The 113,008-nt window shown below is 71.8% G+C and carries 100 protein-coding genes and 10 pseudogenes (2 of these 110 only partly in view); 58 read left to right on the plus strand and 52 right to left on the minus strand.

What is annotated here, in order from left to right; all coding sequences use genetic code 11:
- Positions 1–313, plus strand: the 3' end of a protein-coding gene (locus I8N67_RS08760; protein ID WP_200302034.1) for a fructosamine kinase family protein. The gene continues 551 nt to the left of window position 1, outside the view; only the last 313 of its 864 coding nucleotides appear in the window; the start codon falls outside the window, past its left edge; its stop codon occupies positions 311–313.
- A gap of 311 nt (positions 314–624) precedes the next feature.
- On the opposite strand, the gene I8N67_RS08765 is transcribed toward I8N67_RS08760, so the two are convergent.
- Positions 625–2,796: a TerD family protein gene (locus I8N67_RS08765; protein WP_200302035.1), complete on the minus strand. Its 2,172-nt coding sequence runs from the start codon at positions 2,794–2,796 to the stop codon at positions 625–627.
- A 240-nt stretch (positions 2,797–3,036) separates the two neighbouring features.
- On the opposite strand from I8N67_RS08765, the pseudogene I8N67_RS08775 reads away from it, so the two are divergent.
- A pseudogene (locus tag I8N67_RS08775) lies at positions 3,037–4,403 on the plus strand (APC family permease); the annotation flags it as partial.
- The gene (locus I8N67_RS08780) at positions 4,307–5,887 is read left to right on the plus strand and encodes an amidohydrolase (RefSeq protein ID WP_200302036.1); all 1,581 of its coding nucleotides are present in this window, start codon (positions 4,307–4,309) and stop codon (positions 5,885–5,887) included. The pseudogene I8N67_RS08775 and the gene I8N67_RS08780, both read left to right, overlap by 97 nt.
- Positions 5,888–5,986: 99 nt before the next feature.
- Here the strand turns inward: I8N67_RS08780 and paaK are convergent.
- Positions 5,987–7,295 (minus strand): annotated as a pseudogene (gene paaK / locus I8N67_RS08785) (phenylacetate--CoA ligase PaaK).
- Positions 7,296–7,513: 218 nt separating this feature from the next.
- Here paaK and paaA point away from each other — a divergent pair.
- The 5 genes from paaA to paaE are packed head-to-tail and all read left to right on the plus strand — an operon-like array spanning position 7,514 to position 11,351.
- A complete protein-coding gene (gene paaA, locus I8N67_RS08790; RefSeq protein ID WP_200302037.1) occupies positions 7,514–8,545 on the plus strand; it encodes a 1,2-phenylacetyl-CoA epoxidase subunit PaaA in 1,032 nt (343 codons plus the stop codon).
- Positions 8,542–8,841, plus strand: coding sequence for a 1,2-phenylacetyl-CoA epoxidase subunit PaaB (gene paaB / locus I8N67_RS08795; protein ID WP_200302038.1), 300 nt, complete (start codon positions 8,542–8,544; stop codon positions 8,839–8,841). The genes paaA and paaB overlap by 4 nt, the downstream gene beginning before the upstream one ends.
- A gap of 10 nt (positions 8,842–8,851) precedes the next feature.
- Positions 8,852–9,679 (plus strand): 1,2-phenylacetyl-CoA epoxidase subunit PaaC, encoded by an 828-nt coding sequence (paaC, locus tag I8N67_RS08800; protein ID WP_200302039.1) that lies wholly within the window; start codon positions 8,852–8,854, stop codon positions 9,677–9,679.
- The gene (gene paaD, locus I8N67_RS08805) at positions 9,673–10,218 is read left to right on the plus strand and encodes a 1,2-phenylacetyl-CoA epoxidase subunit PaaD (protein ID WP_200302040.1); all 546 of its coding nucleotides are present in this window, start codon (positions 9,673–9,675) and stop codon (positions 10,216–10,218) included. The genes paaC and paaD overlap by 7 nt, the downstream gene beginning before the upstream one ends.
- Positions 10,219–10,235: 17 nt before the next feature.
- Entirely contained in the window at positions 10,236–11,351 is a 1,116-nt protein-coding gene (gene paaE / locus I8N67_RS08810) for a 1,2-phenylacetyl-CoA epoxidase subunit PaaE (protein ID WP_200302133.1), read from the plus strand.
- A 70-nt stretch (positions 11,352–11,421) separates the two neighbouring features.
- On the opposite strand, the gene I8N67_RS08815 is transcribed toward paaE, so the two are convergent.
- Entirely contained in the window at positions 11,422–12,495 is a 1,074-nt protein-coding gene (locus tag I8N67_RS08815; protein WP_200302041.1) for a heme/hemin ABC transporter substrate-binding protein, read from the minus strand.
- 77 nt (positions 12,496–12,572) lie between these two features.
- Here I8N67_RS08815 and I8N67_RS08820 point away from each other — a divergent pair, with 77 nt between their 5' ends.
- The 4 genes from I8N67_RS08820 (at position 12,573) to I8N67_RS08835 (ending at position 17,841) form a co-directional block, all read left to right on the plus strand.
- Positions 12,573–13,358, plus strand: a complete 786-nt coding sequence (locus I8N67_RS08820; RefSeq protein WP_234045331.1) for a neocarzinostatin apoprotein domain-containing protein — start codon at positions 12,573–12,575, stop codon at positions 13,356–13,358.
- A 107-nt stretch (positions 13,359–13,465) separates the two neighbouring features.
- A complete protein-coding gene (locus I8N67_RS08825; RefSeq protein ID WP_200302042.1) occupies positions 13,466–14,452 on the plus strand; it encodes an HtaA domain-containing protein in 987 nt (328 codons plus the stop codon).
- A 112-nt stretch (positions 14,453–14,564) separates the two neighbouring features.
- Complete coding sequence (locus I8N67_RS08830) at positions 14,565–15,140, plus strand: hypothetical protein (RefSeq protein ID WP_234045332.1); 576 nt, start codon at positions 14,565–14,567, stop codon at positions 15,138–15,140.
- Positions 15,141–15,225: 85 nt separating this feature from the next.
- On the plus strand, positions 15,226–17,841 hold the full coding sequence (locus I8N67_RS08835) for a neocarzinostatin apoprotein domain-containing protein (RefSeq protein WP_200302043.1): 2,616 nt from the start codon (positions 15,226–15,228) through the stop codon (positions 17,839–17,841).
- An 85-nt stretch (positions 17,842–17,926) separates the two neighbouring features.
- Here the strand turns inward: I8N67_RS08835 and I8N67_RS08840 are convergent, their stop codons facing one another.
- Together I8N67_RS08840 and I8N67_RS08845 are read right to left on the minus strand one after the other, a co-directional pair.
- Positions 17,927–18,613: an HAD family hydrolase gene (locus tag I8N67_RS08840; protein ID WP_200302044.1), complete on the minus strand. Its 687-nt coding sequence runs from the start codon at positions 18,611–18,613 to the stop codon at positions 17,927–17,929.
- Between the two features lie 13 nt (positions 18,614–18,626).
- Positions 18,627–19,118 (minus strand): Lrp/AsnC family transcriptional regulator, encoded by a 492-nt coding sequence (locus I8N67_RS08845; RefSeq protein ID WP_200302135.1) that lies wholly within the window; start codon positions 19,116–19,118, stop codon positions 18,627–18,629.
- A 319-nt stretch (positions 19,119–19,437) separates the two neighbouring features.
- Here I8N67_RS08845 and I8N67_RS08850 point away from each other — a divergent pair, with 319 nt between their 5' ends.
- A complete protein-coding gene (locus I8N67_RS08850; RefSeq protein ID WP_200302136.1) occupies positions 19,438–20,928 on the plus strand; it encodes an FUSC family protein in 1,491 nt (496 codons plus the stop codon).
- A gap of 236 nt (positions 20,929–21,164) precedes the next feature.
- Positions 21,165–22,241, plus strand: a complete 1,077-nt coding sequence (locus tag I8N67_RS08855) for a lactonase family protein (protein WP_307835187.1) — start codon at positions 21,165–21,167, stop codon at positions 22,239–22,241.
- A 110-nt stretch (positions 22,242–22,351) separates the two neighbouring features.
- On the opposite strand, the gene I8N67_RS08860 is transcribed toward I8N67_RS08855, so the two are convergent.
- From I8N67_RS08860 to I8N67_RS08875, 4 genes are all read right to left on the minus strand, one after another.
- Complete coding sequence (locus I8N67_RS08860; RefSeq protein ID WP_200302046.1) at positions 22,352–23,275, minus strand: sirohydrochlorin chelatase; 924 nt, start codon at positions 23,273–23,275, stop codon at positions 22,352–22,354.
- 193 nt (positions 23,276–23,468) lie between these two features.
- A complete protein-coding gene (locus tag I8N67_RS08865) occupies positions 23,469–24,449 on the minus strand; it encodes an N-acetylglucosamine kinase (protein ID WP_372443674.1) in 981 nt (326 codons plus the stop codon).
- Positions 24,446–25,123, minus strand: coding sequence for a uracil-DNA glycosylase (locus tag I8N67_RS08870; RefSeq protein WP_200302047.1), 678 nt, complete (start codon positions 25,121–25,123; stop codon positions 24,446–24,448). The genes I8N67_RS08865 and I8N67_RS08870 overlap by 4 nt, the downstream gene beginning before the upstream one ends.
- A gap of 167 nt (positions 25,124–25,290) precedes the next feature.
- A complete protein-coding gene (locus I8N67_RS08875) occupies positions 25,291–26,385 on the minus strand; it encodes a WD40/YVTN/BNR-like repeat-containing protein (RefSeq protein WP_200302048.1) in 1,095 nt (364 codons plus the stop codon).
- Positions 26,386–26,620: 235 nt separating this feature from the next.
- Here I8N67_RS08875 and I8N67_RS08880 point away from each other — a divergent pair, with 235 nt between their 5' ends.
- Positions 26,621–27,202, plus strand: a complete 582-nt coding sequence (locus I8N67_RS08880) for an Rv1733c family protein (RefSeq protein WP_200302049.1) — start codon at positions 26,621–26,623, stop codon at positions 27,200–27,202.
- A gap of 105 nt (positions 27,203–27,307) precedes the next feature.
- On the opposite strand, the gene I8N67_RS08885 is transcribed toward I8N67_RS08880, so the two are convergent.
- Together I8N67_RS08885 and I8N67_RS08890 are read right to left on the minus strand one after the other, a co-directional pair.
- Positions 27,308–28,090 carry a pectate lyase gene (locus I8N67_RS08885; protein ID WP_200302050.1) on the minus strand — a complete coding sequence of 261 codons (783 nt, stop codon included), beginning with the start codon at positions 28,088–28,090 and terminating at the stop codon, positions 27,308–27,310.
- A 47-nt stretch (positions 28,091–28,137) separates the two neighbouring features.
- Complete coding sequence (locus I8N67_RS08890; RefSeq protein ID WP_200302051.1) at positions 28,138–29,115, minus strand: pectate lyase family protein; 978 nt, start codon at positions 29,113–29,115, stop codon at positions 28,138–28,140.
- 410 nt (positions 29,116–29,525) lie between these two features.
- On the opposite strand from I8N67_RS08890, the gene I8N67_RS08895 reads away from it, so the two are divergent.
- The 3 genes and pseudogenes from I8N67_RS08895 to I8N67_RS08905 form a co-directional block, all read left to right on the plus strand.
- Positions 29,526–30,623, plus strand: coding sequence for a glycoside hydrolase family 62 protein (locus I8N67_RS08895; RefSeq protein ID WP_234045333.1), 1,098 nt, complete (start codon positions 29,526–29,528; stop codon positions 30,621–30,623).
- Between the two features lie 25 nt (positions 30,624–30,648).
- Positions 30,649–32,040, plus strand: coding sequence for an extracellular catalytic domain type 1 short-chain-length polyhydroxyalkanoate depolymerase (locus I8N67_RS08900; protein WP_200302053.1), 1,392 nt, complete (start codon positions 30,649–30,651; stop codon positions 32,038–32,040).
- A gap of 244 nt (positions 32,041–32,284) precedes the next feature.
- Positions 32,285–32,758 (plus strand): annotated as a pseudogene (locus I8N67_RS08905) (SGNH/GDSL hydrolase family protein); the annotation flags it as partial.
- 140 nt (positions 32,759–32,898) lie between these two features.
- Here the strand turns inward: I8N67_RS08905 and I8N67_RS08910 are convergent.
- Both I8N67_RS08910 and I8N67_RS08915 read right to left on the minus strand, forming a co-directional pair.
- Complete coding sequence (locus tag I8N67_RS08910) at positions 32,899–34,281, minus strand: nucleobase:cation symporter-2 family protein (protein WP_200302054.1); 1,383 nt, start codon at positions 34,279–34,281, stop codon at positions 32,899–32,901.
- Between the two features lie 145 nt (positions 34,282–34,426).
- Positions 34,427–35,773 (minus strand): FAD-dependent oxidoreductase, encoded by a 1,347-nt coding sequence (locus I8N67_RS08915; RefSeq protein ID WP_200302055.1) that lies wholly within the window; start codon positions 35,771–35,773, stop codon positions 34,427–34,429.
- A gap of 247 nt (positions 35,774–36,020) precedes the next feature.
- Between I8N67_RS08915 and I8N67_RS08920 the strand changes: the two genes are divergently transcribed.
- Positions 36,021–36,497 carry a DUF6214 family protein gene (locus tag I8N67_RS08920; protein WP_200302138.1) on the plus strand — a complete coding sequence of 159 codons (477 nt, stop codon included), beginning with the start codon at positions 36,021–36,023 and terminating at the stop codon, positions 36,495–36,497.
- A 53-nt stretch (positions 36,498–36,550) separates the two neighbouring features.
- Here the strand turns inward: I8N67_RS08920 and I8N67_RS08925 are convergent, their stop codons facing one another.
- Positions 36,551–37,216, minus strand: coding sequence for a DUF305 domain-containing protein (locus tag I8N67_RS08925; RefSeq protein ID WP_200302056.1), 666 nt, complete (start codon positions 37,214–37,216; stop codon positions 36,551–36,553).
- Positions 37,217–37,409: 193 nt separating this feature from the next.
- Between I8N67_RS08925 and I8N67_RS08930 the strand changes: the two genes are divergently transcribed.
- The gene (locus tag I8N67_RS08930) at positions 37,410–38,921 is read left to right on the plus strand and encodes an LVIVD repeat-containing protein (protein WP_200302057.1); all 1,512 of its coding nucleotides are present in this window, start codon (positions 37,410–37,412) and stop codon (positions 38,919–38,921) included.
- On the opposite strand, the gene I8N67_RS44565 is transcribed toward I8N67_RS08930, so the two are convergent.
- From I8N67_RS44565 to I8N67_RS08955, 5 genes and pseudogenes are all read right to left on the minus strand, one after another.
- Positions 38,900–39,109 carry a hypothetical protein gene (locus I8N67_RS44565; protein WP_372443676.1) on the minus strand — a complete coding sequence of 70 codons (210 nt, stop codon included), beginning with the start codon at positions 39,107–39,109 and terminating at the stop codon, positions 38,900–38,902. The genes I8N67_RS08930 and I8N67_RS44565 overlap by 22 nt on opposite strands.
- A 165-nt stretch (positions 39,110–39,274) precedes the next feature.
- The gene (locus I8N67_RS08940) at positions 39,275–39,973 is read right to left on the minus strand and encodes an HAD family hydrolase (RefSeq protein WP_200302058.1); all 699 of its coding nucleotides are present in this window, start codon (positions 39,971–39,973) and stop codon (positions 39,275–39,277) included.
- A 33-nt stretch (positions 39,974–40,006) separates the two neighbouring features.
- Entirely contained in the window at positions 40,007–40,699 is a 693-nt protein-coding gene (locus tag I8N67_RS08945) for a phosphatase PAP2 family protein (RefSeq protein WP_200302059.1), read from the minus strand.
- 134 nt (positions 40,700–40,833) lie between these two features.
- A pseudogene (locus I8N67_RS42405) lies at positions 40,834–41,300 on the minus strand (M56 family peptidase); the annotation flags it as partial.
- A gap of 119 nt (positions 41,301–41,419) precedes the next feature.
- Complete coding sequence (locus I8N67_RS08955; RefSeq protein WP_200302061.1) at positions 41,420–41,989, minus strand: DUF5134 domain-containing protein; 570 nt, start codon at positions 41,987–41,989, stop codon at positions 41,420–41,422.
- Positions 41,990–42,228: 239 nt separating this feature from the next.
- Here I8N67_RS08955 and I8N67_RS08960 point away from each other — a divergent pair, with 239 nt between their 5' ends.
- From I8N67_RS08960 to I8N67_RS08965, 3 genes and pseudogenes are all read left to right on the plus strand, one after another.
- Complete coding sequence (locus I8N67_RS08960) at positions 42,229–43,698, plus strand: FUSC family protein (RefSeq protein ID WP_200302062.1); 1,470 nt, start codon at positions 42,229–42,231, stop codon at positions 43,696–43,698.
- Positions 43,699–43,892: 194 nt separating this feature from the next.
- Positions 43,893–44,069 (plus strand): annotated as a pseudogene (locus tag I8N67_RS42410) (FUSC family protein); the annotation flags it as partial.
- Positions 44,066–44,614 (plus strand): MarR family winged helix-turn-helix transcriptional regulator, encoded by a 549-nt coding sequence (locus I8N67_RS08965; protein WP_200302063.1) that lies wholly within the window; start codon positions 44,066–44,068, stop codon positions 44,612–44,614. The pseudogene I8N67_RS42410 and the gene I8N67_RS08965, both read left to right, overlap by 4 nt.
- Here I8N67_RS08965 and I8N67_RS08970 read toward each other — a convergent pair.
- From I8N67_RS08970 to I8N67_RS08980, 3 genes and pseudogenes are all read right to left on the minus strand, one after another.
- Positions 44,611–45,633, minus strand: a complete 1,023-nt coding sequence (locus I8N67_RS08970; RefSeq protein WP_200302064.1) for an aldo/keto reductase — start codon at positions 45,631–45,633, stop codon at positions 44,611–44,613. The two genes, I8N67_RS08965 and I8N67_RS08970, sit on opposite strands and share 4 nt — an antisense overlap.
- Positions 45,634–45,716: 83 nt before the next feature.
- Entirely contained in the window at positions 45,717–46,481 is a 765-nt protein-coding gene (locus I8N67_RS08975; protein WP_200302065.1) for a VOC family protein, read from the minus strand.
- A 99-nt stretch (positions 46,482–46,580) separates the two neighbouring features.
- A pseudogene (locus I8N67_RS08980) lies at positions 46,581–46,974 on the minus strand (VOC family protein).
- Between the two features lie 174 nt (positions 46,975–47,148).
- On the opposite strand from I8N67_RS08980, the gene I8N67_RS08985 reads away from it, so the two are divergent.
- A complete protein-coding gene (locus I8N67_RS08985; protein ID WP_200302066.1) occupies positions 47,149–47,688 on the plus strand; it encodes a GNAT family N-acetyltransferase in 540 nt (179 codons plus the stop codon).
- A gap of 31 nt (positions 47,689–47,719) precedes the next feature.
- Here I8N67_RS08985 and I8N67_RS08990 read toward each other — a convergent pair whose 3' ends face one another.
- Entirely contained in the window at positions 47,720–48,403 is a 684-nt protein-coding gene (locus I8N67_RS08990; RefSeq protein ID WP_200302067.1) for a glycerophosphodiester phosphodiesterase, read from the minus strand.
- Positions 48,404–48,815: 412 nt separating this feature from the next.
- On the opposite strand from I8N67_RS08990, the gene I8N67_RS08995 reads away from it, so the two are divergent.
- The 6 genes from I8N67_RS08995 to I8N67_RS42420 all read left to right on the plus strand — a co-directional run bounded on the left by I8N67_RS08995 (position 48,816) and on the right by I8N67_RS42420 (position 53,221).
- The gene (locus tag I8N67_RS08995) at positions 48,816–50,213 is read left to right on the plus strand and encodes a DUF6421 family protein (RefSeq protein WP_200302068.1); all 1,398 of its coding nucleotides are present in this window, start codon (positions 48,816–48,818) and stop codon (positions 50,211–50,213) included.
- A 47-nt stretch (positions 50,214–50,260) separates the two neighbouring features.
- Complete coding sequence (locus I8N67_RS09000; protein ID WP_200302139.1) at positions 50,261–51,013, plus strand: SDR family NAD(P)-dependent oxidoreductase; 753 nt, start codon at positions 50,261–50,263, stop codon at positions 51,011–51,013.
- Positions 51,010–52,089 (plus strand): threonine aldolase family protein, encoded by a 1,080-nt coding sequence (locus I8N67_RS09005; RefSeq protein WP_200302069.1) that lies wholly within the window; start codon positions 51,010–51,012, stop codon positions 52,087–52,089. The genes I8N67_RS09000 and I8N67_RS09005 overlap by 4 nt, the downstream gene beginning before the upstream one ends.
- Positions 52,090–52,179: 90 nt before the next feature.
- Positions 52,180–52,773, plus strand: a complete 594-nt coding sequence (locus I8N67_RS09010) for a transglutaminase-like domain-containing protein (RefSeq protein WP_200302070.1) — start codon at positions 52,180–52,182, stop codon at positions 52,771–52,773.
- A 95-nt stretch (positions 52,774–52,868) separates the two neighbouring features.
- Complete coding sequence (locus I8N67_RS42415) at positions 52,869–53,042, plus strand: hypothetical protein (RefSeq protein WP_234045338.1); 174 nt, start codon at positions 52,869–52,871, stop codon at positions 53,040–53,042.
- Positions 53,039–53,221 (plus strand): hypothetical protein, encoded by a 183-nt coding sequence (locus I8N67_RS42420; protein ID WP_234045339.1) that lies wholly within the window; start codon positions 53,039–53,041, stop codon positions 53,219–53,221. The genes I8N67_RS42415 and I8N67_RS42420 overlap by 4 nt, the downstream gene beginning before the upstream one ends.
- Positions 53,222–53,268: 47 nt before the next feature.
- Here the strand turns inward: I8N67_RS42420 and I8N67_RS09020 are convergent, their stop codons facing one another.
- Together I8N67_RS09020 and I8N67_RS09025 are read right to left on the minus strand one after the other, a co-directional pair.
- Positions 53,269–53,997 carry a lysophospholipid acyltransferase family protein gene (locus I8N67_RS09020; protein ID WP_200302071.1) on the minus strand — a complete coding sequence of 243 codons (729 nt, stop codon included), beginning with the start codon at positions 53,995–53,997 and terminating at the stop codon, positions 53,269–53,271.
- 186 nt (positions 53,998–54,183) lie between these two features.
- A complete protein-coding gene (locus I8N67_RS09025; protein WP_200302072.1) occupies positions 54,184–54,600 on the minus strand; it encodes a DUF4395 domain-containing protein in 417 nt (138 codons plus the stop codon).
- A gap of 75 nt (positions 54,601–54,675) precedes the next feature.
- On the opposite strand from I8N67_RS09025, the gene I8N67_RS09030 reads away from it, so the two are divergent.
- The 4 genes from I8N67_RS09030 (at position 54,676) to I8N67_RS09045 (ending at position 57,811) form a co-directional block, all read left to right on the plus strand.
- A complete protein-coding gene (locus I8N67_RS09030) occupies positions 54,676–55,104 on the plus strand; it encodes a TlpA family protein disulfide reductase (protein WP_200302073.1) in 429 nt (142 codons plus the stop codon).
- Positions 55,105–55,270: 166 nt separating this feature from the next.
- Positions 55,271–55,792 (plus strand): flavin reductase family protein, encoded by a 522-nt coding sequence (locus I8N67_RS09035; RefSeq protein ID WP_200302074.1) that lies wholly within the window; start codon positions 55,271–55,273, stop codon positions 55,790–55,792.
- Positions 55,793–56,010: 218 nt separating this feature from the next.
- The gene (locus I8N67_RS09040; RefSeq protein ID WP_200302075.1) at positions 56,011–56,796 is read left to right on the plus strand and encodes an electron transfer flavoprotein subunit beta/FixA family protein; all 786 of its coding nucleotides are present in this window, start codon (positions 56,011–56,013) and stop codon (positions 56,794–56,796) included.
- A gap of 52 nt (positions 56,797–56,848) precedes the next feature.
- Positions 56,849–57,811: an electron transfer flavoprotein subunit alpha/FixB family protein gene (locus I8N67_RS09045; protein WP_200302076.1), complete on the plus strand. Its 963-nt coding sequence runs from the start codon at positions 56,849–56,851 to the stop codon at positions 57,809–57,811.
- A gap of 57 nt (positions 57,812–57,868) precedes the next feature.
- On the opposite strand, the gene I8N67_RS09050 is transcribed toward I8N67_RS09045, so the two are convergent.
- Positions 57,869–58,774, minus strand: coding sequence for an endonuclease/exonuclease/phosphatase family protein (locus I8N67_RS09050; RefSeq protein ID WP_307835188.1), 906 nt, complete (start codon positions 58,772–58,774; stop codon positions 57,869–57,871).
- A gap of 198 nt (positions 58,775–58,972) precedes the next feature.
- Here I8N67_RS09050 and I8N67_RS09055 point away from each other — a divergent pair, with 198 nt between their 5' ends.
- Together I8N67_RS09055 and I8N67_RS09060 are read left to right on the plus strand one after the other, a co-directional pair.
- On the plus strand, positions 58,973–60,304 hold the full coding sequence (locus tag I8N67_RS09055) for a DUF6986 family protein (RefSeq protein WP_200302078.1): 1,332 nt from the start codon (positions 58,973–58,975) through the stop codon (positions 60,302–60,304).
- A 503-nt stretch (positions 60,305–60,807) separates the two neighbouring features.
- Positions 60,808–61,515 (plus strand): hypothetical protein, encoded by a 708-nt coding sequence (locus tag I8N67_RS09060; RefSeq protein ID WP_200302079.1) that lies wholly within the window; start codon positions 60,808–60,810, stop codon positions 61,513–61,515.
- A gap of 44 nt (positions 61,516–61,559) precedes the next feature.
- Here the strand turns inward: I8N67_RS09060 and I8N67_RS09065 are convergent, their stop codons facing one another.
- Positions 61,560–62,327 carry a hypothetical protein gene (locus I8N67_RS09065; RefSeq protein WP_200302080.1) on the minus strand — a complete coding sequence of 256 codons (768 nt, stop codon included), beginning with the start codon at positions 62,325–62,327 and terminating at the stop codon, positions 61,560–61,562.
- A gap of 3 nt (positions 62,328–62,330) precedes the next feature.
- Positions 62,331–63,380 carry a LacI family DNA-binding transcriptional regulator gene (locus tag I8N67_RS09070; RefSeq protein WP_200302081.1) on the minus strand — a complete coding sequence of 350 codons (1,050 nt, stop codon included), beginning with the start codon at positions 63,378–63,380 and terminating at the stop codon, positions 62,331–62,333.
- A gap of 254 nt (positions 63,381–63,634) precedes the next feature.
- Between I8N67_RS09070 and I8N67_RS09075 the strand changes: the two genes are divergently transcribed.
- The 3 genes from I8N67_RS09075 to I8N67_RS09085 all read left to right on the plus strand — a co-directional run bounded on the left by I8N67_RS09075 (position 63,635) and on the right by I8N67_RS09085 (position 66,205).
- Positions 63,635–64,591 carry an ROK family protein gene (locus I8N67_RS09075; protein ID WP_200302082.1) on the plus strand — a complete coding sequence of 319 codons (957 nt, stop codon included), beginning with the start codon at positions 63,635–63,637 and terminating at the stop codon, positions 64,589–64,591.
- Between the two features lie 89 nt (positions 64,592–64,680).
- On the plus strand, positions 64,681–64,980 hold the full coding sequence (locus I8N67_RS09080; RefSeq protein ID WP_200302083.1) for a hypothetical protein: 300 nt from the start codon (positions 64,681–64,683) through the stop codon (positions 64,978–64,980).
- Between the two features lie 184 nt (positions 64,981–65,164).
- Positions 65,165–66,205, plus strand: a complete 1,041-nt coding sequence (locus tag I8N67_RS09085) for an NUDIX hydrolase (RefSeq protein ID WP_200302084.1) — start codon at positions 65,165–65,167, stop codon at positions 66,203–66,205.
- A 38-nt stretch (positions 66,206–66,243) separates the two neighbouring features.
- Here I8N67_RS09085 and I8N67_RS09090 read toward each other — a convergent pair whose 3' ends face one another.
- The gene (locus I8N67_RS09090; protein ID WP_200302085.1) at positions 66,244–67,599 is read right to left on the minus strand and encodes a dipeptidase; all 1,356 of its coding nucleotides are present in this window, start codon (positions 67,597–67,599) and stop codon (positions 66,244–66,246) included.
- Between the two features lie 182 nt (positions 67,600–67,781).
- Between I8N67_RS09090 and I8N67_RS09095 the strand changes: the two genes are divergently transcribed.
- A complete protein-coding gene (locus I8N67_RS09095) occupies positions 67,782–68,987 on the plus strand; it encodes a geranylgeranyl reductase family protein (RefSeq protein WP_200302086.1) in 1,206 nt (401 codons plus the stop codon).
- 65 nt (positions 68,988–69,052) lie between these two features.
- Here I8N67_RS09095 and I8N67_RS09100 read toward each other — a convergent pair whose 3' ends face one another.
- Positions 69,053–69,502, minus strand: coding sequence for a nitroreductase family deazaflavin-dependent oxidoreductase (locus tag I8N67_RS09100; protein ID WP_200302087.1), 450 nt, complete (start codon positions 69,500–69,502; stop codon positions 69,053–69,055).
- A gap of 251 nt (positions 69,503–69,753) precedes the next feature.
- On the opposite strand from I8N67_RS09100, the gene I8N67_RS09105 reads away from it, so the two are divergent.
- The 3 genes from I8N67_RS09105 to I8N67_RS09115 all read left to right on the plus strand — a co-directional run bounded on the left by I8N67_RS09105 (position 69,754) and on the right by I8N67_RS09115 (position 72,493).
- A complete protein-coding gene (locus I8N67_RS09105) occupies positions 69,754–70,467 on the plus strand; it encodes a TetR/AcrR family transcriptional regulator (RefSeq protein ID WP_200302088.1) in 714 nt (237 codons plus the stop codon).
- Between the two features lie 89 nt (positions 70,468–70,556).
- Positions 70,557–71,831 (plus strand): sensor histidine kinase, encoded by a 1,275-nt coding sequence (locus I8N67_RS09110; protein WP_200302089.1) that lies wholly within the window; start codon positions 70,557–70,559, stop codon positions 71,829–71,831.
- Complete coding sequence (locus I8N67_RS09115) at positions 71,828–72,493, plus strand: response regulator (RefSeq protein WP_200302090.1); 666 nt, start codon at positions 71,828–71,830, stop codon at positions 72,491–72,493. Before I8N67_RS09110 ends, I8N67_RS09115 begins: the two co-directional genes overlap by 4 nt.
- Positions 72,494–72,553: 60 nt before the next feature.
- On the opposite strand, the gene I8N67_RS09120 is transcribed toward I8N67_RS09115, so the two are convergent.
- The 4 genes and pseudogenes from I8N67_RS09120 to I8N67_RS09135 all read right to left on the minus strand — a co-directional run.
- A complete protein-coding gene (locus tag I8N67_RS09120) occupies positions 72,554–73,294 on the minus strand; it encodes a maleylpyruvate isomerase family mycothiol-dependent enzyme (protein WP_200302091.1) in 741 nt (246 codons plus the stop codon).
- A gap of 69 nt (positions 73,295–73,363) precedes the next feature.
- Positions 73,364–74,347: an ATP-grasp ribosomal peptide maturase gene (tgmB, locus tag I8N67_RS09125; RefSeq protein ID WP_200302092.1), complete on the minus strand. Its 984-nt coding sequence runs from the start codon at positions 74,345–74,347 to the stop codon at positions 73,364–73,366.
- 16 nt (positions 74,348–74,363) lie between these two features.
- Positions 74,364–74,555, minus strand: coding sequence for a putative ATP-grasp-modified RiPP (gene tgmA / locus I8N67_RS09130; RefSeq protein ID WP_200302093.1), 192 nt, complete (start codon positions 74,553–74,555; stop codon positions 74,364–74,366).
- Positions 74,556–74,733: 178 nt separating this feature from the next.
- Positions 74,734–75,537: pseudogene (locus I8N67_RS09135) on the minus strand (MFS transporter); the annotation flags it as partial.
- Here I8N67_RS09135 and I8N67_RS09140 point away from each other — a divergent pair.
- Positions 75,526–75,915 (plus strand): annotated as a pseudogene (locus I8N67_RS09140) (DUF427 domain-containing protein); the annotation flags it as partial. The pseudogenes I8N67_RS09135 and I8N67_RS09140 sit on opposite strands and share 12 nt — an antisense overlap.
- Here I8N67_RS09140 and I8N67_RS09145 read toward each other — a convergent pair.
- Both I8N67_RS09145 and I8N67_RS09150 read right to left on the minus strand, forming a co-directional pair.
- A complete protein-coding gene (locus tag I8N67_RS09145; RefSeq protein WP_200302094.1) occupies positions 75,890–77,335 on the minus strand; it encodes a HEAT repeat domain-containing protein in 1,446 nt (481 codons plus the stop codon). The pseudogene I8N67_RS09140 and the gene I8N67_RS09145 overlap by 26 nt on opposite strands.
- A 281-nt stretch (positions 77,336–77,616) precedes the next feature.
- Positions 77,617–78,111, minus strand: a complete 495-nt coding sequence (locus I8N67_RS09150; RefSeq protein WP_200302095.1) for a MarR family winged helix-turn-helix transcriptional regulator — start codon at positions 78,109–78,111, stop codon at positions 77,617–77,619.
- A gap of 75 nt (positions 78,112–78,186) precedes the next feature.
- Here I8N67_RS09150 and I8N67_RS09155 point away from each other — a divergent pair, with 75 nt between their 5' ends.
- Positions 78,187–79,503: a multidrug effflux MFS transporter gene (locus I8N67_RS09155; RefSeq protein ID WP_200302096.1), complete on the plus strand. Its 1,317-nt coding sequence runs from the start codon at positions 78,187–78,189 to the stop codon at positions 79,501–79,503.
- Positions 79,504–79,648: 145 nt separating this feature from the next.
- Here the strand turns inward: I8N67_RS09155 and I8N67_RS09160 are convergent, their stop codons facing one another.
- On the minus strand, positions 79,649–81,937 hold the full coding sequence (locus I8N67_RS09160) for a heavy metal translocating P-type ATPase (RefSeq protein ID WP_200302097.1): 2,289 nt from the start codon (positions 81,935–81,937) through the stop codon (positions 79,649–79,651).
- A 189-nt stretch (positions 81,938–82,126) separates the two neighbouring features.
- Here I8N67_RS09160 and I8N67_RS09165 point away from each other — a divergent pair, with 189 nt between their 5' ends.
- Positions 82,127–83,134, plus strand: coding sequence for a DUF8832 domain-containing protein (locus I8N67_RS09165; RefSeq protein ID WP_200302098.1), 1,008 nt, complete (start codon positions 82,127–82,129; stop codon positions 83,132–83,134).
- A 43-nt stretch (positions 83,135–83,177) separates the two neighbouring features.
- Complete coding sequence (locus I8N67_RS09170; protein WP_200302099.1) at positions 83,178–84,002, plus strand: class I SAM-dependent methyltransferase; 825 nt, start codon at positions 83,178–83,180, stop codon at positions 84,000–84,002.
- 13 nt (positions 84,003–84,015) lie between these two features.
- Here I8N67_RS09170 and I8N67_RS09175 read toward each other — a convergent pair whose 3' ends face one another.
- A complete protein-coding gene (locus I8N67_RS09175) occupies positions 84,016–85,518 on the minus strand; it encodes an amidase (RefSeq protein WP_200302100.1) in 1,503 nt (500 codons plus the stop codon).
- On the minus strand, positions 85,515–86,849 hold the full coding sequence (locus I8N67_RS09180; RefSeq protein ID WP_200302101.1) for an Nramp family divalent metal transporter: 1,335 nt from the start codon (positions 86,847–86,849) through the stop codon (positions 85,515–85,517). Before I8N67_RS09180 ends, I8N67_RS09175 begins: the two co-directional genes overlap by 4 nt.
- A 224-nt stretch (positions 86,850–87,073) precedes the next feature.
- Here I8N67_RS09180 and I8N67_RS09185 point away from each other — a divergent pair, with 224 nt between their 5' ends.
- On the plus strand, positions 87,074–88,081 hold the full coding sequence (locus tag I8N67_RS09185; protein WP_200302102.1) for an Lrp/AsnC family transcriptional regulator: 1,008 nt from the start codon (positions 87,074–87,076) through the stop codon (positions 88,079–88,081).
- 33 nt (positions 88,082–88,114) lie between these two features.
- Here I8N67_RS09185 and I8N67_RS09190 read toward each other — a convergent pair whose 3' ends face one another.
- Positions 88,115–88,894, minus strand: a complete 780-nt coding sequence (locus I8N67_RS09190; protein ID WP_200302103.1) for a DeoR/GlpR family DNA-binding transcription regulator — start codon at positions 88,892–88,894, stop codon at positions 88,115–88,117.
- A 176-nt stretch (positions 88,895–89,070) separates the two neighbouring features.
- Between I8N67_RS09190 and I8N67_RS09195 the strand changes: the two genes are divergently transcribed.
- The 3 genes from I8N67_RS09195 to I8N67_RS09205 all read left to right on the plus strand — a co-directional run bounded on the left by I8N67_RS09195 (position 89,071) and on the right by I8N67_RS09205 (position 91,791).
- Positions 89,071–89,961 (plus strand): SIS domain-containing protein, encoded by an 891-nt coding sequence (locus I8N67_RS09195; protein WP_200302104.1) that lies wholly within the window; start codon positions 89,071–89,073, stop codon positions 89,959–89,961.
- A gap of 13 nt (positions 89,962–89,974) precedes the next feature.
- Positions 89,975–90,913, plus strand: a complete 939-nt coding sequence (locus I8N67_RS09200; protein WP_200302105.1) for a class II fructose-bisphosphate aldolase — start codon at positions 89,975–89,977, stop codon at positions 90,911–90,913.
- A 104-nt stretch (positions 90,914–91,017) separates the two neighbouring features.
- A complete protein-coding gene (locus tag I8N67_RS09205) occupies positions 91,018–91,791 on the plus strand; it encodes an AraC family transcriptional regulator (RefSeq protein ID WP_200302106.1) in 774 nt (257 codons plus the stop codon).
- Between the two features lie 25 nt (positions 91,792–91,816).
- Here I8N67_RS09205 and I8N67_RS09210 read toward each other — a convergent pair whose 3' ends face one another.
- A complete protein-coding gene (locus tag I8N67_RS09210; RefSeq protein ID WP_200302107.1) occupies positions 91,817–92,980 on the minus strand; it encodes a methyltransferase in 1,164 nt (387 codons plus the stop codon).
- 100 nt (positions 92,981–93,080) lie between these two features.
- Between I8N67_RS09210 and I8N67_RS09215 the strand changes: the two genes are divergently transcribed.
- Positions 93,081–93,755, plus strand: coding sequence for an alpha-ketoglutarate-dependent dioxygenase AlkB family protein (locus tag I8N67_RS09215; RefSeq protein ID WP_200302108.1), 675 nt, complete (start codon positions 93,081–93,083; stop codon positions 93,753–93,755).
- A gap of 51 nt (positions 93,756–93,806) precedes the next feature.
- A complete protein-coding gene (locus tag I8N67_RS09220; RefSeq protein ID WP_200302109.1) occupies positions 93,807–95,048 on the plus strand; it encodes an ROK family protein in 1,242 nt (413 codons plus the stop codon).
- Between the two features lie 11 nt (positions 95,049–95,059).
- On the opposite strand, the gene I8N67_RS09225 is transcribed toward I8N67_RS09220, so the two are convergent.
- From I8N67_RS09225 to ilvY, 4 genes and pseudogenes are all read right to left on the minus strand, one after another.
- A complete protein-coding gene (locus I8N67_RS09225; protein WP_200302110.1) occupies positions 95,060–95,500 on the minus strand; it encodes a GtrA family protein in 441 nt (146 codons plus the stop codon).
- A pseudogene (locus tag I8N67_RS09230) lies at positions 95,500–96,478 on the minus strand (glycosyltransferase family 2 protein). The gene I8N67_RS09225 and the pseudogene I8N67_RS09230 overlap by 1 nt, the downstream one beginning before the upstream one ends.
- 23 nt (positions 96,479–96,501) lie before the next feature.
- Entirely contained in the window at positions 96,502–99,249 is a 2,748-nt protein-coding gene (locus I8N67_RS09235; RefSeq protein WP_200302111.1) for a YfhO family protein, read from the minus strand.
- A 247-nt stretch (positions 99,250–99,496) separates the two neighbouring features.
- The gene (gene ilvY, locus I8N67_RS09240; RefSeq protein ID WP_200302112.1) at positions 99,497–100,369 is read right to left on the minus strand and encodes an HTH-type transcriptional activator IlvY; all 873 of its coding nucleotides are present in this window, start codon (positions 100,367–100,369) and stop codon (positions 99,497–99,499) included.
- Between the two features lie 90 nt (positions 100,370–100,459).
- Here ilvY and I8N67_RS09245 point away from each other — a divergent pair, with 90 nt between their 5' ends.
- Entirely contained in the window at positions 100,460–101,917 is a 1,458-nt protein-coding gene (locus tag I8N67_RS09245) for a ketol-acid reductoisomerase (protein WP_200302113.1), read from the plus strand.
- 3 nt (positions 101,918–101,920) lie between these two features.
- Here I8N67_RS09245 and I8N67_RS09250 read toward each other — a convergent pair whose 3' ends face one another.
- From I8N67_RS09250 to I8N67_RS09260, 3 genes are read right to left on the minus strand one after another with little or no spacing between them, the layout of a single operon-like run.
- Positions 101,921–102,085: a DUF1272 domain-containing protein gene (locus I8N67_RS09250; RefSeq protein WP_200302114.1), complete on the minus strand. Its 165-nt coding sequence runs from the start codon at positions 102,083–102,085 to the stop codon at positions 101,921–101,923.
- A gap of 17 nt (positions 102,086–102,102) precedes the next feature.
- Positions 102,103–102,687 (minus strand): DUF4865 family protein, encoded by a 585-nt coding sequence (locus I8N67_RS09255; RefSeq protein WP_200302115.1) that lies wholly within the window; start codon positions 102,685–102,687, stop codon positions 102,103–102,105.
- A 52-nt stretch (positions 102,688–102,739) separates the two neighbouring features.
- Positions 102,740–103,336, minus strand: a complete 597-nt coding sequence (locus I8N67_RS09260) for a TetR/AcrR family transcriptional regulator (protein ID WP_200302116.1) — start codon at positions 103,334–103,336, stop codon at positions 102,740–102,742.
- Positions 103,337–103,531: 195 nt separating this feature from the next.
- On the opposite strand from I8N67_RS09260, the gene I8N67_RS42425 reads away from it, so the two are divergent.
- Positions 103,532–103,840 carry an SHOCT domain-containing protein gene (locus tag I8N67_RS42425; protein WP_234045340.1) on the plus strand — a complete coding sequence of 103 codons (309 nt, stop codon included), beginning with the start codon at positions 103,532–103,534 and terminating at the stop codon, positions 103,838–103,840.
- A gap of 316 nt (positions 103,841–104,156) precedes the next feature.
- A pseudogene (locus I8N67_RS42430) lies at positions 104,157–104,535 on the plus strand (FtsX-like permease family protein); the annotation flags it as partial.
- A gap of 44 nt (positions 104,536–104,579) precedes the next feature.
- On the opposite strand, the gene I8N67_RS09270 reads toward I8N67_RS42430, so the two are convergent.
- Together I8N67_RS09270 and I8N67_RS09275 are read right to left on the minus strand one after the other, a co-directional pair.
- Positions 104,580–105,113, minus strand: a complete 534-nt coding sequence (locus I8N67_RS09270) for an ATP-binding protein (RefSeq protein ID WP_200302117.1) — start codon at positions 105,111–105,113, stop codon at positions 104,580–104,582.
- Positions 105,114–105,390: 277 nt separating this feature from the next.
- Positions 105,391–105,714 (minus strand): hypothetical protein, encoded by a 324-nt coding sequence (locus tag I8N67_RS09275; protein WP_200302118.1) that lies wholly within the window; start codon positions 105,712–105,714, stop codon positions 105,391–105,393.
- 353 nt (positions 105,715–106,067) lie between these two features.
- Between I8N67_RS09275 and cds1 the strand changes: the two genes are divergently transcribed.
- A complete protein-coding gene (gene cds1 / locus I8N67_RS09280) occupies positions 106,068–107,192 on the plus strand; it encodes an L-cysteine desulfhydrase Cds1 (RefSeq protein WP_200302119.1) in 1,125 nt (374 codons plus the stop codon).
- A gap of 96 nt (positions 107,193–107,288) precedes the next feature.
- Here cds1 and I8N67_RS09285 read toward each other — a convergent pair whose 3' ends face one another.
- On the minus strand, positions 107,289–108,119 hold the full coding sequence (locus I8N67_RS09285) for a DeoR/GlpR family DNA-binding transcription regulator (protein WP_200302120.1): 831 nt from the start codon (positions 108,117–108,119) through the stop codon (positions 107,289–107,291).
- 292 nt (positions 108,120–108,411) lie between these two features.
- Here I8N67_RS09285 and I8N67_RS09290 point away from each other — a divergent pair, with 292 nt between their 5' ends.
- Positions 108,412–110,862 carry a hypothetical protein gene (locus tag I8N67_RS09290; RefSeq protein ID WP_200302121.1) on the plus strand — a complete coding sequence of 817 codons (2,451 nt, stop codon included), beginning with the start codon at positions 108,412–108,414 and terminating at the stop codon, positions 110,860–110,862.
- A 186-nt stretch (positions 110,863–111,048) separates the two neighbouring features.
- Here I8N67_RS09290 and I8N67_RS09295 read toward each other — a convergent pair whose 3' ends face one another.
- Positions 111,049–113,008: the 3' portion of a right-handed parallel beta-helix repeat-containing protein gene (locus I8N67_RS09295; protein ID WP_200302122.1), read on the minus strand. Its footprint extends 476 nt past the window's final position; the window shows 1,960 of its 2,436 coding nt (coding positions 477–2,436); the start codon falls outside the window, past its right edge; it ends in the stop codon at positions 111,049–111,051.

Here is a 113,008-nt window from a genome sequence, read left to right on the forward strand (position 1 = left end):
ACCGCCGGCCCGGCTGCACGGCGACCTCTGGAACGGCAACGTCCTGTGGGGCACCGACGGCCACGTCTGGCTCATCGACCCGGCCGCGCACGGCGGCCACCGCGAGACCGACCTGGCGATGCTCGACCTCTTCGGCTGCCCTCATCTGGACGAGGTGCTGCGGGGCTACGGGCGGGCCGCGCCGCTCGCCGACGGCTGGGCCGACCGCGTCGGACTCCACCAGCTCTTCCCGCTGCTGGTGCACGCGGTGCTGTTCGGTCGGGGGTACGCGGAGCAGGCCCTGGAAACGGCTCGGGCGGCGCTCGCGCGGTGAGCGCGGGCGCCGCCCGGAGCGGCGTCGACGGCGAGGAAGGCGAAAAGACTCATCACATGTAAGCCGCTTTCACGGCGGAGGAGAAGGAAGCCCTTTCATGGCCTCGCCGCAGGCAACGCTACCAGTCGGCCCGGGACCGGGTCGTGCCGATTTTCCGGGCGATGAGCCGTCGGCGCACACGAGAACCGGGAGGCGCCGCGCGGGCGCCTCCCGGTCGAAGTCGAGGGCGAGGAGAGCGAAAGGACTTGATTTCATTTGGAGTGAATGAGGAGGAAGCCCCTTCATGGCCTCGCCACGGGCAACGCTAGCACTCAGGCCGGTATCAAGTCGCGCAGATTTTCGAGGGTGATGACCCGGGAGTCCGGGTGCAGCCCCTCGGGACGCTCCAGACCGATGTACAGCACGGGCTCGTCCGGGACCCGCTCGCCGTCCCACAGGCCCATGACCGTGGTGTCGCGGGACATCAGGTCGATGAGGTACCCCACCGTCAGCTGCTCGCGTTCCACGAGGGCGCGCACCACCTTGGACACCGACACCTGGTTCTCCTCGACCCGGTTGGCCTCCGAGATGCCCTTCAGATACAGATGCAGCCACTTCGCGCGCCACCGGCCGTCGTCTCCGCGCAGGAACACCAGCGGCAGCGCCACCCGGCCCACCCCGCGCAGCTCCGACTTCATCCGCACCGTGCGCGGCTCGAACGGCCGGCCCTTCTGCTCACCGTCACGCACCATGAAGCCGAAGAACGACTCCTCGACGTCCTCGAAGCCCTCGCCGCAATAGATGGCGACCTGCGGAACGATGAACGGGCTACGCACCCGGTCCAGGGACAGGTCGATGAATTCCGACGCTCCGTCGGGCGCCTCGGTGACATCTCCCGAGTGCTTACCCCCGACAGCCGTGAGGGAGGTGTAGGAGAGCCAGTCGGCGGTGCTGTAGTCGGAGTGGAGAAGCAGCGCCGACAGGTCGTAGTCGGTCCGCTGCTCGGTCTCCTTCCAGTACACGAAGAAGCGCAGCAGTTCGCCCTCGACCGCCGAGACCGAACCTCGCGGCAGCACGCCCAGCCCGGCCGCGGTCGCCCGGCCGCTGAGCGGAAGCGCCACGTCGAGGACATCGGGGTCGAGCAGCAGCCGTTCCGGCGCCGGGAGCCGGCGGCGCAGCTCGGCGTCGAGGGCGGCGATCAGCCGGTCGCGGTCGGCGGCCGGCACGGGCGGCCGGTGGTCCGGGGTCACCCAGGCGCGGCCCCGGCGGTTGACGAAGATACGGGGCTCGTCGCTCTCCCGCTCCCGGTTGTGGAAGTGCTCGCGCACCGAGAGCACGACCCGGCCGGAGACCTCGGGGGCGACCCGCACCGCGGCGGCCACCACCGCGTCCCGCTCCGCCTGGTCGGCGGCGATGCGCAGCAGCAGGTCCAGGGCGCGGAACAGCTTGCCGGGAGCGGACTTCAGCAGTTTCACCGCACCGAGCACGTCGAACTCGTCGAGCAGCTTCCCGACCCGGCTGTCGAAGGACCGCGCCTCCTTCTCGCCCCGCGCGACGGCGAACACGTCGGTGGCGTGCGGCCATCGCGGGTACTCGTGCGGGTGGAGGCGCTCGCCGAGCCGCTTGAAGGGCTCGCGGTGCGCGTGCACGTCGGCGAGCTTCGCGGGGTTCGCCGCGACCACGGCGTCGAGACCCGCGAGCAGCGCGCGGCGCACGGGCCGCGACAGTGCCCGGAACCGGGTCGGCTCCTGGAGCGTCACGTCACCGCCCGACAGCGCGCAGGCCAGCCGCAGCACATCGGTGACGGTGTCGAGGAGGAGGTCCGCCCCGACGCCGAGCCGGGCCTCGTTGACGACCGCCCGGTTCTCCCGGACCGGGATCGCCTCCGGCTGGGGGCCGAGCGCGCACCGCTCGGCGAGGGCCTTGAGGTCGCGCAGGTCGTCCTCGCCCAGCGGGGTCCTGCTGCCCGCCAGCGCCAGGTACAGGGCGGTGAGCTCGTCGTCGAGGTCCCGGCCGAGGTGCAGGACGGTCACCCGGTCGCCCGCCGAGGCGATCAGCTCGTCCTGCGCCGCGAGCATCTCCTCGTAGGTGTGCTGGTACCGGCCGTACGTGGGGAGGCTGAGCAGGTCCAGCACCCCGTTCGCCAGCTGCGTCACCACGTTCTCGCGCGACTTCTCCTCGCCGAGCGCCTTCGCCACGCACCGCGTCCAGAACTCTTCGGTGTCCGGCACGTTCGCCGGGAAGTCGATGAAGTACGAGTTGTGCCGGACGTGGTCGCCCACCATCTCGCGCACCGTGGGCAGCGTCCGCCTGGCGGTGTGCAGGACGGCGGCCGCGGACAGCCCCGACAGCCGCTCCAGCAGCTCCGCCGAGAGCTTGAAGCCCACGTCCATCAGGGCGGCGTCGAACTGCCGCGCGACGGCGGCGCCTTCGCCGGAGGACCCCTTGAGGACGGGAAGGCGGTGGGTGTGCCGGATGACCAGCGATTCGGGACTCTGTGCCATTCCGGGATGATCGCAGAGGTGTACGAGGCGGCGCACAGGAGTTTTCACACTCCCTCAGAGCACCGGTCAGAGCCCCGGCCAGAGCTTCGCTCAGACCTGCGCTCAGACCTGCGATCAGACCTGCGCGCACGCCTCCAGCCTGCTCCGCGCATGTCCGAGGAAGCCTTCCAGGGCCAGCTCGAAGGCCGCGTCCGCGCGGTCGTCGCCGGCCGCGTCCAGGGCCTCCGCGAGACGTGAGGTGGCCGAGTGGCCGGCATCGGCTCCGTGCTGCTCGCGCTCATCGGCTACAACGGCATGGAGATCGGCGTCTACGGTCTCCTCGGCACCGCCACCCGGGACACGGCCCGGGCCCTGTTCGGCGCGGACATCCCCTGGCTGCCCGTCCTCCCTCGCGGGCCTGCTGCTCATCGGCTACGGCGGCTACCGGTCCATCGACTTCGGCGCCAAGGTTCTCGGCGTCCTGCTGGTCGCCGAGAGCGGCATCCTCGTCCTGCTCGCCGGCGGAGTGCTGGTCGAGGGCGGCGCCGACGGCCTCTCCCTCGCCTCCTTCGCGCCCGCCAACACCCTGGTGCCCGGCATGGTGGCCGTCCTGGCCTTCGCGTTCGCCGCGTTCACCGGCTTCGAGTCGACCGTCATCTACCGCCGCGAGGCCCGCGACCCGGCCCGCACGGTGCCGCGCGCCACCTACCTCGCCGTCGGCTTCCTCGGCCTGTTCTACGCGTTCATCGTGTGGATCGTGATCCAGGCCTTCGGCGACGACCGGGTCGTCGCGGCGGCCGGCGCGAACCCCGCGGACCTGTTCTTCTCCGCCATCACGACCTACGTCGGCTCCTGGGCGGCAGACCTGATGCGCGTCCTCATCGTCACCAGCGTCCTCGCCTCCCTGCTCGCCTTCCACAACGCCATCAACCGCTACGGCCTCGCCCTCGCCGAGGAGGGCATCCTCCCCAAGGCACTGGCCCGCGTCCATCCGCGCCACGGCTCCCCGTATCCGGCGGGCCTCGCCCAGACCGTCCTCGGCGCGATCGTCGTCCTCGCCTTCGCGGCGGCCGGAGCCGACCCCTACACGCAACTGCTGCTGTGGGTGAACACCCCGGGCATGCTCGCCCTGATGCTGCTGCAAACTGCTCGCCGCGCTCGCCGTGCCCTTCTACTTCCGGCGCGTCACCCACACCGAGGGCGTCGCGCGCACGGTCGTCGCCCCCGTCGTCGCGGCCGTGCTCCTCACCGGCGCCATCGCCCTGGTCGTGTCCCACCTCGACCAGTTCACCGGCGCCTCCACGACCGTGAACATCCTCCTCGCCACCCTCGTCCCCGCCGTATTCCTCACCGGCCTCGCCCTGGCCCGGTGGCTGCGCCGGAGCCGGCCCGAGGTCTACGCGGGCTTCGCCGCCGAACCGCAGGCCGCCCCCGACGAGCAGTACGGCCCCGTCCGGCCGCCGCCGACGAGCGACACCACGCCGGCCGTCCGTCGCCCCCCCGCCGCACCACTACCGGAGGAGACCTCTCCATGCCCACCGCCGACCTCGTCATCACCGGCGCCCACGTCCGCACCCTCGACCCGGAACGGCCGTACGCCTCCGCGGTCGCCGTACGCGACGGCCTGATCGCCGCCGTCGGCGCGGCGGCGGACGTACGCGACTGGCGCGGACCCGGCACCGAGGTCGTGGACCTGGGCGGCGGCCGGCTGGTGCCCGGCCTGGTGGACGGCCACAGCCACCCCGTCCGGGGCCTGGACCTGGCCACCGGGCTCGACCTCACCGCCGTACGCGACCTCGAAGAACTGCGCGCCGCGCTCACCTCGGCGCCACGCACCGACGGCTGGGTCCTGGGCCATGGCCTCGACCACAACGTCTTCGCCGGCCGGCCCATCGACCGCGCCCTCGTCGAGGACGTCCTGGCCGGCGCCCCCGCCTTCCTACGCCTGTACGACGGCCACTCCGCCCTCGTCAGCGGGGCCGCGCTGAAGGCCGCCGGCATCACCGGCCCCCGGACCTTCGCCCAGCGCTCCCACCTCGCCGTGGACGCCACCGGACGGCTCTCCGGCCACCTCGTCGAACACGCCGCGATGGACCTCGTCACGCCGGTCCTGCCCCGGCCCTCGTACGCCGAACGCCGCGCCCGGCTGGTCGAGTTGCTGAGCGCGATGGCGGCCACCGGCCTCACCGGGGCCCACGTCATGGACCTCGGAGACCTCGACCTGGTGCGCGCGGTCGCCGATGAGTCGCCGCTGCCACTGCGGCTGCGCTTCGCACCCTGGTGCATGCCCGGCGCCGACGCGGACGACCTGGCGGAACTCGTCGCGCTCCAGGGCCGGGGCGGGCGGCACTGGCAGGTCGGCGGGGTGAAGTTATTCATGGACGGCACGGTCGAGGGCGGCACCGCCTGGCTGGACCACCCCGACCGCCACGGCCAGGGGACCGACGCGTTCTGGCCCGACCCGGCGGGGTACAGCTCCGCGGTACGGGCGCTGCACCGGGCCGGGGTGCGTACGGCGACCCACGCGATCGGGGACGCGGCCGTACGCCATGTCCTGGACACCGTCGCCTCGCTGGGGCCCGGCGGGCGGCTCGCGCACCGGGTGGAGCACATCGAGTCGGTGCCGGACGATCTGGTGGCGCGGTTCGCCCAGGTGGGGGTCATCGCGTCCATGCAGCCGCCGCACACCGGCTTCACGCGGGCCGATCTCCGCGACGAGTGGTCCGTACGGCTGGGTGAGGAGCGGGCCCTGCGGGCCTGGCGGCTGCGGGATCTGCGCGATGCCGGCGCGGTCGTCGCCCTCGGCTCGGACTGGCCCATCGCGCCCTACGACGCGCGAGCGGTACTGGCGACGGCGCGTACACCGCGCGGCGCCGCTTCCTCCCGGGCGGGCCTCACGGCCCTCCAGTCGCTGGAGGGCTGCACCAGCCATGCGGCGCTGGCCTCGGGCGAGGCCGACATCACCGGCCGTATCGCCGTGGGCTACCGGGCCGACCTCACGGCGCTCGGTGTCGACCCGGTCGAGGCGCCGGCCGACGAGGTCGGCGAGGCGCCGGTGTTTCTCACGGTGACCGGGGGGCATGTCGTGCACCGGGGTCCTGAGCGAGGTTGAGTGCGCCGTTGGCCTGTCGGTCGTTCTTCGGGCGCGGGCTGTCTGCGGCTGGTCGCGCAGTTTCGGGCGTCCCTGGGGCGGTTGCCCTACTGCCTGCTTTCACGTCAGGGAGCCGCGGAGGTCCTTGACCCGGCGGAGCTTGCCCAGTGAACGTTCCAGGGTCTCCGGGTCGACGATCGTCACCTCCACCGTGACGCCGACGCCGTCCTTGACGGCCTGGGCGATCGACACGGCGGCAGCCGTCCGCTGCTCGGGCCCGGCGCCCGCCCGTGCCTCGACCCGGACCGTCATGTGGTCCATCCGGCCGCGTCGGGTCAGCTGGATCTGGAAGTGCGGCGCGACCCCGGGCGTACGCAGCACGATCTCCTCGATCTGGCTGGGGAAGAGGTTCACCCCGCGCAGGATGATCATGTCGTCGCAGCGGCCGGTGACCTTCCGCATCCGGCGGAACGCGGGCCGGGCGGTGCCGGGCAGCAGGCGGGTCAGGTCGCGGGTGCGGTAGCGGATGACCGGCAGGGCTTCCTTGGTGAGCGAGGTGAAGACGATCTCGCCCTCCTCGCCCTCGGGCAGGACGGCGCCCGTGAGCGGGTCGACGACTTCCGGGTAGAAGTGGTCCTCCCAGATGTGGAGACCGTCCTTCGTCTCCACGCACTCCTGGGCCGATCACCTCGGACAGGCCGTATATGTCGACCGCGTGGATGCCCGTCCGCTCCTCGATCTCCCGGCGCATCTCCTCCGTCCACGGCTCGGCCCCGAAGATGCCCACCTCCAGGGAGGTGGAGCGCGGATCGACGCCCTGCTTCTCGAACTCGTCGAGCAGCGTGAGCATGTACGACGGGGTGATCATGATGATCTCCGGCCGGAAGTCCTGGATGAGCTGCACCTGGCGGGCCGTCATGCCGCCGGAGGCCGGGATCACCGTGCACCCGGCACGCTCCGCCCCGTAGTGCGCGCCGAGGCCGCCGGTGAACAGGCCGTAGCCGTAGGAGATGTGCACCTTGTGCCCCGGGCGCCCGCCGGCGGCCCGGATGGAGCGGGCGACCACGTCCGCCCACATCGACAGATCCTCCTCCGTGTAGCCGACGACCGTGGGGCGCCCTGTGGTGCCGCTGGAGGCGTGCACGCGCCGTACGCCGGCCATGGGCACGGCGAACATGCCGAAGGGGTAGGTGTCCCGCAGATCGGCCTTGGTGGTGAAGGGGAACCGGGACAGGTCGTCGAGGCAGCGGCAGTCGTCGGGGCCGACCCCGGCCGCGTCGAACTTCTTCCGGTACTGCTCCACGTTGTCGTAGGCATGACGGAGGGTTCTGCGCAGCCGGTCGAGCTGGAGTTCCCTCAGCCGCTCCACGGGCAGGCGCTCGGCTTCGTCCAGCAGGTCGTGGGGGAGTGGTTCGCCCAGGCTGCCCATCGCGACTCCTTCGTCCTCGTGACCGTTGACGTGCTCGTGGCCGGGGGCCGCGCCACCTTTTCCTCATCCTGTTCCCGAATCCCGCTCCGGAATCTTGTTCCCGACCGGGCATTCGGTCAGGCCCGGGGCTTGCCCGGTCGCCGGAATCCCGTCACACTGGAACCGAACGAATGGTCGGTTGGTCTGTTGGTCCGTTGGTCGGTGGGAGCTGGTTTTCGATGACGACGACGCACTCCGCCGGAGTGCCGCCCCGAGACGTACCGGGCGCACCGGAGTCTCCGGGTGCCCCGGGTGCCCAGGAGACTCCGGACGCGCTCCAGGAGCACTTCGACGCGACGATCGCGCGGGATCAGCGGATCGAGCCGCGCGACTGGATGCCGGACGGTTATCGGAACACGCTGATCCGGCAGATCGCGCAGCACGCGCACTCGGAGATCATCGGCATGCAGCCGGAGGGCGAGTGGATCACCCGGGCGCCCTCGCTGCGCCGCAAGGCGATCCTCTTCGCCAAGGTCCAGGACGAGGCGGGCCACGGGCTGTATCTGTACTCGGCCGCCGAGACCCTCGGCGCGGACCGCGCGGATCTGACCCGGCGGCTGATCGAGGGCCGCCAGAAGTACTCGTCGATCTTCAACTACCCGACGCCGACCTTCGCCGACGTGGGCGTGATCGGCTGGTTCGTGGACGGCGCCGCGATCTGCAACCAGGTGCCGCTGTGCCGGAGTTCGTACGGGCCGTACGCGCGCGCGATGGTGCGGATCTGCAAGGAGGAGTCGTTCCACCAGCGGCAGGGCTACGAGCTGCTGCTGACGATGATGCGCGGCACCGCCGAGCAGCGCGAGATGGTCCAGGACTCGGTGAACCGCTGGTGGTGGCCGTCGCTGATGATGTTCGGCCCGCCCGACGACGCCTCACCCAACTCGGCGCGCTCCATGGCTTGGAAGATCAAGCGGCACTCCAACGACGAACTGCGGCAGCGCTTCGTCGACATGACCGTCCCGCAGGCCGGCAAGCTCGGCGTCACCCTCCCCGACCCGGACCTGCGGTGGAACGAGGAGCGCGGCCGGCACGACTTCGGCACCCCCGACTGGGCCGAGCTGAAGCGCGTGATCACCGGCGACGGACCCTGCAACGACCAGCGGATCGAACGCCGCAGGACCGCCCACGAGGACGGCGCCTGGGTGCGCGAGGCGGCCACCGCCCACGCGGCCAGGCGGAGCGAGCGAGCCCGGAAGGGGACGGCGGCATGACCGGCACGGACAACAAGGGCGACTGGCCGCTGTACGAGGTCTTCGTGCGCGGCAAGCGCGGACTGAACCACGTCCACGTGGGTTCGCTGCACGCCGCCGACGACACCATGGCCCTCACCCACGCCCGCGACCTGTACACCCGCCGCAACGAGGGCGTCTCCCTCTGGGTCGTGCGCTCCGAGCACATCGCCGCCTCCACCCGCGACGAGAAGGATCCCTTCTTCGAGCCCAGCGCCGACAAGGTCTACCGCCACCCGACCTTCTACGACATCCCCGACGACGTCCCGCACATCTGAGGAGCAGGGCATGAGTGACGAGCATGTCTACCTGTCCCTCGCCGAGGGACACGAGGACGACGCCCGCTGGGCCTACGGCACCGGCTTCGAGGACCCCCTGCACGGCGTGGACACCACCGTGCCCGAGGGTGTCGACACCGGGCAGCTCGCCGCGGAGTGCGTCGCCCTCGCCGACGACGCCCTGGTCTCGGCCCAGCGGCTCGCCGAGTGGACCACCCGCGCGCCCGAGCTGGAGGAGGAGGTCGCCCTCGCCAACATCGGCCTCGACCTCCTCGGCCAGGCCCGCCTGCTGTACTCCCGCGTCGGTCAGGTCGACGGCACCGGGCGCGGCGAGGACGCGTACGCCTATTTCCGGGACGCCGACGACTTCCGCAACGTCCGCCTCGCCGAACTCCCGGGCGGCGACTTCGCCTTCTCGATCGTCCGGCTGCTCGTCCTGTCCAGCTGGCGCCTCGCGCACTTCGAACGGCTGGCCGACCACCCCGACCCGGTCCTCGCCGCGATCGCCGCGAAGGGCGTCAAGGAGCTGACGTACCACCGGCAGTACGCCGCCGAATGGGCGGTGCGGCTGGGCGACGGCACCGAGGAGTCGCACCGGCGTATGCGCAGGGCGTTGGAGCAAGTCGCCCCGTACTTCGGCGAGTTGTTCACCGCCTGCGACGTACGGGACGAGGTCGCCGCCGTGCTGCGCCAGGTCACCGAGGCGGCCGGGCTGCCCATGCCGGTGTACCGGCCGCTGCCGGGCGCGGGCCGTAGCGGCGAGCACACCGAGCATCTCGCGCCGCTGCTCACCGAGTTGCAGAGCGTGGCCCGAGCCCTCCCGGAGGCGACATGGTGACCACGGCGCGAGGACGGACGACGACGCCGACTCCTGCGGCGCAGGCCTTCGACGCGCGGCGCGCCCGGCGCGTCGCCGAGCAGGTGCCGGACCCCGAGCTGCCGATGCTGACCCTCGCCGACCTCGGTGTGCTGCGCGACGTGCGTATGACCGAGGACGGCACGGTGGTCGCGAGCCTCACCCCGACCTACTCGGGCTGCCCCGCCATGGCCGAGATGCGCGCCGACGTGGCCGCGCGGCTGCGCGCCGCCGGATTCGAGCGGGTGGAGATCCGCACGGTCCTGAGCCCGCCGTGGACCACCGACTGGATCACCGACAGCGGCCGCCGCAAGCTCACCGAACACGGCATCGCCCCGCCCGGCGCGGCACCCCGCGGCCCTGTCGCCCTCGTGCTCTCACCCACCCGGCGCACGGTCCCGTGCCCCCGCTGCGGCTCGGCGGACACCGAGGAGACCTCCCGCTTCGCCGCCACGTCCTGCAAGGCCCTGTGGCGCTGCCGCGCCTGCCGTGAGCCGTTCGAGTACGTCAAGGAGATCTGATGGAAGGCCGGGATCTGATGGAAGGCCTCGCGGAAGAACCGACGGCCACCGCGGTCCGCCCGCGGCCCCGCCGCAGTCCCGCCTTCCACCACCTGCGGGTCGCTTCCGTGCGGGCGCTCTGCGAGGACGCGGCGGCCGTCGGATTCGACATCCCGGCCGAGCTGGCGCAGGAGTTCGCGTTCGCGCCCGGTCAGTCGCTGACGCTGCGGCGGGAGATCGACGGACGGGACGAGCGACGGTCGTACTCGATCTGCTCACCGGCCGGTTCGCCGCTGCGCATCGGTGTCCGGATGGTGCCGGGCGGGCTCTTCTCGTCATGGCTCGTCCACGACCTGCGCCCCGGCGACACCGTCGAGGTCATGGCCCCCACCGGCTACTTCACCCCCGACCTCGGCACCCCAGGTCATCACGTGCTGATCGCGGCGGGCTCCGGCATCACCCCCATGGTCTCCATCGCCGAGTCGGTCCTGGCCGCGGACCCCCGCTCGACCGTGACCCTCTTCTACGGCAACCGCCGCACCGGCACGGTCATGTTCGCCGACGAACTGGCCGACCTGAAGGACCTCTACCCGGCCCGCTTCCAGCTCGTCCACGTCCTGTCCCGCGAACCCCGAGAGGCCGAGGTGCTCTCGGGCCGCCTCGACGCCGAGCGGCTCTCGACGCTGATCGACTCCCTCGTCGACGCCGGCACCGCGGACCACTGGTGGCTCTGCGGCCCGCACGGCATGGTCCGCGACGCCCAGCGCGTCCTGGCCGCGCTCGGGGTACCGGCCGACCGCGTCCACCAGGAGCTCTTCTACGCCGACGACGAACCCGTACGCGAGGTGCGCCACGAGGAGACCGCCGCCGAAGGGCCCGTCAGCGAGGTCACCGTCACCCTCGACGGCCGCTCCACCGCCGCGACCCTCCCCCGCGAGCGAAGCATCCTCGAAGGCGCCCAACGCACCCGCCCCGACCTGCCCTTCGCCTGCAAGGGCGGCGTCTGCGGCACCTGCCGCGCCCTGATCACCGACGGCAAGGCCGACATGCGCCGCAACTTCGCCCTCGAACCGGCCGAGGTCACCGCGGGCTACGTCCTGACCTGCCAGTCGTACCCGGTCTCCGAGACGCTGACGGTCGACTACGACAGCTGAACGGGCGGCGCGTACGGCCCGGTTGGCGAAGAACACCTCCGATGCCGACGGTCAGCTCCGATGCCGATCCTCAGGCCTGATGCAACCGCTCCACCAGGATGTCGATCACCAACGGCGTCCGGGGCCCGAAGCTGAGCAGCACCCCGTCCTCCACGTCGACCACCCGACGGTCCAACCCGGCCGGTGTCTCCTTGATGCCGGGGATCTCCACCAGCCCGTCGACGCCGCCGACCGACTCAAGTCCCTTGCTCATCATGAGGATCACCTCGGGCTGGGCCTTGACGAGGGCCTCGCTGGTGATGGGGGTGAAGGGTTTGTCCAGACCCGCGGCCACCCCGGCGTCCTCCGCGCCCGCCGCTGCGATGAGGGAGTCGGCGCCCGAGCCCTTGCCCCCGATGAGATAGACGGCGGCCGAGCCACGCATGTACAGGAAGGCCACCTTGGGCCTGCTGCCCTTGGGTACGGCGGCCCGCGCCGCCAACAGGTCGTCGGCGAAGCGCTGGTTGAGCGCCTTGCCGGCCGCGGGGACGCCCAGCGCCCCGGCGACCCGTGTGGTCCGGGTGCTCACGTCGGAGAGTTCGTCGGCCGGATCGAGTACGACGACCGGGACCCCGGCGTCGCGGATCTGGTCGATGGCCTCACTGGGCCCGGAGTCGGTGTCGGCGAGCACCACGGTCGGCTCCAGCGAGAGCACGCTCTCCGCGCTGACGTCATGCGCCTTGGTCACCTGGGGAAGGTCCTCGGCCTCCTCGAACGTGGCGGTGATGTCCCGCCCGACGACCTTGTCGCCGAGGCCGAGGGTGAACACGATCTCCGCTATGCCCCCGTTGAGGGGAAGGACGCGCGAAGCGTCCTCGACGGTGACCTTCCGGCCGTCGGAGGAGTCGACGGTGACCGGCAACTTCGGCGCGGGCGCCTCGCCCGCCAGCGGGACGAGTGAGTTCGTCCTCAACTGCTTCTGGGCGGCCGCCGCCCGGGCGCTCGCGGAGGACGGCGAGGGATTCGCCCCGCTTGCCTTACCGTCCCCGCCGCTGCCTGCGCATCCGGCCGTCAGCATCGCGAAAGCAACGGTGAGTGCGACAACTCCCCTGCGGAGAATGGTGAGTTGAGGTCTTACGGACCCGCGCATCGAACCGTCTTCCATGTCTACCGTTTGAACCAGGTGTTCGCTACCTTAGGTTAGCCTTACCTGAGTTACCTAGGGTGGGAGTGCTGACACCGATGCACAGATGTGGCCTACGAGCCCTGCGAGTCGCCCCGGCCGTCGTCGCCGTCGCGAGCGCCCTGATCCTTGCCCCGGCGCCCCTCGCGGTCGCCGCCGGCGGCTCCGCGACCGGCCCCGAGGACCAGAGACTCACCGTCTCCAAATCCTCCGGACTCGACCCGGACGGCGAGACGGTCACCGTCTCCGGCTCCGGCTACAACACCGAGAAGGGCATCTACGTCGCCTTCTGCGTGGACAACGGCGCCGGCAAGACCCCCACCCCCTGTGTGGGCGGCGTCGACACGTCCGGCGAGTCCGGCGCCTCGGTGTGGGTCTCCTCCAACCCGCCCTCGTACGGGGAGGGGTTGGCCGAGCGGTACAAGGGCAGCGGACACAAAGGCACGTTCTCGGTACAGGTCAAGGTGCGGGCCAAGGACGCCAACACCGACTGCACCGAGTCAGGTGTGACCTGCTCCGTGATCACCCGCAACGACCACACCCGGGGCAGCGACCAGAGCCAGACGGTCCGCATCCCGGTGACCTTCGCGGGGGCCGGCACCGACACCGGTACCGACAGCACGGCGACCCCGTCGGCAAGCGCGAGCGCGACCACCGACGGCACCAGCGGCACGAACAGCGACACCGGCAACGACACCTCGGACGACCCGCTCGCGGAGACCGGCAGCGCCGCCGTGCCGCTCGGCGTCGGCGCGGCAGGACTGGTGGCGGCCGGCGGGGCGGCCTGGTTCTGGGCGCGCCGACGCCGTACCGCCGACGGAGCCGGAAGCGCGGACCCGAGCTGACGGCTGCCGACGACGGCCGTGCACAAGCCAGTTGACGCCCCCGAGGCGGGGCGTCCCGTCGACCTCCGGGTCGATGTTCTCGACATTCGAGGAAGGACTTCGAGGTGATGAACAGACCGGGTGCCGCCGTGACGGCGGCGGGCGCGCTGCTCGCCCTGCTCTGCCAAGGCACGGCGACGGCGCAGGAAGGCGAAGAGGCCCCGCGTGAGGTGTCCGGCGGATATCTGAGCTGGGCCCCGACGTTCGGGTCGTCCGCCGGTGGCGCCGCGACGGTGACGGCCGAGGCACCCGCCGTACGCGGCTCCGGCGGCCGGACCTGGTTCCCGGTCGACGGCGGCAGCGCCGCCCCGAGAACCGGGGACGCGGAAGTCGGCCTCGGCGGCTCGATCCGCCTGGGCGGACCCGGGGCCGACACCCTGACCCTCGGTGAACTGCGCCTGCGACTGGACGGCGGCACCGGCACCCTGCGGGTGCGAGCCGAACGGGCGGGGGAGACCGACGACTTGACGCTGGCCGAGATCGGCGCGGGTTCCGCCGCGCCGGCCGTACGCACCGGTGGCGCGACCTGGTCCGGCCTGCGCGTGTCGCTCACCGCCGAGGGCGCCGAACTGCTCACCGGCTGGAGCGGGCGTTCGTACGCGGCGGGGGACGAACTCGCCCCGCTCGACGTGACCTTGGGCACGGGCGCCTCGGGGACCGGTGAACCGCAGGGCGGCATCGACGGCGAGTCCGGCGACGACGCCGCCACGCCCGCCCCGGACGAGAGTGACCCGGCGGCCGGACCCACCGGGACGGACGCGGAACAGGGCGCCGCGGCGGTCCCGTCCGCAGTTGTGGAGCAGGCGAACCTGGCCGCCGGCGCCGGTCGGCGAGTCACCGGCGAGGGCTTCGAACCGGGTGAGGTCGTGCTGGTCGCGATCGACGACGACACCCGCTACCAGGCCGTCGCGGACGACTCGGGCCGGGTCGCCCGTGACTTCCCGGTGTACGACACCGCGGCCGAGGGCGCGCACACGGTACGGCTCCACTCCGTGACCGGAGGCCGCGAGGCCGCCGCGGAGTTCACCGTGCTCGCCGGCGAACCGTCTCCCTGAAGTGAGGGCCCGTTGGAACCTCCTTTGCTTTCCGTTGACAAAGAGATCACGGGCAAGCCTAGGTAAGCCTTACCTAAGTAAGCGTGTCTTCTTCGAGAAAGGTGCTCTCCTGATGAGAGTCGTTCCTTCCGCCCTCCCCCACTCTCGACTTCGCTCGAGCGGGGGGACCCCCATCGCCGCCCGCACCGGTCTCGCCGTCGCCGCCTCCGCCGCCCTGACGCTGGGCCTCGCCACCTCGGCCTCCGCCGCCACCTCGACCCGCACGATCGTCGACGGCACCACCACCTACAACCTGTCCCTGACCGCGCCGGACACCGCCGCCGCGTCGGGCCAGGTCATCACCGTCACCGGCTCCGGCTACAACACCGGCCAGGGCATCTACGTCGGCCTCTGCGTGGTCGACGGCGCCCAGGGCGCAGCCAAGCCGACCCCCTGCCTCGGTGGCCAGGACGAGACCGGCGCCACCGGCGCCTCGCACTGGATCAACAACACCTTCGGCGGCCTGTTCGCCAACAGCTCCACGTTCGGCACGGGCGGCACCTTCAGCGTGAACATCTACGTGCAGGCCACCCTCGAAGACGGCAGCGTCTGCGGCGAAGACGTCACCTGCGCGGTCGTGACGCGCGCCGACCACTTCGACACCAACGACCGCAAGTACGACGTCCACGCCCCGATCACCTTCCAGTAACACCACCAGGCCGGGCCCCTCGCCATGGGGCCCGGCCCTCGGCGTCCCCCGGGTGTGCGGGGCGCACCCGACGAATGAGGAACCCATGACAGACGACACGACGGACCGGCGGCGGCCGGACCGTACGGCCGGACGCCGGCTCAGACGTCCCGCCGCGCTCCTCGGAGCCGCCGCCCTGGTGGCCGCCGCGGTCACCGCCGGCACGCTGAGTACGGCCGCCCAGGCGTCCGACACCCCGAAGACGGGGCTCGGCAAGGACGGCCAGAAACTGACCGTCTCCGCCTCCGCGAACCTCGACCCCGACGGCGAGACGCTGACGGTCACCGGCTCCGGCTACGACGCGACCAAGGCCGTCTACGTCGCCCTCTGCCGGGACAACGGCGACGGGAAGATCCCCACTCCCTGCATCGGCGGAGCCGACGAGAACGGCACCGGCAGCTCCTCGCAGTGGATCGTCCCCGAGGGCGACGAGTACGCGGGCGACCTCGCCGTCACCTGGGGCGCGGGCGGCACCTTCGACGTCGAGATCGACGTCGAGGCCAAGGACAACGGCGTCGACTGCACCCAGGTCGTCTGCTCGGTCGTCACCCGTGTCGACCACCGCAACTCCGGCGACCGCTCCCAGGACGTCCGCGTCCCCCTCACCTTCGAGGGCCAGGACACCGGTGACGGGGACGACGACGGCGACGGGGTGGACGTGCCCGCCGGCACCGTCAGCTACGTCGAGTCCGCCGCGTTCTCGGCGGCCGGCGAGGTGAAGGACCTCCTCCTGCACCCCGAGTCGAAGAAGCTGTACGCCGGTTCCGAGGATTTCGTCGACACCGGGGACGTCAACGAGCGCGGTCTGCACGCCCTCGACGCGGCGGACGGCAAGAGCCTCAGCCACATCTCCCAGGCCCCCGGCTCCAACGGAGCCCTCGGCCCCCGTAACGTCGCGATGATCGGCGCTCCGCTCGCCGGCGACGGCGTCGTCTTCCACTACCCGCTGCGCGGCGTCGGCACCGCCGAGGACGGCGACACGAACGCCGCCGGCGCATGGCTCGCCGGCGGCACCGTCACGGGCATCGGCCCCGGCACCGAGGACTCCACCGCCCTGGTCGCCCAGGGCGCCCAGCTTTCCGAGGTCGACATCGCCACCGCCGTCGCCCTGGAGAACCGCACCCTCACCCTTGAGGGCGGCTCCGAGCTCGGCGTCGACAAGGCCCACAGCGCCGCCTGGTCCGCCGGACCCGTCGGCGGCAGCCTGCGCCGCGTCGACACCGGCACCTTCACAGTCACCGCCACCGCCGAACTCCCGGCCGCCTCCGTCGGGTTCGTCGAGGCGGACCCCGCCACCGGCAACGTCTGGGTGGGCAGCGGGAACACCGTGCGCGTCTACGACAAGGACGCGAAACTCCTGAAGACCGTCGAGGCGTCGGACGAGGCCGTGGACATCGCCTTCGACACCAGCACCGGCCGGGCCTTCGTCGTCTGGCAGGACAACGGCGACGACAGCGACGGCGGCGACGACACCAGCCACCTCGGTGTGTACGACACCACCACCTACGCGGAGGCCGCCACCCCGACGAAGCTGGTGGGCAACAACTCCCAGATCGGCGAGGCCTCCGTCGCCGTCGCCCCCGGCGGCACCACCGTCTACGTCAGCAGCCCCGCCGAGGGCGAGATCACCAAGCTCGACCGCCGGATGTCGCCCGAGGTCACCCAGTCCCCGACCGACCGGACCGTGGCGCCGGGCGCCGAGGTTTCGTTCGTCGCGGCGGCCGAGGGCACCCCGGAACCCACCGTGAAATGGGAGGTCAGCGTCAACGGCGGCCAGACCTGGTCGGCGATCGAGGGCGCGACGAGGAACACGTACACCTTCACCGCGAAGGCGTCGCACGACGGCTACGAGTACCGTGCCGTGTTCACCAACTCCGTCGGCGCCACCCGCACTTCACCCTTCACGCTCACCGTCACCGAGGCCGACGGCAGCACCGGCACCGGCGGCGGCGACACCGGGCCCTCCGGCACCAAGACCGTCACCGGCCCCGACGGCCGGCAGCTCACCGTCACCCCCGTCAACAACCTCGCCACCGAGAAGCAGGCCCTGAAGATCACCGGCTCCGGCTACGACGAGGACAAGGGCATCTACGTCGCCCTCTGCGTCGACAACGGCGACGGCGAACTGCCCACCCCCTGCATCGGCGGCGTCGACATGACCGGCGAGTCGCACTCCTCCGCGTGGATCTCCTCCAACCCGCCGGACTACGGCGAGGAGTTGGCGACCCCGTACGAGGACGGCGGGACGTTCGAGGTCGAGCTGACCATCGACGCCAAGGACGAGTACACCGACTGCTTCAAGGCCAGGTGCGTCCTCGCCACCCGCGCCGACCACACCCTGTCCGGCGACCGCTCCCAGGACGTCAAGGTCCCGGTCGCCTTCGTCGGCCAGGACCCGGTGGACACGGACGACGGGGCCGGCGACAGCGACGGCGGCACGTCCACCGGCGGCAGTTCCAGCAGCGGTTCGACGTCCGGCGCCAGCAGCACGTCCGGCGGCGCCGGCAGCACGGGCGGCACCACCACGACGGGCGACGGCGGCAGTCTGGCCTCCACCGGTCTGACCGTCCTCGGCGTGGCCGCGTCGGCCGCCGCGCTCACCCTGACGGGCTGGATCCTGCACCGGCGGGCCCGGAGCGCGGCCAGCGGTACGGCGACCTGACCCGACGCCACGACACCGAACAGCAAGACGGAGCCCGGTCCACCGACACCCTCGGCGGACCGGGCTCCGCCCCTCCCACGGCCCCTCAACCCGACGCCACGATCCAGTCGTACGCCTCCCGGGCGGTGAACTCCTCTTGCCCGCCCCGCACCAGCAGCCCGGCCGTCGCGAACGCCGGATCGTCCGCCTGGGCGGCGAGGGAGGGGACCACGACGCACCGCATCCCGGCCGCGTGGGCGGCGACCGCGCCCGGCAGCGCGTCCTCCAGGACGACACAGTCGGCCGGTGCGGCGCCCAGCCGCCGGGCCGTCTCCAGGAAGACATCGGGCGCCGGCTTGCCGCGGGCGACCTCGTCGGCCGACACGACGGTCCGCAGATACGCGTCCAGCCCCGTCCCCGCGAGGATCACCTCGATCGCCTCGCGCGCGGAACCCGAGGCCACGGCCATCGGCACCCCCTCGGCAGCCAGCAGCTCCACGAGCTTCCACATCTCCGGATAGACGCGGGTGGCCGCGCGGGCCAGGGCCAGATAGTGGCGGTTCTTGACGTCGAGGAACACCTCGACCGGCGCGTCGAGGCCGTACCGCTCCCGCCACAGCGCGACCGTCTCCCGCGTACTGATGCCCACGCACAGTTCGTGGTCCGCCCAGGTGAAGCCGGTGACTCCGTGCTCGGCGAGCGTCCGCCGACCCGCTTCGTAGTAGTTCGGCTCGCTGTCCACGAGCGTTCCATCGAGATCGAAGATGACCGAAGTGCCGCCGAAATCGCTCATGGATCCCAGGATGTCAGCGGTCGGCTCTTCGTCGATCCGCCGACCTGCCGATCGACTCGACCAGCGGCGACAACCGATACGGCACGCGCTCCCTGAGCGCCACCTCCGTACGGGTGCGCACCACGCCCGGCAGGCTGATCAGCGCCTGGATCACATCCTCCAGGTGCGCGTTGTCCCGCGCGACGACCCGGGTCAGCAGATCGCCGCCACCCGTGATCGAGAACGCCTCGACGATCTCCGGCACGGCCGCCAGCGCGTCCCCGACGTCGTCGAGATTGCCCTGGGTCACCTCGATGTGCACGAAGGCCAGCACCGGATGACCGAGCGCGGCGGGCGACAGCGACGGGCCCGTTCCGGTGATCACTCCATCGCGTTCCAGGCGGTCCAGCCGAGCCTGGAGCGTGCCCCGCGCGACGCCGAGAATCCGCGCGTACTCCCGCACGCTGGTGCGCGGCTGCTCCAGCAGCAGCCGCAGAATACGGGTGTCGAGCTCGTCCACGGCCATGATCCGTCGGCCTCCCTGCGCGATCCGGTGATCATGGAAACAGTACCAATGGCCCAGCGAACCACACGCTGCCCATGCCATCTTTTCTCCGACATCGGTAGGCCAATGGCCCAGTGCCAGCAGCCCCTGTTGAGCCAATGGGGCAAAGATGGTTACCTCTGCCGTATCCACGTACTTTCGGCGCCACGCAGTGCCGGACGGCGACGAAGCCGCATCCGGAGCGCGGCGCTTTCGCTGTGCCCGCCGCCCGACGACACCCCGGACCGGCGCGGGCGGGGCGTGCACCACGGCAAGGGGGCGGCACACTGCCATGAAGAGGATGTTCACGGCTCCTGATCCAGGGCGTCTGAGGCTGCGGAACTCGGTCCGCGCCGTCATCGGTGTCGGCACGGCGGTGGCCGTCGCCGAGCTGTGCGGCTTCTCGCTCTCCGCGTCGATCACCGGGGGACTCGCGGCGCTCCTCGCCCTCTTCACCGTCACCGACGCGAACGTCCGCGCCCAGCGGACCACCACCGCGCTGCTGCCCGTGGCCGGATTCCCGGTCCTGGCCTGGGCCACCACTCTGCACGGGGTCACCCTCGCCCGTGACGTCGCGTTCGTGCTCACCGTCTTCTGCGGGGTCTACGCCCGCCGATGGGGAGCGCGCGGCCAGGCGCTCGGGATCTTCGCGTTCATGAGCTTCTTCGTCACGCAGTTCCTGCACGCGGTCCCCGCGCAACTGCCCGAGCTGTACGCCGCCATGACCCTCGCGCTGCTGGTGGCCGGCGCCGTGCGGTTCCTCCTCTGGCCCATCGAACGCGGTGTCCCGCCCGTCGCGGTCCCCGTCGAGTCGCCCGGCACAGGGCTGGCGCGGCCCACCACCCGGCAGGCCTTCCAGGCCGCGGTCGCCTGCTCCTTCGCGCTGCTCGTCGGGCAGGCGTTCTCCGAGGACCGTTGGTACTGGGCCGTCGGCACCGCCTGGTGGATCTTCGTCAACACCGCGTCCCGCGGCGAAACCCTGGTCCGGGGTTTCCGCCGCGTCCTGGGAACCGTGATCGGTGTCGCCGTCGGTCTGCTCGTCGCCATCCCGCTGAACGGAGCGCCCACGCCGTCGGCCGCGCTGGTCGCGCTCTGCGTCTTCGGCATCTTCTACACGGCGGCGGTCTCGTACTCCTGGATGATGCTGGCGGTCACCGTCATGGCCAGCCTCCTCTACGGGTTGCTGGGTGTACTGGACGCCGGCCTGCTCGCACTCCGCCTCGTCGAGACGGGGGTGGGCGCCGTCTGCGCCATGCTGGCCGTGGTCCTCGTCCTGCCGGTCACCACGCACGCGACGAACGACGCCTGGATCCAGCGGGCCCTGCACCGCGTGCACGCCGCCACCACCGCCACGGCCGCCCGGCTCGAAGGCGACCCCGAGGCCGATCCGACCCCCCATGCCGCCGAGCTGGAGCTGCTGTTCGGCAGAGCGCGCATGGCACTCGCCCCGCTGGTGCACCCGCTGAATCCCTTCCGGGCCCGCAAGGCACGAGCCCGCCAGGCCATTCGGCTGCTCGACGACTGCGTCAACGAGGTACGGGCCCTGGTCTCGGCCACCACCCACCCGACCGGTTCGCAGGAGGCCTCCCTGATCGATGCCTGCCGACGCGTGAAGACCGCCGTGGAAGCGCTCACCGTCCGGGAGCGGCGGGCGACTCCCACCGGCGCGGAGACGGCCCATCAGGCGGAAACCGGGACGCCCCTCCTGCATCTGCACAACCTGGAGAAGGCGCTGTCCGAGCTGGCGACACCACTCGGGACGGCTCCGGGCTCACGCCTGGCCGGTTCCTGACCCCGCGTCACCCCCTACTGCGGTCCAGGCGTCGTGCATGGCAGAGCTGGAAGCACTCCGGGGGCGTGTACGACAACTCTCGCGCCGGTGGTGCACCTGCTCAGCCCGTTGCGACCGCACGAGGAGTGCGCCCCCTCCGCCCTCGCCCAATCCTCATGTCTCCTCCCTGTGTAAACTTTGGTCTAGACCTCCTGCTACTGTTCGCCCGCACACCAGGCGAGCGGGAGGGGACGGCAGTGACAGCGACAGCTGAGGCGGCGGGCGGACAGCGGCGACGGCGGGCGTACATCGGCTCGTTCACGTCGGCGGGAGGCCCCGGCGTCCTCGCCGCCGACGTGGACGAGGGGAGCGGCGCGCTGACCGTCGTGGGCGGCGCGGACGACGTCCCCGACCCGTCGTACCTCGCCCTCTCGCCCGACGGGGAGACGCTCTACGCGGTCAGCGAGACGACCGAGGGAGCCGTGGCCGCCTACCGGGTGACGGGCGACAAGCCCGAGTTGACCGCACCACCGGTGGCGGTCGGCGACGGACCCACCCATCTCTCCCTCCACGCCGGCCATGTGCTGACCGCCGACTATGGCTCCGGCGGCGTCACCGCCGTACCCCTGCGCCCCGACGGCGCCCTCGCGGACCGGGCGTCCGGGACACTCCGGCACACCGGATCGGGGCCGGACCCCCGTCGCCAGCAGGAGCCGCACGCCCACCAGGTGCTGCCCGACCCCAGCGGCCGCCGGTTCCTCGGCGTCGACCTCGGCACGGACTCGGTGCGGGTGTGCACGCTGGAGGTCGGTGTCCCCGTGGTCCGGCACCAGGCCGCGCTGCGGCCCGGCTCCGGCCCGCGTCATCTGGCCTTCGCCCCGGAGGGCCCGGAAAGCCAGGAAGGGCCGAACGGATCGTATGTCTATGTGCTGAACGAACTCGCTCCCACGGTCACCGTGTGCCGCTGGAACGCCTCTGAGGGCCTGCTGGAGGCGCTGGGAGAGACGCCGGTACTTCTGGGCGCCCCTGATGGCGACGCGTACCCCTCAGGGGTCGCCGTGTCCCCCGACGGCCGTTTCGTGTGGACGGCCACGCGCGGCACGGATGTGCTCTCCGTGCTCGCGGTCGAGGGTGCCGGGCTGCGCCTGGTCACGACCGTGCCCTGCGGCGGCCACTGGCCACGCGCCCTCGCCTACGCGGCCGGGACCCTGTACGTGGCCAACGAACGGTCCGGCGACGTCACCTGGTTCAGGGTCGACCCGGACACGGGTGTACCGGTACACGGCGGCTCGATCGAGGTCCCCGCGGCCTCCTGCGTCGTCCTGGACGCCTGACGACCGGAAAACGTGCACGGCACCGGCATACGTACGGCCGAGGGCCCGCTCCTGCGAGAGGAGCGGGCCCTCGGCCGCACGGGTCGCGGTCCGGTTCCGGCATGCCGGACTCAGCGGACCGGCATGCCCTGCGGCTGCTGCGGCGCGATGCCGAGCGCGTTCGTGTACTTGCCGAGCGCCAGCTTGCCGATCGCCGGGTAGGGACCGAGGGCCTCGGCGGCGGAACAGCCCGCTTCCTTCGCGGCCGCCTCGATCAGACCGGCGTCGATCTCCGGCCCTATCAGGTAGGGGGCGAGGGCGAGCTGCTGGGAGCCCGAGGAACGCAACTGCTCGGCCACGGAGGTGATCGAGCCCTCCTGGTCGAGGGCGGCGGCCATCACCGGCACGGCGAGCCGCGCGGCCAGCAGCATGCCCGTGATCCCGGCCGCCTGCACGGCCTCCTCGCCGCCCACGGACGCGAGGACGATGCCGTCGGCGGCGGTGGCGACGGTGAACAGCCGGGCCCGGTCGGCACGCGCCAGACCCGCCTCGGACAGACGCACGTGCAGCGCCTCGGCGAGCAGCGGGTGCGGGCCGAGGACATCGGTCAGCTCGGCCGCGATCCGGCTCTCCATGACGGCCTGACGGACCTGGCGCAGCGTCGCGCTGTCCGGACCGGCCAGCAGGGGCACGACGACGGCGACGGGGCCGTCCGGCTCCTTGACGTCCAGGCCGGCGGCGCGCGCCTGCTCGTAACGGGCGGTGCGCTCCTCGGCGGCGCGCGTGAGCACCGACTGCAGCGTGGGGAACTCGTCGGCACCACCGTCGACGTAGCCGATGCGGGCGTCGAGGCCGGGCAGCTCGGAGCGCGCGATGCTCACAACCTCCTCGGCGAGGCTGCGCGTGACGGCGCTGGGCGGGCCCGGCACCGCGAGGACGAGCGCGGGCGCGCCCTCGGGAGCCGCCAGCGGCTCGGGACGGCGGTGCCGCCCGGGCTGGCGGGGTCGCGGCATTCGTACTGGCAGGCCGGACGCGGGCCCAGTGGGGGAGCTCATGGCGCCGCATGTTACTGGCTTCCGGGGTTCCCCTGTTCGGGGAGGGTGCAGGTGAGCGGTATCCGTCCGGATTTGTCTGATGGGTTACACCCCGATCAGGCCCGATCATTGCCGCATTTTTCTGCTGAGCGGTGTTCTTGGGCGTACACAGTGCCGCTTGTCCGACAAGCATGACTGATCCGCATTTCAGGTACTACTTTTCAGTCACCGTGTACAACATCCGCTCGTCATACGGCAACCCGATCCCGCCACCCGCCAGCTCGGTCGCGATGCGTACGGCCCCGACCAGCGGATCTCCCTCCGCCAGCACCCGGCGCGCATGCGGCAACCGCTGCGCCAACTCCGCCTCCAGGGGGACGAGGAGAGGGCCGCCCAGCTTGAACAGGCCACCGGTCAGCGCCACTCGGGGCTCGCCCGAGGCCGGGCAGACGGCGGCCGCGGCGTCGGCCATGTGCCGGGCCGCGGCGCGCAGGACCTCCGCCGCCACCGGGTCGTCCCCCGCGCAGGCGGCGACCTCGGGCGCGAAGGACGCCAGGACCGCCGGACGGTCGGGTCTGGGGTAGAGCCGGCCCGGGAGCCCGTCCATCGGGCCGAACACCTCCTCGGCGCGGGCCAGCAGGCGGGCCGAACCGCCGGTCCGCCCGTCGTACGCCCGCAGCGCCGCCTCCAGCCCCGCCCGCCCGATCCACGCCCCGCCGCCGCAGTCGCCGAGGAGATGCCCCCAGCCGTCCGCCCGACGCCAGCCCTCCAGGTCCGTACCGATCGCGATCAGTCCCGTACCGGCGGCGATCACCGCACCGGGCCGCGCACCGAGGGCGCCGGTGTACGCGGTGACCGCGTCGGCCACCAGCGCGACCCGGCGCACATCCCACTCGCGCGTCAGAGCCGACGGCAGCTCGGCGCGCAACTGCTCGCCGAGCGTCGCGAACCCGGCGGCCCCGACGGCCACCGCGACGGGGCGGTCGTATCCGGCGTCGTCCAGCAACCGCCGCGCCATGGGCAGCAACAGCTCCAGCAGATGCCCGGCGTCGATGCCGTGCTCACCGGTCCGCACCGGCTCCCCGGACGTGAGCGGCTCCCCGAGCGGCTCACCGCCCATGGCGAGCACCGCGCGCAGCCCGGAGCCGCCGGAGTCCACGGCGAGCACCACGGGGGGCCTGCCGCCGCCGGTCACGGCAGGCGCCAGTCCACGGGGGTGCCGCCCTGCCGGGCCAGTAGGTCGTTCACGCGGCTGAACGGGCGGGAGCCGAAGAAGCCGCGGTCGGCGGACATGGGGGAGGGGTGGGCGGACTCGATGGAGGGGAGGTCGCCGAGCAGGGGGCGGAGGTTGCGGGCGTCCCGGCCCCACAGGACGGACACCAGGGGGCGCCCGCGCACGGCCAGCGCTCGTATCGCCTGCTCGGTGACCTCCTCCCAGCCCTTGCCCCGGTGCGCGGCGGGTTTGCGCGGGGCCGTGGTGAGCGCTCTGTTGAGCAGCAGCACACCCTGCTGGGTCCAGGGCGTCAGGTCACCGTTGGACGGCTGCGGGAGCGCCAGGTCGGTGTTGAGCTCCCGGTAGATGTTGATCAGGCTGCCCGGCAGCGGCCGTACCTCCGGCGCGACCGAGAAGGACAGGCCCACCGCGTGCCCCGGTGTCGGATAGGGGTCCTGTCCGACGATGAGGACGCGGACGTCGTCGAAGGGTTGCTGGAAAGCCCTCAGGACGTTGGGTCCTGCGGGGAGATAGGTGCGTCCGGCGGCGATCTCCGCGCGCAGGAAGTCGCCCATCTCGGCGATCCTCCCGGCGACAGGTTCGAGGGCCTTGGCCCAGCCCGGTTCGACGATTTCATGCAACGGTCGTGGTGCCACGGCGTCACCCTACTGCCGTAGCGGCCATGACGATCAACCGGTGGTCGGCGGGTGACCGATGATGACCGTTCCGATGCCGAACAGAGGCGACTCCAGGCCGACTTGGCGGACGGTACGGGGCACTGAGGAGCGGTGCGAACGAGTCGATCCCCCCGTTCATGTCCACCTCAGCCGACGACCGCCGCGCGGACGCACAGCACGTCCGGCAGATGTGACAGCAACTGCCGCCAGCTGTCGCCGTCGTCGGCCGACGCGTACACCTCGCCGTTGCGGTTGCCGAAGTACACGCCCGCCGGGTCCGTGTCGTCCGTGCACATGGCGTCGCGCAGCACCGTGCCGTAGTGGTCCCCGGCCGGAAGCCCCGCCGACAACGGCTCCCAGCTCCGGCCCGCGTCCGCCGTGCGGAAGACCCGGCAGCGGCGGTCGGCCGGTACACGGTCCGCGTCGGCGTTGATCGGGAACACGTACGCGGTGTCCCCTCGGTGCGGATGGGCGACCGCGGCGAACCCGAACGTGGAGGGCAGACCCGCGCCGATGTCCTCCCAGTGCGCGCCCGCGTCGTCACTGCGGTACACCCCCCAGTGGTTCTGGAGGTACAGCCGGTCGGGGGTCGCCGCGTCCCGGGCCACCTTGTGCACGCACTGGCCGAACTCGGGGTTCGGGTCGGGCAGGAACACGGCGGAGACACCGGAGTTGGAGGGCGCCCAGCTCGCGCCGCCGTCCTCGGTACGGAACACCCCGGCGGTGGAGACGGCCACGGTCAGCGCGCGCGGGTCGCGCCGGTCGGTGAGGATCGTGTGCAGCCCCTCGCCGCCGCCTCCCGGTACCCACTTGTCGCGGGTCGGGTGCTCCCACAGCGGCCGGACCAGCTCGAAGCTCTCCCCGCGGTCCTCGGAGCGGTACAGCGCGGCCGGCTCCGTGCCCGCGTACACCACGTCCGGTTCGGCGGCCGACGGGTGCAGCTGCCACACCCGCTCCAGCGAGGCGCCGGTGTCCTTGGGGAACTTGACCGCCGGCCGGGCCGGTTCCGTCCAGGTGCGGCCCAGGTCGTCGGAGTGGAAGACGGAGGGGCCCCAGTGCGCGCTGTCGCCGCCGACCAGCAGCCGGGGCGTGGCCGTCCGGGTGTCGATCGCGACCGCGTAGACGGCCTGCGCGTTGAAGTAGGGGTGCTGGTCGAATTCCCAGGACGCGGACGCGCCGCCGCGCCGTCGTCCGATGAACAGCCCCTTGCGCGTGCCTACGGTGAGCAGTACGTCAGCCATGTCGGCCACCTCCTGGACGGCGTCGTCTCAGTCACGGGCCAGTCTGCACCGCACCACTGACAGTCACCCCTTGGGAGGCCTTCGCCGCAGGTCAAAGGGCGTGGGGACGGCGAAGTGGGAGTCGGGGACGGCGCGGGCCGGGCGGGGTGACCCACATCGCATGAGCAGCGGGCGGACCGCCGCCGTATGGGAGAGCGGTCCGGCTGTCCTGCGTGCGTGAGGGAAGGTGCCCCCGATGGTGGCATTCCGTGGTCCGAAGGTGTGGCTGTGGCGTTGGCGGCGCAACCCGCTCAGAAGGCGCAGCGACCGGCTGGAGTCCTGGGTCGTGCTGATCGCCTGGGCGCTGACCCTCTTCGGCGGGGTGGTGACGGGCCTCATGGCCGCGGAGTCCGTCGAGTCGGGCCTCGCCCGGCAGCGCGCGGAGTGGCACCCGGTCGGCGCGCAGCTCACCGAGGACGCGCCGGAGCCGACCGGCGCGAGTGGTTCCGGGGCCGAGAAGGTGTGGGCGAAGGTCCGCTGGGCGGCACCGGACGGCTCCGCCCGCGAGGGCCAGGCCCGCGTCGGTCCCGGCAGTGTGATGGGTGCCCCGGTCACCGTCTGGACGGACACCGAGGGCCGCCTGGTCACCAAGCCCGCCACCGAGTCCCAGGCCGGGCTGCGCGCCGCGCTCGTCGGCGGTCTGGCGGGACTGTTCGTGGCCGCCGTGCCCTTCGCGGGCGGCAGGCTCGTCCGGGCACGTATGGAGCGGCGGCGGATGGACCGGTGGGACGAGGAGTGGGAGCTGATCGGCCCGCTGTGGGAGCGCAAGACCTGGTGAGAGGCGCCACAGCGTGACCGACGCGGCCGACGGCCGGACGAGGCCCGTGGGGGAAGGCTCCGTCCGGCCGCCGGGGGCGGACTCACCGGTGGGTGAGGAGCGGGCTCACCGGTAGGTGATGTCCGACGTGGAGTACAGGCAGTTGGTGCTGTCCGGGCCCGTACCGACGGCGGTGTTGTTGTTGTATTTCTGGCACGGAATGACCTTGCGGCTGCTGTCGTTGAGGATCGTGATGCCCCGCAGGGTCGCCACGTCGCCCCGGTTGGTGTTGATGCCGACGAGCCGCGCGGTGGAGCCTGTCCCGGTCACCTCGATGTTGCTGAGGTTCACCTTCCGCGTGTACTGCGTGGAGCAGTCGCCGCACGAGCGGTACAGCGTCTTGAACTCGCTGACGGCGAAGTTGGAGATGTTCAGGGTGCCGGGCCCGTTGTGCTGGAAGACCTTGTCGGCCGCCTTCTTCGCGCCGCCGCCGGTCACCGTGTAGGTGGAGCCGCCGCGGAAGGTCGCCGCGTCCTCGCCGACGTCCTCCCACCACACGTTCTGCAGCGTGCAGTTGCCCTCGCAGTGGATGCCGTCGGCGCCGGGCGCGCCGATGATGACGTTCTTCAGCGTCGCGCCCGCCGCGAGCTTGAAGATCGGGTCCTGGCCCTCCTCCTGGCCGTCGCCGGCCAGGGCGCCGCTGCCGTAGTACCGCACCATCCCGCCGTCCCTGGTGCCGGACACCGAGATGGTGGAGCTCACCGGCTGGCTGCTGGTGGCCGACGGCCAGGTGGCGGCGTTCGCCGGGGTGGCTCTGGATGTCATGATCATGCCAAAGGAGAGGCCGAAGGCGGCCACCGTCCCGGTCATCGCACGCACGCGCGCGCGTGGACGTGTTGCAGAAGTCATGTCCCGATTCCTTCTGTTGTCCGAGCGGATGGGGGGTTGGAGGGTTCTCAGAGTTTCCCGGCGCCCGCGCCCGACGTCACCGAGGAGACGACGGAGGAGGCGGACTCGGCGGTGTAGCCGTACGGCGGGGTGGTGAAGCTCCCCGTCCGGGAGATCTCGGTGGCGGCCCCACCGAGGTCGTTGCCGCGCAGATTGGCGTAGCCGTCCACGTCACTGCTGCGGTTCGTGGTGACCGCGACTCCCGTGTTGCGGAAGACGTTGTTCTCCACGAGCATCTGTGCGCCCATGCGCGAGTGGCAGGCGGTCTCGGCGCCGTCCACGTAGTTGTTGTAGAAGTGCCCGGTGCCGAAGCGCAGGCTGGGGATGCGCGAGTAGACGTTGCTGAAGTGGTTGTGGTGGTACGTCACCTTCAAGTGGCCGGTGTCCTCGGAGGCGTTGTTGTCGCTGTGGCCGACGAGTGAGCCCTTGAAGTGCTCCTTGAAGGTGTTCCAGGAGACCGTCACGTTGTCCGAGCCGTGGTTGATGTCCAGCAGACCGTCGTAGTGGTCCTTGTCGTGTGTGCGGTCCGCCGAGAAGGAGTTGTGGTCGAGCCACACCTTCGTGGACTCCTGGACGGTGATGCCGTCGGCGGGTGCGACCGGCTTGCTGATGTTCAGGTTGCGGACGACGACGTTGGTCTCTTCCTTGATGCGCAGACCGCCGCCGGTGAACCCGGAGGACGAACCCACGCCCAGCACCGTCGTGTTGGAGCCGAGGTCCACCTGACCGCTCAGCGAGATCAGCCCGCTCACGCGGACGACCTTGGCCGCGTTGCCGGTGACGGCGCTCTGGAAGGCGGCGAGCGTGGAGACCGTGACGGGGGTGGCGCTGCCGCCGCCGGTGGTCCCGGCGCCGTACCCGATCGGTGCGGTCTCCGCCGCGCCCGCGGACTGCGGCAGGGCGAGGGCGGCGGTGGTCGCCAGGGCCGCCGCGGCGGCCACCAGGGCTGATCTTTGCGCTTGTGTACGTGGGGGGACGGTACGCATGCGGGTGCGTCCCTTCAGGTAGGGCTGACGGGCCATATATGTGAACGATGTTCATCATATTGATTACTGCGGGCGGACGGGGTGGCCGAGGTGGGGGACTCGGCGCCCCGGTAGGCGTGCATTCCCGGGCGGTTGGGTTCTGGCCCGCGCCGCCCCGGTGCAGGGGGAAGGCGATGGCCAGTTCACACTGCTGAACGGAACGTAGGGGGCAAGCGCTTTCTAGTCAACGCTTTGCGCAAAAGACATTGGTCGCCCCTGGTGGCGTGCTCCGGTTGATCCGGCGAGCTGGACGGACCGGGTCGGACGGCGTGTCGGGAGCGAATTCTTTCGACGGGTGGGAGCGCTTCCATGGCAACCATGTCCATGCCACGATGCTCGCCGGGCGCTTCCCTTCCGAGAGGGGCGAGTCGATGACGGCTCCACGTATGCGTACGTTCATCAGCGCACTGGTCCTCGTCCTACTGGCCGTGTGCGTGACGGTCCTGCCGCCCGGACCGGCGGCCGCCGACAACTCCCGGACCGGCCGGCCGGACGCCCTGCCCGGCCCCTTCACCTGGTCCTCGACCGGCCCGCTGATCTCCCCGAAACCGGACGCCACGCACCCGATCGTCTCGGTCAAGGACCCGACCGTGTTCCGGTACCGGAACCGGTGGCACGTCTACGCCACCACCGCCGACACCACGGGCGCGTGGAGCCTGGCGCACACCGGCTTCGCCGACTGGGCCTCCGCCCCGGCCGCGCCCCAGACGTTCCTCGACGACAACCCGGACATCGGCGACCGCTACGCCGCCGCGCCCCAGGTCTTCTACTTCGCGCCCCGCAAGCTCTGGTACATGGTCTTCCAGACCGGACCGCCCGTGTACTCCATCACCACCGACCCCGGCGATCCGGGCAGTTGGAGCGAACCGAAGCCCTTCTTCGACGCCGAGCCGCCCGTCCTGACCGAGAACAAGGGCAGCGGCGGCTGGCTGGACTTCTGGACGGTCTGCGACCCGACCGACTGCTCCCTCTTCTTCTCCGACGGCAACGGCCACATGTACCGCTCCCGCACCACGGTCGGTGAGTTCCCGAGCGGCTTCCGGGACACGACGATCGTGCTCTCCGAGCCCAACCGCTTCGACCTCTTCGAGGCGAGCAACGTCTACCGGATCGGCGACAGCGGCACGTACCTGATGCTCGTCGAGGCGCTCGCCACGAAGTCCGACTGGCGACGCTACTTCCGCGCCTGGACGGCCGACAGCCTGGACGGTACGTGGACGCCGCTGGCGGAGACCGAGGCCAACGCCTTCATCCGCTCGAACAACGTGACCTTCGCGGCCGGACAACCCGCCCGGACCGTGGACTTCAGCCACGGCGACCTGATCCGCGACGGAGTCGACCAGACCCAGACCATCGACCCCTGCCGACTGCGGTTCCTCTACCAGGGAATCGACCCCGCCGCGAGCGGCGACTACTCCCAACTCCCCTGGCGGCTGGGCCTGCTCAGCCGGACCGGCTCCTCCTGCTGAACCCGTCACAGGAAGGCACAACGACGTGACCCTCACCCCCCACGACCGCGCGCGCAGACCGCTGCGCTCGGTACTCGTCGCACTGCTGGGAGCGCTGGTGCCGCTGCTCGCGGCCACGTTCCTGGCCGCGCCCACGGCCTCGGCGGCACCGGCCATGCCCGCGGCGAAGGCCGAGGCCGCGGTGAGGACCGAGGCCGCGGTGAGGACCGAGGCCGCGGTGAGGACCGAGGCCGCCCCCTTGGCCGCGCTCACCGAGATCACCGGCTTCGGCCAGAACCCCAGCAACCTGCAGATGTACCTGTACGTGCCGGAGAGCGTCACCGCGAACCCGGCGATCGTGGTGGCCGTGCACTACTGCACCGGCTCAGGCCCGGCGATGTACAACGGCACCGAATACGCCTCGCTGGCGGACACATACGGGTTCATCGTCGTGTACCCGTCCGTCACCCGCAGCAGCAAGTGCTTCGACGTCGCCTCCCCGCAGGCCCTGACCCGCGGCGGCGGCAGCGACCCCGTGGGCATCAAGTCCATGGTCGACTGGACCGTCCGCACCTACGACGCCGACACCGACCGCGTCTTCGCCACCGGCATTTCCTCCGGCGCGATGATGACCAACGTCCTGCTCGGCGACTACCCCGACGTGTTCGCCGCGGGCGCCGCCTTCGCGGGCGTGCCCTTCGCCTGCTTCGCCACCACCAACGGCTCCGAGTGGAACAGCGACTGCGCGAACGGCACCATCTCCCGTACCCCGCAGGCCTGGGGCGACCTGGTCCGCGGTGCCTACCCCGGCTACACCGGACCCCGGCCGCGCATGCAGCTGTGGCACGGCACCGAGGACGACGTCCTGCGCTACCCCAACTTCGGCGAGGAGATCAAGCAGTGGACCAACGTGCACGGTGTCAGCCAGACACCGGCCGCCACCGACTCGCCCCAGTCCGGCTGGACCCGCACCCGCTACGGCGGCACCGGTGAGCGCGCCCCCGTCGAGGCCATCAGCCTCCAGGGCACCGGCCACAACGTGTACGCCTGGGGCATGGGGGAGCGCGTCCTCACCTTCTTCGGCCTCAACGGCTCCGGCCCCGCACCCCAACCCCCGGCCGGCCCCTGCAAGGTGGCCGTCACCACCAACGCCTGGAACACCGGACTGACCGCCTCCGTGACCATCACCAACACCGGGACGACGGCGGTCAACGGCTGGAAACTGGGCTTCACCCTGCCCGCCGGACAGGCCGTCACCGGTGGCTGGGGCGCCACCTACAGCCCGGCGAGCGGCGCCGTGACCGCGACCAACGTCACGTACAACGCCGCGATCGCGCCCGGCGCGAGCGTCAGCGTCGGCTACCAGGCGAACCACACCGGCAACAGCGCCGCACCCACGGCGTACACCCTCAACGGGACGGCCTGTACGACCGCTTGACGCGTCCTGACCGGCCCTCCGGGCGTGCGCGCCGACCGGGGCGCACGCCCGGAGATCGCGGCGTGCCCGGCCATGGCGCACGCCCGGCATCGTGCGCGCCCGGCCACCGTTTGCGCGCTGTCCGGAGCTCGGCCCGACTCATCCCGGCCCGCCTTCACCCGAATTCCGCAGAAAGGCACCGCCCTTGCGACCGCTCAGAAGCCGGCAGCCCGCCAAGACGTCGAGCGGAGTGCCGCTCGCCACCCTGATCGCCACCTGTGTGCTCGCCCTGGCCCTCGTGGTGGCATCGTCCGCCGTGATGGCCCTGGTCAGGAGCCCGCAGCGGCCGGCCGGTGCCGGTGCCGACGCCGGGGATCGCGACGCGACGACCTCCACCCGGCACTGGGTGAACACCTGGTCCGCGATGCCCCAGCTCACCGAGCCATCGAACATGCCGCCCGCGCCGTTCACCGGGGACCGGGCCGTGCTCGTGGACACCACCCTGCGGCAGACCGTGCGGGTCACCACCGGCGGCGAGCACGTCCGGCTGCGCTTCTCCAACGCCTTCGGCGATACCGCGCTGCCGCTGACCGCCGTGACCGTGGCGCTTCCGCTGGGCGGCCAGGCGGGGGCCGGCGCGATCGAACCCGGCACCTCCCGGACGGTCACCTTCGGCGGCCGGGAGTCCACGACCGTGCCGGTCGGCGCCCTCGACTTCGACCGCGCGGTCCGCGACCCCGAGAACCCCGGCCGACTCCTCCCGACCCTCCACGACGGAGACTGGCTGCACCTCAACCCGGAGGGCTACCGCACCCTGGCCGCCACGGTTCCGCCGCGCCTGCTCCAGCGGGGCTGAGCGGGGCCGCTCCCGGGGAGGGGCTAGACGGCCTCTTCCCGGGGCTTCGCGACGCCGCCGCCCGTCTCGGCGGCTCCCGCTCCCGCACCCGCACCCGCTTTCGCTTTCGCCGGAAGGTGGTTGAACAGCAGGTTCAGCACGATCGCCGTCAGGCAGCCCGCGCTGATGCCGCTGTTCATCACCGTCTGGAACCAGTCCGGGAACTTCGCGTAGACCGTCGGCACCCCGGCCGGCAGCATGCCCACGGCCACCGAGACGGCCACGATCGTCAGGTTGTCGTTGCCCTTGAACTCGACCCGGGTCAGTGTGCGCAGACCGCTCGCGGCGACCGTACCGAACATCACCAGCCCCGCGCCGCCGAGCACCGGCGCCGGTATGGCCGCGACCACCGCGCCCAGCTTGGGCAGCAGACCGAGCAGTACGAGGATCCCGCCCGCCGCCGCGACGACCCAGCGGCTGCGCACCCGGGTCATGCCGACCAGGCCGACGTTCTGCGCGTACGCCGTATAGGGGAAGGTGTTGAAGACACCGCCGAGCACGGTGGAGAAGCCGTCGGCCCGCAGTCCGTCGGCGAGCGAACGCGGCTCGATCCCGCGGTCGGTCATCTCGCCGACCGCGATGAGGTCACCGGTCGTCTCGGTCATGGTTACCAGCGCCACGATCAACATGGAGACGATCGCCGACACATGGAAGGTCGGCGCCCCGAAGTGGAACGGCGTGCTGATGCCCAGCCAGTCCGCGTCCCGCACACCGCCGAAGTCCGTGAACCCGAACGGCACGGCGACCACGAGCCCCACGACGATGCCGATCAGCACCGCGATCCGACTCAGGAACACAGGGGCGAACCGCTGCACACCCAACACGACGACCAGGACGAACGCCGCGAGCGCCACGTTCTTCGGCGCACCGAAGTCCGGCGCGCCCACCCCGCCGGCGGCCCAGTTGCCGGCCACCGGCAGCAGGGAGAGCCCGATGATCAGGATGACCGTGCCGGTGACGAGCGGCGGGAAGAAGCGGAGGAGCCTGCCGAAGACCGGCGCCAGCAGCATGATCGCCAGGCCCGCCACGATGACCGAGCCGTAGATCGCGGGGAGTCCGCCGCCCTCCGTCCCGATCAGCACCATCGGCGAGACGGCCGCGAACGTACAGCCCTGCATGATCGGCAGCCGTACACCGAACCGCCACACGCCGACACACTGGATCAGCGTCGCGATGCCGCACACGAGGAGATCCGCGGTGATGAGGTAGGCGAGGTCGGCGGGCGGGAGGCCCATCGCCCCGCCCACGATCAGGGGGACGGCGACCGCGCCCGCGTACATCGCGAGGACGTGTTGGAGGCCGAAGGCGGCGAGGTGGCGGACGGGGGGTACCTCGTCCACGGGGTGGACGAGGGCGGGGCTGGTCACGGGCGGGCTCCAGGGTGGCTGGGCAGGATGCGGGGACGTGTGGGGCCGTCGTGGAGATTGAACAGTTTGTTGATTTCGGGGGCGTTGCCGGTTTGTGTTCCGACCGCGGGTGAGCGGGGGCTGATCGCGCGGTTCCCCGCGCCCCTTACAGGGCGCTGCCCCTGTCGGCGGCAGCAAGAAGTGACTGCCAGTCGGGGAGTTTCACCACACCCCTGCCCAGGGAGGCGCCCAATGCCGCCTCCGCCCGCTCGATCGCCTGCCAACCCGCCCACTCCACCGGCGCACAACCCTCCGCCCCGAGCGCCGCCAGCGGGTCGTCCGGGACGTTCCGGTGTACGAGGTCGGGGGCGTCCGCGAGCAGCGAGGTCGCCGTTTCCTTGGCGCAGGGGCGGTTGGTACCGATCACCCCGGTCGGGCCCCGTTTGATCCACCCGGCCACGTACTCGCCCGGCGCCGGCACACCGCCTCGCACCACACGTCCGCCCACATGCGGGACCGTGCCGTGTTCCGGGTCGAAGGGGAGGCCGTCGAGGGGCACGCCGCGGTAGCCGACCGAGCGGAGCACCAGCTGGGCCTCGATCTCCTCGTAGCGGCCGGTGCCGGTCAGGCCGCCGTGGCCGTCCGGTGCCGTGCGTTCCAGGCGGACGCCGCAGACACGGTCGCCGTCGGCGAGGAGTTCGACGGGGCGGAGGAAGAAGCGCAGCCGGAGGTGGTGCCGGCCGCCCGACGACGGTGCGGTGGCCCAGCCGCGCAGGACCTCGACGTTGCGGCGCCGGGCGGCGGGCAGGGCGGACGGGTCGACGTAGTCGGGGTCCAGCTCCAGCTCCGCCGGGTTGACGGTGACCCGGGTGTCCGGCAGCGTGCTCAGCTCGCGCAGCTCCTTGGTGGTGAAGCGGGCCTGGGAGGGGCCGCGGCGGCCCACCATGTGGACCCGGGCGACCTCGCTGGCGGCGAGTGAACCGAGGGCGGCCTCGGGCATGTCGGTGGGGCTCAGCTCGGCCGCGCCGCGGGCGAGCATCCGGGTGACGTCCACCGCGACGTTCCCGACGCCGATGACGACGGCGGCCCGCGCGCCGCGAACGAACCCGTCGGCGACGACGTCCGGGTGCGCGCTGTACCAGGAGACGAACTCGGTCGCCGACCAGCTGCCGCGCAGGTCCTCGCCCGGAATGCCGAGCCGGCGGTCGGCGGCGGCGCCCACGCAGTACACCACCGCGTGGTACAGCTCCCGCAGCCGGGCGGCCGGCACGCCGCCCGGACCCACCTGGACGCCGCCGAGGAACCGCACCCGCTCGTGCTCCAGCACGGTACGCAGACTGTTCTGCAGCGACTTGATCTTCTCGTGGTCCGGCGCCACTCCGTAGCGCACCAGACCGTACGGGCACGGCAGCCGGTCCAGGACGTCGACGAGCACCGCTGGATCCTGCTGGACGAGGCTCTGGGCGGTGTAGCACCCGCTCGGCCCGGAACCTACGACGGCGACACGCAGCACGGCGGGACTCCTTACCCGAGGAGATCGCTGTTGTCTCAAGGATCGCACCATGGGGCGTGACAGGGGAGGGGCACGGAAGGGGGGAGGGGCGCGGCAGTGGGGACGGGGGCCTTGCTGCGCCGTCGGGGTGCCGTGCGCGCGGGGCATGCGTGGCTGCCCGCAATGAATGTGATCATGCGCTTACGTTGCGTAGGTGCTGGAAGCATCCTTTCTCAATCTCGCTGATCGCCACTGGCAGGACGGCACGGTGTCCGTGCGGCCCGCGTGGGAGGTGCGGGAGCACGACGGCGCCACGGCCTGGTTCAACGCCCGGCTGGACTTCCCGGACGGTGCCCATGTCGAGGTGCTCGCCGTGGTCTGCGAGGGGCGGCTGTCCCTGGAGGACGTCCGGGCCCAGCCACCGCTGTCCCTGGACGATCTGGCGGAGCTCGCGGACTGGATCGAGGGTCCGCTCTTCGAGGCGTGCGGCACCGCGCCCGAGCCCGACGACGAATGGTCGTACGAGTCCTCGCACGGGCCCGGCCGCCGGGCCAGGCCCCCGTGGCCGCGCGGGGTGGAGGGGCGGCGGCTGGTGGCCGAGGAGTACCTCGCGGCGCAGCGGGCGGGCTACGACCCGGTGCTCGCGGTGATGTGCGTGACCGGGCACAGCCGCCGCAAGTCGCTCAGGCTGATCGCCGGGGCGCGTGACGAGGGCCTGCTGGCGCCCCGCCACGCCCGACGCTGAGCCCGGCGTCGGTGGCCCGTGGCCCCGGGGGCATCTCAGCCCCTCAGCTACGGTCACCCCGTCAGATCGCGCATCCGGCTGATCTCGGTCGCCTGCTGGGCGATGACGTCGTCGGCCATCTCCTCGACGAGGATGTTGTTGCCCTGTGCCTTCACGTCCGTGGCCATCGTGATGGCCCCCTCGTGATGGGTGATCATCAGCGTCAGGAAGAGGTCGTCGAACTTCTTCCCCCGGAGCGCGCCGAGTTCCTTGAGCTGTGCCGAGGTCGCCATGCCCGGCATCGTCTCGTGGTCGTGCGAAGTGTCCTGCTTGTCACCGTCGTTGGTCTTGAGCCAGCCCTCCATGGCCGCGATCTCCGGCTTCTGTGCGGCCGCGATGCGCTCCGCGATCCGCTTCACCTGGGTCGACTTCGCGCGCTCGGGGGCGAGTTCCGTCATCTCCAGGGCCTGGGTGTGGTGCTCGATCATCATGCGCGTGTAGTCGAAGTCCGCCGAATTCGGCGAGTCGTCCTCGGCGCGCTGCTTCTCGACGTCTTCCGGAGAGAGGGTTCGAGCCGCCTCACCGGGTTTCCCGGGGGCGATCACCGCGGGGCCGCTCACCTTGGCGGAGCCGCCGTCGGGATTCACGTCCGCCCCTGAGTCGCAGCCCGCGAGCAGGAGCAGAACGGCCGTCAGCGAGCCCGTGACCAGCGACGCGCGAGTGGTGCGGCGAACGAGCACAGTGACCTCCTGGGCACAGGAACGGGCGTACACCTCGTGAGTGTTGACGAACGTTCCTAACACGCTTTCGCGCGGCGGTGATCAAATTTGTTCGTTACAACTAGATTGCCGTCTGTTGATCTGTGCATGATGAAGACGATACTTCGGAGGTGCCTGAACCGTTCAACTGCGAACGGCTACACGGGAGGACACAGTGACCCTGTTGAACAACCTTCGGACGCGACGCAGACGTCTGGCGGTCGCCGCGACCGCGGCCGGGCTCCTGGCCGCGTTACTCACCGCCGGCCCGGCGGCCGCGACCCCCGACCCCGGGGACTCGCCCGCCGCGCGGGAGAAGGTCTCCAAGAGCGACGCCGCCGAGGCGCGCGCGGCGATATCCGCCGGCGAGATACCCGGCCAGGACGAGATCGTCCACTCCGCCAACATCAAGCACCTGACGAACCTCCCGAAGGAGGCGCTGCCGGGCACCAACTCGGACCTCGCCTTCCAGGGCAAGTACGCCTTCGCCGGCAACTACGACGGCTTCCGGGTCTTCGACATCAGCAACCCGAAGGCGCCCAAGACGGTTGCCCAGGTACTCTGCCCGGGCTCGCAGAACGACATCTCCGTCTCCGGCGACCTGCTCTTCCTCTCCACCGACTCCTCGCGCAGCGACAACTCCTGCAACAGCACCACGCAGCCCGCGACCGAGAAGTCGTCGTGGGAGGGCGTCAAGATCTTCGACATCAGCGACAAGAAGAACCCCACGTACGTCGCCGCCGTCGAGACGGCCTGCGGCTCGCACACCCACACGCTGGTGCCAGAGCGCAAGAACGTCTACGTGTACGTCTCCTCGTACTCGCCGAACGCCACGTTCCCCGACTGCCAGCCCCCGCACGACGGCATCTCGATCATCAAGGTGCCGCGCAAGTCCCCGGAGAAGGCGGCCATGGTGGGCTTCCCGGTCCTCTTCCCCGGTGAGGGCGCGGACGGCGGCGGCAACCCGGGTTCGCCCACGAACCCCGGGGTCTCCAAGACCACCGGCTGCCACGACATCACGGTGCTGCCGTCGAAGGACCTGGCCGCGGGCGCGTGCATGGGCGACGGCATCCTGTTCTCCATCAAGGACCCGGAGAACCCGAAGATCATCGACCAGGTCCAGGACAACGTGAACTTCGCGTTCTGGCACTCGGCCACCTTCAACCAGAAGGCGAACAAGGTGGTCTTCACCGACGAGCTGGGCGGAGGCGGCGCGGCCACCTGCAACGAGGCGATCGGGCCCAACCGCGGCGCCGACGGCATCTACGAGATCGTCGGCAAGGGAGACAAGCGCAAGCTCGTCTTCAAGAGCTACTACAAGATCCCCCGGCACCAGGCGGACACCGAGAACTGCGTCGCCCACAACGGCTCGCTGATCCCCGTCAAGGGCAAGGACATCATGGTCCAGGCCTGGTACCAGGGCGGCGTCTCGGTCTGGGACTTCACCGACTCCTCGAAGCCGAAGGAGATCGCCTACTTCGAGCGTGGCCCGGTCAGCACGGACACCCTCGCGCTCGGCGGTGCGTGGTCGGCGTACTACTACAACGGCTACATCTACTCCAACGACATCGCCAAGGGCTTCGACGTCCTGAAGATCGACGACCGGCGGACGGACCCGGCCAAGTGGGTCCACCAGCGGGAGCTCAACGTACAGACGCAGCCGGACTACTTCGGCTTCGGCTGGTAGTCCGGCCGACCGGCGCCGATCAGCCGGTCGCACGTCCCGCCGGGCCCCTCGGGGACCGGCGGGACACCGGCCCGTGGCATGGTGGCGGCGTAGCCCCGTTCGTCGGCCAACTCGACGGCGGACCGGGGCGGTCGCTCGCGGGAACGCCGCCGGGACTCTTCATTGACCGAGGCGCCGCGCGGGGACATCCTGTAACTCCTGCGTTGACTGGCCGTCGGCCAACTACACTCAGCGCTTCCGGGTGGCGCCTCTGGGTGCTCCCGCCCGGCTGCTGTTCGTCCCGGGCCGCACGGGGGACGGTCCGGGACGGACGTCCAGCGGTGACGAACAGCCGGTCGTCCGAGGGGAACCGCTCAGTCCACCAGATCCAGCACCGGCCGCAGCCCGTCCGGCCGCTGGGCCGCCGGCAGATGCTCCACGAAGTGCACCCCGCAGCCCAGAGCCGCCGCGCCGCCGTCGGCACGCCGGTCGTCGCCGACCATGAGCGTGTCCCGCGCGTCGACGCGGAGCGCCTCACAGGCCATGGCGAACAGCCGCGGATCCGGCTTCTGGATGCCGTGCTCGTACGACAGCACGTACGTGCCGACATACGGGTCGAGGCCGTGCGCGCGCAGCACCGGCCGCAGATCCCAGCCGATGTTGCTCACCACCCCGACAGCGATCCCGCGTTCCCGCAGCGCGCCGAGGACCTCGGCGGCGTCCGGGTAGGGGCTCCACGCGGCCGGCGTCATATGGCGGTCGTACAGCGCGTCGTGGAGCGCCGGGTCGGGCAGGGGCACCCGGCGGGAGAGTCCCGTGTACGCGGCCCGGTGCTGCTCGGCGCTCCGGTCCCGCTCCGCCCACCGCTCGCCCGGCACGCCCGTCGGCGGCTCCACCGGGGAGGCCCCGCCCGGCAGCGCCCCCGCCCGCTCCAGGGCCTGGGCCGCCCGCATCAACTCGGGCTCGGGCAGGGCGATTCCCGCGTCCGACAGGACCGCGCGGAGCCAGAGCTCCGTGGGCTCCACGCGGAAGAGGGTTCCGGAGAAGTCGAACAGCACCCCTTTGACCGGCATGCCGTCGATCCTTCGTGCCCGGCCCGCACCCCGTCAAGTACGCGCCGGGCCGTGCCACTTCTCGCACACCAGCACCGCGAGCGCGACCGTCAGCCCGCCCAGGAGCCAGCCGCCCACCACGTCCGACACCCAGTGCACGCCCAGCCAGATCCGGGTCAGACCGACGCCGACGACGGAGACCACGGACACCGCCATGGCCGTACGCATGAGGACGCGGCCGGCGCCGTACAGATGGAGCAGCCAGAGCAGCAGACCGAAGACGACCGTGGCCGTCATGACGTGGCCGGAGGGGTACGCGGCGTAGTGGGCGGAGTCGACGGGGTCGGGCCACGCGGGCCGCTCCCGGCCGACGGCTGCCTTCAGCCCCTGCTGCAACGCCGTGCCCGCCGCGCTGGTGACCGCCAGCCACAGGGCGAGCCACCATTCCCGATAGCGCCACACCAGCCAGCCGGCGATGGCCGCGGCCAGCAGACGCATCGTCACCGGGTCCCAGACCCAGTCCGTCAGGATGCGGAAGGTGTGCGTGATGCCCGGCTCGCCGACGGCCCATCTGTGTGTGCTGTTCGCGATGCTCTCGTCCAGTGACATGAGCGGTCCCCAGGAGAAGGCGACCAGGACGAGCAGCAGGACGGAGGGCGCCGCGAAGGCCGCGGCGACGCGGGTGGCGAGGGCCGTGCGGGCGTCCGACGGCCGGTGGGGCGGTGCGTCGACGGTGGGGGTGTGCATACAGCGATCCTCGCCGACTCCTGGGGCCTCAGGCCAACGCCGGGGCGTGAGATCACTGTCACGCGCCGCGACCGGAGCAAAGCCTTCGCGTCGGCCGTTGTTCTTGGTCTGCGCTTGGCTCTTTCTTTGCCGTGTCACGACCCTCCGAGTGCCCGCAACCCCGGGAGGAAAGCCACCAACACCGGCACGACCGACACCAGGACGCGCACGCGGTCAGCCGCAGCCGCCGCGCGGGAGTGAGCCGTTCCGGCGCCGCGAGCAGCAGGCGGACCCGCTGCGGTACATGTTCCCCGGGGCCGGACGTGGCCCGAACACGCCCCGGTCCTCGTCGAGGCCGACGAGCGCCAGGGCGATGGTGAGGCAACGCGGCCGTGGTGATCACCAGCCGGGGCGTGGGCCGGGCAGCCATCAGGCGTCAGGCCGCTCGCCCGCCACCACCACGAGCCCTCCGCCGCTCGGCTGCTCACCGGACAACAGCGGGGCGCGCAGGAGGAGTTCGCCTGGCGCCGAGGATGACGCCGCCGGGCCGGACGTCCTCACGGATCAGCAGCGCCCCGGCCCACAGACCGCCGCGAGCCGACGCCACGGCGGTGGCCGTGCTCAAGGCCATCGACAGCGCGCAGCCCTCCGACACGGGCCGCGCCGCCGAAGTGACGTAGACCAAGGTCGGATACGGCCCCTGTGCTGGGCGACCGGCGTGCGCCCCGCGCTCGTCGCCGGTCAGACCGCCAGCAGCATGGCCAGCATCCCGATGCCCATGGACAGCCGGCAGGCCCGGGCCAGCTCCGGCCGGTCGCCCCAACCGGACGGGCCGGACAGCGGCACCCCCGCCCCCGCCGTCCCCATCCCCGTCCCTGTCGGTACGGGGATGAGCCGACTCCCCGCCCACAGCACATAGCCGGCGAAGTACACCAGCAGCACCCCGGTCACCAAGGGCAGCCCGGTGCCGCCGTGGCCGCCGCCGGGCGAGGCCGCCATCACCGCGGCCATGTAGGCCATCGCCAGCGCGCCCACCAGATGATGCAGATGGTGCGGGCCCGTCCGGGCCGCCCACAGCGCGCGCGCCGCCGCCGCGCCGAACACCGCCGTGTACGCGAGCCAGGCCCAGCGCGGCGGCGCCACGACCGCCGCGGGCACGGCCATCGCGGCCATCCCGAAGCCCATCAGCGCCTCACCGCCCGCGGCCCGGCGCTGCTCCTCGACGGCGCTGCGCATCCGCAGCAGGCAATAACCCCCGGTCACCGCGCACAGCGCGACCAGCAGCCAACCGAGCGACATCGGTCCGTGCACCGCGCACCTCCCCGTTCGACGACGTCGGACAGTGCTGAGAGTGAGGTCGGACAGTCGGTCAGGGCATGCCCGTGCCCGATGGCGCGCATACGAGCGCAAGGGTGTACGCGGGGGAGCGCGCGGGGGTGCACCACGGAGACGAGCGCCGAGGAGAGCTGAGGAGAACTGAGGAGCGCCACAGTCCGGTAGGCCGCCGAGCGATATCTTTCACGAGTAAAACACCTGCTAATGTTCTGCGTATGAGCAGCGTCAGACCTCCCCGCGCCCGCCGGTTTCCCCTCTCCGGAGTCCTCCGGGTCGGCCGGCCCTCCGAGATCTGGTTCAAGCCGGCGCTCAGCGTGGTCGTCGCGAGCGCCCCGCCGAACCTGACGCTGCTGGCCGTCGGCCGCCTCGACCTGGCGATGTACACGATGGCCGGGTCCCTGTGCGCGCTCTACGCCCACAACCGCCCGTACGCGGCCCGCGCCCGCACCCTCGCCCGGGTCGTGCTCGGCATGGTCGGCGGCCTCGCGGTCGCCCTGGTCGCCGCCTCGCTCACCACGAACGCGGTGGTGCTGGTCACGGTGGGCGCGTTGCTCGCCGCCGTACAGAAGACGCTCTGCGACGCGAGCCGGATCGGGCCGCCCGCCAACGTCATCTTCACCTTCGTCACCTCGGCGGCCCTCTTCCTGCCCCAGACCCTCGCCCAGGTCCCCGGCCATCTCGCGGCGGCCGCCGTCGCCGGCGGCTGGGCCTGGCTGGTGTGCATGGCCCCCGGCCTCCTGCGACCGCACGGGCCCGAGCGCCGTGCCACCGCCCAGGCCCTGAACGCGGTGGCCGCCCACATCGAGGCGGCGGACCCCGAGCGGCCGAGGACCCGCACGGCCGCCACGACCGCCTTGCACACCGCCTGGCAGACCCTGCGGGCCGCCGGCGCCCGGACCGAGCCGCGACGCGCCCTCGAACGGCTCGTGGTCCGCGCCGAGGTCGCGCTCGCCGCGCCCGCCGACGCCGACCCCGGCCGACTGCGCGCCCGGGCGCACGCGCTGCACGGCACCGGACCCCTCCCAGGCGCCGCCGCCCCGGCCAACGCGGCCTACGAAGCGCTGGACGCTCAGGGCGAACTCCCGGTCGCGCGGACCCCCTTGTGGAGCAGGCTCGGCCCGCTCACCCCTATCGCCGTACGCACCGCGACCGGCTGCGCCCTCGCCGGATACGCCTCCCTCGCCATCGGCGTGGGCCGCCCCTACTGGGCGCTGGTCACCGCCGCCTCGCTCTACCAGGCGAACCTCACCCTCACCTGGAACCGGGGCGTGCAGCGCGTCGTCGGCAACCTCGCCGGAGTGCTCGCCTTCGCCGCCCTCGTCCCGCTCGCCCACCTCGGCCCGGCGGTACTCGTCCTGTGCTGCCTCGCCCTCTGCTTCGGCGCCGAGGCCCTGATCAGTCGCAACTACTGGCTCGGCACCATCTGCGTGACCCCGCTGGCCCTCTTCGTCACCGAGTTCACCCACTACGGGAACCCCGGCGAGCTGATCACCGACCGGCTCCTCGACACCTTCGTCGGCGCCCTGGCCGGCCTCGTCGTGGCGGTCGCCGTCACCAACCGGCGCGCCGGCGACCGCGCCGGGCAGGCCCTCGCCGCCATGGAACGCGCCCGCGCCCACACCGTCCGCACGGCCGCCGACCCGGACGCCGCGCCCGGCGCGCTGCCGGCCGCCCGCCGGGCCTAGGGCGCTTCTGATGGATCTCCGCGGCGTCACGACGCCCGGCACGCCCTCTCGCCGCACCGGACAAAAGCCCTAGTAGCTCCTCCCCCACTCTCGGCTTCGCTCGAGCGGGGGGACCCCCATCGAGGGCTTCCGCCCGGCACGCCGAGAGCACGCACCGAACGCCGCTCCTTCTCCCACGGAGATCCATCAGAAGCGCCCTAGCCGCCGCCCTCGTCGAACTGCGCGCCACCACCGACGCCGCGACCGGCGAATGGTGGCAACGCGCCTGGCCGTCGGAGCGGGTGACGCACGCCGAGCAGGCCGGACACCGTACGCTCGCGGCGACGGCAGGACGGCGAGAGTTCCAGGCTGCGGAGGGTGTACGGGCATGACGGCAGGCAACGGGCGGACGGCGACGGGGAGCGGCGCGGCTCTCGGAGACACGGTCGCCAAGGTGGTGCGCCAGTGGCAGACGGTGCACCCCGGTCTCGACACCGCGCCCATGGAGATCATCGGCCGCGTCAACCGCTGCGCCGCCCTCCTCCAGCAGGCCGAGGACGCCCCCCTGCGCCGCGCCGGGCTCACCCGCCCGGAATTCGACGTCCTCGGCACCCTGCGCCGCACCGGCCACGAACTGACCCCCAGCGAGATCGCCCGCGAGACCTTCGCCTCCGGCGCCGCCGTCACCAAACGCCTCAAGGTGCTCACCGAGCGCGGCCTGGTCGAACGCCGCGGCGACTCCCGGGACCGCCGCGTCGCCCACGTCCGCCTCACCGACACCGGCCGCGAGCTCGTGGACAGCGTCCTGCCGGAGCAACTGGCCTACGAGACAGGTGTACTCTCCGGCGTCGACACCGACGACCGGCTCGAACTCGCCGCCCTGTTGGGGGAGTTGCTGATCCAATTGGAAGGCAGGCTCGGCCTGCCGCGCGCCTAGCGGACAGGCGACCAGGGGTTGTCGATGTCGCCCCAGCGGGGGCCGTACACGTTCTGCCGGATGACGGGCTCCCGCAGGAAGTCGTGCGGGAAGCCCAGCGAGGGCGCGCTCACCTCGTCGAGGCGGGTGATCGCGTCCGTGTCGAGCCGTACGTCGACGCTCGCCAGATTGTCGGCGAGCTGACGCCCACTGGTGGCGCCGACGATCGGCACGACGTTGCCGGGGCGGGCGAGCAGCCAGGCCAGGGCCACCTGGGCCGGCGGCAGACCGCCCTGTTCGGCGATCTCCAGCACGGCGTCGACCACCGCGTCCTCGCGCGGATCGGCGGCGGCCCCGTCGGCACCCAGCCGCCCCGACTCGCCCCGCCGGTACTTGCCGGTCAGCTTGCCGGCCGCCAGCGGGGCCCACGCGAACACGGACATGTCGAAGCCGCGAGCCTGCGGCAGGAGTTCACGCTCCGGGGTGCGCTCCAGCAGGTTGTAGCGCAGCTGCGAGCCCGCGAAGGAGGTCCAACCCCGCAGATCGGCAAGGGTGTTGGCCCGGGCGATCTCCCACGCGGGCCAGTCCGACACCCCGATGTAGAGCACCTTCCCGGACCGTACGAGATCGTCGAGGGCCCGCATCACCTCGTCGACCGGTGTGAAATCGTCCCGTGCGTGCACCCACAGGACGTCGAGCCGGTCGGTGCGCAGCCGCTCCAGGCTCGCCTCCACCGACTGGACGAGGTTCTTGCGGTGGTTGCCCGCCGAGTTCACATCGTCCGCGCTGGTCGCGCAGGTGTACTTGCTGGCCAGGACGAAGCGGTCGCGGCGGCCTTCGAGGAGCTTGCCGACGATGGTCTCCGAGGCGCCCTCGGAGTAGATGTCCGCCGTGTCGACGAAGTTCCCGCCCGCGTCCGCGTAGGCGTCGAGGAGCGGCCCGCTCGTGTCGAGATCCACGTCTCCCCAGCCGAACGTCATGGCCCCGAAAGCCAGTTCACTCACGCGCAGACCGGTCCTGCCGAACAGTGTGTAACGCACTGTGCATCCCCTCCGAGTGTTTCGTGGGGACGACGCTAGGAGTTGGAGCGCGCTTCAACGCAAGTCGCGGGCTGCCGGGCGGGTCAGCCCTCGGCACCCGCCGCATACACGCCGAACATCGCCCCCTGGGCATCACGCAGTACCGCGATGCGCCGACCGTCAGGCACCGAGGTGGGCTCCATGAGGACGGTGCCGGACGCCTCGGTGGCGATCCGGGCCGTGTCCTCGACGTCCTCGACGGCGAAGTACGGCAGCCAGTGGGAGGGCACCTCGTGCGGGAACTTGTCGTCCATCGTGATCATGCCGCCGAAGTCGGCCCCGTCGATGCCCCACTGCGTGTACTGCCCGGCGGCGGTCACGCTCCAGCCGAACACCGTCGTGTAGAAGGCCTTGGCCCGCTCCGGCACACGGGTCAGCAGCTCCACCCAGCCGAGCGTGCCGGGCGCGTTGAACAGCCCGGCGCCGGGGAAGGACCGCGCCTGCCACAGCTGGAAGGCCGCGCCGCCCGGATCGAACGCCACCGCGAACCGCCCGATGTCGAAGACGTCCCTGGGCTCCAGGACGACCGCCCCGCCCGCCGCCCGTACCGCCCGCACGGCCACGTCCGCGTCGTTCACCGCGAACGACACGTTCCAGGCGACCGGCTGCGACTCCTGATACAGCGGGGTGAGAGCGGCGACCGCCGCGTCACCGAGGTGCGCGACGCTGTAGCCGCCCGCCTCCTGGCGCGGATCGGTCTCCGGACGCCAGCCGAACAACTCCGTGTAGAACCGCTTGGCCGCCTCCGGATCGCTGGTGCCCAGCTCGGTCCAGCAGGGCCCGCCGGTCACCGGCTCTTCGAGCTTCATCGCGTTCCTCCCGGAAGGGAATCGGGCACGACAATCCCCTTCCAGCACGCTATGCCCGCGCTCCGGCCCCGGCCACCGGTGGTCGTCGACCGCCGGGGGTCAGATCCCCGGCCGGTACCGCAGCGGATGGTCCGCCGGGATCTCCACCAGCACGATCTCCGTACCGTCCGGGTCGGCGATCCACATCTCGATCAGCCCCCACGGCTCCTTCACCGGCGGCCGCCGCACCTCCACCCCGGCCGCCACCAGCTCCTCGTGCGCCGCCGTCACGTCCGCCACCTGGAGCCACAGCTTCCAAGCGGGCGACGGCGGCGTGTCCGAGCGACCGGCGACCTCCAGGAAACCGCCGCCGAGGAAGTAACACGACACCCCGGTGATCGCCCGTGCCGAACTCGCGGTGGACGGGCAGACCCAGTTGCCCGCCGTAGAAGGCGCGCGAACGCTCGGGGTCGGTGGGGCGGAGAAGGGTGCGGCTGCTGAGTACATGGATCATGAGCCGAGCGTAGGTGCTCCGCTGGGGTGGCGGTGGGGGACTGTGGGTGGGAGGTGTCGTGTTCCGGGTGCGGGTCGTACGGGGCTGGGCGCGGGGTTCCCCGCACCCCTTACGGGGCCCGGGATAGGCTCGCCTCCGCCCGAGCCGCACCGAGTGTCCGTCAGGAGCGCCCCCATGGAAGCCGCCGCCACCGGCCTGACCTTCCGCGATGCCACCGACGCCGATGTGGACGCCCTCGTCGCGCTGATCGAGTCGGCGTACCGCGGGGACTCCAGCCGGGCCGGCTGGACCACCGAGGCGGACATCCTCGAAGGGCAGCGCACGGATCCCGAGGGCGTTCTCGAGGTCATCAAGTCGCCCGACAGCCGGCTGCTCACCGTCGAGCGAGACGGCACGGTCGTCGCCTGCTGTCAGCTCGAACACCGTGACGCCCGCGCCTACTTCGGGATGTTCGCGGTGAGCCCGGCCCTCCAGGGCGGCGGCCTCGGCAAGGTGATCATCGCCGAGGCCGAGCGGACCGCGCGCGAGACCTGGGGCGCCGAGGAGATGCACATGACCGTGATCTCCGTACGGAACGACCTGATCGCCTGGTACGAGCGGCGCGGCTACCGCCGTACGGGACGGATGACCCCGTTCCCGTACGGCGACGAGCGCTTCGGCATCCCACAGCGGGACGACCTGCGGTTCGAGCTGCTGGTCAAGGAACTGTCGTAGGCGGAACCGACGTAGGCGCGCACGCCGTCGCTCACGCCGTGAAGCGGCCCGTGCGTTTGATGTCGGGGTAGTCGGTCGTCGCGCCGTCCAGCTGCAGCGCGCGGACCAGCCGCAGATGGTCCTGGGTGTTCACGACCCAGCCGATGATCCGCAGATTCGCCTTGCGGGCCTTCTCGACGACCTCCAGGGTCAGCCGCCGGATGTTCAGTACGAGGGTGAGGGCGCCCACCGCGACCGCCCGGTCCACGACGTCGGGGCCGTAGCGGCTGGCGACCAGCGCGGTGCGTACGCCGGGGACGAGCCGGGCGATCTCGGCGACCGCCTCGTCGTGGAAGGAGAGCACCTCCACCCGCCCCAGCAGGTCGCGCCGGTGCATGACCTCGGCGAGGGCGCGGGCCGCAGCCGTGTCCTTGATCTCGGCCTGGAGCGGTGCCCGTACCGCGTCCAGGACCTCCTCGAACGTGGGGACGCGTTCACCGCGGCCCGCGTCCAGGGCGCGCAGCTCGGCGAGGGTCTTGTCGGCGATCGGGCCCGTGCCGTCCGTCGTCCGGTCCACATCCGCGTCGTGCATGACGACGAGCGCGCCGTCCTTGCTCAGATGCAGATCGAGTTCGATGACGTCGAGGCCCGCGCGATCGGCGGCGACGAAGGAACGGAGGGTGTTCTCGGGTTCGACACCCATGACCCCGCGATGACCGATGGTGACGAAGTTCAAGGCTGACTCGCTTCCGTCGACGGCGGCTCGGCCCGCGTGACCGGGAAGGGGCGGCACGCGGCTGGGGCGCAGCGTAGTCCTCTCGCCGTGCGATGCATCCGTACGTGCACGGGCCCTTTCGAGCCGTGTCATGGCGTGTCGCATCGGAGAACAGGACCGTTTCCGCACCAGGCGCACGCGAATCGGGTCATCCCTGAGTGGGCGAGTCCGGCGCGCGTTGACCCCGCCGGTATGCCCGGACACCGCCCGCGCATGAATCGTGATCCGTGGGGCGTGTGACAGGAGATTCACCGGTTAGGTATGGGGAATGGCGGGAGGATTTCCGGTGGGGCCGCCCATGATCGGTCTTGCGGGAGGGAACCCTCCCTGCATACGGTGTCCTTACGAAAGGTTCTTCCGTGGAGGATGCGTCATGACGGAAATTCTTGTGCAGATGGCTACGGAGGGCGGCGTTCCTCCGGTGGGTAGGGTGGTGGAGCATCCGGCCTGGCCCGTGCTCAAGGATGCCGTGGAGCGGATCCGGCCGTGGCAGTCCAAGGACGGCTCGATCGACTTCGACGCCGAGGGCGCCCCTGACCCGGCGGACGCCGACCTGGCCCTGCAGGGCGTGATCGCTGCCGTACGGGCGCTGTCCCCGCTGCTGCCGCACGACGCCGCGTACCATGAGGCGCTCGTCAAGGACCTGAGCCGCTGGGCCGACGACGGTTTCAAGGTGCCCGACTTCCTCGACTCGCTGCTGGCCTTCCAGCCCGCCGCGGGCCGGGCGGACGGCCTCCAGCATCTGGTCGTCTTCCCCATGTACACGCAGAACGGCAACCCCGACCGCAACCTCGAAGCGGTCGTCCTGCGCATGGTCTGGCCCGACTGGCTGGCCGAACTGGAGCGCACCCGCTACGACAACCCGCTGTTCTGCGGCATCACCTTCGAGGACTTCACCGCCGGGTACGACACCAACTCGGCCGTCCTCTTCCCGGAGACCATCGCCGTGCGCGAGGCCCCGGAGCGGTTCTCCTGGGGCGGCATCTTCTGCGACCGCGAGGCCGCCCGCTTCCGCCGGGTCACCGAGGCCGCCGTCGACATCCTCGGCCTCGAACTGCCCGACGACATCAGCGAGCTGGTCGGCGACCAGAAGCGCTGCGAGGAGGCCTTCGTCCTGTGGGACATGGTCCACGACCGCACCCACAGCCACGGCGACCTGCCCTTCGACCCCTTCATGATCAAACAGCGCCAGCCGTTCTGGATGTACGGCCTCGAAGAGCTGCGCTGCGACCTCACCGCCTTCAAGGAGGCCGTGAAGCTGGAGGGCGACGGCGTCCCGCAGGCCCGCGACGTGCAGTACGCGATGCTCTTCGACCGCATGTTCCGCTTCCCGGTCACCGGTGAGCGCGTCCGCAACTACGACGGCCTCGGCGGCCAGCTCCTCTTCGCCTACCTCCACAAGCACGACGTCGTCCGCTGGACCGACAACAAGCTGCACATCGACTGGCGGCGCGCCCCACAGGTCACCAACCAGCTCTGCGCCGACATCGAGCAGCTCTACCGAGACGGCATCGACCGCCCGAAGCTCGTCCACTGGTTCGCCGGGTACGAGCTGGTCGCCGGCTACCTCGCCCCGCACCCCGGCTCCCGCTGGGCCAAGGGCCCAGACGCCCTGGACCTGTCGCAGCCGCCCCGCAAACTCGTCGACGAGGTGCTTCCGGACGAGTTTCCGCTCAGCATGTTCTATGAGGCGCTCGCCAAGAAGCTGAAGCATGTGATCGCCTCCACCAAGGGCATCACCGCGGCGAACGCCGAGCGGGCCGCCGCATGAGCGCCCGAAACGTGGACGTCGTGGACGCTGCTACGGAGGCGAAGATCATGGGCAACGGCAACGGTGCACTGAGCGGCGCGGTGATCGCGGTGGCGGGCGCGGGCGGGCCCGCGGGCCGGGCGGCACTGGTACGGCTCGCCGAGGCGGGAGCGACCGTCGTCGGCTCCGACAACGACCCCGAGCGGCTCTTCGAGGCCGTGGACGCGGCCCGGTACGCGCAGGGCGGCGCCACCGTCGTGGGCGACACGGTCGATCTCCTCGACCTCCAGTCGACCCGCGACTGGGCCACCCGCGTGGAGAAGGACTTCGGCCGGGTCGACGGGCTCGTCCACCTCGTCGGTGGCTGGCGCGGCAGCGAGACCTTCACCAGGACCAGCCTCGACGACTGGGACTTCCTGGAGATGCTGCTCATCCGCACCGTGCAGCACACCTCCCTCGCCTTCCACGAGGCCCTCCAGCGCAGCGAGCGCGGCCGGTACGTCCTGATCAGCGCGGCCGGCGCCACCAGGCCCACCGCGGGCAACGCCGCCTATGCCGCCGCCAAGGCCGCCGCCGAGGCGTGGACACTGGCCACGGCGGACTACTTCCGCAAGGCCGGCGGACCGGAGGGGCCGACCTCCGCGGCTGCCATCCTGGTCGTGAAGGCGTTGGTGCACGACGCGATGCGCGCCGAGCGCCCCAACGCGAAGTTCGCGGGATTCACCGACGTCAAGGAGCTGGCCGAGGCCATCGTCGGCGTCTGGGAGAAGCCCGCCGCCGAAGTGAACGGGAACCGTCTGTGGCTGACCGACAAGCCGTGAACCCTCCGAAGGCCCCTTGTACGGCGGCCCGACGTCATCACGACCCGGAGATCCGCGGTTTCGCCAGCGACAACTACGCGGGGGCCCACCCCGAGGTGCTCGCCGCCCTGGCCGTGGCCAACGGCGGGCACCAGGTCGCGTACGGCGAGGACCAGTACACCGAGAACCTCCAGCGGATCGTCCGCAGCCACTTCGGCGCCACCGCCGAGGCGTTCCCCGTCTTCAACGGCACCGGCGCCAACGTCGTCGCGCTCCAGGCGGTCACCGACCGCTGGGGCGCGGTGATCTGCGCCGAGAGCGCCCACATCCACGTGGACGAGTGCGGGGCGCCGGAGCGGATCGGCGGGCTGAAGCTGCTCACCGTGCCCACCCCCGACGGCAAGCTCACCCCCGAGCTGATCGACCGGCAGGCGTACGGCTGGGAGGACGAGCACCGGGCGATGCCCCAGGTCGTCTCGATCACCCAGAGCACCGAGCTCGGCACCCTCTACACGCCCGACGAGATCCGCGCGATCTGCGAACACGCCCACGCGCACGGCATGAAGGTGCACCTGGACGGCTCCCGGATAGCGAACGCGGCCGCCTCCCTGGACGTCCCGATGCGTACGTTCACCAACGCGGTCGGCGTCGATCTCCTCTCCCTGGGCGGGACGAAGAACGGCGCGCTGTTCGGCGAGGCGGTCGTGGTCATCAACCAGGACGCGGTCAGTCACATGAAGCACCTGCGCAAGCTGTCCATGCAGCTCGCCTCCAAGATGCGCTTCGTGTCCGTGCAGTTGGAGGCGCTGCTCGCCAAGGATCTCTGGCTGCGCAACGCCCGTCACGCCAACGAGATGGCCCAGCGGCTCGCCGAGGGCGTCCGCGCGGTCCACGGCGTGGGGATCCTCCACCCGGTCCGGGCCAACGCGGTCTTCGCCCGCCTCCCGCACGACGTGAGCGAACGCCTCCAGAAGCGCTACCGCTTCTACTTCTGGGACGAGGCCGCCGGCGACGTCCGCTGGATGTGCTCCTTCGACACGACCGAGGAGGACGTGGACGGGTTCGTGGCGGCGCTCAAGGAGGAGATGGCGCGCTGAGCCGTGCAGGCCTCGCAATGACTGCATAAATATGCGGGCATCGGAAAATGTATTGACGATCGGGTGATCGACTTTCTATGCTCTGCGGACATGGAGCTCATCCAGCAAACCCCCGACCTGTCCGCATATCTGGCCGCCGATGAGGTGATCGACCATGACCACCCCCGGATACGCGAGACGGCCGCGCAGCTCGCCAAGGACGCGACCGACTCGTATGACTATGCGCGAGTGGCGTACGAGTTCGTGCGCGACACCATTCCCCACTCGGCCGACTCGGGCGACCTCCGTGTCACCTGGCGTGCCTCCGACGTCCTGGAGCAGGGCACCGGTATCTGCTACGCCAAGGCCCACGCGCTGACCGCGCTGCTGCGCGCCGAGGACATCCCCACCGCGCTCTGCTACCAGCGGCTCGCGCACGACGACGGCGACGGACACGCCGTACACGGCCTGGTCGCCGTGCGCTTCAACGGGGACTGGCACCGCCAGGACCCGCGCGGCAACAAGCCGGGCGTGAACGCCCGGTTCTCCCTGACGGGTGAGCGACTGGCCTGGGTACCCGACCCGCAGCTGGACGAGGTGGACTACCCGGACCTGTACGCCGAACCGCACCCGGCCGTCCTCGGAGCCCTCCGGGCCGCCCCGGACCGCCCGCATCTCTGGCGCACGCTCCCCGTCGCACTCTGAGGTGCCGCGCGGGCGCCGGTTTCTGTGACGCGTCTGTTGCCGGAGCTGTGGCTTCCACCACAGCTCGTCCCGAGGGGAAGTGATCGACTCGGCGGATGCGTGAGACGGGGAGAGCTCGGCGGTTGCTGGAGCGTTCGGATCGTCACCGGAGAGCCGACATCGGGGTGGCCGTACTACTGGTCGCCATGGACCTGCTCGTCGTCGGCATGATCCTGATCGTCGGGACGGAGGGCGTCTTCACCGAGGACTGGCTGCCGTACCGGGGATGATGGACCAGGACGGCGCGAGCTATCAGCACAACTCCGTCGTGTTCCTGTACCAATTGGCGGTCGGCAGTGCGGGTCTCGCCCTGCTCTGCAGGCTGTGGCTGACCGCCGCGGCGCAACTGGTCGTGCTCAACTTCGGGGCGGGCTTCATAGGTTCCCTGGCCACGTACTGGAACCCGTGAGCCCCTCGACGTACCGGAGGTCCGTGAAGCCCGCGCCGGTCGAGCGGTCAGCGGGCCTCGGCCTCGCGGACCTGTTCCGGGGTCGGGGCCGTGCCGCCGAGGTGGGCGGGCATCCACCAGGTGTCGTCCGGACCCTTGGGGCGCACCGGATAGGCGCGCTGGGCGGCCTCCAGCAACTCCTGGACGCGCTCGCGCACCTGACGGGTGATGGCACCCGCGTACTTGTCCTTCGAAGCCTCTATCGCCTCGCCGACCCGGATGGTGATCGGGGTGTGGCTGCGCTTGAAGTTGCGCGGGTGGCCCTTGGTCCACAGCCGCTGGGTGCCCCACACGGCCATCGGGATCACCGGGACGCCCGCCTCCTGGGCCAGCCGGGCGGCACCCGACTTGAAGCTCTTCAGGGTGAACGACTGCGAGATGGTGGCCTCGGGGAAGACCCCGATGATCTCGCCGGAGCGCAGCGAGTCCAGCGCGTGGGCGTAAGCCGCCTCGCCCTGCTTGCGGTCCACCGGGATGTGCCGCATGTTGCGCATCAGCGGACCGGAGACCTTGTGCCGGAACACCGCCTCCTTGGCCATGAAACGCACCAGACGCTTCTGCGGCAGCGCCGCCAGGCCGTCGAAGATGAAGTCCAGATAGCTGATGTGATTACTCACCAGCACGGCGCCGCCCGAGCGCGGAATGTTCTCCGACCCCTTGCAGTCGATCTTCAGGTCCCACGCCTTGAACAGAGTCATGGCGAGACCGATCGCGGGGCGGTAGACAAGCTCTGCCATGGGCGGAGTGGACCCTTCTCTCTGCCTGGGAAAGGGGCTCCCGGCGGGAAAGTTACGCAGCCGTAGGTTTACGGCATCCCGCAGATCGTGCCCCAAGAACGCACGAGTGGCCAGCCCTTACGCCGCCCCGGCGCGAGATTCTCGTCACGTCGAACACACTCCCGTTCGCGGAACTTCGACCCCGCCTCAATCCGCGCGTGCGGCCACTCGCCGGACGAGCAGGTACATCTCGCACCCCAGGCAGTACCCGAACACCGCGTTCAGGAAAGCCGCCGCGAGCGCCGCCCCCGCCGCCGCGAGTCCCAGCCACTGCGGACCCACCGCGAAGCCGATCAGCCCCACCGCCGCGAAGACCAGCCCCACCGCCTGCGCGAACCGCGGCGGCTCCGGCGACTCGAACTCCGTCGGCGGCCCGATCCGCGGCCGCACCAACCTGCGGAAGACCCAGCCGTACGGCGAACGCCCCACCCCGCCCGCCGCGCCCAGCGCGAACGCGAACGTCTGCCAGGCCAGCAGCCACGCGCTTCCGGAGATCAGCCCGACCGCCAGTACGACGGTCGTCACGGCCGCGCCGAAACGCGGGCCCCTCACATCGATGTCCATGCGTCAAGCATTCCTCACGCCAATCTCCGTGGGGAGCCGGGAATCTTTGCGGTCTCATGAACGCTGAACCACGCCGTGACCGGACTTGTGGTGTGCGTACTGGTGCTCGCGGCGGCCGGCGCCTACGGAGTGCTGCATCAGCGGCGGAGCGGGAGAGTCAAGGTGCGCGGGCGGGACGGAGACAAGCGGCTCGGCGCGGCGGAGTTGGGGGAGGGGCTCGGTGAACGGGCCACGCTCGTCCAGTTCTCCAGCGCCTTCTGCGCCCCGTGCCGGGCGACTCGCACAGTGCTCGGCGAAGTGGCCGAAATGGTCCCCGGCGTCGCCCATGTGGAGATCGACGCCGAGGAACACCTCGACCTCGTACGGCGGCTCGACATCCTCAAGACGCCGACCGTGCTCGTACTCGACGCGGAGGGCCGGATCGTGCGCCGGGCCACCGGACAGCCGCGCAGGGCGGATGTGATCGCCGCGCTCGGCGACGCCGTGATACCGGAACGCACTTGACTGTACGCCTCACCTATCGTCAGTCTGACTGTATGCCCCGAGAACTCCTTCTCTTCGAGTGTGACGCCATGTCCACGGCGTTCGTGGTCCGCACGGCCGGTTCGCGCTGTCCGGGTACTTGAGCAGCCACGGACCAGCTCGTCGACTCCGGCAGAAGGACAACTCCATGACGGCCACCCCCGGCCTCCGTTCGCACCGGCTCACACCTCAGCTCGCCTCTCCCGATCTCCTGCGCTCCGTCTTCCGCCGGCACGCGGCCGGCGTCGCCGTGATCACGGCGCAGGGCGCCGCCGGCCCCGTCGGCTTCACCGCCACCTCGCTCAGCTCGGTCTCCGCCGAGCCCCCGCTGCTCTCGTTCGGCATCGGCACCGGCGCCTCCAGCTGGCCGGTGATCTCCGAGGCGGAGCATGTGGGCGTGCACATACTCGGGGAGCACCAGCAGGAGCTGGCCGCCACCTTCGCCCGCAGCGGCGCCGACCGGTTCGGGGCGCCCACCGGATGGCGTAGCGGCCCGGAGGGAGTTCCCGTCCTGGACGGCGTGCTCGCCTGGTTGGTCTGCCGGGTCGTGGCGCGGGTGCCCGCCGGCGAGCACCGGATCGTCCTCGCCGAGGTCGTCCTCGGCGACCCGTCGGGCACCGGCAAGCCGCTGCTGTACCACCAGGGCCGGTTCAACGGCCTGCGGGAGTGACCTCCCGTCCGATCTCGCCGTACGACTACGCAGGGTTGCCTAACTCACAGTTCAAAGCGCTTGCTTAGCGGGAACGGGATACGGGAACGTAGACGCCGTACTGGCGAGTAATATTTCGACCGGAGCGCAGGTCGCCCCGATCGGGATCGGCCGCTTCAGGCGCTTATGCTGCCTGCAAGAAGGCAGCCCGGAAATGACGATGCAGTAGGAGAGCCGGCGTGAGCTTGAGGATCGTTGTCACTGTGAAGTACGTGCCCGACGCCACTGGCGATCGGCACTTCGCCGATGACCTGACCGTCGACCGTGACGACGTGGACGGTCTGCTCTCCGAGCTGGACGAGTACGCGGTGGAGCAGGCGCTGCAGATCGCCGACGAGGCGGACGACGCGGAGATCACCATTCTGACCGTGGGTCCCGAGGACGCCAAGGACGCGCTGCGCAAGGCGCTTTCGATGGGCGCCGACAAGGCGATCCATGTCGAGGACGACGACCTGCACGGCACCGACGCCATCGGCACCTCGCTGGTGCTGGCGAAGGCGATCGAGAAGGCCGGCTACGACCTGGTGATCTCCGGCATGGCCTCCACGGACGGCACGATGGGCGTGGTGCCCGCGCTGCTCGCCGAGCGTCTGGGTGTCCCGCAGGTCACGCTGCTCTCCGAGGTTTCCGTCGAGGACGGCACGGTCAAGGGCCGCCGGGACGGCGACGCCGCGAGCGAGCTGCTGGAAGCCTCCCTGCCGGCCGTGGTCTCCGTCACCGACCAGTCGGGCGAGGCGCGTTACCCGTCCTTCAAGGGCATCATGGCGGCCAAGAAGAAGCCGGTTCAGTCCTGGGACCTGTCCGACCTCGACATCGAGGCCGAGGAAGTCGGTCTGGAGGGCGCCTGGACGGCCGTCGACTCCGCGGCCGAGCGCCCGGCGCGCACCGCTGGCACGATCGTCAAGGACGAGGGCGAGGGCGGCAAGCAGCTCGCCGAGTTCCTCGCGGGCCAGAAGTTCATCTAGGCCCGACCCGCTCACCGCCCCTCAAGCCTTCGCAATCCGCAGGAGCAATCCCATGGCTGAAGTTCTCGTCTACGTCGACCACGTGGACGGTGCCGTCCGCAAGCCCACCCTGGAGCTGCTGACCCTGGCCCGCCGCATCGGCGAGCCCGTCGCCGTCGCGCTGGGTAACGGCGCCGCCGACACCGCCGCCGCCCTCGCCGAGCACGGCGCGGTCAAGGTCCTCACGCACGACGCCGCCGAGTACGCCGACTACCTCGTCGTCCCCAAGGTCGACGCGCTGCAGGCCGCGTACGAGGCCGTGTCCCCGGTCGCCGTGCTGGTGCCGTCCTCCGCCGAGGCCAAGGAGATCGCCGCCCGCCTCGCGGTCCGCATCGGCTCCGGCATCATCACCGACGCCGTCGACCTCGAAGCCGGTGACGAGGGCCCCGTGGCCACCCAGTCGGTGTTCGCCGCCTCCTTCTCCACCAAGTCCCGCGTGGCCAAGGGCACGCCGGTCATCACCGTCAAGCCCAACTCCGCCGCCGTCGAGGCCGCTCCGGCCGCCGGCACGGTCGAGGCCCTGGACGTCACGTTCGGTGCGCTGGCCACCGGCACCAAGGTCACCGGCCGTACCCCGCGCGAGTCCACGGGCCGTCCGGAGCTGACCGAGGCCGCGATCGTGGTCTCCGGTGGCCGTGGTGTCAACGGCGCGGAGAACTTCCCGATCATCGAGGCGCTCGCCGACTCCCTCGGTGCGGCCGTGGGCGCCTCGCGTGCCGCCGTCGACGCCGGCTGGTACCCGCACACCAACCAGGTCGGCCAGACCGGCAAGTCCGTCTCGCCGCAGCTGTACATCGCCAACGGCATCTCCGGCGCCATCCAGCACCGGGCCGGCATGCAGACCTCGAAGACGATCGTGGCCGTCAACAAGGACGCCGAGGCCCCGATCTTCGACCTGGTCGACTACGGCGTGGTCGGCGATCTCTTCGACGTCGTCCCGCAGCTCACCGAGGAGATCAACAGCCGCAAGGGCTGAGTCCCCTGAGTTCTCCGAGGCCCCCGCGACCGCAGACACGGTCACGGGGGCCTCGGCTCATCCCAGCGTCAGCGAGGCCTGCACCGGCAGGTGGTCGCTCGGGTACAGCCCGTCCATGGAGAAGGTGTTCATCGCCGCCCAGTGTGTGGTCACCCCCGGCGTGGTCAGAATCCAGTCGATGCGTCTGCCGCCGGGTCTGAGCCCCCGGTAGCCGTGGTATGTCGCGTACGCGGGGCTGCGCGAGGCCGCCGCGTCCCAGGCGTCCACCAGCCCGGCGTCCAGCATGAGGTCGTACACCCGGTTGTCGTGGGCCGCGGCGTTGAAGTCGCCGGTGACGACGACCGGCGACGAGCGGTCCCATCCGGCGATCGTCTCGCCGATGAGCCCCGCGGCGCGTTCCCGGGCGTACTGGCTGACGCTGTCCAGATGGGTGTTGAGGACGTAGAACTCCCGTCCCCCGTCCGCGAGATCGGCGAAGCGGACCCAGGTCACCATGCGCAGCCAGTCGGCGCCCCAGGTGTTGGAGGCGATCGTGTACGGGGTGTCGGACAGCCAGAAGTGATCGAACTCGATCGGGTCGAGTCTGCGGGTGTCGTAGAAGATCGCCATGAACTCGTCCTTGCTGCCACCCCCTCGGCCGGTGCCGATCCAGTCGTAGTGACCGCCGAGATCCTTCTCGACCATGCGCAACTGCTGGTAGAGCCCCTCCTGGGTGCCGATGACATGCGGGCGCTCCCGGCGCAACAGCTCCCGCATCACCGGGCGGCGCACGGCCCAGCGTGGTGTCTTGTCGACGACGGTCGCGAAGCGCACGTTGAACGTCATGACGTTCAGGGCGCCCGCGTGTTCACCGGCGGACGCGGGCTGCGACGAACCCGCTGTGGTCAGCAGCGGCACGGCGATGGCGGCGGCCGCCGCGGACTTGAGTCCCTGGCGGCGCGTCACTCCGACCTCTTTCGGCACGCGATCTCCTCCCTTGGGGGTCATTGAAGCTTGCGTATTCAATACGGAAGAAGAAGGCGGATCAGCAGTGACCAGGGGGAGAGCATGGGGAATCCCACTTCGAGACGGTGTTGACCTCCGGGAAGATCGGCAGTTAGCTTCGTCAAGCGGATTATTGATTCCGAAATGTGGAATCTTGCGGTAGACGGAGGGTGTGGAATGGGGCAGGGTCGGCAGGAGAACGTGGCGACGAGTCTCGCGGGCGCCGTCAGCGAGGAGATCAGCGCCTCCCTCGCCCCCGTCGACGCGGAGCTGGAGCGCCGCTACCCGGGAGACCCCGGCGGCCGCCAGCCCGTGCACACCGTCTACGTCCCCGGTGACGTCTTCGCCGCCGACACCATCCGTACCTGGGGTGACCGGGCGCTCGCCGCCCTCGACGAGCACGCCCCGGACGCGGCCTCCTTCGCAGCCGTCCTCGGTCTCGGCGACGACCTCGCCGGACCCGTGTACGACCGCGTCCGCGCCAAGCTGGAACGCGAGCCGATCGAAGACCTGCGCGTGGACTTCGAGGACGGCTACGGGCCCCGCCCCGACGCCGAGGAGGACGAGGCCGCGGCCCGCGCCGCCCGGCTGATCGCCGAGGCGTACGCTGGGGGCACCTCCCGGCCGAAGGCTGGGGGAGGCACGGCGGCCCCCTACATGGGCATCCGTATGAAGTGCATGGAGGCGCCGGTGCGCGACCGGGGCATCCGCACGCTCGACATCTTCCTCACCGGCCTGCTGGCGGCCGGCGGCCTGCCCGACGGGCTGGTCCTGACCCTGCCCAAGGTCACCTACGCCGAGCAGGTCACCGCCATGGTCCGGCTCCTGGAGGCCTTCGAGAAGGCGCGCGGCCTCACGCCCGGCCGGATCGGCTTCGAGATCCAGATCGAAACCAGCCAGGCCATCCTCGCCGCCGACGGCACCGCCACCGTCGCCCGCATGATCGACGCCGCCGAGGGCCGCGCCACCGGCCTGCACTACGGCACCTTCGACTACAGCGCCTGCCTCGGCGTCTCCGCCGCCCACCAGGCGAGCGACCACCCCGCCGCCGACCACGCCAAGGCGATCATGCAGGTCGCCGCGGCCGGCACCGGCGTGCGCGTCTCGGACGGCTCCACCAACGTCCTGCCCGTCGGCACGACCGAGAAGGTCCACGACGCCTGGCGACTGCACTACGGCCTCACCCGCCGCGCCCTCGCCCGCGCCTACTACCAGGGCTGGGACATGCACCCCGGCCACATCCCCACCCGCTACGCGGCCGTCTTCGCCTTCTACCGCGAGGGCTACGCACAGGCCGCCGCCCGCCTGTCCCGGTACGCGAGCCGCGCGGGCGGCGACGTGATGGACGAGCCCGCCACCGCCAAGGCCCTCAGCGGCTACCTGCTGCGCGGCCTCGACTGCGGCGCCCTCGACCTCGACGAGGTGTCCGGCGCGACCGGCCTGACCCGCACCGGCCTGGAGGGCTTCGCGGCACCACGGCGGGCCGATCCGACGATTTCCGGCCAGTAGACGGGTGGGTCGGACGGTGGGCGCGTAGCGGTCCTGTGACAGCCGTCGCCGCCGGTCCGAGGCGCTCCTTCGGACGCCGTAGGCTGTGCGCCACTCATCGGTGGGTCACAGGAACGGGGCGCGGGTGTCTGCGGGGGCGAACGAACAGGCGGACGGTGTCGGGCGGATTCTCGCCGGACGGTACCGGATCGTGGAACAGCTCGGACGTGGCGGCATGGGCGTCGTCTGGCGGGCCGTGGACGAGGTGCTCCACCGCGAGGCCCCGGCCGCGCGAGGAGACCGAACTGGGTGTCCCGGCGGTGCCGCCGGGCTTCGGACCGCCGACTGCGGGCACCGGGCCCGGTGACACGGGCGCGGGCGCCGGGTTCGGTTCGACGCGCCCGACCCCTGACTTCGGGGCGCCGCAGCAGGCCGCGGGGCCCGGCACGGGGGCATCTGCGGCGGTCGGCGGTCCGGGCCCCGGTGCGGGTGCGCCGGTTCCCGCTTCGGGGGCCGCCACCACCGTGTCCACGCCCGGTGGCCGCCCCCGCAGAGGCCGGGCCCTGCTCGCCGCCCTGGCCGTCACCGTCGTCCTCGCGGGCACCGGCGTCACGGTCGCACTGTTGAACGGGAACGACGACACGGAGACCGGCGCACAGCCCTCGGCCACCGATTCGAGCAGCGCCACCCCTTCCGACGGCCCCAGCCGGGGCACGGTCGACCTCTCCGACGACGCCGACGCCAAGGGGAAGGACGACAAGAAGTCCGCGAACCCCAGCGAGCAGTCGAAGGAGAAGGACGAGAAGGAGACCGAGGCGTCCGCCTCCCCGTCGAAAGACACGAGCGGCGTCACCACGGGCGGCGGCGGTGCGGGAGGTTCGGACACCTCGGGCGGCTCCACCAGCGGTGGCACGACCGGCGGGACCACCGGCGGCGAAACCCCGCAGGAATCGTCCTGTGTCTCGATCGGCGGCGGCAAGTACAACTGCACGATCTGGCGCACCGCCAAGTCCTACACCGCCGCCGGCACCGAGGTCGGCGTCCTCAACGCCGGCACCAACTACTTCTACTGCCAGCAGAACCTGGGCCGCCGCGAGACCTACGACGAGTGGACCAACGTCTGGTGGGCCAAGACCGACGACGACAACGGCAACACCGATGTCTTCGTCAGCGACGTCTACATCAAGGGCGGCGAGAACGACGCCCCGGTGCCCGGCCTCCCGGTCTGCTGACCTGGGCCACGCACGGCTCGCCGCGCGCGCCGGGGGCGGTGGACCTACGCCTCCGGATGCGGCCGTACGTACGGCTCCAGGCCGGACACCGTCGTCCACCCCTGCTCGGCGAACACCTGCCTGCCACGGAGACACCGGGCCCGGTCGCCGCGCGCCCGGGCGGAGAACTCGTCCGGGGTGGTGCCGAACAGGTCGCGCAACTCCGCCGACGCGCCCAGGAGTTCGCCGATCAGTGGGCGCTGCCGGCCCGGATGGAGGCGTGGGCCCGGGCCGCCGTCGCTGAGGACGCCCCAGCGGTTGACGTAGATCCAGGCGGTGTCGAGCACGTCGCCCGACTCCAGCTCGACACCGAAGTCGTCGGAGGGGAGGGCGGCCCGCTGGAAGTTCCCGGTCGGTGAGTCGACGCCCTCGCTGGCGTCGACCACGGCGAGCTGCGCCTCGTCCAGCCAGGTGAGGAACAGCTCGCGGGTGGTGCCGGGGGAGTGGAAGGGCGACGCGGACATGTAGCCGAGCAGGCTGACATGGGCGGAGACGCCGACCCCGATACCGGTGACCTGGGCCCTGACCATGGGGATCCGGCACTTCACACCGTGCTCCGCCATCTTGTGCACGAGCTGCGCGGGGCAGGCGTTGGAGCCGACCGAGAGGACGGGCACACGGTCCTCGAAGACGAGCGTGTCAAGGGGGAGCATCCGGTTGCCGTCGAGGAGCGCGGACCTCGGGGGCCAGGCGCCCGGATAGCTGAGCGGATCCTCGCGCGGCGCCACGGCGAGGCCGAGCGCTTGAAGCGTACGCGGATCGGAGGCGGCCAAAGCTCAGTCCTCGGGCGGGAGTTCGCCCGAACCCCGGGCGATCAGCCGGGTCGGCAGCTCGATGCGCTCCGGGGTCAGGAGGGAGCCGTCCAACTGCTGGAAGAGACGCTCGGCGGCGGTGCGGCCCAGCCGGGCGGGGTCCTGGGCGACCACTGTGATGCCCGGCCGGAGCAGATCGGCGAGCTCGAAGTCGTCGAAGCCGACGAGGGCGACCCGGCGGGTGTGCTCGGCGAGGACCCGTACGACTGTGACCGTCACCCGGTTGTTGCCCGCGAAGATCGCCGTGACCGGCGCCGGGCCGGACAGCATGTCCTCGGCCGCCCCGCGGACCCGCTCGGGATCGGTGACGCCCAGGGACATCCACGCGTCCCCGACCGCGATGCCCGCGTCCTCCATGGCGGCCCGGTAGCCGCGCAGCCGCTCGGCGGCGGTGTGGATGCGGGGCATGTCGCCGATGAAGCCGATCCGGCGGTGGCCATGGGCGATGAGATGGGCGACCCCGTCGCGGGCGCCGCCGAAACTGTCCGACAGCACGACATCGGCGTCGATCCGCCCGGCCGGGCGGTCCACGAACACCGTGGCGATGCCCGCCCTGATCTCGGGCTCCAGATAGCGGTGGTCGTCCCCGGCCGGAATGACGACCAGCCCGTCCACCCGGCGCGCGCACAGCGCGAGCGCCAACTCCTGCTCGCGGTCCGGGTCCTCGGCGCTCGACCCGTTGATCAGCAGCGAGCCGTGGGCGCGGGACACCTCCTCCACCGCCCGGCTGAGCGGGCCGTAGAACGGGTCGGCGAGGTCCTCCAGGACCAGGCCGATGCTGGCCGTACGGCCCTTGCGCAGCACCCGCGCGCTGTCGTTGCGCCGGAAGCCGAGCGCCTCGATCGCCTCCTGGACGCGGCGCTCGGTGTCCGGGGTGACGCCCGGCTCGCCGTTCACCACGCGGGAGACCGTCTTCAGGCCCACACCGGCCCGGGCCGCGACGTCCTTCATCGTGGGACGGTTGCCGTAGCGGTTCTCGGGGCGGCGGGGGATGCTGCGGGCGGTCTCGGGCACTCTGCGCTGTCCTGTCCTGTCGTCCACGGGTGTGGTCGGTGGTGCCGTGTCGGAATTGTGCGGCCGTTGAGGATGTGGCGTCGAGCATAGAGCCTGGACAACGTTGTCACAGCCGGGGGAGACTGTTTATCGCATTCTCTGGCCGGCGCCCCCCACCAGGCGAGCGTCGTGCTGCCGGTTCTCCGGCCGGAGATCCGGGCACCGCCGCGTTTCGGGTGCCCGGTAGGAGACTCGCAGCGGGAGAACTGACACTGATGCAGACCGACCTCGTGGCCGCGCTCGACATAGGCGGCACCAAGATCGCCGGGGCGCTGGTGGACGGCCACGGCCGGATCCTCCTGCGCGCGCAGCGCCCGACGCCCGCGCGGGAGGACGGCGACACCGTGATGCGGGCCGTCGAGGAGGTGCTCGGCGAGCTGACCGCCGCCCCGCTGTGGAGCGGGGCCACGGCCGTCGGGATAGGCAGCGCGGGCCCGGTGGACGCCTCCGCGGGCACGGTGAGCCCCGTGAACATCCCCGGCTGGCGAGGTTTCCCCCTGGTCGAGCGCGTCCGGGCGGCGACCGGCGGGCTGCCCGTCGAGCTGATCGGCGACGGGGTGGCCATCACGGCGGCCGAGCACTGGCAGGGCGCTGCACGCGGCCACGACAACGCGCTGTGCATGGTCGTGTCGACCGGCGTCGGCGGCGGCCTCGTCCTCGGCGGACAGCTCCACGCCGGCCCCACCGGCAACGCCGGCCACATCGGGCACATCAGTGTCGATCTCGACGGCGACCCCTGCCCCTGCGGTGCCCGTGGCTGCGTCGAGCGCATCGCGAGCGGCCCCAACATCGCCCGCCGCGCCCTGGAGAACGGCTGGCGGCCAGGCCCCGACGGCGACACCTCCGCCGCCGCGGTCGCCACGGCCGCCCGCGCGGGCGATCCGGTCGCCGTCGCCTCCTTCGAGCGCGCCGCCCAGGCCCTCGCCGCCGGTATCGCCGCCACCGCCACCCTCGTCGAGATCGACATCGCCGTCATCGGCGGCGGTGTCGCGGGCGCCGGTGACCTCCTCTTCACGCCCCTGCGCGCCGCCCTCAAGAGCTATGCCACCCTCTCCTTCGTCCAGCACCTGACCGTCGCTCCCGCCGTGATGGGCACGGACGCGGGCCTGGTGGGGGCGGCCGCCGCGGCACTGGCACGTCGGCCGAGCGCGCCGGTGGCCGGAGTGGGATAGCCACGGAGTGGGACAGCAGCCTCGGGTGGCGCCGAAGCATCGGAAAGACGGGCCGTGACCCCTTGCCCCGTTCCGCAGTTGAGCGGGGCATGAAGAAGCGCAGCATGCTCGCCATCGCCTCCCTCGCCACCGGTTTCGTCGTCGCGGCGATCACTCCGTCGCACGGTCTCGACGCCGGAGAAGCGCTCGGGAAGACGGACGCGCTGAGCAAACTGGATGTCGAGGGCACGCTCGTCAAGGCTGGCAAGGCGGGCAAGACGGTGGCCGGCGACAGCCTGGCGGTCGCCGAGGACGCTCTGGGCGGGCGGAAGGGGCAGAAGGGGCAGGAAGGCAAGGGCGGCAAGGAAGGCAAGGGCGGCAAGGCAGGCAAGGGCGGCAAGGCAGGCTGACGGATCGAGCGGGCGGGCCGGTCCCGTCCGCCTCTTGTACACAGCGGCGGGTCCCCACGGTTGTGGGGACCCGCCGTCGTGTGTGCCGCCCTGTATGGCCGTGTATTTCGGCTCTTCGACAACGGCTGGTTTCCGTGGCGGAGTGGAGGGCAAGCCTCAGGGGGTCAACAGAAGAGGGGGAACCGTGACCGTCGTTTGGATCAACGGCGCGTTCGGTGCGGGAAAGACCACCACCGCACGGGAACTGATCGAACTGATCCCGAACAGCACACTCTTCGACCCCGAGGTCATAGGCGGCGCACTCACACATCTGCTGCCGGCCAAACGCCTCGCCGAGGTCGGAGACTTCCAGGACCTGCCGAGCTGGCGACGGCTCGTGATCGACACCGCCGCCGCCCTGCTCGCCGAGCTGGGCGGCACCCTCGTGGTCCCCATGACCCTGCTCCGCCAGGAGTATCGCGACGAGATCTTCGGCGGCCTCGCCGCCCGCCGCATTCCCGTACGGCATCTGCTCCTGGCCCCGGCCGAAACGATACTGCGGGAGCGAATAGCCGAGCGGGAGATTCCGCCGGACCTCCCCGACGGCGAGATGCGGCTGCGTCAATGGGCGTACGACCACATCGCCCCCTACCGCACCGCCCTGGGCGGCTGGCTCACCGCCGATGCCCACCTCGTCGACACCAGCGCCCTCACCCCGTACGAGACCGCGCGGCGCATCGCCTACGACGTGGCCGCCGGGGACGTACCCGTGTGCGACATCGTGCAGACCCCCGAGCCGACCGCCGAGACCGTCGCCGCAGGGGTCCTGCTGTTCGACGAGGACGACCGGGTCCTGCTCGTCGATCCGACGTACAAGGCCGGCTGGGAGTTCCCCGGCGGGGTCGTGGAATCCGGCGAGGCGCCCGCCCGCGCGGGCATGCGCGAGGTCATCGAGGAGACCGGCATACGGCTCGACGACGTGCCCCGGCTGCTGGTCGTGGACTGGGAGTCACCGGCGCCCCCCGGATACGGCGGACTCCGCCTGCTCTTCGACGGCGGACACCTGGACGCCACCGGCGCACAGCGGCCTGTACTGCCCGGTCCTGAACTGCGCGACTGGCGGTTCGTCACCGAGGAGGAGGCGGCCGACCTGCTCCCGCCCGTGCGCTACGAGCGGCTGCGGTGGGCGCTCCGCGCGAGGGAGCGGGGGGCCGCGCTGTACCTGGAGGCGGGCGTACCGGTGTGACGTCCGGCGCGACTTGGGCACGCCCCCCGTGAACTCGGCTAGCTCGCCGCGTAGTTGCGCAGGAACAGGGCCTCAGCCACCGACATGCGCTCCAACTCCTCCGGGGACACGCTCTCGTTGACCGCGTGGATCCTGGCCTCCGGCTCACTGAGGCCGATGAGGAGGATCTCGGCGTCCGGGTAGAGGGCGGCGAGGGCGTTGCACAGCGGGATGGAGCCGCCGTGGCCCGCGTACTGCATTTCCTGGCCCGGGTACGCGACGGCCATGGCGGCGGCCATCGCCTCGTACGCGGGGCTGGTGGTGTCGGCGCGGAACGCCTGGCCGTGGCCGATCGGTTCGCAGCTCACCCGGGCGCCCCACGGGGTGTGCGCGACCAGGTGGGCTTCGAGCAGCTTGAGGCCGTCCGTGACGTCCACGCCCGGCGGGACGCGCAGGCCGATCAGGGCGCGGGCGCTCGCCTGGATCGACGGGGTCGCGCCGATCACCGGCGGGGCGTCGATACCGAGCACCGTGGCCGCCGGACGCGCCCAGATACGGTCGGCGACCGCGCCGGACCCGACCAGTTCCACACCGTCGAGCACCCTGGCGTCCTCGCGGAACCGCGCGTCGTCGTACCGCAGGCCGTCCCACGTCCCGTCGCTCGCGAGTCCGTCGACGGTCGTCGTGCCGTCCTCGGCGCGCAGCGAGTCCAGTACGCGGATCAGCGCGGCCAGCGCGTCGGGGGCCGCACCGCCGAACTGGCCCGAGTGCAGGTTGCCTTCGAGGGCGTCGACCTTGACGCGCATGAGGATCATGCCGCGCAGGGAGGAGGTGACCGTCGGCAGGCCGGCGCGGAAGTTGCCTGCGTCGCCGATGACGACGGTGTCGGCGGCAAGCAGCCCGGGGTGCGCCTCGGCGTACTGCTGGAGGCCGCCGGTGCCCATCTCCTCGGAGCCCTCGGCGATCACCTTGACGTGCACCGGGACGCCACCGTCGGCCTTCAGCGCGCGCAGCGCCAGCAGATGCATGAGCACGCCGCCCTTGCAGTCGGCCGCGCCGCGCCCGTACCAGCGGCCGTCGCGCTCGGTCAGCTCGAACGGTGGCGAGTCCCAGGCGGCCTCGTCCAGCGGCGGCTGCACGTCGTAGTGCGCGTAGAGGAGGACCGTCTTCGCGCCCTCGGGCCCCGGCAGGTAGCCGTACACGGACTGGGTGCCGTCGGGGGTGTCGAGCAGGGCCACGTCCTGGAAACCCTCGCCGCGCAGCGCGTCGGCGACCCAGCGCGCGGCGCCCTCGCTCTCGCTCTTCGGGTACTGGTCGAAGTCCGCCACCGACTTGAAGGCCACCAGTTCGGTGAGCTCCTCCTTCGCCCTGGGTATCAGCGAGGCGACGGTCTCGGCGACCGGATTCGACGGCATGGGCACGCTCCTCGTGGGTGCGACGTTGTCCTACTGGGTATGTGTGTGCGTACGCGCATACCCGGTGTGTCGGTGTAGGGCGCATGCGCTGCCGATCCTCCCACAGCGGTGCTCGGCGTCACCCGCCGTAGGATGCGTGGGACAGGTGCGGCAGGCGGCTGGATCGGGAGCAGTAGACCATCGTGAGCAGCGAGAACTCTTCGGCGGACGACGTGCAGCGGGTGTGGGACGTCGTCGTGGTGGGCGCGGGCCCCGCGGGGGCTTCGGCCGCCTACGCGGCGGCGGTCGCGGGACGCAGCGTCCTGTTGCTGGAGAAGGCGGAGCTGCCGCGTTACAAGACGTGCGGCGGCGGCATCATCGGCCCCTCGCGCGATGCCCTGCCGCCCGGCTTCGAACTGCCCTTCAAGGACCGCGTGCACGCGGTCACCTTTTCTCTCGACGGCCGCTACACCCGCACCCGCAAGTCCAAGCACATGCTGTTCGGTCTGATCAACCGGCCCGAGTTCGACCAGCAGCTCGTCGAGCACGCCCAGAAGGCGGGCGCGGAACTGCGTACGGGCGTCGCGGTCACCCGGGTGGAGCAACACGGCTCGGCCGTGCCGGACCGGCGTACGGTCGCCGTCGTCCTGCAGAACGGCGACACCGTGCTGGCGCGGGCCGTCGTCGGCGCCGACGGCAGCGCCAGCCGCATAGGAGCGCATGTCGGGGTGAAGCTCGACCAGGTCGACCTCGGCCTGGAGGCGGAGATCCCCGTGCCGGAGACCGTCGCCGAGGACTGGAAGGGACGCGTCCTCCTCGACTGGGGCCCGATGCCAGGCAGCTACGGTTGGGTGTTCCCCAAGGGCGACACACTGACCGTCGGCGTGATCTCCGCGCGCGGTGAAGGCGCCGCCACCAAGCGGTACCTGGAGGACTTCATCGGGCGGCTCGGCCTCGCCGGCTTCGAACCGAGCATCTCCTCCGGGCACTTGACGCGCTGCCGCGCCGACGACTCCCCGCTCTCGCGGGGACGGGTGCTGGTGTGCGGGGACGCGGCGGGACTGCTGGAGCCGTGGACCCGGGAGGGCATCTCCTTCGCCCTGCGCTCGGGGCGGCTCGCGGGGGAGTGGGCGGTTCGCATCGCCGAAGCGAATGACGCGGTGGACACCCGCCGTCAGGCCCTGAACTACGCGTTCGCTGTGAAGGCGGGGCTCGGCGTCGAGATGAGCGTCGGCAAGCGACTGCTGAACGCGTTCGCGCGGCGGCCCGGGCTCTTCCATGCGGCGCTCACCGGCTTCCGGCCCGCCTGGCGGGCCTTCGTCGACATCGCGCGCGGCTCGACCTCGCTCGGCGAGCTCGTCCGCACCCACCCGCTCGCCCAGCGCGTGCTGACCTCGTTCGACAGGTAGGCGCGACGGGTACGGCCGGGGGCTATGGCTGGTTACGGCCGTGGTGGGCGGGGCCGCCGCCCGGGTCACTCGGCGATGGTGATCCGGAAGACGGGGTGCTTCGGCGCGGCGGCGAGCAGTTCCGCGTCGGTGGAGTCGGCGTTGACGTCGCCGAAGAACCGGCCCACCTCCCAGCCCCACTTCTTCAGATAGGTGCGCAGGACGACGGGCTTCTCCGCGTTCGGCACTTCGACGGCCGTGAACTCCCGCACCCGGCGCCCCACCTGGAGCCGGCCGCCGCCCGCCGCCCGCATGTTGCGTACCCACTCGGAGTGGCCGCGCGCCGATACGAGGTAGGGGCCGCCCTCGTACGGCAGCGGGTTGACGGGCAGTCGGCGCCACTCGCCGCTCTTGCGGCCGCGTACGGAGAGTTCGGCTGTGCCGAGGAGGCTGACGCCGTGGCGGGCGAGCCAGCCGATGAAGCCGTTCAGCGCGCGGTCGAAGGGGTTGGACTTGATGTAGTGGGTCGATGACATGGGGTCCCTCCCGGTTGGCGAGTGGCTCGGGGAGCGGCTCAAGGGGCCGTTCACCGAGGCGATTCAGAGAGCACTGCTCTCGCTTGTGAGCAGTGTGCACGAGATCGATGCTCCGATGCAAGAGCGGTGCTCTCGTTTGGGGGCGGCGCTCTGGGTGGAGAGCGCTGATCCGTAGCGTGAGTGGCGCTCCTTTTCGAGAGCGCTGATCTGAATTGAGTGCAGTGCTCTGCCTCTGTGGCACACTGCTTCACATGAGCACAGCACAAGGGGCCCGTGCCCGCGCCCGGATCGAGGTCACCGCCGCCATCAAGGACGAGGCGCGCAGACAGCTCGCCGTCGAGGGCGCGGCAAAGCTCTCGCTGCGTGCGGTGGCGCGGGAACTCGGCATGGCCTCCTCCGCGCTGTACCGCTACTTCCGGAGCCGTGACGAGCTGCTGACCGCGTTGATCATCGACGCCTACGACTCCCTCGGCGAGGCCGCCGAGGCGTCGTACGCGGCGGTCGGGGGCGAGAGCCCGGCGGGGCAGTGGGTCGCCGTGTGCGAAGGAGTGCGCGAGTGGGCGCTGGCGCGACCGCACGAGTACGCGTTGATCTACGGCTCGCCCGTGCCCGGCTACACCGCGCCCGACACGACCGTGCCGGCCGCGTCGCGGGTCGGGCGATTGCTGATCCGGATCGTGCGCGACGCCTATCAGGCCAAGGGGGAGGCGCAGTGGAAGGTGCCCGCCGAGCTCCGGCCGGAGGCGCGGCGGATGGCCGAGGAGCTCGCGCCCGATCTGCCGCCGGAGACGGTCGTGGTGCTGGCCGGCGCCTGGGCGCAGCTGTTCGGGCTGGTCAACTTCGAGGTGTTCGGACAGTTCCACCGGGTGGTCGAGGACCGCGAGGCGTTCTTCCGGCATGCGGCGGGCCAACTCGCCCACCACGTCGGCCTGGTGTACCCGCAGTCCGAGGCGGCGGCGCGCTGACACCGGGTGGGCGTACTTCGCCGGGAGTAGGTGTGATCACCTCGCTCGGGTGACGCCGTGGCCGCGGCGTGGCGTCTAGCGTGGCCGCCATGGCAGAGCAGGGTACGGACGCGGGTGGCTCCCCGGGAGGGGGCGGGCCGGTGTGGAGCGGGCCGCCGTGGCGGCGGTGGCACGGCGGGGGCCCGCCGTGGTGGAACCGGCCGGACGACGACACCCGCACCCGCTGGCCCTGGCGCTCCACGCTGGCGTTCACCGTCTTCGTCCTGGTCGGCTCGAACGCCGCCGCCGAACTCCAGCAGGGCGACCGCGCCGACCTCGCCCCCTTCGCGCGCGTCCTGCTGCTCGTGGGTGCCCTCCTGCTCCTGTGGCGGTGGCGGCAGCCGGTGCTCGTCGCCTTCGGCACGGCTGCGACCGCGATGGTGTATCTGGGTGCCGGATACCCGTACGGGCCGGTGTTCCTCACCGTCGCCGTCGGCTGCTTCAGCGCGATCGTCGCCGGGCACCGCAAGGCCGCCTGGACGGCGATGGGGGCGCTGTGGGTGGGGCATGTACTGGTGGCGCACTGGCTGTACCGGTGGCTGCCCTCGGCCGGGGACGACGCGGCGGGCTGGGGGCAGGAGGTCGTCGTCGTGACCTGGGGCGTGGCGATCGTCGCGCTCTCGGAGCTGGCCCGCGCCCGGCGCGAGCAGTGGGCCCGAGAGCGGGCGGAGCGCGCGCAGGCCGCCCGGCGGCGGGCCGACGAGGAACGACTGCGGATCGCCCGCGAACTGCACGACGTCCTCGCGCACAGCATCTCGGTGATCAACGTCCAGGCCGGTGTCGGCCTCGCGCTCCTCGACTCCGACCCGGAACAGGCACGCACCGCCCTCACCACCATCAAGGCGGCCAGCAAGGAGGCCCTGGGCGAGGTCCGCCAGGTGCTCGACACCCTCCGGGCGCCCGGCGACGCCCCGCGCGCCCCCGCTCCGGGGCTCGCCCGGCTCCCCGAACTCGTCGAGCAGGCGGCGGGGGCGGGCCTGACCGTCGAGATCGAGGGCGAGCCGCCCGAGCTGCCGCCGGGCACCGATCTCGCCGCCTTCCGCATCGTCCAGGAGGCCCTCACCAACGTCGTACGGCATTCGGGGTCGCGGCATGCGCGCGTGTGCTTCGGTCGTGGCGGGGGTGAGGTGCGGCTGCGGATCGATGACGACGGGCCGGCGACCGGCACGGACGCGGGCGGCAGCGGCAACGGACTGGCCGGAATGCGGGAGCGGGCCGCCGCGCTGGGTGGCACGATCGAGGCGGGGCCACGTGACGACGGGGGGTTCCGGGTGCTCGCCGTACTGCCCGTACGCGCGTCCCGCGAGGCCGAGGAGGACCGGTGATCCGCGTACTGCTCGCCGACGACCAGTCTCTGGTGAGGGCAGGGTTCAAGGCGCTGCTCGACGCCCAGCCCGACATCGAGGTGGCCGGGGAGGCCGCCGACGGTGAGGCGGCGTTCCGCAAGGTGCGCGAACTGCGCCCCGACGTGGTCCTGATGGACATCCGTATGCCCGTCCTCGACGGCCTCGCCGCGACCCGCCGTATCACCGACGACCCGGGGCTCGAGGACGTCAGGGTCGTCATGCTGACCACCTTCGAACTCGACGAGTACGTCTTCGAGGCGATCCGATCCGGGGCGTCGGGCTTCCTGGTGAAGGACACCGAGCCGGAGGAACTCCTGCGCGCGGTACGGGCGGTCGTCGAGGGCGACGCGCTGCTGTCGCCGGGCGTGACCCGGCGGCTGATCTCCGAGTTCGCGGCCCGCTCCAAGGAGCCCGCGGCCGTCGCCTCTCTCGCCGGACTCACCGAGCGGGAGCGGGAGGTGATGGCCCTCGTCGGTATCGGCCTCACCAACGACGAGATCGCCCGCCGCCTCGTCGTCAGCCCACTGACCGCCAAGACCCATGTGAGCCGCACGATGGTCAAACTGGGCGCCCGCGACCGGGCCCAACTCGTCGTGCTCGCCTACGAGTCGGGGTTGGTACGGCCGGGCTGGCTGGGCTGAGCGGGGCGCCGCCCCGATAGGCGGCGCCCGCAGCCGGCGGACCGGGGCCGGGCCCCGGTGTCAGATGCTCGCGGCCTCCCGCCACAGTGCGGCGAGCGAGGGGTCGCCGGTGACGGCCGGGAAGGGGAGGCGGTTCCAGAGGGACAGGTACAGCTGGGGCGCCGGGCCGGCGATCTCGCAGTCGGCGTCCAGGGCCTCCCCGGTGGCCTCGGCGCGTTCCGTCGCGGGTGGCTGCGAGGACAGGCGTACGGTCCAGGCGGCGTCCGTGTCCGTCGCCCGTACCCGCAGGAGGCGCGGGGTGTCGGTGCGTGCCCGGCTCCTGTCGCGGGCGTGGAAGCCGAGGAGCAGTTCGTCGATGCCGTCGACCGCGAAGTCCGCGGTGGGCTCGGCGAGGGGGATACCGAGGGCGGACTCCGCGTCGGCGCGGTGCACGGCCGTCTCATGGGCCTGGCGGCGCGCCCAGAAGGCCAGCGGGGAGGGGGCGGGCAGGAAGCTCCAGCACGCGAGGTCGGCCGGGGCGGCGCGGAGGGTGTCGACGAGGCGGCGGTGTCCCTCCTCGAACCAGGCCAGAAGAGGGGCGCCGTCCAGGTCCGGGCCGTCGTCGGGGCGGCGCGGCGAGGGGTGGCCCTCGGCGACGAACGCCGCAGCCCAGCGGTGCACCGCGCCCATGTGCAGCACCAGGTCCCGTACGCGCCAGTCCGGGCACGTCGGGACCTCGGCGTTCGTACCGGCCTTCCGGGCGGCGGCGGCCAGCAGCCGGCCCTCCTCGTCCAGCGCTCTGATGTGCTCGGCGGTCTCCATGGGCCGAGTCTGCCGGATGGAGTGCTCTCTAAGTGGCCCGCTTTTTCTCGGGCGGGCCACTTCGGTGCGTCAGGGTGTGGCCCGTATGCGGCCGGTGCGGCGCGGCCCCGCCTCGGGCTCCTCGCGTGCCAGCCAGTCGGCGATGGTGCGGGCGATCGGCTGGCCGGTGTCCATCTCCACGAACCCGAACTGGCCCGACTGGTTGCACTCGAGGAACCACCAGATCCCGTCGGCGTCCTCGACGAAGTCGAAGGCCCCGTAGGCGAGTTCGGCGCCCCGCAGATAGGAGTGCACGGCGGTGGCGGTGCGCGCCGGGACGTCGACCGGCTGCCAGGGAGCGGTGGAGGCGGCGTAGCGGACGTCGACCTCGTCGGGGTGCGCGTCCGAGGGGACGGCCTTGCGGGCGGCCAGCACGCGGTCGCCGACGACGGTGAGCCGGAGGTCGGCGGTCTTGGCGATCCGGCGCTGCAGCAGCGTCGGACCGAAGGCGACGGCGGCGAAGTCGGTGTCCGGCGCGATCCGGCTGGTGGGGACCGTCCGCGGCGGCTCCTGCGGATGCGTGCCCGAGACCGGCTTCACCACCAGATCGGGGAAGCGCTCGGCGAAGTCGCGGGCGACCTGCGGGAACGTGGTGATCAGCGTGGCCGGTACGGGGAGCCCGCAGGCCTGGGCGTGCCGGAGCTGCCAGGGCTTGTGGCGGGCCCGCCGGGCCGCGTCGGGGTCGTTCATCCAGCGGGCGCCCGTGCCGCGCAGCATGCCGTACAGGGCCTGAGAGGACTCCTCGGTCAGCCATGCGGACGGCTCGGCGGTCCGGGTGGCCGGAACCCCCGGCCGGCGCAGCCACACGGACCGCAGCCCGCTCATGCTCACCAGGCGTCCCCCCGCGGACAGATGCCCGCGGAAGGAGCCGTGCACGTACTCGCCGGAGAGCGCCACTTGGCCGGGCAGGTCGGCCGGGTCGACCCGGACCACCGGTACGCCGGTCCTGTTCAGTTGTGCCACCACCAGGTCCGCCGTCACATCCTGTTCGCGCGTCAGGATCAGTACGGTCATCGTCGCCGGTCCGCGTTCAGTCGTCGAAGTGGGTCTTCGAACCCGCCGTCGAGGTCGTCGCCCCCAATTCCCGCATCAGACCCTGGTCATGGGCGGCTATCCGCCCATCGGCGAGCACGTTCAACTGCAGCCCGGAGTCGTAAGTGTACGGAGCGCTGAACTCCAACTGCTCAGTGTCGCGAGCGTAGTTGAGCACGAACAGTCGCATCGTTTCTCCTTGTTCGGGACCATCCAGAAAGCGGATGGTGACGCTCCGGCCGCACTCTGTTCGGCCGGGTCGCAGTGCCTCCAGGGAGTTATACGAATCGAACGACTGAATGGTTGCCTCATGTTGTCCGAGGCCTGTCGTCATGCACCGCGAGGTGCCATGAGGCAACGGTGAGTGGTCAATTGACGGCTGCGTGGCGGGTGAGGAAGGCGATGACGGAGGCGAATCCGGCGAGTATCGCGACGCTGGTGAGCGCGAGGGACAGAGAGGACCATTCGGCCATGAAGCCGATCGCGGGCGGGCCGAGGAGCATGCCGAGATAGCCGAGCGTGGAGGCGGTGGCCACGCCACCGGGACCGGCCAGCGCACCGGCGCGTTCGATGGCCACGGGGAAGATGTTGGCGAGCCCGAGCCCCGTGATCGCGAACCCGAGCAGAGCCGCCCACACCGAGGGGGCGAGGGAGCCCAGCAGCATCCCGGCCGTCGCGGTGGCGCCGCCGGCCACGAGGACCCTGGTCCTGCCCAGGCGTTCGAGCAGTGTCGTCCCGGTCAGCCGGCCGATCGTCATGGCGAGCGCGAAACACGAGTAACCGGCCGCCGCGACACCGGGCGAGGCGTCCAGATCCTCGTCCAGGTGCAGGGCGCCCCAGTCGGCCAGCGCTCCCTCGCCGTACGCCGTGCACAGGGCGATCAGGCCGAGGACGACGACCAGGCCGCGGGTACCGGAGTCCGGGCGGCGCGGGTCGCCGCCTTCGTCGTTCTCCTGGCCGGGGGCGGCCTCCGGGGGTGCCGGGGGCTCGTGGCGCAGCAGGGTGCGGCCGGCGACGGCGGTCACCAGCAGGCCGATCACGGTGATGCCGAGCAGATGGCGCGTGGGGGACAGGGAGTCCGCGACCAGGCCGCCGAGCCCCGCCCCGACCATCCCGCCGAGGCTGAACGCGGCGTGGAAGCTCGGCATGATCGGCCGCCGCAGTACGTCGACGCCCTGGTCAGCGGCCGTCATGTCCGGGTCGAGATCGACGGCACGGTCGTCGCCGACACACACCGCCCGGTGCTGCTGTTCGAGACCGGTCTGCCCACGCGGTACTACATCCCGCGCGAGGACGTCCGGCTGGACCTGTTCGAACCCACCGACCACAGCACCGGCTGCCCCTACAAGGGCACCGCCGAGTACTGGTCGTGGCGCGGCACGGCCGACGTGCCGCCGCACATCGTCTGGAGCTATCCGGAGCCGCTGCCCGCGGTGGGCCCGGTCAAGGGGCTCCTCGCCTTCTACAACGAGGAGGTCGACATCACCGTCGACGGCGAACGCCTGGAACGCCCGATCACCCCCTTCAGCAGAAAGCCCTCGGCCACGTGACGCACGGAGGTGGTCGGGACGGAGGTGGTCGGGACGGAGGCCGTCGGATCGGCAGTGCTCCGGCGGGGTGGCCGTGTTCCCGGCCGCAGGCGGTGAGGGTGAGGACGCCGGAGCCCGTGACCCGGGTGTGCGGTCCGAGTGCGCCGGGGTCGACCGAGAGCCGGGCCGCGATGTCATTGGCGTAGCACATGTCGGGGATCCGGAGTTCGTCCTTCACCCGGTTGTACCGGGCGGTGAACGCTTCCGAGTCCCAGACGCCCTCGTCGTCGTAGATGTCTTCGGGCATGCCGTCGTCGTGCGGCAGGAGGTAGCCGGCTTCGGCGGGATGTGCGGGGCCTTCGTCGCCGTCCTCAAGGGCGGCGCGCAGGTCGTAGTGGCGCACCACCTTTCCGTCTTCGGCGATGCACCAGGCCGTCCAGTTGTCTCGGCAGTGCGAGCCGTACCACTGCGCGGTTCCGAACCGGCGGCTGAGGTCGGCGCACCGTCGGCGTACGAGGTGCGCCAGGGCGGCCGCGTCGTGGTCGCCGGCGGCGTCGATGCGGTGGGTGTCCTGGGACGGGTTGCCGAAGACCAGCGTCCAGCCGTCCAGTTCGGGGCTGACGAAGACGCGTGCGCAATCGGTGTGCGGGTGGGGCCGGTCCCGCAGCCAATGGTGCTGGTCGTGCTCCCAGGCGGCGGCGCCCGTCCGTAGGGTGACCGGCTCGGGGTCGCTCAGGTCGAACGCCTCCAGTATCGCCGCCCGGTCGGAGCCCGGGACGGCGTACCAGGAGGTGCACCGGTGCATGGCCTCCGGTATCTCGGCCGGCCGTTTGATCCTGGTCAGCCGGCGGCAGGCGTCCTGGTCCACGGGGCTGAGCGCGGCCGGTCCGCCGATCGCCGCGAGTGCCACCAAGGCGCCGGACCGGATCCGGGGGCCGGTCGCGGGCCGCTGTCGCAGCCGCCGCAGCTCGGGGACGGCTCCGGTGCCGATCGCCGTGAGCGCCTGCACCGCCCGCTGCCGGACCTCGGGTTCCGGGTCTCCCAGCAACGGGATCAACCGGCCGACGAACCCCACCGAGGCCTCGCCCCGGCGCTGGAAGGCGACGAGCGCGTTCTCCCGGACCCGTGCCTGAGGGTGCTTCAACAGGGGGCTGTAAGCGCCGACATCGGCCACCTCCAGTCGGCCCAGTGTCCATGCGGCCCGTGTCACCACCTCGGGTGAGTCCGCCTTCGCGATCGCCTCCGTCAGCGGAGGGAAGGCGGGCTCCCCGATCCTGCACAGCACATCCGCCGCGAGGCTCCAGTCGACAGGTGACCCCTCGTCGCAGAGCACCTCCAGCACCGCCGCCACGGCCGCGCCCTGTTCCACGAGGGCGTCGCGGGCCGGCCGGGTGTGATCGTGGGAGCCGGAGAGTTCTTCGGTGAGCCGTCCCTTGTCCATGGCGCGCACCTTAATCGGGCGCGAGGGCGGCGTGTGGGTCAAGTTCGCCATGAGGGGCCGGGTTCGGCGTGGACACCGTTTCGGAACTCTCATTGCCGACCTCAGTGAATTCCTTGCGGCCCGAGTAGCGGAATCACCTGATCAGGATTCGATGATTCGCAGTCTGTGCGTGGGTTGGGTTCCGGATGTGTGAAAGGCCGTCTCGTCATATGTGACGCCCGGAAAATCGACCCCGGCATTCGGCGCGATTCGTAATTCCTCGGCCGATTGGGCAATTCCGATCACCGCTCGCCCACCCGGCTCTCCATCACCGCCACCAGGCGCTCCAATGCCTTGAGGACCCATTCCCGGTCCTCGCCGAGTCCCGCCAGCAGTTCGACCTCGGCGGCGAGTTGGCGGGGGAAGAGGGTGTCGACGGCCTGTGCCCCGTCCGGGGTGATGGTGATCAGGGCGGCGCGGCGGTCGGCCGGGTTGGGGGCGCGGGAGACGAAGCCGCGTCGCTCCAGCTTGGCGAGGCTCTTGCTCACGCCCGCGCGGGAGAGGCCGAGGCGTTCGGACAGGCGGCGGGCGATGACCGGCTCCGTGGTGTGCCGGAGGAGGATCAGCACGTCGACCTCCGGCGCGGTGAGGGGAGCGCCCGCGTAGAGCGGCTCGACGGCCCGCTCGACCAGGGCTGTGGCGTGCTTGAGCAGACCGATCACCTCCATCGGCGACGTGTCGAGCCCGGGGTTGTGCTCGGCCCACTGGGCGCGGACGGCTGCGGGGGAGGAGGACATACGGCTCGCTTCTCGCTCTCGGATGGCTGTCGAATGAGTTTGTTAACTGGTGAACCATCGGTTACCGTTAACGTCATGATAGCCCCCTCCCCCTCCCCCTCCCCCTCCGCCACCGCCGGAACCGGTTCCGGCGGCCCCGCCGATCCTGCGGTCCCTTCCGCGCCCCACAAGGGCTCCGCCACCGCCCTCGTCGCCGTGCTCGCCGCGCTGACCGCCGTCGCTCCGCTCGCCACCGACATGTACGTCCCCGGTTTCCCCGCGATGGGGGACTCGCTCGGGGCGAGCAGTTCGGCCGTCCAGCTGACCATGACGGCCTTCCTGGCCGGCCTCGTCGTGGGACAGCTGCTGTTCGGGCCGCTCAGTGACGGGATCGGGCGCCGTCGGCTGCTCATCTCCGGGTCGGCCGGCTTCGTGCTGTTCTCCCTGCTGTGCGCCGTCGCCCCGAACGTCGCCGTCCTGACCGGCGCCCGCTTCCTCCAGGGCGTGGCCGGCGCGGCGGGCATGGTGCTGGCGCGGGCCGTGCTCTCCGACCGCTTCCACGGGGCCGAACTGCCCCGCCACTTCGCGGTCCTCTCGCAGATCATGGGAGTCGCCCCGATCGCCGCGCCGGTGCTCGGCGGCGCGATCCTGACCGTGTCCAGCTGGCGCGCGGTGTTCGCCGTACTGACCGTCATGGGCGTACTGCTCCTGCTCGCCGTGGTGCGCGGCGTGCCCGAGTCGCTGCCGCCCGAGCGGCGCCACAGCGGCGGGGTCGCGAGCACCTTCCGTGCCATGGGCTCGCTGCTCACCCGCCGCGCGTTCATGGGCTATGTCCTTGTCCTCGCCCTCGTCTCGGCCGCCCTGTTCGCCTACATCGCCGGGTCCGCCTTCGTCTTCGAGAACCTGCACGGGGTGTCCTCGACGACGTACTCCCTGATCTTCGCGACCAACGCCGTCGGCATGCTGCTCGCCGGAGCCGTCTTCGCCCGCCTCGCCGGCCGAGGGGTGCGGCTGAACACACTGCTCACGGCCGGCATCTGTGTCTCGGCCCTCGGCACGCTGGCCCAGGTCCTGCTCGTCGTCACCGTGGGCGAGAGCCTGGTCGGCACCTGGGTCACGCTGTTCGTGACCGTCGCCGGTATCGGGCTGATCTTCCCGGCGGCCATGAGCCTCGGCCAGGCCCTCGGCCGCACCACCCCGGGCGCCGCCTCCGCGCTCCTCGGCGGCCTGCAGTTCCTCTTCGGCGCTCTGGCCTCGCCCTTGGTCGGCCTCTTCGGCGACGACAGCTCCCTCCCGATGGCACTCATCATGCTGACGGCGGTCGCCGCGGCCGCCCTCGCGCTCGTCGGGCTCGCACGGCCGTGGCGGGGGCAGGGCGAGGTGGGACCGGAGCGGTCGGCGTCCCGTCCGTGAGCGGGCGACGCCCGGCGCCCGTGCGGGACTGTGCCCGTGCGGGGCGGCAGGGCTGTGCCCGTGCGGAGGCGGCGTGGCTGAGGGCCGTCCCGGACCATGACCGGCGAGGAACGGCCCTTCAGAGTCAGGGAGTTGGTGAGTCGGTTCAGCCGGCCGCCCGGAAGGTGCGCAGGCGCAGGGAGTTGCCGACGACGAAGACCGAGGAGAAGGCCATGGCCGCCCCGGCGATCATCGGGTTGAGCAGGCCGGCCGCCGCGAGCGGCAGGGCGGCCACGTTGTAGGCGAACGCCCAGAACAGGTTGGACCGGATGGTGCCGAGGGTCCGGCGGGCGAGGCGGATGGCGTCGGCCGCCGCGCGCAGATCACCCCGTACGAGGGTCAGGTCGCCGGCCTCGATCGCGGCGTCCGTGCCCGTGCCCATGGCGAGGCCCAGGTCGGCCCGGGCGAGCGCGGCCGCGTCGTTGACGCCGTCGCCGACCATCGCGACCGAACGGCCTTCTCCCTGCAGCCGCTTGACGACGTCGACCTTGTCCTGCGGCAACACCTCGGCGATCACGTCCTCGGGCGCGATACCGACCGCACGCGCCACGGACTCGGCCACCGCCCTGTTGTCGCCGGTCAGCAGGATCGGGGTGAGCCCGAGCGCCCGCAGCCGGGTGATCGCCTCCGCGCTGGTCTCCTTCACGGCGTCCGCGACTTCGAGAACCGCGCGTGCCTCGCCGTCCCAGGCGACCGCGATGGCCGTACGGCCGGACGCCTCGGCCCCGGAGACGGCCCGCCGTAGTTCCGCGGGCAGGGCCATGGCCCAGTCGGCCAGGAGCCGTTCGCGGCCCACGAGGACCGCGTGGCCGTCGACGACGCCCTGCACGCCGAGGCCGGGCACGTTCGCGAAGTCCTCCGGCACGGGCAGCGGCGTACCGAGCTTCGCCAGTGCCGCCTCGGCGACGGCACGGGCGACCGGGTGCTCGGAGGCGTGCTCCAACGCGCCCGCCAGGCACAGCACTTCGGCCTCGTCGGTGGTGTCGGCGGTGTGCACGGCCAGTAGGGTCATCCGGCCGGTGGTGACGGTGCCCGTCTTGTCGAGCACGACCGTGTCGACCCTGCGCGTGGACTCCAGCACCTCGGGGCCCTTGATCAGGATGCCGAGCTGGGCGCCGCGCCCGGTGCCGACCAGCAGCGCCGTCGGCGTGGCCAGCCCCAGGGCGCAGGGGCAGGCGATGATCAGTACGGCGACGGATGCGGTGAACGCGGCCGTCAGCCCGGCGCCGTTGCCGAGCCAGAAGCCCAGGGTGCCCAGGGCGAGGGCGATCACGATCGGCACGAAGACGGCGGAGATCCGGTCCGCGAGCCGCTGCGCCGCGGCCTTCCCGTTCTGCGCGTCCTCCACCAGCCTCGCCATCCGGGCCAGTTGGGTGTCCGCGCCGACCCGGGTGGCCTCGACAACGAGCCGGCCGCCCGCGTTGACCGTGGCACCGGTGACCGGGTCGCCGGCCCCGGCGTCCACAGGCGCGGACTCGCCGGTGAGCATGGAGGCGTCCACGGCGGACGAGCCCTCGACGACCGTCCCGTCGGTGGCGATCTTCTCGCCGGGCCGCACCAGGAAGCGGTCGCCGACTTTCAACTCGGCGACGGAAACGGTCCGTTCGCCTCCGTCGGACCCCAGCACGGTGACGTCCTTCGCGCCCAGCTCCAGCAGCGCACGCAGCGCCGCGCCCGCCTTCCGCTTGGCGCGCGCCTCGAAGTACCGCCCTGCCAGGATGAACGCGGTCACCCCGGCCGCCGCCTCCAGATAGATACTCCCGGAGCCGTCACCGCGGGCGATGGTCAGCTCGAAGGGGTGCGTCATGCCCGGCGTGCCCGCCGTCCCGAGGAACAGCGCCCACAGCGACCAGCCGAACGCCGCCGTCGTACCGACCGAGATCAGGGTGTCCATCGTCGCCGCGCCGTGCCGCGCGTTCGCCAGCGCCGCCTTGTGGAAGGGCCACCCGGCGTACGTCACCACGGGTGCCGCCAGCGTCAGGGACAGCCACTGCCAGTACTCGAACTGCAAGGCCGGGACCATGGCCATCGCGACCACGGGGACCGCGAGGACCACCGCCGTGATCAACCGCTGCCTGAGTGGCCGCAGCGCGTCGTCCGCCTCATCGCCCGCGTTCCCGTCCACGCCCCCGCCCCCGCCCTCGGAATCCGCCCGTACGGGCGGCGCGGGCTCGCGTGCCGTGTACCCCGTCGCCTCGACGGTGGCGATCAGATCGGGCACGGAGACGTCATCGGCGTAGCTGATCTTCGCCTTCTCGGTGGCGTAGTTGACCGTGGCCGTGACGCCCGCCATCCGGTTGAGCTTCTTCTCGACGCGAGCCGCGCAGGAAGCGCAGGTCATGCCGCCGATGGCGAGCTCTACCTCGGCGGCCGGGCCGGTGATGGTGGTGCTCATGGCTGCTCCTTGTACGTGGTGGCCGGCGATCGGAAGAGATACGGGGTAGGGGTACCCAAAGGCAACCGCCGCACTCCTGTCTGTATACCCCCCCAGGGTACGGAAGGCAAGGTACTCGCGGCGTTTGACTTTATACCCCCTGGGGGTAACGTGAGCTGTGTTGACACCCGGATCGCGAAGGAGACGGCAATGAACACCGGACTGAGGATCACCGCGTTCGCCGCCGCGCTGGCCGCGACGTTCGGCGCCACCTACGGCGTAGGGAAGGGCGTCGAGGCCGTGGGCGACGACGTGGCGGAGAGCGCCCCCGCGCGCCATGACAGCCACAGCGAGACGTCACCAGAACGCGAGCGGCGCCCCGAGCAGCAACCCGACGAGGGCGGCGGCCATGCGGGAGAACACGAATCGGCCCCGCCCGGTGGGCTGCAGATCTCCGAGGGCGGATACAGCCTCGACCTGCGGACCCCGAGCGTCGCCGCCGGGCACCGCACCGACCTGAGTTTCGTCATCCGCGACGAGGACGGCCGAGCCGTCACGGCGTACCAGCGCGAGCACGACAAGGAGCTCCACCTCATCGTCGCCTCACGCGACCTGGTCACCTACCGCCATCTGCACCCCACCCGCGCCGCCGACGGCACCTGGAGCACCCCCGTCGACCTGCCCCGGGCGGGCGGCTACCGCGTCTTCGCCGACTTCACCCCGGCCGGCCAGGACGCCGAGAACCTCACGCTCGGGGCCGACCTCGCCGCCTCGGGCACGTACAAGCCGGAGAAGCTCCCGGCGCCGAGCACCACCGCCGAGGTGAACGGCTACGAGGTCGAGCTGGACGGCGGCCTGCGGCCCGGCGCGGCGAGCGAAATCAAGCTGAAGGTCTCCCTCGACGGCAGTCCCGTCACCGACCTCCAGCCCTACCTCGGCGCCTACGGCCACCTGGTCGCCCTGCGCTCCGGCGACCTCGCCTACCTCCACGTGCATCCCAACGGCGAACCCGGGGACGGCACGACCCGGCCCGGCCCGGGCATCTCCTTCACGGCCACCGCACCCAGCGGCGGCAGCTACCGCCTCTTCCTCGACTTCAAGCACGAAGGAAGGATCCACACGGCGGCGTTCACGGTCCGGGCGGGCGCAGCGGCCGTACCGGAGGAGTCGGCCGAACCGGAGGAGCCGGAGGGCACATCGGCCGGCCACGAGCACTGAGGAGCCGGGACATGGGGCGCTCCGCTCCTGATTGGATGACCTCATGACCGACGCCCACGAGCAGCTGATGCGGGCCAACGAGGCCAACTGGGACGCCCGTACCCCCGTCCATCTCGCGAGCCGGTTCTACGGCCTCGACGAGGACCTCGAACCCTCCCGGTGGTTCGCCCCCTGGGAGTGGGAGGACCTCGGTGAACTGGCCGGCCAGGACGTGCTGCACCTCCAGTGCCACCTCGGCACCGAGACACTCGCCTTCGCACAGCGCGGGGCGCGCGCCACCGGCCTGGACTTCTCCGCGGCGTCCGTGGCCGCCGCGACCGGCATCGCGGCGAGGGCGGGCCTGGACGTCACGTACGTACGATCCGATGTGTACGACGCCGTGGAGGCCCTGGGGGAAGGGCGGTTCGACGTGGTCTACACGGGCAAGGGCGCCCTGTGCTACCTGCCCGACCTGAACCGCTGGGCCGCCGTGATCGCCCGGCTGCTGCGGCCCGGCGGCCGGCTGTGCATCGCCGAGTTCCACCCGCTCCTCAACTCCCTCGGCCCGAAGCCCGACCCCGGCGCGGGCCCCGGACTCCTCCTCCGCCACGACTACTTGGGCGGCCGGGGCCCGGTGCACCGCGACGCGACGTACACCTACACCGACGGCCCCGCCGTCGAGGGAGCCACCGACAGCTACGAGTGGATGCACGGCCTCGACGAGGTGATCAACGCCCTGGTCGGCGCCGGACTGAGCATCCGGCGACTGCGCGAGAGCGACGAACTCCCCTGGCCGCGCTGGCCCCGGATGACCCGCACCCCGTCCGGCTGGTGGCGCCTCCCGGAGCCCCGCATCCCCCTCCTGTTCGGCCTCCTCGCGACCCGCTGACTGCCGACGCGCTTCAGACGGCGTCGGCCATCACCACCGGCGGCCGGCGCTCGCCCACCAGCGTCGCCTGTTCGAAGGCGTGACCGGCCTTGAGGACCGACCAGTCCCGCCGGTGCGGGCCGACGATCTGCAGCCCGACGGGCAGGCCGTCCGGAGTGAACCCGGCCGGGACGGACAGGGCGGGGCAGCCGGTGACGGAGATCAGATACGCCGAGCGCATCCAGTCGAGGTAGGTCTCCATGGGGGTGCCGTCCACGACCGTCGGGTACGCCAGGCCGATGTCGAACGGCGCGACCTGGCTGACCGGCAGCAACAGCAGGTCGTACCGCTCGAAGAACTCACGGACCCGGTGGAAGAGGGCGCCGTGCAGCGCCTGTGCCCGCCCGAGGTCGGGTCCGCCGAGCCTGCGGCCCTCCTCGATGTTCCAGATCACGTCCGGGGCGAGCCGGTCGCGGTGCTCGTCCAGCAGCGGCCCGTAGGAGAGTTCCACCTGCCAGGCGCGCTGGGCGAGGAACACCTCGTCCGCCCCCGTGAGGTCGGGGCAGGCCTCCTCGACCTCGCAGCCCAGTGCGGAGAACACCTCGACCGCCGGGCGCAGCACGTCCCGTACCTCCGGGTCGACGGGCACGGTGCCGCCGAGATCGGGCGACCAGGCGACCCGCAACCCCCGTAGTCCGCCGTCGAGTTGCCAGGCGAAGGTGGAGCCGGGCGTCTGGAGGGAGCGGGGATCGCGGGGGTCGGGGCCGGCCAGGACGGACAGGGTCAGGGCGACGTCCGCGACGGTCCGGGCCATCGGCCCCTTCACCGACAGCTGACCCCACGGCGCCTTGTCCGGCCAGGACGGCACCCGGCCGGGCGACGGGCGCAGCCCCACGACGTTGTTGAAGGAGGCGGGGTTGCGCAGCGAGCCGCCGGTGTCGCTGCCGTCCGCGATGGGCTGCATCCCGCAGGCGAGGGCCGCTCCCGCGCCACCGCTGCTGCCGCCCGCGCTGCGGGAGAGGTCGTACGGGTTGCGGGTGGCCCCGAAGACAGGGTTCACGGTGTGTGAACCGAGGCCCAGTTCGGGGACGTTGGTCTTCCCGAGGGTGATCGCCCCCGCCTTCCGCAGCCGCTCGACGACCAGATGGTCACGGTCGGGGACCCGGTCGGCGAAGATCGGCGAGCCGGACGTCGTCCTGATGCCCGCCGTGTCGTGCAGATCCTTGTGCGCGACGGGCAGCCCGTGCAGCGGGCCGACCGGCTCCCCGGCCGCCATCCGGTCGTCCGCCTGCGCCGCCTGCTCCAGCGCCCGGTCGGCCACCAGGGTCACGATCGCGTTCACCACCGGATTGACCCGCTCGATCCGCTCCAGGTGGGCGGTCACCACCTCCCGCGCGGACACCTCACGGCGCGCGAGCGCGACAGCGAGTTCGTACGCGGTCCGAAAGCACAGGTCGTCCGTGGAGTTCACGTCGCCCGTCGGGTTCACGGGGTACTTCTCGGGGTGGTCGACAGTGGGGTTCACGAGGTGGGTCACGCCCCTCCCAGGGAGTCCTTGAGTTGTACGACGGCGAGCACTGCGAAGAGCACGAAGGAGCCGCCCAGCAGCAGGTTCGAGGTGATTCCGTTGCGCAGCCCAGGCTCCACGCCCCGGCGGTTGAGCAGCACCAGCAGTGCGCCGGAGAGCAGCGGCAGGATCAGCGAGCCGACGGCGGCGTAGGTGAGCACCAGGGGCACCGGCCGTCCCACGAAGGTGACGGCGACCGAGGTGAGCGTGCAGTAGAGCAGGAAGGCCCGGAACGGGCGGCTGTGCTGCGCGATGTGCGGCTCCGCCTCGGCGTCCGGGACGCCGCGCAGGGCCCGCAGCGAGTCGGCGAGCAGATAGCACAGGCCGTTGAAGCCGCCGACGAGCGCGCTCAGCGTCACCAGGAAGAACGTACCCAGGAACAGCACCCGGGCCACGGACCCCAGGTCGGCGCCGAGCGGATCGGCGAGCGCGGCGAGGCCTTCGCTGCCGGTGATGCTTCCGCCGGTGCCGTACAGCAGCCCCGTACCCACCACCGTCGTGCACACCACGAACAGGAACGTCACGGCGTAACTCACCGCAGAGTCCGCCCGCATGAGCCGCAGCCGGCTCCGGTCCGCCCAGCCCTTCTCCCGCACCCAGTAGCTGTACGAGGCGATCCCGGCCGTGCCGCCCACGCCGCCGATCAGCGCGAGCACCGTCACCACGTCACCCTCCGGCAGCCTCGGGCGCAGCGTGCCGAGCAGGCCGGGCAGATCGTCGGCGGTGGCGAGCATGGCCACCGCCAGGACGGCCATACCGAGGAATTTGGCGATCATGAAGACGCTCATCACGCGCTCGAACAGGGCGTACCGACCGACATACACGATCGCGGCCGACGCCAGCGCGATCGCCACGGCGACGGGCCTGACCGGCAGCACGGGGAACAGCGTGGACAGCGCCAGCGACGCCACCGAGCTGAGCGCCGCCCCGTAGAGCAGTCCGATGACGAGCACGAACAGGATGAACAGCGGCGGCAGCCAGCGGGCGGCGGACTTCAGGCTCGCGATCACGGTCTGCCCGGTGGCCAGATACAGCCGGCCCACCGCCTCGGTGAGCGCGTACTTGAGGACGACACCGATGACGATCGCCCACAGGAGGGCCATCCCGTAACCGGCCGCGCCCGCGAGCGACGTCACCATGTCGCCCGCGCCCACGCTCGCGGCGGCCAGCACCAGCCCGGGGCCCAGCAGAGCCAGTCGGCCGCGCAGGGGGCCGCCGGGCCGGGGCCGCGTCGCCGGAACGGTGGCCTCGGCGCCGGGGGCACGCGGGGGACTTCCAGGAGTCGCTGTCACGTCAACCATCTCCGTACATCGGGGAGTTACGGGAGTCATGGGTCCGTGCGGCTCGTGCGGGCCGAAGGAGGGGGTGGTGGTGAGGGGTGGCAGTGGGGGTGGCGGGGGACGGGTGGACACGACCGCACGGCGGGGAGACCATGCGGTTCCACTTCACGGCAGGCTGGGCCACGGCGACGGAAGCGAACAAGAATCCCTGCGGAGATGACGGAATCCGCCATACTCTGGGGCCGATGGACGCACCGCAGACCGGCCCCGTGACGGATTCACTGGACCGGCGCATCATCAGCGCGCTGCAGATCGACGGCCGGGCCGCCTGGCACCGCATCGCGGCGGCCCTCGGCGAGCCCGAACGCACCGTCGTCCGCCGGGGCACCCGTTTGCTGGAGTCCGGCCTGGTACGGATCGGGGCCATGGCGATGCGCGGCCGCAGCGTGGTGGTCGGCGTCCGCTGCGCCCCGGGCCGGGCGAGGGTCACCGCCACCGCACTGGCCCGCCGGCCCGACTGCGTCTTCGCCCACGTCCTCACCGGCACCCCGGACTGCGTCGCGGAACTGCGCTGCCCTCGCGAACGCCTGGCGGGCCTGGTGCTGGACGAACTCGCCGGTCTGCCGGGCGTGACGGAGACCCGTACTCTCCCGGTGCTGCGGCACGTCCGCACGATCCGCGAGTGGCACGCGGGCCTGCTCACCGATGCCGAGATCGCCGCGCTGAAGGGAGGCGCGGACCCCTCCGACACCGCGTCGCCGCAGGTGACAGATCCGCTGCCGCCCGCCGACATCTCACCCGAACTCTCCCGCGCCGACCGGCTGTTGCTGCATGCCCTCGCCGAGGACGGGCGCCGCACCTACGACGAACTCGCGCGCGTCGCGGGCGTCTCGGAGGCCACCGCGCGACGGCGCCTCGGCACCCTGCGGCGCGAGGGCAGGGTCCGCATCCGCGCCGTGATCGAACCCGCCGTGCTCGGCCTACCGGTGGAGGCGGTCCTGTGGGCCCGCACGTCCCCGGCCGAGGTGGACTCCGTGACGGCGGCCCTCACCGAGTCGGCCCACGTCCGCTACGCCAGCTTCGTCACCGGCGAACGCCAGCTCCTGATCCTCACCGCGTTCCCCGACGAAACGGCCCTCCATGACTTCGTCACCCGCTCCCCCTGGCTGCGCGCGGTGGCGTCGCTGGACGTCTCCCTCGTCCTCACCACCCTGAAACGCGGCGGCATGCTCGCCCCTTGGCTACGGGACTGACGCGACTCAGACCCTGCCCTCCGACCGCAGGTCTCAGGCGACGACGACCCGCACCCCGGCCTCCTCGAACAGCCGTACCGTCTCCGCCGGCGCCGCCGCGTCCGTGACCAGGATGCCCACCGACCCGGCCGCGCAGATCCGCGCGAAGGCCCGCCGCCCCAGCTTGCTGGAGTCCGCCGCGACGACGACCCGCTCGGCGCGCTCGCAGAGCAGCCGGTTGACGGCCGCCTCCGCCTCGTCGTGCGCCGCCGCGCCGTGGACCACGTCGAAGGCGACCACGCCGAGCACGGCCACGTCCAGGGTGATCTGGCCGAGCACTCCGTCGGCGAGCGGACCGACGAGTTCGTACGACTGGGCGCGGGCCACCCCACCCGTCACCACGATCTTGAACTGGGGCCGGACGGCCAGCTCACTCGCGATGTTCAGCGCGTTCGTGACGACGGTCAGCGCGGGCGCCCCCGACGTCAGATCGCTCCGCACGGCCAGTGCCCGCGCCACCTCGGTGGTGGTCGTGCCGCCGGTCAGGCCCACCGCCTCGCCGGGCGCGACGAGATCCGCCACCGCCTTCGCGATGCGCTGCTTCTCGGTGGCGCGCCGGGCCGTCTTGTAGCGCAGGGGCAGCTCGTACGAGACACCGTGCACGACCGCCCCGCCCCGCGTGCGCAGGAGCATCTGCTGCTCGGCGAGCTGGTCGAAGTCGCGCCGGATCGTCGCGGGGGACACGGCCAGCTCGGCGGCCACCTCCTCGACGTCCAGCCGCCCCCGCTCGACGAGGAGTTCGAGCAGCGTCTGCCAGCGGGCATCGCGGGACATCCGCGGCCTCCCATACGAGCGATCTTTCCGAGCGGGATCTTTCCGAGCGTGATCTTCGCGCGACCCTAGCGCAGATGGAGCATTTCAACCCCTCGGGATGCTTGAAGATGCTCGAAAGTTGCATCTATTGTGCAGAAACAAGCATCAGTCCGTGATTCCTGGGGAGGGGTTACCGCATGACCCATGCCGAGGACGAGCTGAACAGCCAGCCCGAGTGCTGGACCCGCGCGGCCGCCGAGGCGGTGACCCACGCGAAGGCCCTGCCGGGGCCGGGGGAGCGGGTGGCGCTCGTCGGCTGCGGGACGTCGTACTTCATGGCGCAGGCCGTCGCCGCGCTGCGAGAGCGGGCCGGCCAGGGCGAGTCCGACGCCTTCGCGGCGTCGGAGTTCCCCCATGGCCGCGCCTACGACCGTGTCGTCGCCCTCACCCGCTCCGGCACCACCACCGAAGTACTCGAACTGCTGGGCGCACTCCGCGGGCGTACGCGTACGACGGCGATCACCGCGGATCCGGACACCCCCGTGATGGCCGCCGCGGACGACGTGGTCGTACTGGACTTCGCCGACGAGAAGTCCGTCGTCCAGACCCGCTTCGCGACCACCGCCCTGACCCTCCTGCGCGCCCGTCTCGGCCTGCACACGGACGCGGCGGTCACCGACGCGCGCACCGCGCTGGCGACGCCGCTGCCCCAAGGGCTCGTCGGCAGCGCCCAGTTCACCTTCCTCGGCCGGGGCTGGACCGTGGGTCTCGCGAACGAGGCCGCGCTGAAGATGCGCGAGGCGGCGCTCGCGTGGAGCGAGGCGTACCCGGCAATGGAGTACCGGCACGGCCCGATCAGCGTCACCACCCGGGGCACGGCGACCTGGATGCTCGGCGAGGCGCCCCAAGGGCTGGCCGAACAGGTGCGGGAGACCGGCGGCCTGTGGGTGGCCGGCGGGCTCGACCCGCTCGCCGAACTCGTCGGCGCCCAACGGCTCGCCGTCGCCGTGGCCGCCGCCCGCGGACTCGACCCCGACCGGCCGCGCCACCTCACGCGCTCGGTGATCCTCGACTCCGACGACCGCTGAAACAGGAGGAGTCGTGCCGCTCACCACGACCGGTGAACTGATCGCGAAGGCCACCGCCGCGCACTCCGCGGTGGCCGCGTTCAACATCATCACCCTGGAGCACATCGAGGCGGTCGTCGCGGGCGCCGAGTCCGTGGCCGCGCCGGTCGTCCTCCAGGTCAGCGAGAACGCCGTCAAGTTCCATGACGGGGACCTGTTCCCGCTGGCCCGCGCCGCGACCGCCGCCGCCGAACGGGCCGCCGTGCCCGTCGCGCTCCACCTCGACCACGTCCAGAGCGACGACCTGCTGCGCCGGGCGGCCGACGCCGGGTTCAGCTCGGTGATGTACGACGCGTCGCGCCTGCCCTACCTGGACAACCTCGCCGCCACGTACGCCGCCGTCGAATGGGCGCACGGTCACGGGCTCTGGATCGAGGCCGAGCTGGGCCGGGTGGGTGGGAAGGACGCGGGGGCGGGGGGCGCGCCGGGTGCGGGGCAGGGGGCTCCACTCGACGCGCACGCCCCCGGCGCCCGTACCGACCCCGACGAGGCGCGGGCCTTCGTGGCCGATTCAGGGGTGGACGCGCTCGCCGTCGCCATCGGCAGCTCGCACGCGATGACCACCCGTACCGCCGCCCTCGACCACGCCCTCCTGAAACGCCTGGCCGCCGCCCTGGACGTCCCGCTCGTCCTGCACGGCTCCTCCGGCGTCCCGGACGGCGAACTGCGGACGGCCGTCGCGGGCGGCATCGCCAAGGTCAACATCGGCACCGCGCTCAACATCGCCCTCACCGGCGCGATCCGGGAGTACCTGACCGCCCGCCCCGATGCCGTGGACCCGCGCGAGTACCTCACGGCGGGCCGGGCGGCGATGGCGGAAACGGTGGCCCGGCTCATCCGGGTCCTGCGCACGGAGGAGCCTGCGGGAGGGCCCGCGGAGGAGGACCCGGCAGGGGCCGTTCCGCCCACGTAACAGCCCGTACACGTCCGTCCCGCGTGGGAATGTGACCGCTTCGCGATGCGACGGGCCCGGGGCCGGGGCCTGAGTGTGACGGCCGTCACTGATACTTTCCCGTCATGCGGGAGACGGAGATCCACCTCGGTGAGCCGCCCGTCGTCGCGCTCATCGGTGTCGGCGTGCACGGCGTCGCCGGGCGCACGGACGTGTTCCGGCTGCCGGAGCTGTGGCAGCTGCACCTCTACCAGTACGAGGCCGAACTGACCGTCGACGGCACGGCCCACGCCATCCGCCCCGGCCGGGTCAGCCTCGTACCGCCCGGCACCACGGTCCGCTACCGCTACCGGGGCCGCTCCGAACACCTCTTCGCCCACCTGCGCATCGCCCCGGCCGGACCGCCCCGCACGGTTCCTGTCGTACAGGACGCGGGCCCCGAACTCCTCACGCTCACCGACCTGTTGCTCCAGGCGGTGGCCGCCGCCCCGAGCGAGGCCGACCGTACCCGAGCCGAGATCTGGACCGCCCTGTGGCGCGTCGCCCACCTCACCCCGTCCGCCGTGACGGACTCCGGCCCGCACCCGGCGGTCACCACCGCCATCGCCCACATCGAGGCCCACCTCGCCGCCCCGCTCACCATCCCGGACGTGGCCCGCGCGGCCGGTGTCTCCCACAACCACCTGACCCGGCTGTTCCGCGCCGAGACGGGCGGCACGGTCGTGGCCTACATCCGCCACCGAAGACTCGAACGCGCCCACCACCTGCTCCGCGCCACCACCCTCTCCATCCCCGCCGTGGCCGCCTCCGTGGGCATCCCCGACCTCCAGGCCTTCAACAAGGCCTGCCGCCGAGAACTGGGCGCCTCACCGAGAGCCCTGCGCGGGACCGGTGCCTGAGTCCTGCGGTGCCTGAGCCCGGGGCCTACGAATCCCGCCTGACCGCCTTCAACACCACGAACTTGGCGTCGCTCGCGACGAGTTCGCTGTTCCCGAAGATCCGCCGCAACTGCACGTGATAGCCCAGATGCCGATTCCCGACCACCCACAGCTCACCACCCGGCCGCAGCGCGCGCCGTGCCCCGGCGAACATCCGCCGGGCCGTGGCATCGGTCGTCGCCTGGTGGGAGTGGAACGGCGGGTTGTTCAGGACGAGGTCCACACTCTCCGGCCCGAACCCCTCCAGCCCGTCGCCCACCAGGAACTCGGCCTTGCCTTCGGCGTCCGGCAGGTTCGCCCCGTACGTGGCCTCCGCCGAAGCCACCGCCTGGTACGACTCGTCGACGAACACCACCTCGGCGCCCGGATCGGCCACTGCGACCGCCGTACCGACCACGCCGTTGCCGCACCCCAGATCCACGACCCGCCCCGGGCCCTGCTCGCGCGGCAGATGCCGCAGGAAGAACCGGGTGCCGACGTCGAGCCGGTCGGCGCAGAACACACCCGCGTGATTGACGACGGGACGCCCGGCCAACAGGCCTACGTCGTCCGGCAGTTCATACCTGTACGGCCACGGATCGTTCCCTCGCGCCCGCGCGGTCCGCCCGTCCGGTTTGCAGAGGATCAGCCGCGCCTTCTGCTGGGCGAGGGAGGTACGGGTCGGGCCGAGGATCCGCTCGAAGAGCCGAAGCGTCGAGGTGTGGATCTCCTTGACCATGCCGGTGCCGACGACGACCGTCCCCTCGTGCACTGCGGGGGCGAGCCGGTGCAGCTGGTCCTCCAGGAGCGCGAGGCTCTTGGGGACCCGGACGACGAGCACGTCGACCCGGTCCGGGGGCGTGTCCCGCGTGGTGAGCAGCCGTACGGAGTCCGCCTCGACGCCGTTGCGCTCCAGGTTCGCCCGCGTCGCCTCCCGGCTCAGGAACGAGTCGGTGATCTGGGTCGGCCGGTGCCCGGCGAGCGCCGTGGTCAGCGCGCCCCAGCGGTCACCGACGACCACCACCGTCCCGTCCAACGGCGTCCCGCTCTCAGTGAGATGGCGCAGCAGATACGCGTCCGACGCGTCCCAGGCGCGCAGCCGGTCACGAGGGTCCTCGGGGAAGCGGGCCAGGGCGTATTCGCCCCAGGGCGCGGTCATACGGTCGCTCATCGTGTGCCCAGGCTAACCGAGCCCCAGCTCACGCCCGCTCGCCGGGCTTCGTCGGCCTTCGCCGGCTTGCTCCGAGCGGCGATGCGTGAGGATGGACCCCATGAACGCCACGGACGCCACGGACGCCGAGCTGTTCCCCCGGGGCCGTACGGAGATCGCGCCGGGCGCGGTCCATGTCCCGGGCTGGCTGGACGCGGAACATCAGCGCCGGCTCCTGGCGGCCTGCCGTGCCTGGGCCCGGCCGCCCGCCGGACTGCGCACGGTCCGCACCCCGGGCGGCGGCACTATGACCGCCCGGCAGGTCTGCCTCGGCTGGCACTGGTATCCGTACGGGTACGCCCGCACGGTCGTCGACGGTGACGGCGCGCCCGTGAAGCCGTTCCCGGAACGGCTCGGCGAGCTGGGCCGGCGCGCGGTCGAGGACGCCCTCGGAGGGGTGGAGGCGACGGCCGCGTACGACATCGCCCTGATCAACTTCTACGACGCCGACGCCCGTATGGGCATGCACCGGGACAGTGACGAGAAGTCGGACGCGCCGGTGGTGTCGCTGAGCCTCGGTGACACCTGTGTCTTCCGTTTCGGCAACACGGGGACGAGGGCCCGGCCGTACACGGACGTGGAGCTGCGCAGCGGTGATCTCTTCGTGTTCGGCGGGGCGTCCCGGCAGGCGTACCACGGGGTGCCCCGGGTCTACGAGGGGACGGCACCGCCCGGGCTGGGGCTGACCGGACGGCTGAACATCACCCTGCGGGCCAGCGGCTTCGGTGCCGGCTGAGGCTCACCGGGCGGGGCCCGCCGCCGTGCGGATCATGGGAGACTCGCCCTCATGGACGGGAAGGCGGCCCCCAAGGCGGCGGGCGAAGGGACGACGACGCGGACGCGGCTGGACCGGGGGAGGGGCGCGCTCGGTCCGGCACTCGAACTCGTGCACACCGGACGGGCACCGACCCGGGCCGTGCTCACCGCCGAGCTGGGAGTCACCCGAGCCACGGCGGGTGCCGTCGCCGCCGAGCTGGAGGCGCTGGGGCTGATCCGGGTCGACGCGCACCCGGGAGCGGCCGCCGGTTCGCAGGGCCGGCCCTCGCACCGCCTCGAAGTCGCCGAGGACGGGCCCGTCGCCCTCGCCGCCCAGGTGCACGCCGACGGCTGGCGGGCCGCGCTGGTCGGGCTCGGCGGACGGATCGTCGCCACCGCCCCCGGCTGCGAGACCGTGGACGCCGACCCGGCGAAGGTGCTCGGCTCGGTCGTCGACGCGGGCGGCGAACTGCTCCGGGAGACCGGCCGGCGGTGTGTGGGCGCGGGGCTCGCCGTACCGTCCGCGGTCGCCGAACCGGCGGGGCTGGCGCTCAACCCGCTGCACCTGGCCTGGCCCGCCGGGGCGCCGGTCCGGGAGATCTTCGCCGACCAGGTCCGTGCGGCAGGCATCCAAGGGCCCGCGTTCGCGGCCAACGACGTGAACCTCGCCGCCCTCGCCGAACACCGGCACGGCGCCGGACGCGGCTCCCGCGACCTGCTGTGCGTGGCCACCGGGCACCGGGGCGTCGGCGGTGCGCTGGTCCTCGACGGCCGTCTGCACACCGGGAGTTCGGGCCTCGCCCTGGAAGTCGGGCACCTCACCGTCAACCCCGAGGGCCGCCCCTGCCACTGCGGCAGCCGAGGGTGCCTCGACGTCGAGGCGGATCCCCGGGCCTTCCTCGACGCGGCGGGCCGAGACCCCGGCCCCGAGATCTCACTGCTGCACCAGGCCAACGACCTGATCCGCACCCAGTACGCCGACCCGGGCGTCCGCGCGGCCACCGAGGCCCTCATCGACCGCCTCGGCCTCGGCCTCGCGGGCCTGGTCAACATCCTCAACCCCGACCGCATCATCCTCGGCGGCATGCACCGCCACCTCCTCGACGCCGACCCCGACCGGTTGCGCGCCGTCGTCGCCGACCGCAGCCTGTGGGGCCGGGAGACCGGGGTCGCCCCGATCCTGGCCTGCACCCTGGACCACAACAGCCTGGTGGGCGCCGCCGAGTTGGCGTGGCAGCCGGTGCTCGACGACCCGCTGGGAGCACTGGCCTGAGACCCCGCTGTTCAGGGCGCCTTCAGGGTGCCCCGCAGCATGATCGTCCGGGACACCACGAAGGTCACCGGAATCGCCGCGCCGGACGCCAGCAGCGGGGCGAACCGGTTCCCGGCATGCAGCACGTCCACGATCACATACACACCCGCCGTCGTGATCAGGAAGTTCGTGGCATTGGTCAGCGGGAACAGCAGGAATTTGCGCCAGGTCGGGCGCGTCCGATAGGTGAATCGCGCGTTCAGGAAAAACGAACCCGTCATGCTCACGGTGAACGCCAGAACATGGGCGGCGAGATATGGCAGCCAATCGAGGAACAACAGGTAAAGGCCGTAATAGATCAGGGTGTTGACGACACCGACCAGGGCGAAGGCGAGGATCTGGCCCGATATCCGACGCTCCGGTGCCGGACGGAATCCCTCCGAGGACGTCTCCGTACGCGGTGCCGTGTACATCAGCGAATGAGGTCCTTGGTCGTGCTGCACGCCGCGCGGCCTTCCGTCTGCTCCACGTTGGTCGCCTTCACCAGGAAGTGCGGGCGCCCCTTCACCTCGTAGTAGATCCGCCCGGTGTACTCCCCGATCACCCCGAGCATGATCATCTGAACACCGGCGAGGGCGGTGACCGCCGTCACGATGGTGACATATTCCCGGCGTCTCCACGCCGTTGACGAGTGCGGCACCCACGATCCACGCCGTGTAGAGCCCCGCGCACACCAGCAGACACAGACCGAGGTGGAGGGCCGCGCGCAGCGGCCGGTTGTTGAAGGAGAGGAGCCCGTCGAGCCCGTAGTTGAGCAGAGATCGGAAGCTCCAGGAGCTGCGGCCGTGTTCACGTACGGCGTTCTCGTACTCGAAGGTGGTGCCGGGGAAGCCGACCCAGGCGAAGAGGCCCTTGGAGAAGCGGTTGTACTCGGTGAGATCCAGGACCGCGTCCACCACCCGGCGGGACAGCAACCGGAAGTCGCCGACGCCGTCGACGAGTTCCACATCGACGACGCGGTTCACCAGCCGGTAGTACAGGCGGGCGGTGGCGGTGCGCAGGAAGCGGTCGCCGGTCCTGGTGCGCCGGGCGATGACCTGGTCGTGGCCCTGTTCGCGCAGCGCGACCATGTGGCCGATCAGCTCCGGCGGGTGCTGGAGGTCGGCGTCCATGACGATCACCGCGTCCCCCGAGGCGTGCCGCAGCCCCGCGAGCAGCGCCGCCTCCTTGCCGAAGTTGCGGCTGAAGGAGACGTACCGCACGCGTGCGTCGAGCTCGGCCAGCTGCTTCAGGGCGGCGAGGGTGCGGTCGCGGCTGCCGTCGTCGACGTAGACGAACTCCATGTCGTGGCCGAGCGGAAGCAGTTCCTCCGCGACCTTCTGGATCTCTTCGTGGAAGCGTGCGACGACGGCTTCCTCGTTGTAGCAGGGTGCGACGATCGAGATGAGCATGGTTCTCCCCCAGGGGCGCTGGTCTAGCGAGCAGTGGTCATGCGCTCGCGTGCGGTCGGGTCGTCGGGCGTGGGTCGAAGGGTGGTCGGGGAGGCGGGGGCGGGTCCCGCCCCGGCCCGTCGGCGGCGGATCGCGCCCGTCACGCCGATCAGGAGCGTCGCGGTGAGCGAGACGGCCCCGACCGCCGTGCCAAGGCGCAGTCCTGGCGGGTGGAACGTGCAGGTCACGCTGCTCGCGGAGCCGTAGAGGGGTACGGCGATCAGCCCGTAGTGGTCCTTGGCCGGTACGGCGGGGGCGTTGTCGGCGGCACAGCGCCAGCCGGAGATCCGGGGCGCCGCGACGACCGCGATGCCCGTGCTGCCGACGGGGAGTTCCGCCCGGACGGTCCCGTCGGACACGCGCACGCTCGTCGCGCCGGTGGTTTTGAGTCCCTCGACGGCGCCGCGCAGCCGGGCGGTGTCCAGACACCCCACCGCGCCGTCCGGGACGAGGCTCGTCCGGTCCGGCGACAGGTCGATCCGGAACCGTCCGGAGGCCGGGACCATGCCCAGCCGCTGCATCGAGGCGATCTTGGTGACGGGCTGGTCGGACCGGAACCGCCCGGTCAGGGCCCCGGCCGATCCGTCGGTGGAGGCGGAACCTCCGGCGAGCCGCGCGGTGCCCGAGAGGTGCGGCGCCCACAGGTACAACTCGGACCCGGCCGGGCAGCTGCCCGTGATGGTCGGCTTCCGCGCGGCGTTCACATGGGGCAGGGGGCCCACGCGCACACCCGGCCGCCCGTCGTCGCTCGGCGACGGCGGCTTCCCGGTCGCGGTGCGCACGGTGAGCCGGGGCACGGTGTACACCGGCGAGCCCAGCAGGAGTTCCTGGTTGCGGTAGGGCGACGGCCCGAAGTCGGAGAGGTCCGTACCACCGTCGGCGTCGGAGAGGCCCGCACCGTCGGCGGCCGGGCCGGCGGTCGGCCGTACCGTCACCAGCGGCGGCACGTCCTGCCTGGTCACGGTTGTCCGGCCGCCGGCCTGCGGGAACCAGTTCTGATGCGGGTCCGGCGGGGAGTGCACCCGGGCGCCCACGGAGAAGATCGCGTCCGTGACGGCGTTGTCCAGACTCTGCACGTTCCGCCCGCGCGAGGTCCAGCCGCCCCCGAGCGCGGTGAGCGTGCGGCTGAGGACGTCGGAGGTGAGGCTGCTGTAGTACTGGGCACCCTGGCCGCCCACGAGCAGCGGATCGTTGCCGACGGTCTGCTCCCGGCCCGGGTCGGTCCGGTACCGAGGCCAGCCGTCGGCCCCGGCGATCGCCTCCGCCTGCTCCCGCTGCCGCGCGCCCCAGGGCGCGTAGTCGTCCAGGTGCCCGAGCCGCAGCCGCGTGTCGGCGGCGGCGGTGACGGCGGTCTCGCCGAACTGCGTACACACGAGCAGGGCCACGGCGAGGACGGCCAACGGCCTGCCGCCCCGCTGGCCGCCACGCTTCCCGAGCCCGAGCAGGGCCAGCCCGGCGAGCGCGCCGACAGCGGCGACCAGGGCGAGCGGGATGCTGAAGTACCGAATCGTCCGCTCGCTGCCGCTCGCCAGGGCGATCACCAGCGCGAGCAGCGCACCCGCCGCGCCCAGCGCACGCGGCCCGGGAACGCCGTACGACAGCGTGTGCCAGGCGGCGATCACCAGCAGCGCGCAGAGCACGAAGGCCTGGCGGTACGAGCTGCCCTGCGGAGTGGCGAAGGCGTGCCAGAGCAGATGGGTCGGCCCCCACTGCATCGTCAGGACCACGGCCACCACCAGCAGCGTCCACCCGGCGCGCACCCGCCCGGGGACCGCCCGATGGAAGGGCAGCGCGAGCGCGAGCAGCAGGGCCGTGGTGCCCACGAACACCGCCGGCGTCCCGAAGCTGTACGTCCCTGGCAGCAGCCGGGCCAGCAGGTCCTCGGCCGGAACGGGCGTGAACCGCCGGACCCGGCCCGGATGGGCGTGCCGGGTGCCGAAGTACACGACCGCCACCAGCGGCGCGGCCAGCCCCATACCGAGGACGACGGTCACGGCGGCGCGGCCCGCCGCCCGCAGCCGCTGCCGGCGCGTGAAGTCGCCGAGCCACAGCCGGAGCAGCAGCACCAGAGCGGCGGCGAGGGTCGTCATGTACGCCGTGTAGAAGTTGGCGATCCAGGCGAGCGCCACGACCACCACCCCGAGCACCGGCCGCCGTCCACGCGTCGCCCACTCGCCGACCAGGCACAGCAGCGGCAGCGCGACCAGCCCGTCGAGCCACATCGGGTTGTACAGGGAGTCCGCCAGGGCCCAGCCGCACAGGGCGTACGAGGAACCCAGCAGCCCCGCCGCCCACGAGCGGCCGGGCCGCAGCCGGAGCAGCAGCCAGGCCATGGCGGCAGCGGCCGACGCCGCCTTCACCAGGGTGATCACATACACCGCGAGGTCGATCCCGTCCCTCGGGAACACCACGACGAGCAGGGCGAACGGGCTGCTGAGATACGTGCCGAGGTCGGGCAGGAAGCCGGCACCGAACCCGGACCGCCAGTTGACGAGCAGCCCGCCGTCGGCCCTGCCGTGCAGCAGATCCCACAGGTGCGCGTGGAACGGCACGTACTGGTTGCCCAGGTCGTTGACGTCCCGGGTGCGCGGCCCGAAGGGGTAGCTGCGGGCGACGACGTCGGCGGCGCACAGCACGGCGACGGTGAACGCGGCGGCGAGCAGCGCGGCGAGCAAAGCGGCTTTTCCCCGCGGCCCGGTGGCCGCGACGGAACGCTCGGCAATCCACTTCATTCTCGACGGCCCCCCGAATTTGGGATGCCAGGCATCTCGCGGTGCCCGGCATCTCGTCCGGGGTCGTCATTCCCCGCACATCAACGATTCGCCGAATTAGAGGCCCGGCGATCGACGAAGGTTGTGCCGCCGGAGGAAAGTGAAAGTAATTATTCCGAATGGGGCGGGATATGGAGAACGGGCAATTGCCATTGCGGAGATGGGAGTTGTCTTCAAAGTGATCGGAAGGTTAACCCGGCTCTGGAGGTCATCCCTCGGACGACCGGTCGGCCTCCGCCGTGAGACTCCACAGCGCCGCCACCTGGGGCCGCCGCAGATCGGCCCGCCGCACGCACAGCCCGATCGGGAACGGCTCCGGTGGTGTGCCGGTGGTGATCGCCGCGAGTCGGTCGCGCACGGCGCTGTGGTCGAGCACCAGCCGGGGGACCACGCCGGTGCCGCAGCCCAGCGCGACGAGGGTCAGCAGCGCCTCGTGGCCCTCCGGTTCGGCGGCGAGTTCGGGCCGGCTGTCGTGGGCGCGGAACCAGCGGTCGGCGGCGTCGCGGACCAGGCCGCGGTGGGGGAGCACGAAGGGGCCGTCGAGGCCGGGGTCCGGGCGGTCGCGGGCGGTGACGAACACCAGGTCCGTCGTCGCCACCGTCCGGCCTGCCAGCGACTCCGGCAGCCGCGTCGGGATGCCCGCGACCGCCACGTCCACCTCGCCCTCGTCCAGCCGGGCCAGCGCGGCGGCCGCGTCACCGGTGCGCAGATCCAGGCGGACCTGCGGGTGGGCCCGGCGGAAGGGCGCCAGCAGTCGGGGCAGCAGAGCCTGACACGCCGTCACCGTCGCGAACACCGCGAGTCGCCCGGTGAGTTCGGCCGGGTCGGGATGCTCCTCGCGGTACGCGCGCCACAACTCCAGTGCCTCGGTGGCGTATTCGCGGAAGCGGTGCCCCTCGGCCGTCAGCGAGACACCCCTCGGCCCACGGTCGAGGAGCCGGTGCCCGAGGTCGGACTCCAGCCGCTGCACGGTACGCGTCAGGGTCGCCGGGCTGACATGGCAGTCCAGGCTGGTCCGGCCGAAGTTCAGAGTCCGCGCCAGATGGAGGAACAGCCGAAGCTCACGACGGTCGTCCCGCATCCACGCTCACCTGTGTCTTTCATATGGTGCAACACTCCGCTGCAAAGGTTGCGCTTGCCGCAACACTCGCCCGGACCCTACAACTCCACCATGACCACCTCCACCGTCTTCGCCCTCGAAACCATGGCGGTGCCCGGCGGCACCGAGACCGTCCTGCGCGGCGGACGCCACCTCTTCCCGCTGCTGTCGGGGGCCCTCAAGGGGGTGCGCCGCATCGGTGTCATCGGCTGGGGACCGCAGGGCCGGGCCCAGGCCCGCAACCTGCGCGACTCCCTCGCCGCAACCGACATCACCGTCGCCGTCGGCCTGCGCCCCGGCTCCGCCTCGGCCGCCGACGCCCGCACCCACGGCTTCACCGAGGCGGACGGCACCCTTGGCGACTGGCTCGCCGTCACCGCCGACAGCGACCTCGTCATCCTCCTGATCGCCGACGCGGCACTCGCCGCCCACCACCAGGAGATCTTCGCCGCCCTGAAGCCCGGCGCCACCATCGGCCTCTCCCACGGCTTCCTCCTCGGCCACCTCCACGAGACCGGCGGCGACTTCCCGCCAGGACACGGAGTCATCGCCGTCTGCCCCAAGGGCATGGGCGACTCGGTCCGCCGCCTCTACGAGCAGGGCGCGGAGATCAACGGCGCCGGGATCAACAGCAGTTACGCGGTCCGTGCCGACCCCGACGGCCACGCCACCGACCGAGCCCTCGCCTGGTCGGTCGCGCTCGGCTCCCCGTACACCTTCCGCACCACCCTGGAGAGCGAGTACCTCTCCGACATCGTCGGCGAGCGCGCCATCCTGCTCGGCGCCGTCCACGGCATCGTCGAGAGCCTGTACACCCGCCGCCGTCTCGCCGGGGACGACGAGGTGACCGCGTACGAGCGCTCCTGCGAGAACATCACCGGCCCCCTCGCCCGCACCATCTCCCAGGCCGGGCTCCGCTCGGTGCGCGAGGGCCTCGATACGGCCGGCCGGGACATCTTCGACCGCGCGTACACGGCCACGTACGGGCCCGCCCGCGAGATCGTCGCGGAGATCTACGACGAGGTGGCCGACGGCACCGAGTTGCGCAGTGTGATCCTGGCCGAACGACGCCTCGGCGCCCGCCCGATGAGCGGGATCGGGGGCTCACTCATGTGGTCCGTGAGCGACCGCGTGCGCGCCCGCCGCAGCGAACGGGAGCTGCCCGTCGACCCGTTCACCGCCGGGGTCCTCGTCGCCACCATGACCGCCCAGATCGACGAGTTCGCCGAGCGCGGCCACCCCTGGTCGGAGATCGTCAACGAGTCCGTCATCGAGGCCGTCGACTCCCTGCTGCCCTACATGCACGCCCGCGACGTGGCGTACATGGTCGACAACTGCTCCCGCACGGCCCGCCTCGGAGCCCGCCGCTGGGGCCCCCGCTTCCAGGCCGCCTACGAACAGATCGCCTATCCGGCCGTCGAACGACCCGCCGATCAGGACCTGTTGGCGGCCTTCGACGCCCACCCGGTCCACGAGGCGCTCGCCGCGGCGGCGAAGCTCCGCCCGCCCGTGGACATCTCCGTGGCGTGACGCCTACGCGGCGACCCGGCGGCGGGGTCCGGCCACCAGCTCCCCACCGCAGTTGGGGCAGACCTGGCCCATGGCCTCACCACAGGGCACACAGAAGGTGCACTCGTACGAGCAGATACGGGCCGGGCCGTCGGCGGGCAGGGCGGCCGTCTCGCAGTCATCCCCCATCCTCGGTGCGTCGGCGGTCACCACTGCCGGCCCCGGGGCAGCCGCTCGCGTTCCGGCGTGTTCATGTACAGCACCTGGAAGACCTCGCCCTCGGCCTTCGGCACGTCGTGGTCCCAGAGTGAGAAGTGCACCAGCTCCCAGCGGTCCGGGTCGAGCACGGCCGCCGCGCACACCGCCCCGTCGAGCGAGGCCAGCCGCCCCGCCTCATCCACCGCCTCCGCCGCGACGTCGGCGAGCCGTACCCCCTCCGGCACACTCCACCGGCGGCGCACGGCAATCCTCGGCACGGCACCGGCGGAGCCGCCCTCCTCGTGGGCCAGTCCCGTCCAGTGCCGCACGCGGGGGCGCCCGAAGTCGTCGGACAGGCCCTGGAATCCGGGGCCCCAGAGGAAGGAGTTCATGCCCGCCGGTGTGTTCCAGAGGTAGAACGGGGCGTACTGATTGACCGGCGACCCGCCGACCCCGCGCTCCCGCATGAGGTACGCCTTCAGCCCGAGCCCGGGAAAGTCGTCCAGCAGGGGGCCCTTGCCGGTCGCGCGGGCGCGGATGACGTCCATGTCGTAATCGGCGGGCAGGGTGATCTCGTACTGCATGGCGTGCATCGAATGGCTCCGCAGGGGTGTAGGGCCGCTGGGTGGTCTATCAGGTGGTCTATCAGGTGGTCTGTCGGGCGGTCCGTCGTCCGGGCCGGAGCAGGGCGAGCAGGCCCCGGGCGCCCGCGTCGAAGGCCGCCGGCGATCCCGACGCGCGGGCCAGTACGTAACCGCCTTGCACGGTCGCCACGATCGTCGCGGCGATCTCCTCCGCGTCCAGCTCCGGCGCGAACTGCCCCTTCTCCTTGCCCTCTTCGACGAGCCCGGCGAGGCGTTCACGCAGCCAGTCGATGGTCTCGTCCACCGGCGCGCGCAGCTCGTCGCTCGCGATCACGTCCGGGTCCATCGTGAGCCGCCCGACGGGACAGCCGCGCAGCACGTCCCGCTCGCGCCGCAGATACGCCTCGACGCGCTCGTGGGGGGAGCCCGGCCCGTCGAGTACTTTCTCGGCGGTAGCCCGCAGCTCCTCGGCCGTCCGCCGGATCGCCGCCAGGGCGAGGTCCGGTTTCCCCTTGAAGTGGTGGTACATGCTGCCCTGCCCGGCCCCCGACCGCTCCAGGATGGCCTTGGGGCTGGTGCCCACATAGCCGCGCTCCCACAGCAGCTCACGGGTGGACTCGATCAGACGCTCCGGGGTGCTCATGCCCTCACTGTACATACTAGTAGTTACAGAAAACGAGAGTCCGGGAGCCCGAGAGTCCGGGAGCCCAAGACCTTGGGAAGCAGACCCCGGCGCCCGCCGTACTCCGGAGGAGGTACGCCCGCTGCCGCTGACCGTACGACGACCCGAACCCCCTCCCGGCGAGAGCCTCAAGTCATCTCGGAAAAACGCGACCTAGGAGATGAGTTCGAGATGCAGACCCTCGCGAACTGGGACGGTGGCCCCGGACCCTGGATCCTCGTCCTCCCGCTGATCTGGGCGGCGGTCGTCGTCGGCGCCGTCACCCTGCTGCGCCGCACCGTCTGGCGCGGCCGCCCGGGCCCGTGGCGCGCGGCGGACGGCTCACGCCCGTACGGCGGCCCCCGGCCCTCCGGCGACTCCCCGATCGCGCTGCTCGGCCGCCGTTTCGCCGCCGGCGAGATCGACGAGGACGAGTACTGGCGGAGGCTGTCCGTCCTGGACGAGCAGTTCGGTCCGGCCTCCAAGGGCGGTACGGCATGACCACCCCGCCCCGTCCAGGGCCCGTACCGCCGTGTCGCCGGAGCCGTACACCATCCAGGCCGCGCGGGTGATGACGTAGTCGCCCGTGAGTTCCGACCGGCCGCAGACGGCTCGGACGGTAATCTCCTTCTGCCCGTCGGCGAAGGTGAGTTCGGCCTGGTCGCCGGGCTTCAGGCCCTGCTTGTCGGCCTCGTTGCCGGTGACGGCGATGCCGTCGGTGCCGAGGCCGTCGAGCGAGCCCCGTACGTCGCCGAGGTCGAAGAGGGCGCCGAGTGCGGCGGGGTTCGCGACGGTCAACGTCCCCTTCCCATCGCCAACGCTGACGCTCGCCCTCCATGAGCGCACCCGCGAGCTGGGCCTGCTCCGTCGGGCCGTCGGACAGACCCGGTCCCGACTGCGGGCCATGCTGCGGGCCATGGTCCCCCGGGAATCGGTCCTGGTCGCCGCGTTCGGCACGGCGGGCGGCCTCGCCCTCGGCGCCTTCCTCGGCTGTGGATCCTCGTCAAGGCCTCCGACGGTGAGAGCGACAGCGTCTTCGCCTTGGCGATGCCACTGCCGCACCTCACGGTCGTGGGCCTCGTGGGCCTCGTGGGCTTCGTGGGCCTCGTGGGCCTCGCCGCCGGAGCCCTGCCAGGGCTCCGGCGGCGAGGCGGGCGGCACGCCTGGACATCCCGCGCGCCGTCGCCACCGAGTGAGCCACCGACCGACGTACGACGACGAGAGGGTGGTCACCGCCCGGTCAGCCTGCGACGGCCGACCGGGCGGGAGCGTGTTCGGACCTGCGCCCACGCGCGGCGGGCCTGCGTCCGGCGTCGTACGTCTGTCCGGTGTCAGGCAGTTGCCCGACGTCGTACGGCGAGATCTTCGGCACCGCGGCCGAGGACGCCGGCAGGGTGAACCACACGATCTTCCCCGACTCGCCGTGCGGCCGCACACCCCAGCTCTCGCTCACCGCGGCGACCATCGCGAGACCCCGGCCGCAGGTGGCGAAGGCCTCCGCGTCCTGGACGACCGGGAGACGGGGGTCGTTGTCGTGCACCGAGACCGTGAGCCGGCCGAGGAGCAACTCCATCTCCACGGTGCACATCTTGTCCGGCTCCGCGTGCCGGTGGACGTTGGACAGCAGCTCGGTCACGCCGAGTGCGGCCCGGTCTATCAAGGGATCCAGATGCCAGTAGCGCAATTGCGCAGATACGATTCTGCGGACCTGGCCGATCCGCGACGGCAGGGCTTGGAGCTCCACCGTGCAGTGCCTGCTTTGCTGGCTGATCACGGCTGCGACTCCCCGAAATTGAGTCCGGAAGAAGATCGGAGTACGGATCCAGCGAGGTGGCTGGGCGAAAAACGCCGCCTGCTGTGGGGGCGGCCGCCTACGACTGCCGCCTGCTGTGGGCGACCGCCATGGCTGTCGCCTGCTCTTGGGGTGGCTGCGTACGTCCGCCGCCCGCTGTCGTGGCCGGCGGGCTGGTTCGCAGCGTTATCGCCGGTAAACCCAGAGTGATGTGAGACCAGAGTGGCTCAGGGGGTCCGGTCCCGCAACTCGCGGTTCGTCAGCCGCTGCGCCCCGCGGCCCTGCGCACCGCTTCTATGAACCGGCGCGCCGAGGGCGGCCCGGGCTTTCCCGGAGCCGGGTCCTGCTCGTTGAGCGTCAGCGTGTACCGGGTGCCGTTGACGTCGGCCATCGCCCGGTCCTCGTCTCCGAACCAGGGCTTCGAGGCGCGTACCGCCTGTACCGGGGCGCTGTCGATCTCGCTGCCGTAACTGGTCAGCAGTTGCAGCCGGCCGTCCTCGATCCGGACCTGGCCCGCCCGGGTGAGCTGCCGCAGCCTCTTTCCGATCCGCACGCCCGTGGCCGTGAACTCCGGCTCCGCCATGCTGCCCCGCCCCCTAGTGCGCTCGGCTGTCCTCAGTGGTGATCCGTGGCGGACCGTGATCCAGTGTGCCCGAGGTCGCCTTCCCCTGGGTGACCCTGTGGCACCGACCCGGCCCCTGCGGTGAAGTCTGCACGTCCGCCGCGTCGAGCACCAGTGCGCATGGAGGGTCGGGGGCGGGGTTCCGGCGCACGCGCGGCATGCGCCCCCCATGCGCCCCGCGCATCGCTGCCACAGGAGTGCCTTTGAGGTGCTCAAAGGTATGTTTATGCAGGTGAGAAGCTTGCGGAAGGTGTCTATCATCGGGACGTCCGACGCCGCGATCCGCCGTCGGCGCAACGCGTGAGGAGCACGCCGTGAGCACCCCCCACCCCGCCCGCCCTGACGCGACCCTCGATGTCGACCACACCGACACCGAGTACCGGACCTGGCTCAAAGAAGCCGTCCGCAAGGTCCAGGCCGACGCCAACCGCTCCGCCGACACCCATCTGCTGCGCTTCCCCCTGCCCGAGAGATGGGGCATCGACCTGTATCTCAAGGACGAGTCGACCCACCCCACCGGCAGCCTCAAGCACCGCCTCGCCCGCTCCCTCTTCCTGTACGGCCTGTGCAACGGCTGGATCCGGCCGGGCCGCCCCGTCATCGAGGCGTCCAGCGGCTCCACGGCCGTCTCCGAGGCGTACTTCGCCAAACTCATCGGCGTCCCCTTCATCGCCGTCATGCCGCGCACGACCAGCCCCGAGAAGATCCGCCTGATCGAGTTCCACGGCGGCCGCTGCCACTTCGTGGACGACTCACGGAAGATGTACGAGGAGTCGGCCCGCCTCGCGGTGGAGACCGGCGGCCGCTACATGGACCAGTTCACCTACGCGGAACGGGCCACGGACTGGCGGGGCAACAACAACATCGCCGAATCCGTCTTCCGGCAGCTCCAGTTGGAGCGTTTCCCGGAGCCCGCCTGGATCGTCGCCACCGCGGGCACCGGAGGCACCTCCGCGACCATCGCCCGCTACGTCCACTACATGCAGTACGACACCCGTATCTGTGTCGCCGACCCCGAGAACTCCTGTTTCTTCGAGGGCTGGACCACCGGCGATCCCGACGTCACCTGCGACTGCGGCTCCCGTATCGAGGGCATCGGCCGCCCCCGGATGGAGCCCAGCTTCGTCCCCGGCGCCGTCGACCGCATGATGAAGGTCCCCGACGCCGCCAGCGTCGCCGCCGTACGGGCCCTGGAGCGGGCCATCGGCCGCAAGGCGGGCGGCTCCACCGGCACCGGCCTGTGGAGCGCCCTCAAGATCGTCGCCGAGATGGTGTCCCAGAACCGCCGGGGCAGCGTCGTCACCCTCCTGTGCGACCCCGGCGACCGCTACCTCGACAAGTACTACTCGGACGAGTGGCTGGCGCAACAGGGCCTGGACATCGCACCGTACTCGGCAGCCATCGACGCGCTGCTGGAGACGGGCGTGTGGCGGAACTAGGGCCCATCTGATGGATCTCCGCGGCGTCGCGGGAGATCCATCAGAAGCGCCCTACTGGGCCATGGCTTTCAACAGCCGGCCGGGACCCGGCATGCCTCAGAGATCGGCGCCGTCCTCGGCCTCCCCGGCCACCACCAGCCGCCGCAGATGCTCCGAGATCTCGGCCCGCGCCTGCGCGGCCAACCCCGCGTCGGTCACCAAGGTGTCGATCTGCTCCAGCGCGGCGAACGAACTGAGCCCCACCGTCCCCCACTTGGTGTGGTCGGCCACCACCACGACCCGCCGCGCCGACTGCACGAGCCGCCGGTTCGTCTCGGCCTCCGCCAGATTCGGCGTGGACAGCCCAGCCTCCACCGATATCCCGTGCACACCCAGGAACAGCACATCGAAGTGGAGCGCCGCGATCGCCTGATCGGCCACCGGCCCCACCAGCGAGTCGGACGGCGTCCGCACCCCACCGGTGAGTACGACGGTCGCCGCACCCTGCCGGGGTCCCGACGTCCGCTGGGCGGCATGGAAGACGTCGGCGACGCGCACCGAGTTCGTCACCACGGTCAGATCCGGCACGTCCACGAGCCGGTGCGCGAGCGCGTACGTCGTCGTACCGCCCGACAACGCGATCGCGGAACCCGGCGCGACCAGCTCCGCGGCGGCCCGCGCGATGTCCTCCTTGGCGGACAGCTCCAGCCCGGACTTCGCCTCGAAACCCGGCTCGTGCGTGCTCGCCTCGGCCACCGGCACCGCGCCGCCGTGCACCTTCTCGACCACGCCCTGGCGGGCGAGCGCGTCCAGATCCCGGCGCACCGTCATGTCCGACACGCCCAGCTTGCGCGTCAACTCGTTGACACGGACCCCGCCCCGCCGTCGCACCTCGTCGAGGATCAAGGCACGGCGCTGCTCCGCGAGGAGGTTCTGGTTCTCACTCACGCCCGCTCCGGTCCTTTCGCCCCATCACGCCCGACACGCCTCCGATACCCCCTCCGACGAGCACTTTCCCCAGCCCCCGGTCCCGAGGACGTCCCATGTTCGCACGCCCCACAAGCGGTGACGCCACTACCCGCACAGGCACGGATACGTCACGCTCCGTTCCTCGCGCCCGCCACTATCACATGGATCGAGGAGATTCGGTGACCACAGGTGTACGAGCCCCGCTCAGCGGCGATCATCTGTGCCTGCACAGCACATCTGACTCGCGGCGCATCACGGGGGAAGCGGAACAGTGGATCGTGCGACGGAACATACGACACATACGGAACTCAGGGAACATCCGGAAGCCACACAAGTACCGGAGCACCGGGACACTGGCCGGTTCACGACGGACGGGAACGCCCTCGAACTCCTCGTCCACGGCGTCGGCGGCACCACCCCCGAACGCATGCTGGACGACCCGCGCACGGTCCGGATCACCGGCGACGACACGGCCGCCGTCTTCCGGCGCATCGACGACGCCGACGCGGAGGCACGCCCAGAGGACTACCGCGGCAAGCCCGTCCCCGAGGCCTATGTGTGGTGCAACCTCACCTCCGGAAACGGCTCCCGCGCCCTGTGGCTGTTGCTGCTCCCCTTCATGGTCGTCAACCTCGCCCACTGGATGCGCCCCAGTGCCCGCGACCGCCGACGCGCGGTCCGCCTCTACGGCCTCCTCGTCCGTCTGACCGGCCTGACCCTGACCGTGCTGCTCGTCGCCGCCGCCTGCGAGGTCGCCCTCGACCTGACCGCCTGGCAGTGCGCGGGCGCACGCGCCTGCGCCGAGGCGCACACCTGGCTCGGATTCCTCTCCCCGGCCGGCTCCGACGACGGCTGGTGGAGCCGGCCCGGCCGCCGCCTCGCCCTGGCCGCCCTGGTGCCCACCGCACTGACCGCCCTCCTGTGGTACCTGTCCCACCGCACCTGGAGCGAGTACGAGTCCCAGCGCCCCATGGACCGCGACGACGCCGAACAGGAGGAGCACGCCGAGCGCGAGGAGGACACGGCGCAGGTCGCTCTCGGCCGCCCCGGCTTCTGGTACGGGCGCCGCCTGGTGGCCAGGCTGCGGGCCGCCCACGCGGCGGCCGGTTTCCTGACGGTCGCGGCGGCCGTCGGCACGTCCGCGGCCCGCCACGACCGCCGGGCGGGCGGCCCCACCGCCCTGGAGCTCCTCGGCTGGCTGCTGAACGCCGCGCTCGTCCTGCTGGCCGTCGTCGTGGTGTGGGTGGTCTGCCGCCGGGGCCGCAGCGAGCGGCGCCTCGACAAGGACCTGGACGAACACCTGGTGCGCCGCCTGCCCGCCGCCTCGATCGCCCTGCTCGTCCTCGCCCTCATCCACGCCGGGTGGTCGCGCCCCGGCTGGACGTCGGCGGGGCGGCTGCCGGGAGACCTGACCTTCGGCGGGATCACCCTGGTCCAGGGCGTGCTCGTCATCGCGCTCGGCGTGGTCGCCCATACCCTGTACCGCTCCCACCCGGACCCGCGCACCGCCATGTACGGCCTGGCCGGCCCCGCCGTGGCGATGCTCGCCTGCGCCCTCGGCGGCGTCATGTCTGCAGGTGTCGCCCAACGCGTCGCCGACTGGCTGGGCGGCACCGACGACGCCCTGCCCGGCCCACCCGTCCTCCTCACCTGGCAGGCCTCCGTCATCCCGCCTCTCCTCCTGGTCGTCCTCGGCCTCCTCGGCTGGCTGGCCCGCCGCACCTGGGTGCTGCGCCGCGCGGAGACGGCGGCGGTGGAACACGAGTACGGCCTGGTGGAGGGCGGGCAGCACCACGAGCGCCGAGCGGAGCAGCCACCGGGCGAAGAGCCGGCGAAGGAGGAACCCGAGTCCCAGGACGCCGCCCGCACCCGCCGTATCGCGCGCACCCGGGCCATGGCCGCCCTCACCGACCGGGCGCCCCGCATCGTCGGCATCACCTCCACCGTGACGTTGCTCCTCGGCGCGGGCGCCCTGGCCGGCTCCCTGATGGCGCGCGCGACACCGGCGCGGGCGGCGCACGGCTCGTACGCCTTCGTCGAGGGCGGCGCCCAGACCGCCCAGGCGCTGGGGTCCTGGCTCATCGGCGTGGGCTTCCTGCTGTTCGTCACCTGGGGGCGCCGGGCCTACAAGGACGCCTCCGCGCGCCGCACGATCGGCATCCTCTGGGACGTGGGCACATTCTGGCCGCGCGCCGCACACCCGTTCGCACCGCCCTGCTATGCCGAGCGGGCCGTGCCCGACCTGACCTGGCGCATGGCCACCTGGACGCGCACCACGGGCGGCCGTCTCGTCCTCTCCGGCCATTCCCAGGGCAGTGTCCTCGCGGCGGCCGCCGCCTGGCAGCTGACGCCGTCCGTCCGCAAGCGGGTCGCGCTGCTCACCTACGGCTCACCGCTGGAGCGGCTGTACGGCCGCTGGTTCCCCGCCCACTTCGGCCCGGAGCCGCTCGCCTCGCTGCACCGCGAGGTCGACTGCTGGCGCAACCTGTACCGCCTCACCGACCCCATAGGCGGCCCCGTGCGCCTGACCAGCGCCTGTGGGCCGCAGGTCGACGCCGAGCCGTTCAACGACCCGCTCGCCTACGGCCGCACCGGCGCGCACCCCCTGCCCGCCCCGATCCTCGGCCACTCCGACTACCAGGCGGACCCGGCGTTCGCCGCGGAGCGGAAGCGGCTGCTGGACCGGCTGGGCCCGGACGTGCCGGGCCCACGCCGGTCCTAGGATGCCGCCGTCCGGCGCGGGCCAGGGCCGGAGGTTCGCCGAGTGCCGGTCTGTCGCAGGGAGTTCGCAGGACGCGCGCGTGCCGGCGCCCACCCCACGTGGGTCCAGGCCTACGCCCCATTCCGGCGGCCAGGTCACTCGGCGCTCGGGTTTCCCTCCGGATCCCTCCCCGCCGTGCGACGGGTGCTACGGCAGCTCCGGCAGGTCCTCCGCGTACAGCAACGTCAGTTCGTCCGTACTCGGTTCGGCGACCTGGGCCACCCGGCTGGCGTGGCGCTCCACCATCGCCTCGAAGGTCTGCCGCGCGGTGCGGCCGTTGCCGAAGGCCGGGCCCTTGGGGATCGCCGTGAAGTACTTCAGCAGCCCCTCGCCCGCACCCGGCGCCAGCCGGTACTCGTGCTCCTCGGCCTGCTGCTCCACGATGCGCAGCAGCTCGTCCGGGACGTAGTCGTCGAAGGTGATGGTCCGGGAGAAACGGGACGCGACACCGGGGTTGACGGTGAGGAAGCGCTCCATCTCGGCCGTGTACCCGGCGACGATGACCACCACCGCGTCCCGGTGGTCCTCCATCAGCTTGACCAGCGTGTCGATGGCCTCCTTGCCGAAGTCCCTCCCTGAGTCCTCCGGCGACAGCGCGTACGCCTCGTCGATGAACAGCACACCGCCACGGGCCCGTTCGAAGGCCTCCTGGGTGCGGATCGCGGTGGAGCCGATGTGTTCGCCGACCAGGTCCACGCGGGACACCTCGACGAGATGCCCCTTCTCCAGGACGCCGAGCGAGGCCAGGATCTCGCCGTACAGACGGGCCACGGTCGTCTTGCCGGTGCCGGGGGAGCCCGTGAACACCAGGTGGCGTTTGACGGAAGCCGCCTTGAGACCGGCCTGCTGGCGGCGGCGGCCCACCTCGATCATGTCCGTGAGGGCACGGACCTCACGCTTGACGCTCTCCAGGCCGACCAGCGCGTCGAGTTCACCGAGCACGGCCTTCGAGGTCCGCGCCGGCTCCTCGGGCTCGGCGGCGGGCGCCACGGCCGACGGCTGCTCGGTGGTGCGCTGGGCCGGGAGCGAACCCAGCACACCGGGGGACAGGGTGGTGGTCTGGGTGGCGGTCTCCAGCGCCGGGGGCCGCACGCCCGCGCTCTCGTCGCTGGTGCAGTCCTCGACGACCGGGCCGCCGCCCGCCGTGCCGGTGCCGCCCTCCGCGAACTCGTAGCCGCCGCGCGCACAGCGCTCCGTACGGCACTTGCGCAGCGTCGACCGGCTGCCGTCGATGATGTGGAAGCCGTAGCCGCCGCTGCCCGTCACCCGGCAGTTGAGGAAGCTGCCGCGGCCGCCGGCCGAGACATAGAAGCCCGCCTCGGCGGGCGAGGTGACCGTGCAGCGCTCGATGGTCGGGTCCGCGCCCTTGGTGACGATCACGCCGGTCTGGGTGCCGTCCACCGTGCAGTTGTTGAGGGTGCCGCCGCTGCCGTGGTCGCGGAACCAGGCACCTGTCGCGGCGTCCCGGATCCGGCAGTCGTCGAGCTGTGCGGTCGCCCCGTCGCTCACCGACACCGCCGTGTTCCGCACCTGCGACAGATCACTGTCGACGACGTCGGCGCGCGAACCCCGGTCCAGCACGAAGAGCGCGTCCGGCACATCGTGCACCCGGCAGGACTCCAGCACCGCCGTCGCGCCGTCGCTGACCCAGACGGCCGGATAGTCGCCGGTGCTGTCGAAGATCTCGCACTGGTTGGCGTCCACGCGGGTGCCCGGGTCCCACACCGACAGCCCGTTGCGCCCGAACTGGCGCACCGTCGTGCGGGTCAGGGTGAGGACGGAGCGCGAGCGGAGGTCCACCGCGTTCTCCGGGATGTCGTGGATACGGCAGTCGGCGAGGGTGAGCACGGCGTCCGTGTCGAGCGTGACCCCGTCCGCCGTGGTCCGGTGCACATCGCAGTCGGTGAGATGGGCCGTGGCCCGGCCGGTGATCTGGACGCCGCTGCCGCGCACCTCGTAGATCTCGCAGCCGACCGCTTCCAGCGCGGAGTTCTCGCCGGTCGCCGTGAGGCCCGAACCCGAGGTGTGGTGGATCCGGCACCGCTCCAGGCGGGGATGGCCGCCGCCGCGCACCGCGACTCCGGCCTGACCGGCCGCGACGACCTCG

Source organism: Streptomyces adelaidensis (assembly GCF_016598475.1).
Taxonomy (GTDB): Bacteria; Actinomycetota; Actinomycetes; order Streptomycetales; family Streptomycetaceae; genus Streptomyces; species Streptomyces adelaidensis.

Coding starts and splice junctions, on each gene's coding strand:
- I8N67_RS08765 (WP_200302035.1), bottom strand. CDS start 2,796: ATGGCACAGAGTCCCGAATCGCTGGTCATCCGGCACACCCACCGCCTT.
- I8N67_RS08780 (WP_200302036.1), top strand. CDS start 4,307: ATGCCCACCGCCGACCTCGTCATCACCGGCGCCCACGTCCGCACCCTC.
- paaA (WP_200302037.1), top strand. CDS start 7,514: ATGACGACGACGCACTCCGCCGGAGTGCCGCCCCGAGACGTACCGGGC.
- paaB (WP_200302038.1), top strand. CDS start 8,542: ATGACCGGCACGGACAACAAGGGCGACTGGCCGCTGTACGAGGTCTTC.
- paaC (WP_200302039.1), top strand. CDS start 8,852: ATGAGTGACGAGCATGTCTACCTGTCCCTCGCCGAGGGACACGAGGAC.
- paaD (WP_200302040.1), top strand. CDS start 9,673: ATGGTGACCACGGCGCGAGGACGGACGACGACGCCGACTCCTGCGGCG.
- paaE (WP_200302133.1), top strand. CDS start 10,236: ATGGAAGGCCTCGCGGAAGAACCGACGGCCACCGCGGTCCGCCCGCGG.
- I8N67_RS08815 (WP_200302041.1), bottom strand. CDS start 12,495: ATGGAAGACGGTTCGATGCGCGGGTCCGTAAGACCTCAACTCACCATT.
- I8N67_RS08820 (WP_234045331.1), top strand. CDS start 12,573: ATGCACAGATGTGGCCTACGAGCCCTGCGAGTCGCCCCGGCCGTCGTC.
- I8N67_RS08825 (WP_200302042.1), top strand. CDS start 13,466: ATGAACAGACCGGGTGCCGCCGTGACGGCGGCGGGCGCGCTGCTCGCC.
- I8N67_RS08830 (WP_234045332.1), top strand. CDS start 14,565: ATGAGAGTCGTTCCTTCCGCCCTCCCCCACTCTCGACTTCGCTCGAGC.
- I8N67_RS08835 (WP_200302043.1), top strand. CDS start 15,226: ATGACAGACGACACGACGGACCGGCGGCGGCCGGACCGTACGGCCGGA.
- I8N67_RS08840 (WP_200302044.1), bottom strand. CDS start 18,613: ATGAGCGATTTCGGCGGCACTTCGGTCATCTTCGATCTCGATGGAACG.
- I8N67_RS08845 (WP_200302135.1), bottom strand. CDS start 19,118: ATGGCCGTGGACGAGCTCGACACCCGTATTCTGCGGCTGCTGCTGGAG.
- I8N67_RS08850 (WP_200302136.1), top strand. CDS start 19,438: ATGTTCACGGCTCCTGATCCAGGGCGTCTGAGGCTGCGGAACTCGGTC.
- I8N67_RS08860 (WP_200302046.1), bottom strand. CDS start 23,275: ATGAGCTCCCCCACTGGGCCCGCGTCCGGCCTGCCAGTACGAATGCCG.
- I8N67_RS08875 (WP_200302048.1), bottom strand. CDS start 26,385: ATGGCTGACGTACTGCTCACCGTAGGCACGCGCAAGGGGCTGTTCATC.
- I8N67_RS08880 (WP_200302049.1), top strand. CDS start 26,621: ATGGTGGCATTCCGTGGTCCGAAGGTGTGGCTGTGGCGTTGGCGGCGC.
- I8N67_RS08885 (WP_200302050.1), bottom strand. CDS start 28,090: ATGACTTCTGCAACACGTCCACGCGCGCGCGTGCGTGCGATGACCGGG.
- I8N67_RS08890 (WP_200302051.1), bottom strand. CDS start 29,115: ATGCGTACCGTCCCCCCACGTACACAAGCGCAAAGATCAGCCCTGGTG.
- I8N67_RS08895 (WP_234045333.1), top strand. CDS start 29,526: ATGACGGCTCCACGTATGCGTACGTTCATCAGCGCACTGGTCCTCGTC.
- I8N67_RS44565 (WP_372443676.1), bottom strand. CDS start 39,109: ATGTCCCCGCGCGGCGCCTCGGTCAATGAAGAGTCCCGGCGGCGTTCC.
- I8N67_RS08940 (WP_200302058.1), bottom strand. CDS start 39,973: ATGCCGGTCAAAGGGGTGCTGTTCGACTTCTCCGGAACCCTCTTCCGC.
- I8N67_RS08945 (WP_200302059.1), bottom strand. CDS start 40,699: ATGCACACCCCCACCGTCGACGCACCGCCCCACCGGCCGTCGGACGCC.
- I8N67_RS08960 (WP_200302062.1), top strand. CDS start 42,229: ATGAGCAGCGTCAGACCTCCCCGCGCCCGCCGGTTTCCCCTCTCCGGA.
- I8N67_RS08965 (WP_200302063.1), top strand. CDS start 44,066: ATGACGGCAGGCAACGGGCGGACGGCGACGGGGAGCGGCGCGGCTCTC.
- I8N67_RS08975 (WP_200302065.1), bottom strand. CDS start 46,481: ATGAAGCTCGAAGAGCCGGTGACCGGCGGGCCCTGCTGGACCGAGCTG.
- I8N67_RS08985 (WP_200302066.1), top strand. CDS start 47,149: ATGGAAGCCGCCGCCACCGGCCTGACCTTCCGCGATGCCACCGACGCC.
- I8N67_RS08995 (WP_200302068.1), top strand. CDS start 48,816: ATGACGGAAATTCTTGTGCAGATGGCTACGGAGGGCGGCGTTCCTCCG.
- I8N67_RS09000 (WP_200302139.1), top strand. CDS start 50,261: ATGGGCAACGGCAACGGTGCACTGAGCGGCGCGGTGATCGCGGTGGCG.
- I8N67_RS09010 (WP_200302070.1), top strand. CDS start 52,180: ATGGAGCTCATCCAGCAAACCCCCGACCTGTCCGCATATCTGGCCGCC.
- I8N67_RS42415 (WP_234045338.1), top strand. CDS start 52,869: ATGCGTGAGACGGGGAGAGCTCGGCGGTTGCTGGAGCGTTCGGATCGT.
- I8N67_RS42420 (WP_234045339.1), top strand. CDS start 53,039: ATGATGGACCAGGACGGCGCGAGCTATCAGCACAACTCCGTCGTGTTC.
- I8N67_RS09020 (WP_200302071.1), bottom strand. CDS start 53,997: ATGGCAGAGCTTGTCTACCGCCCCGCGATCGGTCTCGCCATGACTCTG.
- I8N67_RS09025 (WP_200302072.1), bottom strand. CDS start 54,600: ATGGACATCGATGTGAGGGGCCCGCGTTTCGGCGCGGCCGTGACGACC.
- I8N67_RS09035 (WP_200302074.1), top strand. CDS start 55,271: ATGACGGCCACCCCCGGCCTCCGTTCGCACCGGCTCACACCTCAGCTC.
- I8N67_RS09045 (WP_200302076.1), top strand. CDS start 56,849: ATGGCTGAAGTTCTCGTCTACGTCGACCACGTGGACGGTGCCGTCCGC.
- I8N67_RS09055 (WP_200302078.1), top strand. CDS start 58,973: ATGGGGCAGGGTCGGCAGGAGAACGTGGCGACGAGTCTCGCGGGCGCC.
- I8N67_RS09075 (WP_200302082.1), top strand. CDS start 63,635: ATGCAGACCGACCTCGTGGCCGCGCTCGACATAGGCGGCACCAAGATC.
- I8N67_RS09080 (WP_200302083.1), top strand. CDS start 64,681: ATGAAGAAGCGCAGCATGCTCGCCATCGCCTCCCTCGCCACCGGTTTC.
- I8N67_RS09090 (WP_200302085.1), bottom strand. CDS start 67,599: ATGCCGTCGAATCCGGTCGCCGAGACCGTCGCCTCGCTGATACCCAGG.
- I8N67_RS09100 (WP_200302087.1), bottom strand. CDS start 69,502: ATGTCATCGACCCACTACATCAAGTCCAACCCCTTCGACCGCGCGCTG.
- I8N67_RS09105 (WP_200302088.1), top strand. CDS start 69,754: ATGAGCACAGCACAAGGGGCCCGTGCCCGCGCCCGGATCGAGGTCACC.
- I8N67_RS09110 (WP_200302089.1), top strand. CDS start 70,557: ATGGCAGAGCAGGGTACGGACGCGGGTGGCTCCCCGGGAGGGGGCGGG.
- I8N67_RS09120 (WP_200302091.1), bottom strand. CDS start 73,294: ATGGAGACCGCCGAGCACATCAGAGCGCTGGACGAGGAGGGCCGGCTG.
- tgmB (WP_200302092.1), bottom strand. CDS start 74,347: ATGACCGTACTGATCCTGACGCGCGAACAGGATGTGACGGCGGACCTG.
- tgmA (WP_200302093.1), bottom strand. CDS start 74,555: ATGCGACTGTTCGTGCTCAACTACGCTCGCGACACTGAGCAGTTGGAG.
- I8N67_RS09145 (WP_200302094.1), bottom strand. CDS start 77,335: ATGGACAAGGGACGGCTCACCGAAGAACTCTCCGGCTCCCACGATCAC.
- I8N67_RS09150 (WP_200302095.1), bottom strand. CDS start 78,111: ATGTCCTCCTCCCCCGCAGCCGTCCGCGCCCAGTGGGCCGAGCACAAC.
- I8N67_RS09155 (WP_200302096.1), top strand. CDS start 78,187: ATGATAGCCCCCTCCCCCTCCCCCTCCCCCTCCGCCACCGCCGGAACC.
- I8N67_RS09160 (WP_200302097.1), bottom strand. CDS start 81,937: ATGAGCACCACCATCACCGGCCCGGCCGCCGAGGTAGAGCTCGCCATC.
- I8N67_RS09165 (WP_200302098.1), top strand. CDS start 82,127: ATGAACACCGGACTGAGGATCACCGCGTTCGCCGCCGCGCTGGCCGCG.
- I8N67_RS09170 (WP_200302099.1), top strand. CDS start 83,178: ATGACCGACGCCCACGAGCAGCTGATGCGGGCCAACGAGGCCAACTGG.
- I8N67_RS09180 (WP_200302101.1), bottom strand. CDS start 86,849: ATGGTTGACGTGACAGCGACTCCTGGAAGTCCCCCGCGTGCCCCCGGC.
- I8N67_RS09185 (WP_200302102.1), top strand. CDS start 87,074: ATGGACGCACCGCAGACCGGCCCCGTGACGGATTCACTGGACCGGCGC.
- I8N67_RS09190 (WP_200302103.1), bottom strand. CDS start 88,894: ATGTCCCGCGATGCCCGCTGGCAGACGCTGCTCGAACTCCTCGTCGAG.
- I8N67_RS09195 (WP_200302104.1), top strand. CDS start 89,071: ATGACCCATGCCGAGGACGAGCTGAACAGCCAGCCCGAGTGCTGGACC.
- I8N67_RS09205 (WP_200302106.1), top strand. CDS start 91,018: ATGCGGGAGACGGAGATCCACCTCGGTGAGCCGCCCGTCGTCGCGCTC.
- I8N67_RS09210 (WP_200302107.1), bottom strand. CDS start 92,980: ATGAGCGACCGTATGACCGCGCCCTGGGGCGAATACGCCCTGGCCCGC.
- I8N67_RS09215 (WP_200302108.1), top strand. CDS start 93,081: ATGAACGCCACGGACGCCACGGACGCCGAGCTGTTCCCCCGGGGCCGT.
- I8N67_RS09220 (WP_200302109.1), top strand. CDS start 93,807: ATGGACGGGAAGGCGGCCCCCAAGGCGGCGGGCGAAGGGACGACGACG.
- I8N67_RS09225 (WP_200302110.1), bottom strand. CDS start 95,500: ATGTACACGGCACCGCGTACGGAGACGTCCTCGGAGGGATTCCGTCCG.
- I8N67_RS09235 (WP_200302111.1), bottom strand. CDS start 99,249: ATGAAGTGGATTGCCGAGCGTTCCGTCGCGGCCACCGGGCCGCGGGGA.
- ilvY (WP_200302112.1), bottom strand. CDS start 100,369: ATGCGGGACGACCGTCGTGAGCTTCGGCTGTTCCTCCATCTGGCGCGG.
- I8N67_RS09245 (WP_200302113.1), top strand. CDS start 100,460: ATGACCACCTCCACCGTCTTCGCCCTCGAAACCATGGCGGTGCCCGGC.
- I8N67_RS09250 (WP_200302114.1), bottom strand. CDS start 102,085: ATGGGGGATGACTGCGAGACGGCCGCCCTGCCCGCCGACGGCCCGGCC.
- I8N67_RS09255 (WP_200302115.1), bottom strand. CDS start 102,687: ATGCACGCCATGCAGTACGAGATCACCCTGCCCGCCGATTACGACATG.
- I8N67_RS09260 (WP_200302116.1), bottom strand. CDS start 103,336: ATGTACAGTGAGGGCATGAGCACCCCGGAGCGTCTGATCGAGTCCACC.
- I8N67_RS42425 (WP_234045340.1), top strand. CDS start 103,532: ATGCAGACCCTCGCGAACTGGGACGGTGGCCCCGGACCCTGGATCCTC.
- I8N67_RS09275 (WP_200302118.1), bottom strand. CDS start 105,714: ATGGCGGAGCCGGAGTTCACGGCCACGGGCGTGCGGATCGGAAAGAGG.